This window comes from Streptomyces phaeofaciens (genome assembly GCF_014648915.1).
Lineage (GTDB): Bacteria > Actinomycetota > Actinomycetes > Streptomycetales > Streptomycetaceae > Streptomyces > Streptomyces phaeofaciens.
The window spans coordinates 1-115,343 of sequence record NZ_BMSA01000025.1; the positions used below are offsets into that span (position 1 = coordinate 1).

Annotated in this window: 82 protein-coding genes, 5 pseudogenes and 1 riboswitch (1 of these 88 running past the window's edge); of the genes and pseudogenes, 45 read left to right on the forward strand and 42 right to left on the reverse strand. The window is 70.6% G+C overall.

The genetic code is table 11. From position 1 onward, the window contains the following. Positions 1–320, reverse strand: a 320-nt coding sequence (locus tag IE275_RS33485; protein ID WP_189716187.1) for a transposase, incomplete at its 3' end; no start/stop codon positions are given. Between the two features lie 834 nt (positions 321–1,154). On the opposite strand from IE275_RS33485, the gene IE275_RS33490 reads away from it, so the two are divergent. Then, positions 1,155–4,439, forward strand: a complete 3,285-nt coding sequence (locus IE275_RS33490) for a LamG-like jellyroll fold domain-containing protein (protein WP_189716189.1) — start codon at positions 1,155–1,157, stop codon at positions 4,437–4,439. 73 nt (positions 4,440–4,512) lie between these two features. Here IE275_RS33490 and IE275_RS33495 read toward each other — a convergent pair whose 3' ends face one another. From IE275_RS33495 to IE275_RS33525, 7 genes are all read right to left on the reverse strand, one after another. Continuing rightward, positions 4,513–6,870 (reverse strand): AbfB domain-containing protein, encoded by a 2,358-nt coding sequence (locus IE275_RS33495; protein WP_189716191.1) that lies wholly within the window; start codon positions 6,868–6,870, stop codon positions 4,513–4,515. A gap of 126 nt (positions 6,871–6,996) precedes the next feature. Continuing rightward, entirely contained in the window at positions 6,997–8,031 is a 1,035-nt protein-coding gene (locus IE275_RS33500) for an ABC transporter permease (protein WP_189716193.1), read from the reverse strand. Continuing rightward, complete coding sequence (locus IE275_RS33505; RefSeq protein WP_189716195.1) at positions 8,028–8,990, reverse strand: ABC transporter permease; 963 nt, start codon at positions 8,988–8,990, stop codon at positions 8,028–8,030. The genes IE275_RS33500 and IE275_RS33505 overlap by 4 nt, the downstream gene beginning before the upstream one ends. Further along, the gene (locus tag IE275_RS33510; RefSeq protein WP_189716197.1) at positions 8,983–10,542 is read right to left on the reverse strand and encodes a sugar ABC transporter ATP-binding protein; all 1,560 of its coding nucleotides are present in this window, start codon (positions 10,540–10,542) and stop codon (positions 8,983–8,985) included. The genes IE275_RS33505 and IE275_RS33510 overlap by 8 nt, the downstream gene beginning before the upstream one ends. A gap of 76 nt (positions 10,543–10,618) precedes the next feature. Further along, positions 10,619–11,710: an ABC transporter substrate-binding protein gene (locus tag IE275_RS33515; RefSeq protein WP_189716199.1), complete on the reverse strand. Its 1,092-nt coding sequence runs from the start codon at positions 11,708–11,710 to the stop codon at positions 10,619–10,621. A 540-nt stretch (positions 11,711–12,250) separates the two neighbouring features. Next, positions 12,251–13,282, reverse strand: coding sequence for a LacI family DNA-binding transcriptional regulator (locus IE275_RS33520; protein WP_189716201.1), 1,032 nt, complete (start codon positions 13,280–13,282; stop codon positions 12,251–12,253). Between the two features lie 742 nt (positions 13,283–14,024). After that, positions 14,025–15,032, reverse strand: coding sequence for an NADP-dependent oxidoreductase (locus tag IE275_RS33525; RefSeq protein ID WP_189716203.1), 1,008 nt, complete (start codon positions 15,030–15,032; stop codon positions 14,025–14,027). Between the two features lie 294 nt (positions 15,033–15,326). On the opposite strand from IE275_RS33525, the gene IE275_RS33530 reads away from it, so the two are divergent. Both IE275_RS33530 and IE275_RS33535 read left to right on the forward strand, forming a co-directional pair. After that, positions 15,327–15,839, forward strand: coding sequence for a DUF485 domain-containing protein (locus IE275_RS33530; protein WP_189716204.1), 513 nt, complete (start codon positions 15,327–15,329; stop codon positions 15,837–15,839). Beyond that, positions 15,836–17,452, forward strand: a complete 1,617-nt coding sequence (locus IE275_RS33535; protein ID WP_189716206.1) for a sodium/solute symporter — start codon at positions 15,836–15,838, stop codon at positions 17,450–17,452. The genes IE275_RS33530 and IE275_RS33535 overlap by 4 nt, the downstream gene beginning before the upstream one ends. Positions 17,453–17,570: 118 nt before the next feature. Here the strand turns inward: IE275_RS33535 and IE275_RS33540 are convergent, their stop codons facing one another. The 3 genes from IE275_RS33540 to IE275_RS33550 form a co-directional block, all read right to left on the reverse strand. Further along, complete coding sequence (locus IE275_RS33540) at positions 17,571–18,263, reverse strand: TetR/AcrR family transcriptional regulator (protein ID WP_189716208.1); 693 nt, start codon at positions 18,261–18,263, stop codon at positions 17,571–17,573. 101 nt (positions 18,264–18,364) lie between these two features. After that, on the reverse strand, positions 18,365–19,012 hold the full coding sequence (locus IE275_RS33545; protein ID WP_189716210.1) for an HAD family hydrolase: 648 nt from the start codon (positions 19,010–19,012) through the stop codon (positions 18,365–18,367). 73 nt (positions 19,013–19,085) lie between these two features. After that, positions 19,086–20,285, reverse strand: a complete 1,200-nt coding sequence (locus IE275_RS33550) for an acetyl-CoA C-acyltransferase (protein WP_189716212.1) — start codon at positions 20,283–20,285, stop codon at positions 19,086–19,088. Between the two features lie 345 nt (positions 20,286–20,630). Here IE275_RS33550 and IE275_RS33555 point away from each other — a divergent pair, with 345 nt between their 5' ends. The 3 genes from IE275_RS33555 (at position 20,631) to IE275_RS46225 (ending at position 23,663) form a co-directional block, all read left to right on the forward strand. Continuing rightward, positions 20,631–21,452 carry an SCO6745 family protein gene (locus tag IE275_RS33555; RefSeq protein ID WP_189716214.1) on the forward strand — a complete coding sequence of 274 codons (822 nt, stop codon included), beginning with the start codon at positions 20,631–20,633 and terminating at the stop codon, positions 21,450–21,452. Positions 21,453–21,790: 338 nt separating this feature from the next. Beyond that, positions 21,791–22,813, forward strand: a complete 1,023-nt coding sequence (gene denD, locus IE275_RS33560) for a D-erythronate dehydrogenase (protein WP_189716216.1) — start codon at positions 21,791–21,793, stop codon at positions 22,811–22,813. Positions 22,814–23,279: 466 nt separating this feature from the next. Further along, complete coding sequence (locus tag IE275_RS46225) at positions 23,280–23,663, forward strand: hypothetical protein (RefSeq protein ID WP_229870815.1); 384 nt, start codon at positions 23,280–23,282, stop codon at positions 23,661–23,663. Here IE275_RS46225 and IE275_RS33570 read toward each other — a convergent pair. Further along, positions 23,612–24,909: pseudogene (locus tag IE275_RS33570) on the reverse strand (CE1 family esterase). The gene IE275_RS46225 and the pseudogene IE275_RS33570 overlap by 52 nt on opposite strands. A gap of 40 nt (positions 24,910–24,949) precedes the next feature. Next, a pseudogene (locus tag IE275_RS33575) lies at positions 24,950–25,081 on the reverse strand (ricin-type beta-trefoil lectin domain protein); the annotation flags it as partial. Between the two features lie 491 nt (positions 25,082–25,572). Here IE275_RS33575 and IE275_RS46890 point away from each other — a divergent pair. The 3 genes from IE275_RS46890 to IE275_RS33585 all read left to right on the forward strand — a co-directional run bounded on the left by IE275_RS46890 (position 25,573) and on the right by IE275_RS33585 (position 28,834). Further along, on the forward strand, positions 25,573–25,701 hold the full coding sequence (locus IE275_RS46890) for a hypothetical protein (RefSeq protein WP_268255313.1): 129 nt from the start codon (positions 25,573–25,575) through the stop codon (positions 25,699–25,701). A 53-nt stretch (positions 25,702–25,754) separates the two neighbouring features. Then, positions 25,755–27,776 carry a glycoside hydrolase gene (locus IE275_RS33580; RefSeq protein ID WP_189716218.1) on the forward strand — a complete coding sequence of 674 codons (2,022 nt, stop codon included), beginning with the start codon at positions 25,755–25,757 and terminating at the stop codon, positions 27,774–27,776. Positions 27,777–27,871: 95 nt separating this feature from the next. Next, the gene (locus IE275_RS33585) at positions 27,872–28,834 is read left to right on the forward strand and encodes a glycoside hydrolase family 6 protein (RefSeq protein WP_189716220.1); all 963 of its coding nucleotides are present in this window, start codon (positions 27,872–27,874) and stop codon (positions 28,832–28,834) included. Between the two features lie 211 nt (positions 28,835–29,045). On the opposite strand, the gene IE275_RS33590 is transcribed toward IE275_RS33585, so the two are convergent. Beyond that, a complete protein-coding gene (locus tag IE275_RS33590; RefSeq protein ID WP_189716222.1) occupies positions 29,046–29,768 on the reverse strand; it encodes a FadR/GntR family transcriptional regulator in 723 nt (240 codons plus the stop codon). Positions 29,769–30,424: 656 nt separating this feature from the next. Between IE275_RS33590 and IE275_RS33595 the strand changes: the two genes are divergently transcribed. Beyond that, complete coding sequence (locus IE275_RS33595; protein ID WP_189716225.1) at positions 30,425–32,656, forward strand: alpha-L-fucosidase; 2,232 nt, start codon at positions 30,425–30,427, stop codon at positions 32,654–32,656. 1,345 nt (positions 32,657–34,001) lie between these two features. Next, on the forward strand, positions 34,002–34,280 hold the full coding sequence (locus IE275_RS33600) for a peptidoglycan-binding domain-containing protein (RefSeq protein WP_189716227.1): 279 nt from the start codon (positions 34,002–34,004) through the stop codon (positions 34,278–34,280). Here the strand turns inward: IE275_RS33600 and IE275_RS33605 are convergent. Beyond that, positions 34,235–34,405: a hypothetical protein gene (locus tag IE275_RS33605; protein WP_189716422.1), complete on the reverse strand. Its 171-nt coding sequence runs from the start codon at positions 34,403–34,405 to the stop codon at positions 34,235–34,237. The genes IE275_RS33600 and IE275_RS33605 overlap by 46 nt on opposite strands. Positions 34,406–34,702: 297 nt before the next feature. Between IE275_RS33605 and IE275_RS33610 the strand changes: the two genes are divergently transcribed. Further along, positions 34,703–35,035 (forward strand): putative quinol monooxygenase, encoded by a 333-nt coding sequence (locus tag IE275_RS33610; protein ID WP_189716229.1) that lies wholly within the window; start codon positions 34,703–34,705, stop codon positions 35,033–35,035. 368 nt (positions 35,036–35,403) lie between these two features. After that, positions 35,404–37,566, forward strand: a complete 2,163-nt coding sequence (locus IE275_RS33615; protein ID WP_189716231.1) for an ATP-binding SpoIIE family protein phosphatase — start codon at positions 35,404–35,406, stop codon at positions 37,564–37,566. A gap of 142 nt (positions 37,567–37,708) precedes the next feature. On the opposite strand, the gene IE275_RS33620 is transcribed toward IE275_RS33615, so the two are convergent. After that, positions 37,709–38,893: a beta-ketoacyl-[acyl-carrier-protein] synthase family protein gene (locus tag IE275_RS33620; protein WP_189716233.1), complete on the reverse strand. Its 1,185-nt coding sequence runs from the start codon at positions 38,891–38,893 to the stop codon at positions 37,709–37,711. Between the two features lie 1,013 nt (positions 38,894–39,906). Here IE275_RS33620 and IE275_RS33625 point away from each other — a divergent pair. Further along, positions 39,907–40,785 carry an ABC transporter substrate-binding protein gene (locus tag IE275_RS33625; protein ID WP_229870818.1) on the forward strand — a complete coding sequence of 293 codons (879 nt, stop codon included), beginning with the start codon at positions 39,907–39,909 and terminating at the stop codon, positions 40,783–40,785. Positions 40,786–40,841: 56 nt separating this feature from the next. Here IE275_RS33625 and IE275_RS33630 read toward each other — a convergent pair whose 3' ends face one another. The 3 genes from IE275_RS33630 to IE275_RS33640 are packed head-to-tail and all read right to left on the reverse strand — an operon-like array spanning position 40,842 to position 45,213. Further along, entirely contained in the window at positions 40,842–43,628 is a 2,787-nt protein-coding gene (locus IE275_RS33630) for a SpoIIE family protein phosphatase (protein ID WP_229870821.1), read from the reverse strand. Between the two features lie 45 nt (positions 43,629–43,673). After that, the gene (locus tag IE275_RS47285) at positions 43,674–43,952 is read right to left on the reverse strand and encodes a transposase (RefSeq protein WP_189716237.1); all 279 of its coding nucleotides are present in this window, start codon (positions 43,950–43,952) and stop codon (positions 43,674–43,676) included. 58 nt (positions 43,953–44,010) lie between these two features. Then, positions 44,011–45,213, reverse strand: a complete 1,203-nt coding sequence (locus tag IE275_RS33640; RefSeq protein WP_189716239.1) for a L,D-transpeptidase family protein — start codon at positions 45,211–45,213, stop codon at positions 44,011–44,013. 214 nt (positions 45,214–45,427) lie between these two features. Here IE275_RS33640 and IE275_RS33645 point away from each other — a divergent pair, with 214 nt between their 5' ends. From IE275_RS33645 to IE275_RS33670, 6 genes are all read left to right on the forward strand, one after another. Beyond that, positions 45,428–46,624 carry a lipid II:glycine glycyltransferase FemX gene (locus IE275_RS33645; protein WP_189716241.1) on the forward strand — a complete coding sequence of 399 codons (1,197 nt, stop codon included), beginning with the start codon at positions 45,428–45,430 and terminating at the stop codon, positions 46,622–46,624. 170 nt (positions 46,625–46,794) lie between these two features. Beyond that, complete coding sequence (gene murJ, locus IE275_RS33650) at positions 46,795–48,348, forward strand: murein biosynthesis integral membrane protein MurJ (protein ID WP_189716396.1); 1,554 nt, start codon at positions 46,795–46,797, stop codon at positions 48,346–48,348. Between the two features lie 24 nt (positions 48,349–48,372). After that, positions 48,373–49,056 carry a response regulator gene (locus IE275_RS33655; protein WP_189716243.1) on the forward strand — a complete coding sequence of 228 codons (684 nt, stop codon included), beginning with the start codon at positions 48,373–48,375 and terminating at the stop codon, positions 49,054–49,056. Further along, positions 49,053–50,648 (forward strand): ATP-binding protein, encoded by a 1,596-nt coding sequence (locus IE275_RS33660; protein ID WP_373299339.1) that lies wholly within the window; start codon positions 49,053–49,055, stop codon positions 50,646–50,648. The genes IE275_RS33655 and IE275_RS33660 overlap by 4 nt, the downstream gene beginning before the upstream one ends. Next, positions 50,645–51,262 carry a hypothetical protein gene (locus tag IE275_RS33665; RefSeq protein WP_189716245.1) on the forward strand — a complete coding sequence of 206 codons (618 nt, stop codon included), beginning with the start codon at positions 50,645–50,647 and terminating at the stop codon, positions 51,260–51,262. The genes IE275_RS33660 and IE275_RS33665 overlap by 4 nt, the downstream gene beginning before the upstream one ends. Before the next feature lie 266 nt (positions 51,263–51,528). Next, positions 51,529–52,155 (forward strand): sortase domain-containing protein, encoded by a 627-nt coding sequence (locus IE275_RS33670; protein ID WP_189716247.1) that lies wholly within the window; start codon positions 51,529–51,531, stop codon positions 52,153–52,155. 23 nt (positions 52,156–52,178) lie between these two features. Here the strand turns inward: IE275_RS33670 and IE275_RS33675 are convergent, their stop codons facing one another. Continuing rightward, positions 52,179–52,874, reverse strand: a complete 696-nt coding sequence (locus tag IE275_RS33675) for a DUF4232 domain-containing protein (RefSeq protein ID WP_189716249.1) — start codon at positions 52,872–52,874, stop codon at positions 52,179–52,181. A 128-nt stretch (positions 52,875–53,002) separates the two neighbouring features. Between IE275_RS33675 and IE275_RS33680 the strand changes: the two genes are divergently transcribed. Both IE275_RS33680 and IE275_RS33685 read left to right on the forward strand, forming a co-directional pair. After that, positions 53,003–54,829 carry an alkaline phosphatase D family protein gene (locus IE275_RS33680; RefSeq protein WP_229870827.1) on the forward strand — a complete coding sequence of 609 codons (1,827 nt, stop codon included), beginning with the start codon at positions 53,003–53,005 and terminating at the stop codon, positions 54,827–54,829. 16 nt (positions 54,830–54,845) lie between these two features. Beyond that, complete coding sequence (locus IE275_RS33685; RefSeq protein WP_189716251.1) at positions 54,846–56,501, forward strand: FG-GAP-like repeat-containing protein; 1,656 nt, start codon at positions 54,846–54,848, stop codon at positions 56,499–56,501. Between the two features lie 28 nt (positions 56,502–56,529). On the opposite strand, the gene IE275_RS33690 is transcribed toward IE275_RS33685, so the two are convergent. From IE275_RS33690 to IE275_RS33720, 7 genes are all read right to left on the reverse strand, one after another. Next, on the reverse strand, positions 56,530–57,024 hold the full coding sequence (locus IE275_RS33690) for a hypothetical protein (protein ID WP_189716253.1): 495 nt from the start codon (positions 57,022–57,024) through the stop codon (positions 56,530–56,532). After that, positions 57,015–63,503, reverse strand: a complete 6,489-nt coding sequence (locus IE275_RS33695; RefSeq protein WP_229870828.1) for an RHS repeat domain-containing protein — start codon at positions 63,501–63,503, stop codon at positions 57,015–57,017. Before IE275_RS33695 ends, IE275_RS33690 begins: the two co-directional genes overlap by 10 nt. A 130-nt stretch (positions 63,504–63,633) precedes the next feature. After that, positions 63,634–67,266, reverse strand: a complete 3,633-nt coding sequence (locus IE275_RS33700; RefSeq protein WP_308435725.1) for a laminin G domain-containing protein — start codon at positions 67,264–67,266, stop codon at positions 63,634–63,636. A gap of 402 nt (positions 67,267–67,668) precedes the next feature. After that, complete coding sequence (locus IE275_RS33705) at positions 67,669–69,537, reverse strand: ABC transporter ATP-binding protein (RefSeq protein WP_189716257.1); 1,869 nt, start codon at positions 69,535–69,537, stop codon at positions 67,669–67,671. Positions 69,538–69,906: 369 nt separating this feature from the next. Then, entirely contained in the window at positions 69,907–71,451 is a 1,545-nt protein-coding gene (locus IE275_RS33710) for a peptidoglycan-binding protein (RefSeq protein WP_229870830.1), read from the reverse strand. Between the two features lie 373 nt (positions 71,452–71,824). Beyond that, complete coding sequence (locus IE275_RS33715; protein WP_229870834.1) at positions 71,825–72,331, reverse strand: allene oxide cyclase barrel-like domain-containing protein; 507 nt, start codon at positions 72,329–72,331, stop codon at positions 71,825–71,827. Between the two features lie 256 nt (positions 72,332–72,587). Then, positions 72,588–73,499 (reverse strand): AraC family transcriptional regulator, encoded by a 912-nt coding sequence (locus IE275_RS33720; protein WP_189716263.1) that lies wholly within the window; start codon positions 73,497–73,499, stop codon positions 72,588–72,590. Between the two features lie 77 nt (positions 73,500–73,576). Between IE275_RS33720 and IE275_RS33725 the strand changes: the two genes are divergently transcribed. The 5 genes and pseudogenes from IE275_RS33725 (at position 73,577) to IE275_RS33740 (ending at position 77,554) form a co-directional block, all read left to right on the forward strand. Then, a complete protein-coding gene (locus tag IE275_RS33725; RefSeq protein WP_189716265.1) occupies positions 73,577–74,434 on the forward strand; it encodes an alpha/beta fold hydrolase in 858 nt (285 codons plus the stop codon). Continuing rightward, positions 74,435–74,585 (forward strand): annotated as a pseudogene (locus tag IE275_RS46240) (FAD-dependent oxidoreductase); the annotation flags it as partial. A 96-nt stretch (positions 74,586–74,681) separates the two neighbouring features. Beyond that, positions 74,682–75,170 carry a hypothetical protein gene (locus IE275_RS47525; RefSeq protein WP_506417347.1) on the forward strand — a complete coding sequence of 163 codons (489 nt, stop codon included), beginning with the start codon at positions 74,682–74,684 and terminating at the stop codon, positions 75,168–75,170. Between the two features lie 239 nt (positions 75,171–75,409). Continuing rightward, complete coding sequence (locus IE275_RS33735) at positions 75,410–76,345, forward strand: hypothetical protein (protein WP_189716268.1); 936 nt, start codon at positions 75,410–75,412, stop codon at positions 76,343–76,345. Positions 76,346–76,573: 228 nt separating this feature from the next. Continuing rightward, positions 76,574–77,554 carry a hypothetical protein gene (locus IE275_RS33740; RefSeq protein ID WP_189716270.1) on the forward strand — a complete coding sequence of 327 codons (981 nt, stop codon included), beginning with the start codon at positions 76,574–76,576 and terminating at the stop codon, positions 77,552–77,554. A 235-nt stretch (positions 77,555–77,789) separates the two neighbouring features. On the opposite strand, the gene IE275_RS33745 is transcribed toward IE275_RS33740, so the two are convergent. Further along, the gene (locus tag IE275_RS33745) at positions 77,790–78,686 is read right to left on the reverse strand and encodes a LysR family transcriptional regulator (RefSeq protein WP_189716272.1); all 897 of its coding nucleotides are present in this window, start codon (positions 78,684–78,686) and stop codon (positions 77,790–77,792) included. A gap of 132 nt (positions 78,687–78,818) precedes the next feature. On the opposite strand from IE275_RS33745, the gene IE275_RS33750 reads away from it, so the two are divergent. Both IE275_RS33750 and IE275_RS33755 read left to right on the forward strand, forming a co-directional pair. Further along, entirely contained in the window at positions 78,819–79,310 is a 492-nt protein-coding gene (locus IE275_RS33750) for a nuclear transport factor 2 family protein (RefSeq protein ID WP_189716274.1), read from the forward strand. 52 nt (positions 79,311–79,362) lie between these two features. Continuing rightward, positions 79,363–80,202, forward strand: a complete 840-nt coding sequence (locus IE275_RS33755) for an NAD(P)H-binding protein (protein ID WP_189716276.1) — start codon at positions 79,363–79,365, stop codon at positions 80,200–80,202. A gap of 236 nt (positions 80,203–80,438) precedes the next feature. Here IE275_RS33755 and IE275_RS33760 read toward each other — a convergent pair whose 3' ends face one another. Both IE275_RS33760 and IE275_RS33765 read right to left on the reverse strand, forming a co-directional pair. Beyond that, positions 80,439–82,142: a methyltransferase gene (locus IE275_RS33760; RefSeq protein ID WP_189716278.1), complete on the reverse strand. Its 1,704-nt coding sequence runs from the start codon at positions 82,140–82,142 to the stop codon at positions 80,439–80,441. An 83-nt stretch (positions 82,143–82,225) separates the two neighbouring features. After that, complete coding sequence (locus IE275_RS33765; RefSeq protein WP_189716405.1) at positions 82,226–83,389, reverse strand: 4-hydroxybenzoate 3-monooxygenase; 1,164 nt, start codon at positions 83,387–83,389, stop codon at positions 82,226–82,228. A gap of 276 nt (positions 83,390–83,665) precedes the next feature. Between IE275_RS33765 and IE275_RS33770 the strand changes: the two genes are divergently transcribed. Next, the gene (locus tag IE275_RS33770) at positions 83,666–84,028 is read left to right on the forward strand and encodes a DUF1330 domain-containing protein (RefSeq protein ID WP_189716280.1); all 363 of its coding nucleotides are present in this window, start codon (positions 83,666–83,668) and stop codon (positions 84,026–84,028) included. 21 nt (positions 84,029–84,049) lie between these two features. Here the strand turns inward: IE275_RS33770 and IE275_RS33775 are convergent, their stop codons facing one another. Then, complete coding sequence (locus IE275_RS33775) at positions 84,050–84,205, reverse strand: hypothetical protein (protein ID WP_189716424.1); 156 nt, start codon at positions 84,203–84,205, stop codon at positions 84,050–84,052. A 13-nt stretch (positions 84,206–84,218) separates the two neighbouring features. On the opposite strand from IE275_RS33775, the gene IE275_RS33780 reads away from it, so the two are divergent. Beyond that, the gene (locus tag IE275_RS33780; RefSeq protein ID WP_308435727.1) at positions 84,219–85,070 is read left to right on the forward strand and encodes a class I SAM-dependent methyltransferase; all 852 of its coding nucleotides are present in this window, start codon (positions 84,219–84,221) and stop codon (positions 85,068–85,070) included. 214 nt (positions 85,071–85,284) lie between these two features. Further along, entirely contained in the window at positions 85,285–85,848 is a 564-nt protein-coding gene (locus tag IE275_RS33785) for a dihydrofolate reductase family protein (RefSeq protein ID WP_189716282.1), read from the forward strand. A gap of 120 nt (positions 85,849–85,968) precedes the next feature. On the opposite strand, the gene IE275_RS33790 is transcribed toward IE275_RS33785, so the two are convergent. From IE275_RS33790 to IE275_RS33810, 5 genes are all read right to left on the reverse strand, one after another. After that, positions 85,969–87,009 (reverse strand): cytochrome d ubiquinol oxidase subunit II, encoded by a 1,041-nt coding sequence (locus IE275_RS33790; protein WP_189716284.1) that lies wholly within the window; start codon positions 87,007–87,009, stop codon positions 85,969–85,971. After that, positions 87,009–88,517: a cytochrome ubiquinol oxidase subunit I gene (locus IE275_RS33795; RefSeq protein WP_189716286.1), complete on the reverse strand. Its 1,509-nt coding sequence runs from the start codon at positions 88,515–88,517 to the stop codon at positions 87,009–87,011. Before IE275_RS33795 ends, IE275_RS33790 begins: the two co-directional genes overlap by 1 nt. A gap of 81 nt (positions 88,518–88,598) precedes the next feature. Then, positions 88,599–89,933, reverse strand: a complete 1,335-nt coding sequence (locus IE275_RS33800) for an NAD(P)/FAD-dependent oxidoreductase (RefSeq protein ID WP_189716288.1) — start codon at positions 89,931–89,933, stop codon at positions 88,599–88,601. A 5-nt stretch (positions 89,934–89,938) separates the two neighbouring features. Further along, positions 89,939–90,778 (reverse strand): SDR family oxidoreductase, encoded by an 840-nt coding sequence (locus IE275_RS33805; RefSeq protein ID WP_229870837.1) that lies wholly within the window; start codon positions 90,776–90,778, stop codon positions 89,939–89,941. Between the two features lie 325 nt (positions 90,779–91,103). After that, the gene (locus IE275_RS33810; RefSeq protein WP_189716290.1) at positions 91,104–91,373 is read right to left on the reverse strand and encodes a hypothetical protein; all 270 of its coding nucleotides are present in this window, start codon (positions 91,371–91,373) and stop codon (positions 91,104–91,106) included. A 268-nt stretch (positions 91,374–91,641) separates the two neighbouring features. Between IE275_RS33810 and IE275_RS33815 the strand changes: the two genes are divergently transcribed. Next, entirely contained in the window at positions 91,642–92,442 is an 801-nt protein-coding gene (locus tag IE275_RS33815) for a helix-turn-helix domain-containing protein (protein ID WP_189716292.1), read from the forward strand. Between the two features lie 123 nt (positions 92,443–92,565). Here the strand turns inward: IE275_RS33815 and IE275_RS33820 are convergent, their stop codons facing one another. Continuing rightward, positions 92,566–93,027, reverse strand: a complete 462-nt coding sequence (locus IE275_RS33820) for a cadmium resistance transporter (RefSeq protein ID WP_189716293.1) — start codon at positions 93,025–93,027, stop codon at positions 92,566–92,568. 140 nt (positions 93,028–93,167) lie between these two features. On the opposite strand from IE275_RS33820, the gene IE275_RS33825 reads away from it, so the two are divergent. Further along, positions 93,168–93,929, forward strand: a complete 762-nt coding sequence (locus IE275_RS33825) for a nuclear transport factor 2 family protein (RefSeq protein WP_189716295.1) — start codon at positions 93,168–93,170, stop codon at positions 93,927–93,929. A gap of 427 nt (positions 93,930–94,356) precedes the next feature. Here IE275_RS33825 and IE275_RS33830 read toward each other — a convergent pair whose 3' ends face one another. From IE275_RS33830 to IE275_RS33840, 4 genes and pseudogenes are all read right to left on the reverse strand, one after another. Next, entirely contained in the window at positions 94,357–96,054 is a 1,698-nt protein-coding gene (locus IE275_RS33830) for a SpoIIE family protein phosphatase (RefSeq protein ID WP_229870847.1), read from the reverse strand. 18 nt (positions 96,055–96,072) lie between these two features. Further along, positions 96,073–96,405, reverse strand: a pseudogene (locus IE275_RS47290) (PAS domain-containing protein); the annotation flags it as partial. A gap of 230 nt (positions 96,406–96,635) precedes the next feature. Then, positions 96,636–98,099, reverse strand: coding sequence for an MFS transporter (locus tag IE275_RS33835; RefSeq protein WP_189716299.1), 1,464 nt, complete (start codon positions 98,097–98,099; stop codon positions 96,636–96,638). A 143-nt stretch (positions 98,100–98,242) separates the two neighbouring features. Continuing rightward, positions 98,243–99,136: a sulfurtransferase gene (locus tag IE275_RS33840; protein ID WP_189716302.1), complete on the reverse strand. Its 894-nt coding sequence runs from the start codon at positions 99,134–99,136 to the stop codon at positions 98,243–98,245. 428 nt (positions 99,137–99,564) lie between these two features. On the opposite strand from IE275_RS33840, the gene IE275_RS33845 reads away from it, so the two are divergent. The 8 genes from IE275_RS33845 (at position 99,565) to IE275_RS33880 (ending at position 107,559) form a co-directional block, all read left to right on the forward strand. Beyond that, positions 99,565–100,275, forward strand: coding sequence for a GntR family transcriptional regulator (locus IE275_RS33845; RefSeq protein WP_189716304.1), 711 nt, complete (start codon positions 99,565–99,567; stop codon positions 100,273–100,275). A gap of 243 nt (positions 100,276–100,518) precedes the next feature. Further along, positions 100,519–100,716, forward strand: a complete 198-nt coding sequence (locus IE275_RS33850; RefSeq protein ID WP_189716305.1) for a hypothetical protein — start codon at positions 100,519–100,521, stop codon at positions 100,714–100,716. A gap of 379 nt (positions 100,717–101,095) precedes the next feature. Then, positions 101,096–102,421 (forward strand): LLM class flavin-dependent oxidoreductase, encoded by a 1,326-nt coding sequence (locus IE275_RS33855; protein WP_268255315.1) that lies wholly within the window; start codon positions 101,096–101,098, stop codon positions 102,419–102,421. A gap of 58 nt (positions 102,422–102,479) precedes the next feature. Further along, complete coding sequence (locus tag IE275_RS33860; protein ID WP_189716309.1) at positions 102,480–103,439, forward strand: ABC transporter substrate-binding protein; 960 nt, start codon at positions 102,480–102,482, stop codon at positions 103,437–103,439. Between the two features lie 181 nt (positions 103,440–103,620). After that, positions 103,621–104,691 (forward strand): ABC transporter substrate-binding protein, encoded by a 1,071-nt coding sequence (locus IE275_RS33865; RefSeq protein WP_229870849.1) that lies wholly within the window; start codon positions 103,621–103,623, stop codon positions 104,689–104,691. Next, on the forward strand, positions 104,688–105,629 hold the full coding sequence (locus IE275_RS33870) for an ABC transporter permease (RefSeq protein WP_229870851.1): 942 nt from the start codon (positions 104,688–104,690) through the stop codon (positions 105,627–105,629). The genes IE275_RS33865 and IE275_RS33870 overlap by 4 nt, the downstream gene beginning before the upstream one ends. Next, positions 105,626–106,426, forward strand: coding sequence for an ABC transporter ATP-binding protein (locus tag IE275_RS33875; protein ID WP_189716313.1), 801 nt, complete (start codon positions 105,626–105,628; stop codon positions 106,424–106,426). Before IE275_RS33870 ends, IE275_RS33875 begins: the two co-directional genes overlap by 4 nt. Beyond that, complete coding sequence (locus tag IE275_RS33880; RefSeq protein WP_189716315.1) at positions 106,423–107,559, forward strand: phosphotransferase enzyme family protein; 1,137 nt, start codon at positions 106,423–106,425, stop codon at positions 107,557–107,559. Before IE275_RS33875 ends, IE275_RS33880 begins: the two co-directional genes overlap by 4 nt. A gap of 67 nt (positions 107,560–107,626) precedes the next feature. Here IE275_RS33880 and IE275_RS33885 read toward each other — a convergent pair whose 3' ends face one another. Continuing rightward, the gene (locus tag IE275_RS33885) at positions 107,627–108,493 is read right to left on the reverse strand and encodes a bifunctional 5,10-methylenetetrahydrofolate dehydrogenase/5,10-methenyltetrahydrofolate cyclohydrolase (RefSeq protein WP_189716317.1); all 867 of its coding nucleotides are present in this window, start codon (positions 108,491–108,493) and stop codon (positions 107,627–107,629) included. Between the two features lie 21 nt (positions 108,494–108,514). Then, positions 108,515–108,601: riboswitch (ZMP/ZTP riboswitch) on the reverse strand. 1,034 nt (positions 108,602–109,635) lie between these two features. Between IE275_RS33885 and IE275_RS33890 the strand changes: the two genes are divergently transcribed. The 3 genes and pseudogenes from IE275_RS33890 to IE275_RS33900 form a co-directional block, all read left to right on the forward strand. Continuing rightward, complete coding sequence (locus IE275_RS33890) at positions 109,636–113,649, forward strand: amino acid adenylation domain-containing protein (RefSeq protein ID WP_229870855.1); 4,014 nt, start codon at positions 109,636–109,638, stop codon at positions 113,647–113,649. 61 nt (positions 113,650–113,710) lie between these two features. Beyond that, the gene (gene epsC / locus IE275_RS33895; protein ID WP_189716321.1) at positions 113,711–114,319 is read left to right on the forward strand and encodes a serine O-acetyltransferase EpsC; all 609 of its coding nucleotides are present in this window, start codon (positions 113,711–113,713) and stop codon (positions 114,317–114,319) included. Positions 114,320–114,418: 99 nt separating this feature from the next. Continuing rightward, a pseudogene (locus IE275_RS33900) lies at positions 114,419–115,343 on the forward strand (ATP-grasp domain-containing protein) (its annotated part continues 29 nt past the right edge of the window); the annotation flags it as partial.

Sequence of the window (115,343 nt, forward strand, 5' to 3'; positions counted from 1 at the left end):
ACCGCCCGAGACCAGTCCAGTTGGTTCTTCGACCTGAGCCTGTTCAGTAGCAGCTGGTGGAGCTGGTCCCAGACGCCGGCCTCGTTCCAGGCGGCCAGCCGGCGCCAGCAGGTCATGCCCGAGCCGAAGCCGAGCTCCTGGGGCAGGTACTCCCACTGGATCCCGGTACGGAGGACGAACAGGATCCCGCACAGGGCCTGCCGGTCGGGCACCCGCGGCCGGCCCTCGACCCGCTTCGGCGGCGGTTCGGGCAGCAACGGCTCGATGAGCGACCACAGTTCGTCCGACACGATCCACGGCCGCGACTGACGCTTCCCCATGCCCTCATCAACGAGCGATCAAGCCGACAGTCGCATGATCAACCGCTTTTGTTAGAGCCAGTAACGACCCTGTGCCCGGCAACGACCGCGAGTCGATCCCCGTGGAGGCCGCGGCCGCGCCGCTCTGGCGGTGGCAGAATCCGCTCTGGCACTGGCACCACTGGGTGCTGGGGGCGGGGGTAGTGGCCCTTTCGGCGTGGGCGGGCGGATGGTTCGTCAGGAGGCGGGGCGCGGCGGCAGAAGGACAGGGACTTTGACGTGCCCTGCCCCGAGTCCAGGGCTCCGGCCGCCCGGGGCGTCCGACCCGTTGTGGTCACGCGGTCGCGCACCATCCCGCACCGTCCCGCACGCACTGAAACGTCCACCGGCGGACAGGTGAAGGCTTGAGACCGTCCCCCTGTCCACAGGCCGAGCAGGCCTGAGTGGACGGGACGGATCGGTCCACCTCGGCGAAGGTGCGGCCGAGCCCGCACTCCTCCCGTTGGCGTCGTAGCTGCTCAGGAAGCCCGTCCGCTCCGAACGTACGGCCCGAGCCAGCACTTTGACGGCACGTCAGTCCACTTGCAGCCCCCTCGCCCGCATTCGGCAAGTTCACAGCCTTCCGTACACCCGCTCTCCATGACGCCGGGCAACAGAGTGCTGCGAGAGGTCTGGACAGCCTCCTGAGGGCGTGTTGTCATACCGCTGGCAGAGGGTTTCCAACGTTGAAAAGGCCGCTTCGCCGAACGTGCCTCAGCCGGTGTGCAGCTTCTCCTTGGGGGTTTCCTCGTGGGAGTCCGTCACCCTGCCCCGGCGGTCGGACGCGGTCACGGCCTCTGTACGAGGAAAGGTTCGATGACACCACACGACACCCGCCCCAAAGCCGGAAACAGAGCCCGAGTGCTGGCGCTGCTCGCCACGGCGGCCCTGGTGCTGCCCCCGAGCGGCATGCTGCCCGCCGCGGCAGCCGCGGAGTCCACGGGCAGTGCGTCGGCACTCGCCGCCGAACAGGCCGCCGTCGTGACGCACGGCCTGAAGGGCGAGTACTTCAGCATGTCGGCCCCCGGTGCCCGGGACTTCGCAGAACTCGGTGGTACGACACTCGACCCGCAGATCAACTTCTCCGGCCTGACCGACACCTTCAAGGAGCTGACCGGGAAGACGGAGCACACCACCGCCCGCTGGACGGGCCAGATCGAGGCGCCGGCCACGGGTGACTACACCTTCTACGCCATCGGCGACAACGGTTTCCGGCTCTTCATCGACGACCGGCCCGTCATCGACCACTGGGTGGGCGACTGGGACCGGGAACAGACGAGCCAGGCCGTCAGGCTGACCGCGGGCGAGAAGCACACGTTCCGGCTGGAGCTGTTCCAGGACACCGGCGGCGCCAACATGTATCTGCGCTGGTCGACGCCGACGCTCGCCAAACAGGTCGTGCCGATGGCCGCGTTCACCCCGCCGGCCGACTTCGAGGTCTTCCCGGTGGAGTACACCGTCGCCGAGAACGGGCGGCGGCTGCGCGCCCGGTTCGAGGGGAAGGTGGGCGGCTTCCAGGCGGTCAAGGACCATCTGAAGGCCGAGGCCGACACGACCGCCATGCCGATCAAGTCGGTCACGTCCGTCCCCGGCGACGCCTCCTCCCTCTACGTCGACCTCTCGGAGCCGATCCAGAAGAACCAGCTGGTCCGGGTCGTCTACGACGGCGCGGGCGGCCTCACGGCGGGCGGCAAGGCGGTGCCGAAGGTCATCCGCTACGCGGAGAACGCCTCCACCCACCGCCTCACCACCGAGTGGGGGGACAAGGTCGACAAGAAGCACCCGCTGCCCGAGTACCCGCGCCCGCAGCAGAAGCGGTCCCGGTGGAAGAACCTCAACGGGCCGTGGCAGTTCAGCGGCGCCGAGGCGGGTGAGCAGCCGGTCTTCGGCAAGGACCTCGACGAGAAGATCATCGTGCCGTTCCCGGTCGAGTCGCAGCTGTCCGGGCTCGAGCGGCACGAGGACCACATGTTCTACCGCCGCCTCATCGACGTGCCCAAGAGCTGGAAGGTGGGCAAGGACAACCGCTCGAACCGGCTCAAGCTCAACTTCGGCGCCGTCGACTACCAGGCCCGCGTCTTCGTCAACGGTACGAAGGTCGCCGAGCACACCGGTGGTTACAACGCCTTCAGCGCCGACATCACCGACGCGCTGAAGGGGAGCGGCAAGCAGGAGATCGTGGTCGCCGTCACCGACACCGGTGGCGCGGACCAGCCCATGGGCAAGCAGTCCACGAACCCGGGCGGCATCTTCTACACGCAGTCCTCCGGGATCTGGCAGACCGTGTGGATGGAGCCCGTTGCTCCCGCCTCGATCGAGAACATCGTCACCACACCCGACATCGACACCGGCACCCTCGCGGTGACGGTCGACGCCGATGGTGCCTCGTCCTCCGCCCGTGTCGAGGCCGTCGCCCGCGACGCCCGCGGCAACGTTGTCGGGAAGGTCAGCGGGGCAACGGGCACGAAGCTCACCCTGCCCGTGGCGAAGCAGCACCTGTGGAGTCCCGACGACCCGTATCTGTACGACCTCGACGTCACCCTGACCGACGGCAGGTCGCGCGACACGGTCCGCGGCTACTTCGGTATGCGGAAGATCGGCATCGAGAAGGTGGGCGGCTTCAACAAGCTGGTCCTCAACGGCAAACCGGTCTTCTCACTCGCCACCCTGGACCAGGGCTTCTGGCCCGACGGTCTCTACACCGCGCCCAGTGACGACGCCCTCGCGTTCGACCTTAAGGCGCACAAGAAGCTCGGCTTCAACGCGGTGCGCAAGCACATCAAGGTGGAGCCGGCGCGGTGGTTCTACCACGCCGACAAGCTCGGCCTGCTCGTCTGGCAGGACTTCGTCTCCGGGAACATCACCAATGAGACGGGGCAGAAGGCCTTCGTCGACCAGGGCCGGGAGATGATGCGCCAGCACCACGACTCGCCCTCCGTGATCGGCTGGATCGTCTTCAACGAGGGCTGGGGCGAGTGGAACCGCGAGGAGACAGGCCGTATCACCGAGGCCGTCCAGGCAGCCGACCCCTCCCGTGTCGTCAATGCCCACACCGGTGTCAACTGCTGCAACTCCAAGGGTGACTCGGGCAAGGGCGACATCATCGACCACCACGACTACAACAACGACGACCCGCCCTTCCCCGACGACGAGCGGGCCGCCATGGACGGCGAGCACGGCGGCTTCACCCTGCGCTCCCCCGGCCACATGTGGCCGGGAGCTCCCACGGTGATCTACAGCGGGGTCACCACCAAGGCGGAGCTGACGCGCAGGTACGTCGAGAACACGGAGAAGTTCTACGTCGAGCAGGCCAGCGCCGAACTGTCCGGCTCGGTGTACACACAGATCACCGACCTGGAGAACGAGCTCAACGGCCTCTACACGTACGACCGGCGCGACATCAAGATGGATGCCGCCGAGGTGCGGAAGGTCAACCTCAGGGTGATCGCCGCCGGCGCCGCGGCGGGCTCGAAGGAGCTGAAGGGCGGCGGGCACTGGACCCTCGACGAGGGCACCGGGACCACCGCCGGGGACACCGGTCCGAACAAGGAGCCGCTCACGCTGCGCGAGGGCGCTTCCTGGACCGACGGTGTCAGCGGCGGCGCCCTGAAGTTCGACGGCCAGAAACAGTACGCGGAGACCTCGGGACCGGTGCTGGACACCAGCGGCAGCTACTCGGTGTCCGCCTGGGTCCGGCTCGACGGGATGCCCGGCAACTACGCCACCGCGGTCAGCCAGGACACCCGTGCCACGGCGAACTCGTTCTATCTCCAGTACGGGCACGGCAACTTCGCCTTCAGTACCCCCGGTGAACGCCGCGCCCAGGTGGCCGTCGCCGCGGAGGCGGGCCGCTGGTACCACCTCGTCGGTGTCCGGGACGCCGGCACCGACCAGATCCGGCTGTACCTCGACGGCAGGCTCGCCGCGACGACCACCGGCGGCGCCGCCTTCCCGAGCACCGGCCCGCTGACCGTCGGCCGCGCCCACTGGGACGGTGCGAAGGTCGACTTCTGGAACGGCGCGGTGGACGAGGTCCACGCCGTCGACCGGGCGCTGACCGCCGAGGAGGTGAGCACCCTCTACAGCGCGGAGAAGCCCTGACCGGCAGCGCGAAACAAGGAGGTCCCGGTGGCGGGGAGGAAGCCCTTCCGCCACCGGGACCTCCGCTGTCGGTCTACGGCGCCCAGGCCGCCTCCACGGACCACGTGGTGTCCTCGGTGAACAGGGCGGGGTTGTCCCAGGCGTGCGTACCGCCCGGGGTGGCCAGCCACAACTCGGCGTTGTAGTGGCGCAGGTACTGCTCGGGGTAGTTGTACGCCGACAGCCGCACAGCGCCGTTCGCGCCGCGGACGGGGCAGAAGGTGGCGTCGGCGCGGAACAGGTCGGTGCTCCCCGCTTCCTTGTGGACGCGGAAGTCCCGGTGGCGCAGGTACTCGCCGGGGTAGTTGCGCGACTCGAAGCTGTAGCAGGAGGTGTCGGCGAGCCCGGGGACGATCCTCCAGGTGGCGTCGTTCTTCAGCAGCGCGTCACTGCCGGCGTTCACGACCTCGGTGTAGAGCGCGCCGTCCCTGTGGCGCGCGTACCGGTCGGTGTAGCCGGTTGTCGTCACCCGCAGGGACCTGTAGCCGGTCGGCAGGGTGACCGGTGTGGTGGAGCCCTGGGAGGCCTCGATCAGGGCGCGGTTGGCGGCTCTCACCCGTGCCTCGTCGACCTTGACCACCTGGCGGTCGTAGGTGAGCAGTCCGTTGGCCTCGTTCTCGACGTCGGTGATCTCGGTGTAGACCGACGCGGACAGTCCCCGGGGCATGCGCACCTCGCGGATCGCGTCCAGCAGGCCGACGAACCGGTTGTCGAGGTGCGCGATGTCCGGCTGGTCCTCGTAGCTGAAGCCGCCGCCGGGATACCACTCGTGGCCGGCGACCTTGAAGCCGAGTCCTCCGAACTCGCCGAGCACGGCGGCCCGGGTGGCGCTGGGCACGGTGGTGCCGGGGCCGACGTACACATGGTGGTCGAGGAGGTCGCCGTTTCCGCCGTCGACGGCGCCGCAGCAGTTGATGCCGCTCATGTTGTCGACGAGCCGGGAGGGGTCGTACGCCTTGACCTCGTCGGCGATGCGGGCCTGGTCGTACTGGCCCCAGCCCTCGTTCTGGTCGACCCATACGACCAGGGAGGGTGAGCTGCGGTGCTGGTCGATGATCCGGTCGTACTCGGCCTCCCATTGGGTGCGGGCCGCGGCGTCGGGTGTGCGTTCCATGGAGGGCATGTCCTGCCAGACCAGCAGTCCGAGCCGGTCGGCCCAGTAGAACCAGCGCTGCGGCTCGACCTTGATGTGTTTGCGGACCATGTTGAAGCCCAGGTCCTTGTGCTTTTGCAGGTCGAAGCGCAGGGCGGCGTCGGAGGGCGCGGTGTAGATGCCGTCCGGCCAGTAGCCCTGGTCGAGGGTGCCGGTCTGGAACACGAACCTGCCGTTCAGCACCGGGCGCCGCACTCCGCCCACACTGGCCAGGCCGATGGTGCGCATGCCGGTGTAGCTGCCGATGGAGTCGACGGTGGTGGTGCCGGAGAGCAGGTCGGCCTTGATGTCGTAGAGGAAGGGGTCGTCCGCGGTCCACAGGTGCGGGTTCGGGACGGGCACGGTGAACTCGGTGCCCACCGGGCCGGTGGCCGTGCCCACGGTGGTGCCGCCGCTGGAGACCGTGACGCGGGCCTGATGGCCGCTGGTCCCACTCCCCCGGACGGTCACCTTGAGGCGGCTGTTCGCCGGATCCGGGACCAGGTCGAGGCGGCTGATGTACGCGGGCGCGGTCGGCTCCAGCCACACCGTCTGCCAGATGCCGGACGCGGCGGTGTAGAGGATGCCGCCGCCCGAGTGCGGGGCGACGTCACGGATGCGCTGCTTGCCGATGGCCTGGGTGCCGGTCTCGGTGGGGTCCCAGACGGAGACGACGACCGTGTTGGTGCCGCCGTTCAGCAGGCCGGTGATGTCGTACGAGAAGGCGTCGTAGCCGCCACTGTGGACGGCTCCGGCCTGCTGCCCGTTGACCCATACGGTCGTACGCCAGTCGCTGGCGCCGAAGTTGAGCTGGACGCGGCGGCCGTTCCAGCCGGACGGGACGGTGAAGGTGCGCTTGTACCAGAGCCTGTCGTTCTGGGTGATCTTGCGCTGGATGCCGGAGAGCGCGGACTCGGCGACGAACGGGACCCGGATCTGTTCGGTGAACGAGGCGGGCTGGCCGGCGTTGGCCGAGGTGACCGCGAAGTCCCAGATGCCGTTGAGATTGGCCCAGTCGGGGCGGGTCAGCTGGGGGCGGGGGTACTCCGGCAGGGGGGTGTCGGTGGGGACCTGGTTCGTCCACGGGGTGGTCATCGGTGACGGTTTGGGCGTCCACGCCTGGGGTGCGGCGGCCGCGGACCCGGTGGCCGTCAGTGCCGTGGAGCCCACCAGGGTGAGCACGGCGAGCGCGGTGCCGGCCCACCGAGCTCGTCGTCTCAGCCGGGCGAACAGCCCTCCTCCTGCGGGTACTTGACGCATCGTGCCTCCTTGAATCGTGGGGTGGGGAGACGTGCGCGTGCAAAAAGGCGGCCGGGGAGGTCCGGCCGCCTGTTTCCGGATCCGGCGGCCGGGCCATGGGAACTCGGCCGCCGGGTCCGGGACTTGTCACATCAGTTGTCGGCGCCGGCCGAGCCAGGTCTGGGCGATGACGACCACGGCCAGGAAGGCGCCGCTGACGACCTGCTGGTAGGAGGAGTCGAGCGAGCCGATCTGGTTGATGACGTTCTGGATCACCTTCAGCAGCAGCACCCCGACGAGCGAGCCGCTCACGTAGCCGAGCCCGCCGGTCAGCAGGGTGCCTCCGATGACGACGGCGGAGATGGCGTCCAGCTCCATGCCGCTGCCGAGGATGGTGACGCCGGACGCGAGCCAGGCGGCGTTCAGGGCGCCGGCCAGTCCGGCGAGCAGCCCCGACAGGGCGTAGACGAGGATCTTGGTGCGGGCCACCGGGGCGCCCATCAGGGCGGCGGCGTCCTCGTTGCCGCCGACCGCGTAGACGTGCTGTCCGAAGCGGGTCCGGCGCAGGACGACGGCTCCGGCGACGAACAGGGCCAGTGTGATCCACACCGGGTTCCCGAGGCCGAGGGTGGTGCCCTGGCCCAGTTCGGCGAGGAAGGAACCCTTGCCGATCAGATAGGTGTCGGCGCCCTCGTCGGTGAGCGCCAGCATCAGTCCGCGCGCGCCCAGCATGGCGGCGAGCGTGACGATGAACGGCGCGAGGCGGGAGCGGGCGATCAGCAGGCCGTTGACGACGCCGATCAGTCCGCACACGGCGAGCGGCAGCAGCAGGGCCACCAGGGTGCCGTGGCGCGATCCCCAGGCGGCCAGGACCCCGCCGAGGGCGAACAGGGAGCCGACGGACAGGTCGACCCCGCCGGTGATGATCACGAAGGTCATGCCGAGGGCGACGATCGCCAGGAAGGCGGAACTGGTCGCCATGTTGCTGATGTTGTCGCCGGTGGCGAAGGAGTCGAAGGAGAGCGACGCCACCAGGGAGACGATCAGCAGGACGGCCAGGGCTCCGTGCTGCTGGACGAGGGCGCTCAGCCGTTCGTGGCGGGCGGGGCCCACCGGGTGGGTGTCCTGCGGCGGTTCGATGCTCGCGGTGGTCACGGGCCCGTCCGTTGTGGTGGTGGTCAACGCTTCCCCCGTCCCCGTGCCGCGTAGACGGCGGCGACGATCACGATGGCCTGGGCGATCTGGGTCCAGGAGGGCGGCAGATCGTGCTTGATGAGGGTGGCGGTGAGGAGCTGGATGAGGACGGCTCCCGCCACGGTGCCGGCGATGTTGACCCGGCCGCCGGTCAGCGGGGTGCCGCCGACCACGACCGCGGTGATCGCGGACAGTTCCATCAGGTTGCCCAGCGAGGTGGGGTCGCTGGCCTGGAGGCGTGCGGTGGCGAGCACGCCCGCGACCGCGGCGAGGAGCGCGCTGACGACGTAGACGGTGATCAGCACCCGGCGGACGGGCAGGCCGGCCAGCTGCGCGGCGGGGCGGCTGTCGCCGATCGCCAGGAGCTGGCGTCCGAAGGTGGTGCGGCGCATCACGAAGCCCAGCAGCAGGGCCAGGGCTGCGGCGATGAGGATCAGGTAGGGGAAGCCGAGGAGGTCGCCGGAGCCCAGGGAGGCGAGCGCGGGGTTCCGAAGGTCCTTGAGCTGTGGGAGGAGCACCAGGGCGAGTCCGCGGCCGCCGACCATGAGGGCCAGGGTGGCGACGATCGGCTGTACTCCGACGAACGCGACCAGGGCCCCGCCCGCCAGTCCCACGCCGGCGGCGAACAGGGCGACCGCCAGCAGTGCGGGCAGGAGGCCGTAGCCGAGGTAGAGGGCGGTCACGGAGGCCGCCAGCGCCATCACCGCACCGACCGACAGGTCGACGCCCTCGGTGCCGATGACCAGGGCCATGCCGAGGGCGACGATGATGACGGGGGCGACCTGGACGGCCTGGGTACGGAAGTTCTCGACGGTCAGGAAGTACGGGGTGATGACGGTGTTGACGACGAGCAGTGCCGCGACGCCCGCGTAGACGCCGTATCTCTGCAGCCAGTGGAGGACGCGGGCCTTGTCCAGCGGGAGGGTGCGGAGGGTGGCTTCAGCCATCGACGACCGCCTCCTTGACCGTGTCCCGCGCGGGGCCGTCGCCGGCGATGGTGCGCATGAGCTTCTCTTCCGTGACGTCGTCGCCGGCCAGCTCGCCGACGACGGAGCCGTCCTTGAGCACGACCACGCGGTCGGACCCTTCGATGAGTTCCTCCAGGTCGGAGGAGATGAGCAGGACGCCCAGACCGTCGGCGGCCAGTTCGTCGACGAGTTTCTGCACCTCGGCCTTGGCGCCGACATCGATGCCCCGGGTGGGCTCGTCGAGCAGCAGCACCTTGGGGTTCATGGCGAGCCACCGGGCGAGCAGCACCTTCTGCTGGTTTCCGCCGGAGAGTTCGCCGACCTTCTGATGCGGCGAGGACGCCTTGATGCGCAGCCGTTCGATGAAGGTGTCCACGATGCTGTCGACGCGGGACTCGGAGACCAGGCCGAAGCGGGAGAGGCGGGGCAGCACGGCCAGGGCGATGTTCTCGCGTACCGACAGGCCGGGCACGATGCCTTCGCTCTTGCGGTCCTCGGGCAGCAGGCTGACGCCCGCGCGCAGGGCGGCCGGGGTCGAACCGGTGCGCAGCGGCACCCCGGCCACCGTGACGGTGCCCGAACGCAGGGGCAGGGCTCCGGCGACGGCCTTCGCGGTCTCGGTCCGTCCGGAGCCGAGCAGCCCGCCCAGACCGACGACCTCGCCGGGGCGGACGGTCAGGGAGACTCCGTGCAATTTGTGAGGCACGGTCAGTTCAGTGGCGGCAAGGACGGGTTCGGCGTCGGCCGCGCCGTGGTCGCCGGTGAACTTGGTGAGGCCCTCCGCGCGGACCTCTCCCAGCTCCCGGCCGAGCATGGTCGACACCAGGGAGAGCCGGTCCAGGTCGGCGAGGCGGCCGTGGTGGACGCGCCGGCCGTCGCGCAGCACGGTGACCGTGCTGCACACGGCGTACAGCTCGTCCAGGCGGTGGCTGACGTAGACGACGGCGATCCCGGCGTCCCGCAGCCGCCGGATCACCGCGAACAGGGTCTCGACCTCGCGGGGTTCGAGGGAGGAGGTCGGTTCGTCCATGATGACGATCCGCGCGTCGGTGGCGACGGCTCGGGCCAGGGCGACCATCTGCTGGGCGCCGACCCCGAGGGTGCGCAGCGGCCGGCGGACGTCCACGCGCACGCCGTAGGTGCCGAGGGTCTCCTCGGCCTCCCGGTTCATGCGGGCCATGTCCAGTACGCCGAACCGGTTGCGCGGCTCGCGGCCCAGGAAGAGGTTGCGGGCCACGCTGAGCAGGGGGATGAGGTTGACCTCTTGGTAGATGGTCGAGATCCCGGCCTTCTGGGCCTCCAGCGGGGTGCCGAAGGAGACCGTACGGCCCTGGAACACGACCTCGCCGGCGTCGGGCCGGTAGACGCCGGTGAGGAGTTTGATGAGGGTCGACTTTCCGGCGCCGTTCTCGCCGATCAGGGCGTGGACCTCACCGGCGTGCAGGGTCAGGTCCACGTCGTCCAGGGCCCGGACGCCGGGAAAGGTCTTGCTCAGTCCGCGGACGGCGAGCACTTCGGCAGGGGGTGCCACCTGTTCCTCCAGGGTGCGATGCGAGGAGTGAGGGAGGACGGGGAGGGGGCCCGTGGGAACGGGCCCCCGAGGAGGGTCAGTAGGCCTTGCCGATGTCGTTCTTCGCGTTGTCCGGGTCGTAGGCGCCGTCCTCGATAACGATGTCCTGCGTCACTTCCTCGCCCTTGGTGAAGCCGTCCAGCGTCTGGAAGGCCAGCGGACCGAAGCGCGGGTTGGACTCGACGACGCCGCTGATCCAGCCGTCCACGATGCCCTGGACGGCGTTGCGGGTGCCGTCCACCGTGATGATCTCGACGTCGCCCGGCTTCTTGCCGGCGCCCTTCAGCGCGGCGACCGCGCCCAGGCCCATCTCGTCGTTCTCGGCGTAGATCCCCTTGATGCCGGGCTTCGACTGGATGAGCTGTTCGGTGACCTGCTGGCCCTTCTCGCGGGCGAAGTCACCGGTCTGCTCGAAGACCACCTTCAGACCGGGCGCCTCCTTGGCGATCTGGTCCTTGAAGCCCTTGGTGCGCTCGGTGGTGACGTTGTTTCCGGCCGAGCCGAGCAGGATCGCGACCTCGCCCTTGCCGCCGGTCGCCTCGATCATCTGGTCGGCGGCGCGTCTGCCCTGTTCGACGAAGTCGGAGGCGATGAAGGACACGTAGTCCTTGCAGGGCGTGGCGTTGATCTTGCGGTCGATGGTGACGATGGGGACCTTCTTGGCCGCGGCGGCCTTGAACACCGGTTCCCAGCCGTCGGAGTTGAGCGGGGCGATCACCAGGAGGTCCGCGCCCTTGGCCAGCAGGTCCTGGACGTCGCTGATCTGCTTGGAGAACTGCGACTGGGCGTTGGCCGTCAGCAGCTTGACGCCCCGCTTCTCGGCCTCGTCCTTGATGGACTGCGTCTCGGCGATACGGAAGGGGTTGGCTTCCTTCTCGGACTGGGAGAAGCCGACGGTGGCGTTCTTGAGGTCCACCTTCTTCCCACCGAACGTGTCGATGGTGCAGGTCTTGCTGCCCGGCTTGGGCTCGGCGACCTTCTGCTCGGCGTCGGCGGAGGCCGAGGACGAGGTGTCGGTCGCGGCGTCGTCCTCCGACTTCGCGCAGGAGGTGGCGGTCAACGCCACGGCCGCGGCCAGGGAGACGACCACGGGACGGGCGGAGAGGCGACGGTGTGTAGTGCGCTGCATGGTGACCCCGATCCAGGTGACGCTGAGAGGGCGCTGGGGAGATGGTGAGCAGGCAGAGGTCGAGCATGGTCGAGCGAAGTAGTGCTTCTCCCCTGGCGGGAACAGTCGTTCGGCCCGCCGCACAGAGTTTTTTACATCGTTGGAAGGGCGCTGTAAACCCCCTGTGCACACACTGTGCACAGCCTGCCGCGAACCACCTTGTTCCCCACCGCAACCGACGAGACGGCACAAGTCGCGGGCCGGGCGAAGAAACACCGGCGCGCGCGAACGCGATCGGGGCACCGACGCCCGTCCGGATGGGCCCCATCCGGCGCGCAGGTCGAGTCTTCGGGCACCGCCGATCGCAACGCACTGCAAAAGACGCGCTACCGACGAGACATCAGGCGGTTCGGCGCCCCGGGAGCACACGCCTCACCGACAGACAGGGGCGAGCCGTGCGGGGCCGGACAGCACGCGCAGGCATGCCCGGGCACCCCGCGTCTCAGGCCGCCCCAGGAAGGCCCGGGAGGCCATGGATTTGCAATCGCACAGCCCGCGGGATCACCCGCGGCCGTCGGCGGCCGCCGCCCGCCCCAGGGTGCTCTCGCGTTCCACCAGGCGATAGTCCGCCCAGACGCGGTGCGGCTCGGACACCTCGTTGCCGCCGAGCCGTTCCAGCACCGACTCGACCGCGAGCCGGCCGATGGCCTCCTTGTCCGGCGACACGGAGGTGAGGGTCACCGCGCCGAAATGCCCCTCGACCACGTCGTCGAAGCCGACGACCGCGATGTCCTCGGGCACGCGGAGCCCCCATTCGAAGAGCACGCGCATCGCACCGATGGCCATGGGGTCGTTGTAGGCGAACACGGCGTCGGGACGCCGTCCGGACTCCAGGATGCGGCGCATGGCGTCGGCTCCGTCCGCATGGCCCCATCCGTCGGTGGCCGCGACCAGCCCGTCGTCGGCCGGGAGGCCGGCGGCGGTCAGCTCCTCGCGCCAGCCGCGGACCCGCAGCTGAGCGGGCTCGCTGCGGCCGCGCCGAGCGCCGATGAACGCCACCTCCCTGCGCCCGAGTTCGACCAGATGCCGGACGGCGGCACGGGCGGCGGCGACGTTGTCGATGGCGATGTGGTCGTAGGGCAGGTCGTAGTCGCGCTCGCCGAGCAGCACCAGCGGTACGTTCTCCGCCCGGTCGCGCAGGTCCTCGGCCTCCAGCTCGATGGGGCTGAGGATGAGACCGTCGATGACCCTCGCCCGAAAACCCTGGCTGACCAGGACCTCCTGCTCGCGATACCCTCCGGTGTGGTCCAGCAGCACGATGTACTCGTGCGCGGCGGCGGCGTCGATGACAGCGGCCGCGAGTTCGGCGAAATACGGGTTCCCGAGTTCGGGCAGCGCGAGCGCGATGATGCCCGTACGGCCCTTGCGCAGATGACGGGCGGCCAGGTTGGGCCGGTAGCCCAGCACGTCGATGGACCGCTGGACCCGCTCGCGCATGGCGGGCGTGACGTGCTGGTAGTTGTTCACCACATTGGAGACGGTCTTGATGGAGACCCCCGCGTGCGCGGCAACGTCCTTGAGGCTGACCCGCACGGCATTCCCCTTTTCGGCGTCCCGACCGGTCCGGTCGGTGCGGGGTACAGGGTCGCCGGCGTCATCGTCGCGGACCGTGCTCCGACCTCCCGTAGGTCTTTACAACGTTATACAGGCGCTTTCGTCGCACTGACAAGGCGCCGCGCGACAGCAGTCCCGAAGGGGTTCGCGGGCGGCTGTTCGGCTTGCCGTCCGGGCATCCGACGCGGATCCGGATCGGCGGGCGAGCGTACTTCCTCATGGCCGGCGCGGGTCCTTCGGGCCGACGACGGCGGAAAGCCGACGAGCCGCGTCATGGTCGGTCACGGGCTCGTCCGACCGGAGGGTCACGGAAACGCGGCGGCCGCGTCCGGCATGACACCCGGTGCGGCGCGCCGTTCCTGCCAGGACGGCTCGGTTCGGCCGCCAGGCATCCGTGTCCGTGTTCGCCGATCCCGTCGAGGGCGACGTGCCGCCCTTCGGAGAAGCCGCGTTGTCGGCCGGACGGCTCAGGCGGTCAGGCTGCCCCGGACGGCTCAGGCGGTCAGGCGGTCAGGCTGCCCCGGACGGCTCAAGCGGTCAGGCTGCGCCGGGCGGCTCACCACGGGTGGCGAGCCGCCCGGCACTTGGCAGGTACGGCCGGATGCGCACGTTTCGGGATCCGCGCGGCTCCGGTCACGGTCGGCCTGGAGGGAACCCGCGCCGGCATCGCCGGTGACGACAGCCTCCTGGCCCGGGAGCGCGGCCCCGCTCCCGGTGTCCGTCACACCAGTTCGAGGACGAGCTTGCCGACGTTCTCGCCGCGGAAGAGCATCTGCAAGGTCTCGGGGAAGTCGTCCACGCTCCCCTGCACGATGTGTTCCTTGACCTTGATGCGGCCGTCGGCGATCCAGGCGGCTATGTCCCGGGCGGCCTGTGCGTAGCGGTCGGCGTAGTCGAAGACGACGAATCCCTCCATGCGGGCGCGGCGCACCAGCAGGGACAGGTAGTTCGAGGGGCCCTTGACCGGGGTGTCGTTGTTGTACTGGCTGATGGCACCGCAGACCACGACGCGCGCGTGCATCGCCAGCCGGGTCAGGGCGGCGTCGAGGATGTCGCCTCCCACGTTGTCGAAGTAGACGTCGATGCCGTCGGGGGCATGCCGGCGCAGCGCCTTTCTGACATCGTCGGCGCGGTAGTCGATGGCCGCGTCGAAGCCCAGTTCGTCGGTGAGCATGGCGCACTTCTCCGGCCCTCCGGCGATGCCCACCACCCGGCAGCCCTTGGCCTTCGCGATCTGGCCCGCGATGGTGCCGACCGCACCGGCCGCGCCCGACACCACGACGGTCTCGCCGTCCTTCAGCGCGCCGACGTCCAGGAGACCGAAGTAGGCGGTCATCCCGGGCATGCCCAGCGCGCCGAGATACGTCGAGGGCGGGGCGAGCGAAGTGTCGATCTTCATGGCGCCCCTGCCGTCGGAGACCACGTACTCCTGGACGCCGAAGGTGCCCACCACATGATCACCGGGCTGGAAGTCGGGATGGTCGGAGGCGGTGACCTCGATGACCGATCCGGCGCGCATCACCTCGCCGATGCCCACCGGCGGCAGGTACGAGGGACGGTCGTCCAGCCAGCCCCGCATCGCCGGGTCCAGGGAGATGGCGCGCGTGCGGCCCGCGAACCGGCCCGGGCCCGGTTCGTCGACGGGCCCCGCACAGTGCTCCCAGTCTTCGGGGTCGACCTCGCCCACGGGGCGGGCTGCCAGACGGATCTGGCGGTTGGTCGCGGACATCGCGCCTCCTGTCGTTTGCGGCTCCCCCTTACCGTACCGACCAGTAGGTACGACGGCTGCCGTGATATGTGCCACAGGCCGTTCCAGCCGTCGGCCGCCTATGGTGCGCAGGTCGTCGAGGCGTCGACCGACGTCCTCCACCGCGTCCACCGCGTCCACCGATGGCCACGTCGAGCCCAAAACGTGACGCGCCACAGACTTATCCATCATTCCGACCAGTCGGTATCGTGCGCCACCGCACCGCCGTCCACCCCCCGCCCTCCAAGGATCCGAGCCGCACCGGAAGGCCACGCGATGACATATCCCGATGACAGGCGGTACCCGCAGCCGGATTGGCCGCAGCCGTCGACCGAGCCGTACGGCCGCACCCCCGGGTACGGGTCGTACGGACGGGGCCCGGGGCAGGAGCCCTCCCGGTCCGGATACGACGACTCCCCCCACGACCGGTACGGGCAGGCCGCCCGGCACGAGCCGTACGCCCACCAGCCGTATGCCCACGAGACGCATCGGCACGGCGCCGACCTCGCCGCTCTCCGCTCGGCCTACCGTGTGCTCCGCCGGGTCTCCACGCTCACCGCGCTCGGCTCCTTCGTGGTGTACGTGGTGCTGTCCTGCTACGCGACGGAGCTGATGGGGGCCCGGATCACCGGGGAGCTGAGCCTGGGAATGGCCCTGGGGATCCTTCAGCTCGTCGTCACCTTCGCGGCGGTCTTCTCGTACGGGCGCAGCGCGCGACGCTCGGTGGACCCGTTGGCCCGCGTCGTCAGGGAGCGGGCGGCCGGCCGGACCGCGGGGGTGGCGAGATGACCGACGTCGACTCCGGGTCGCAGGCCATCGTCCTCGTCCTCTTCACCGCCCTGGTCACCGTCACGCTGATGATGTGTGTGATGGCGGGACCGGACCGCGACGACCTGACGAACTTCTACACCGGCTACCGCTCGCTCACCCCGCTCAAGAACGGCCTGGCCATCGCGGGCGACTACATCTCCGCGGCCACCGTGCTGAGCACCACGGGCATCATCGCGCTCGCCGGATACGACGGCTATGTCCTCGCGGTCAGCACCGCCCTCTCCCTGGTGCTGCTGATGTTCCTGATGGCCGAACCCCTGCGCAACGCGGGCGAGTTCACCATGGGCGACGTCCTGGCCCGCAACATGCCCGGCCGTGCCGTGCGCATCGCCGCCTGCGTGGTGACGCTCGCGGCGACCCTGCCCTTCCTGGTCGTCCAGCTCTCCGGGGCCGGGTCCCTGCTCACCTTCATCCTGGACATGCCGCACGGGGCGGGTGCCAGGACGGCGTGCATCGTGATCGTCGGCTGCCTGATGATCATTTACGCGGCGCTCGGCGGTATGCGGGGAACCGCGCTCCTCCAGATGATCAAGATCGTCATCCTGCTCGGCACCAGCGTCGTCGTCGCCGCCCTGGTCCTGAACCGCTTCGACTGGAGCCCCGGAGAACTGGTCAGGGCCGCCCAGCAGGGCAGCGGCACGGGCCCCGCTTTCCTTCAGCAGGGCCTTCAGCTGGGCACCTCGGTCGGCGACCGGCTGGACTTCATAGGGCTCCAGATCACCGTGGTCCTCGGCGTGGCCTGCCTGCCCCACATCACCATGCGTCTGTACTCGGCGCAGGACGTGCCGGCCGTACGTCGCTCCATGTCGTGGGCCGTCGGCACGGTCACCACCTTCTGCCTGCTCGTGATCGTCGTGGGCACGGGCGCGGCTGCCCTGGTGGGATCGCGGTCCATCCTCGCGGCCGACCCGCACGGCAGGACGTCGGTGCTCATGCTGTCGCAGGCGCTCGGCGGGGCCCACGCCTCGGCGGGCGCGACGATTCTCTACTCGGCGGTGGCGGGAATGGTGTTCATCACCCTGCTGTCCTCGGTGGCGGGGATGACCCTGGCCGCGGCCTCGTCGCTCGCCCACGACCTGTTCGCCCACGCGGCGCGGCGGGGACGGGCGGAGCCGCGTACGGAGATGACGGTGGCGGCGTGGACGTGCGTGGCCGTGGGAACCGTCGCCATCACGCTCGCCACCCTGGTCCAGAACTGGGACGTCGGGGTGCTGACCACGCTGGCCATCTGCATCGGGGCCTCCGCCGTGGCTCCCGCGCTGACCTACTCCCTGTTCTGGAGGGGATTCACGCGCACCGGCCTGCTCGCCACCCTCTACGGCGGCGCGTCCTGCGCGCTGGTGCTGATGGTCTTCTCAGAGGCCGTCTCGGGCACGCCGTCGGCCGTCTTCCCGAACGCCGACTTCCACTGGTTCCCCATGCAGTCGACCGGACTGGTCTCCATCCCGTTCGGCTACCTGGCGGGCTGGCTGGGCAGCCGTCTGGACCACCGGCGCCACGCCGCCGACAGCCGGGCGAGCAGGCGGCTGTACGACGAGAGCGAGGCACGTCTGCTCGCCGCGGCCGAATGACCGGCCCGCCCGGCAGCCGTGTGCCGGCACCTCGGGCCCGGTGAGAGTCGACGGCACCGGGACCAGGCGGCGCCCGCCCTGTCGCGATGCGACGAGGCGGGCGGCCCCGGCCACCGGGTCAGCGGTGGCCGGGGAAACGTAGGGCGTTCGCCCAGAGCCGGGTGACCGTGGACACGAGTTCCTCGAAGTCCACCGGTGCACCGTCCTCTTGCCGTTCGCCGGCCACGAAGGCGTTGTAGGCCATGACACTGACCATCCCCGACAGAGCACGGGAGGCCATCATCGGATCGACCGCGCGGTCCGCGACACCTCGCACCTGGAGGTCGGCGATGCCGCGGGCATTGCGGCGGATGAACGCGTCGGCGCGCCGGCTCCGGAACCCACGGAACTCCGGCTCCACTTGGGCGACCTGCTCCAGCAGGGCCATCAGCTTCGCGTTGCGCCGGTACGCCTCGAGATACGCGCGGTTGCTCGCCTCGAGTACCGCGTAGGGATCGTCGGCACCCTGCACCCGGCCCATGCCGGGGTGCAGCATGTCCTCCTGCGCCTCCAGGAGGACGGCGGCAAGCACCTCCTCCTTGTTGGCGAAGTAGGTGTAGAAGGATCCCGCCGCGCATCGGGCTTCTCCGGTGATGTCGGTCAGGCGAGTGTCGAGGTAGCCGTCCCGTTCGAACACCTTCCGCGCGGCCTTCACCAGAGCGGCCCGTGTCCGCGCTCCGCGCTTCGTCGCAGGCGGCTCGCGAAGGTTCGACAGGGGCGCCATGGGCGGTACGTTCTCGCCGTCGGTCCCCTCGGGCGCGGTGGTGTCCATCCGGGAAACGCTACTTGAAGCCGACGCCATGGTCACAAGCGACGGACCGGCCCCGCCTCCCGGGAGGTGAGCGGGCGGCAGCGCGGATCCCTCCTGCGCGGTCAGACGTCGATCCCGAAGCGTTCGGCGAGTTGACGGCGGGTGTCCGCTGCGCCGGTGTGCAGCACTCCCGCGATTCCGATGCGTGCCGCTCCGTCGAGGTTCTGCCGCAGGTCGTCGATCATGACCGCCTCCTCGGGGTCGACTCCCAGGCGTTCACAGGCGATGACGTAGATCCGCCGGGAGGGTTTGCGGATCCCGACCTCGGCGGAGATGACGACCACATCGGCGACGGAGGCGAGGTCGACGCCGTCGTAGGTTCCGGTACCGAACGAATTGGACACGAGCGCCACGGGACGGCCGGCCGCTCGAAGATCACGGAGCAGCGCGAGCATCTCCTGGTCGATCGACATTCCCGCCTGCATCCGGGCCATGAGCCCTTCGGCCGGTACGTCCGCGCCGTGGGCGCGGAGGCGTTCGGCGAATCCTCGCTCGAAGTCCTCGGCGTCGATACGACCGCACTCGTGGTCGGCCAGGAGCGCGCGTGATCGCTCGTCCCGGCTCAGGAGCTCCAGCGGCAGGCGCGGGTCGCCGCCGAGCGAGGCACCGAAGTCGGTGAAGGCCCGCAGCACACTGGAGGTGATGACCCCTCCGAAGTCCACCAGGACCGAGGTTCGAGGCTCTGCCGCCTTCTTCGACACGGTATCCACGTCTCTCTCTCACAGTCGGGCCGGCTGCCGCATACCCGCGACGGCAGCCATGTTCTCCAGCGGGGACGGGGCCTCAGACGACCTCGAACAGTCCGGCTGCGCCCATTCCGCCGCCGACACACATCGAGATCACCACGTACCGGACACCCCGGCGTTTCCCCTCGACGAGGGCATGCCCCACCAGCCGGGCGCCGGTCATTCCGTACGGATGACCGACCGCGATGGCGCCGCCGTCGACGTTGAACCGCTCCGGATCGATGTGCAGTTCGTCCCGGCAGTACAACGCCTGGGAGGCGAAAGCCTCGTTGAGTTCCCACAGGCCGATGTCGTCGACGGTGAGGTGGTGCTGCTTGAGCAGTTTCGGAATGGCGAACACCGGACCGATGCCCATCTCGTCGGGCCCGCATCCGGCAACGGTCATGCCCCGGTAGACACCGAGCGGTTCCAGTCCGCGGCGCTCGGCCTCCCTCGACTCCATCAGCACCGACGCCGACGCCCCGTCCGACAGCTGCGAGGAGTTGCCCGCCGTCACGCTGGAACGCGCGCTCGCCTGACCGTCGGGCAGCACCGGCGCCAACCCGGCCAGGCCGTCGAGCGTCGTCGACGCGCGGTTGCCCTCGTCCCGCGTCAGGGCGACCTCCTCGTCCCGCACCTGCCCGGACTGCTTGTCGAGGACCTTCTTGGTGCCGGTGAGCGCGACGATCTCCCGGTCGAACCGGCCGGCCTCCTGCGCCGCCGCCGTGCGCTGCTGCGACAGCAGCGCGAACTCGTCCTGCCGTTCCCGGCTCACGCCGTAGCGTTCGGCGACGATCTCCGCCGTCCGCAGCATCGGCAGGTAGATGCCGGGCTTGTGCTCGACCAGCCAGGGATCCGTCATGCGGTGGGTGTTCATGTGGTCGTTCTGGACCAGGGAGATCGACTCGACACCGCCGCCGACTGCCACCTGCATCCCGTCCGTGACGATCTGCTTGGCGGCCGTCGCGATGGCCATCAGGCCCGACGAGCACTGCCGGTCGATCGTCATCCCCGACACGGCGTCCGGAAGTCCGGCACGCAGAGCGGCCTGACGCGCGACGTTGAAGCCCGAGGAGCCCTGCTGGACGGCACAGCCGAGGACCACATCCTCGACCTCGCCGCCTTCCAGCCCGGCGCGACGCACCGCGTGCGAAAGGGCATGGGCGGCGAGCTCCTGTGCCTGGGTGTCGTTGAACGCGCCCCGGTAGGCCTTGCCGATCGGCGTCCGTGCCGTCGAAACGATGACTGCTTCCCTCATGTCGCCTCACTGTCTCTTGTGGGTCCGGTTCGTCCGAAAGCCGTGAGTCATGGGTGCGGCGGTGACGGGGAGTCGGCTTTCCGATCGTTATAGTTGAATCCGGCGTCATGTTCAAACAGTGCGCGGCTCTTGACAGCCGACTCCGCCACCTGAAGGCTACCGACCAGTCGGTACGAAGGGGTGGACCGTGACGCAGCTGACCCTCTCCAAGCGTGCGGGCGGGTTCGGCGCGATCGCGGCGGATCCACCCGAAGGCCGCCCGCCACCGCGGCACCCGCGAGAGCACGGCACGTGCTGACCCCGCAGCGAACACCCCGTTCGTCGACTCTCCGAAGAGGGGACCCCGTGAAGTCAGCCCGCGCGGCCTGGCGCCGCCTCGAGCCCGTACACGGCATGATCTATTTCGTGCCCGAGGGAAGGCGCCGGTACGCAGACCTCGGACTGAGCACTCGCGCCGGATACTTCACCTCCCGGAGCGCCGCCTTCGGCCGAGCCTCCGCCGAGCTGGTCATCTCGACCTTCTACAACTTCAACCCCGATGTCGTACGGCGGGCGATCGACGGGGCCTGGGAGGCGACGACGCCGCAGCAGGTGCTGGACGCGCGGTACGCCGCCGCGGGCGAGGCTCTGCGGCGTGCGCGAATCCACGAGTTGCCCGCCCTGGACGAGGTCCTGGCACTGACCCGCCGGGCCGCCGAGGCGGCCTGCGAACACGCGCAGGGCCGCCCGCTGTTCGCCGCCCATGCGGCACTGCCCTGGCCGGAGGAGCCGGTACTGCGGCTGTGGCACGCCCAGACGCTGCTCCGGGAGTTCCGGGGAGACGGCCATGTCGCCTGCCTGCTGAGCGAAGGCGTCGGAGCCCTGGAGGCTCTGGTCCTGCACGCGGCGACGGGGGACGTTCCCGTCGACTTCCTCAAGGCGAGCCGCGCCTGGCCGGAGGAGAAGTGGGCCGAGACCCAGGAGCGCCTGCGCGGGCGGGGACTCCTCGACGGCGACTCCCTCAGCGCGGACGGCGTACTCCTGCGGCAGCACATCGAGGACCGTACCGACCGGCTGGCCCTTCCCGCCTACGCGGCCTTGGGCGATGCCGACTGCGAGCGTCTCGCCGAACTCGCGAGCCCCTTCGGCCATGCCGTCGTCGAAGCCGGCCTTCTCAGGCTCGGCTGACAGAGCCTGCCACTCCCCTGCGCCCGTGCCGGGCCGCCCGCGCTCGGCCGTCCGAGCGGGCGGCCGAGCCCCGCGAGAAGCCGTGCCCTGACGCGGCCGGACCCGGGCCTCGTCGATGGGTCCGGCCGCGTCGCCGTACGGAAGGCGCAGCCGTGCGGGCCGTGTCGGGCGGGCCGGGCGTTTGGCGGGGGTGGCGGCGTGGGTAGTTCGCCGTCGCTGTCGGCCGCGTCCGGGGAACCGGAGGGATGACGTTGCGGCTGGGCGGAGGCCGGCACACACCACGGTGACGCCGGGCTGGACGGCGTCACGCCTCCGGCACGCGTGCGAGGAGCGAGTACGTGAGGGTCGTCATCACGGGCGCGTTCGGCTTCCTGGGAAGCAGGCTGGCCGACACACTGCTGCGGACACGGACGTTTCGCGGTGCACCGATCACACGACTGGTGCTCGCCGACCGCGTGGTGCGGCCCGACTCCCCGGTGGCGACGGACCCCCTCGTGGACGTCGTGCACGGCGACCTGATCGAGCGCCTCGACGAGGTGTTCGCCGAGCCGGTCGACGTGCTGTTCCATCTCGCCGCCGCGGTCTCCGCCGAGTGCGAGGCCGACTTCGACCTCGGCATGCGTGCCAACGTGGACACCACCCGTACCCTGCTCGATGCAGCCCGGGCGCAGTCGGCCGTAGGCGGTCCAACGCCGCGGGTGGTCTTCGCCAGCAGCCTCGCCGTCTACGGTTCCAGCCCTGAACTGCCGCTGCCCGCGGTGGTCAGCGAATCCTCCCTGACCATGCCCCGGTCGAGCTACGGAACACAGAAGCTCCTCTGCGAGCATCTGATCGCGGACTACACGCGACGCGGCTTCCTCGACGGACGCGTCGCCCGCCTGATGACCGTCGCGGTGCGGCCGGGCCGGCCGAACGCGGCCGCCTCCGGCTTCCTGTCCGGCATCGTCCGCGAACCGCTCTCGGGAGCCCCGGCGACCTGCCCGGTACGACCCGACCTGCACGTGGCCCTGGCCTCACCGCGCCGCACCGTCCAGGGGATCCTCCGCATCGCGGAGGCCGAGCGGGGCGTCGGACCGGGGCGGCTCGAGGGCCCGTTGCCCGTCAACCTTCCCGCCCTGACGGTCTCGGTCGCCGAGATGCTCGCCACGCTGCGGCAGGTGGCCGGCGAGGCCGTCGCCGGCCTGGTGACCGTCGCGCCCGACCCTGCCGTCGAAGCCATCGTGGGCTCGTGGCCGGCGGTCTTCGACAGCGGACGCGCCGCCGCGCTCGGCCTGGAGCCCGACTCGAGCTTCCTGTCGATCGTGCGGGACTACCTCGCCGATCACCCCGACGCCGTCATCAGGCGGACGGACTCGAGCTGAGCGGTCGACCGGCACTGGGCCCGGCCGGCCTCCAGCTGTACCGACGGGCCGGGGAACGCTGATGGAGATGCCAGGGGGCGATCCGGTCAGCGGGGCGGGGTGAAATACGGGGCCCACCGTGCGAGTCACCTGGGTAAGGTCCGCGGGGGCGGAGACCTGCCAGACGTGTACCAGCAGCCGAAGAAGCCTGCTGGTGTGCTACTGGCCGAAAAACCTGGGCTTGTGGATCTCGTGTTCCGAGATACGGGTGCCGGTGTCGATGCCGCTTGTCCGGTTCGGCGGCCCGTGATCATGTCCTGCCGGCGGACCGCGCGGGCCTGGCGTTGCGCGGTATGGCGACCCGGCCCGGGTAGCGGTACCCCTCACCGACGACGATGCCCGCTTCAGCCGCGACACCGCGGTCCAGCTGACGCGGCTGGAGCAACGCGGGCCGGCTCCGCCGCGGTAGGGGAGGGGGGCGACCGGCGTGGACGAACGTCACCGCATCGCCGACGCAGGATCCGGCCGGCTGTGGGTACGCCGCCGGCGCCGGCCTGACCCCCGCCTTCCTCGACGCGCTCAAGACAACACGCGCGTCAGGCTCACCTTCCATTTCCGGAGCGGCGCCACAGTGACGTACCACGTGACCCGAGTCGGGAAGCACGGTGACCGGCACGACATCCTGACCACGGCTCCGGCCGTATCGGGCGCGGGCCGGGCACGGGGCGGCTGCCCCACTGCCGCGACCACTGGCCCGCCGCCCGACCTGGTGCTCAGCCGCACGGGAGAGCGCCAGGTCGGGCGCCGACGAACCGTCGGTCACCTCGGCGCGGTCACTGTCATGGCGCAGGCCGTGCCGTTGAGGGTGTAGGAGCTCGGCGGAGCGGTGTTGCCGGTGTGGGTCGCCTGGAAGCCGATGTCGACCGACGTGCCTGGAGCGATGACGGCGTTGTGGGCGACGTTCCTGGCCGTCACCTGGCCGGAGGCGGGCGAGTAGTCCGCGTTCCAGCCGGAGGTGACGGTCTGGCCGTCGGGCAGGGTGAAGGCGAGGGACCAGCCGTCGATCGCGGTGGTGCCGGTGTTGGCGATGGTGATGTTCGCCGTCAGGCCGGTGTTCCAGGCGCTGGCGGTGCCGGTGACCCGGCAGGCCGCAGTCCCCGGCGGCGGGCCGGAGGTCTGGAACTGCGTGAAGAACTTCCAGACTTCCTGCGGCACCCAGGTCCTGGATCCGCTGTCACCCGCGGCCCCGTCCTGAGGAGCGGCGATGTGCCCTTCGTCGAACGCGGCCCAGACGACCGGGTGCCCGGCCGAGCAACCCGAATACGCGGTGACCCGGTGCGTCAGGCTGCCTTGCACCGGCTCGAGCGGGTTCTGAGCGGTGCAGCCGTTGTTCCTGACGAACCTGTCCCGCAACGCCCGTCCGCCGGAGATGCCGAGGACGTTGTCCCTGAGGCCGTGCACCCCGAGGTAGGCGATGGGCTGGGCGCCACCGCTGCATCCGCTCAGCTGCCCGCCGCTCTGGACCGCGACCGCACGGAAGACCGTCGCGCGGGAACAGGCCAGGGCATACGACATGGCGGCTCCGTAGCTGAATCCCAGGGCGAAGCGCTGTGTCGTGTCGACGCACAGATCCGTCTCGATGCGCCTGATCATGTCGTCGACGAAGGTGACGTCCTCCCCGCCGGCGTTGGCCCATCCGTTGTCGAGGCCTTGGGGTGCGACGAAGACGGTGCTGTTGTTCGCCAGTCGCTGGAGCCCGTAATAGGCCCAGGTGCCCGTTCCACGGTGCGGCCTGTGGCGACGTCGGTGGAGGTGCCGCCCAGCCAGTGGAACCCGAAGACCAGCCGGTAGGCGCGGTTGCGGTCGTAGCCGTCGGGGATGCGCAGAATGAAGTTCCGGTTCTTGCCGCCGCTTTGGATCGTGTGCGGGCCGCTCGTCAGGGCGGGAGCCTTGCCGCACCCCGCGCTCGGGGCAGCGGCGCCGGCGGACGCGGCCGCTGTGGCGGAGACCGTGCGCGGGGTGCTCTCGCCCTGGCCGCGGCCCAGTGCCGGGCCTCCCATGCTCAGGACGACCACCGCGACCACGGTGGACCACAAGAGGGATCTTGTCCTCGTCATCGTGAACCTCGCCTTCTGAAGCCGCGCTTGCTCATGCGCGGGTCCACTTCTGGTGGGCCTGGCCGTTGCAGGGCCAGGTGATGACACGGGTGCCGTCGGTGGTGCCCTGGTCGTAGGCGTCCAGGCACGTGTCGCCGAAGACGCGGATCTCGCCGCCGGCCCAGCTGTTCCAGCCCAACGGCGGAGTGAGCGCCGGGCTGCCGGGCGCGGCCGAAGCAGTGGGGTGAGCGGAAGCCGTCACACGAGGATTGATGTCACTTCCATGACACTCGGCAAAGAGAGAGGCCGGGTTCGAAATTTCGTGAGCCATTCGGAAACCAGGACCCCACGGATACTAAGAAGGTCGTCGAGCATGTCAAGACTCATCACCGCACTGCCTCCACGATCCGGCCATACAGATTCAGAGAAAGTGATCTATCGGTGCAATGCGGGCAAATGGCACCCAATAACATGGGATGGAAAATCCTCGAATGTTTCGAAGCCCCAAACGATTCATGCGAGAGGTATTGACGGGGTTCACCGGCCCCCTATCATCCAGAATGCTCGACAAGCCGATCCGCGTTCGACATCTCGTATACGGAGCAGTCACTCCGCGCGAACCGGCAGGCACCTCCGGACAACTCCCACCGCCAACGGCTGGGCCACAGAAGGAGAACGCCACCTGTGCAGATGTCATGGACTCATCACGCCCTCTCCTCCGCCTGGATCGGCGTCGAGCGCGGCCGTGTCCGGCAGCGCGTCTGGCTGCGCGTCTGGCTGCGCATCGCGCGGTTCGAGCTGACCACGCCCTGAGGAGGTCCACCGATCGCGCCACGCAACCCCCCACCCACTCCACGAGGAGAACCATGAACCCGCTCAAACGGCTCGGATGTCGCCGAGCCTCGGTCCTGGGCCTGTTGGCCGCGACCGTCCTGGTGACACCCGGGACCGCGACCGGTGCGCCCGACGCGACCGACGCGCCCGACACCGTTCGGGCCTCCACCCTGGGCGCCCAGGCGGCCCAGTCCGGAAGGTACTTCGGAACCGCCGTGGCCGCCGGCCGGCTCGGCGACCGTACATACACCGGCATCCTGGACCGTGAGTTCAACTCGGTCACACCCGAGAACGAGATGAAGTGGGACACGACCGAGCCGTCCCGCGGCTCGTTCAACTTCGGCCCTGGCGACCAGATCGTCAACCGCGCGACGTCCCATGGTCAGCGCATGCGTGGCCACACCCTGGTGTGGCACTCCCAACTGCCCGGCTGGGTCAGCTCCATCAGGGACGCGAACACCCTGCGCGGCGTGATGAACAACCACATCACCACCGTGATGAACCATTACAAGGGCCGGATCCACTCCTGGGACGTGGTCAACGAGGCCTTCGCCGACGGCCCCAGCGGCCAGCTCCGCAGCTCGGTCTTCCGGGACGTGCTGGGCAACGGCTTCCTGGAGCAGGCGTTCCGCACCGCTCGGACGGCCGACCCGGCAGCCAAGCTCTGCTACAACGACTACAACATCGAGGACTGGAACGCCGCCAAGACCCAGGGCGTCTACCGCATGGTGCGCGACTTCAAGGCACGCGGCGTACCCATCGACTGCGTCGGCCTCCAGGCCCACTTCGGCGCCGGCGGTCCCCCCGGCAGCTTCCAGACGACGCTGTCGAGCTTCGTCGCCCTCGGCGTGGACGTCCAGATCACCGAACTGGACATCGCTCAGGCGTCACCGACCGCCTACGCGAACACGGTCAAGGCCTGCATGAACGTCGCGCGCTGCACCGGCATCACGGTCTGGGGCATCCGCGACAGCGACTCCTGGCGCAGCAACGAGAGCCCGCTGCTGTTCGACCGCAACGGCAGCAAGAAGCCGGCGTACAACGCGGCGCTGACGACACTGGGCGGCACACCCGCAACCACCCGCAGCCCCCACGCCGCCGCCCTGCCCAGCAGGTACTCGTGGAGCTCGAGCGGCCCGCTGATCGCGCCGAAGCCGGACTCGACCCACAACATCGCCGGCATCAAGGACCCGACGGTCGTCCAGTACAACGGCAAGTACCACGTGTTCGCCAGTACCGCGAGCCCCTCCGGCTACAACCTGGTCTACCTGAGCTTCAGCGACTGGGCCCAGGCCGGCTCGGCCACACACCACTACCTGGACCGCACCGCCATCGGATCCGGATACCGGGCCGCGCCGCAGGTCTTCTACAACGCGCCGCAACGCCTGTGGTACCTCGTCTACCAGACCGGCAACGCCTCGTACTCCACCAACCCCGACATCAGCAACCCCAACGGGTGGAGCGCCCCGCGCAACTTCTACTCGTCGATGCCGGACATCATCCGGCAGAACATCGGCAACGGCTACTGGGTCGACATGTGGGTGATCTGCGACAGCGCCAACTGCTACCTGTTCTCCTCCGACGACAACGGACACCTGTACCGGTCCCAGACGACCGCCGGCCAGTTCCCCAACGGGTTCACGAACACGGTCATCGCACTGCAGGACTCCAAGTACGCGTTGTTCGAAGCGAGCAACGTGTACAAGGTGCAAGGCACCAACCAGTACGTGCTCCTCGTGGAGGCCATCGGCTCCGACGGGCGGCGCTACTTCCGTTCCTGGACCGCCACCAGCCTCGCCGGCACCTGGACGCAGCTCGCCGCATCCGAGAGCAACCCCTTCGCGCGGGCGAACAACGTCAGCTTCCCCGCGGGCGCCTGGACCCGGGACATCAGTCACGGCGAGATGATCCGCGCAGGCTACGACCAGACACTCACCATCCCTTCCTGCCGGCTCCAGTACCTCTACCAGGGCATGAACCCCGACTCGGGCGGCGACTACAACCTCCTCCCGTGGCGGCTCGGCCTCCTGACCCAGACCAACTCGACCTGCTGACCGACCGTGCCGTGGGGAGCGCTTCCGATGGGAGCGCTCCCCACGCTCACCGCCGGCCATCGAACGCATCCCTGCGAGAAAGCCGAGGTACCGTCATGCGCCGCAGACTGCTCGCCCTGGCGGCAGCGCTCTCCTCGCTGCCGCTGGCGCTCGCCGCACCGTCCGCCCACGCGGCCGACCCGACGACCATGACCAACGGGTTCTACGTGGACCCCGACTCGAGCGCGAAGCGGTGGGTCGCCGCCAATCCCGGCGACGGCCGGGCGGCCGCGATCAATGCGTCTGTCGCCAACACCCCGGCGGCCCGCTGGTTCGGCTCCTGGAGCGGCACCATCGGCACCGCCACCGGCGCGTATGCGGGTGCCGCGGACGCCCGGGACAAGCTGCCGATCCTTGTCGCCTACAACATCTACAACCGCGACTATTGCGGCGGGCACTCCGCGGGCGGCGCCTCCTCGCCGTCCGCCTACACGAACTGGATCGCCCAGTTCGCGGGCGGGATCGCGGGCCGCCCGGCCGTCGTCGTCCTCGAACCCGACTCCCTCGGAGACTACGGCTGCATGACCCAGGCCCAGATCGACGAACGCGAAGGCATGCTCACCGGCGCGCTCTCCGAGTTCAACCGCCAGGCTCCCCACACCTGGGTCTATCTCGACGCCGGCAACCCGGCCTGGGCGAGCGCGACGACCATGGCCCGACGCCTCCACGAAGCCGGCCTCCGACAGGCCCACGGCTTCTCGCTCAACGTCTCCAACTACCTCACCACGGCCGAGAACACCGCGTACGGCAACGCCGTCAACAGTGAACTCAACGCCCGGTACGGCTACACCAGGCCGTTCGTCGTGGACACCAGCCGTAACGGCAACGGCTCCAACGGCCAGTGGTGCAACCCCTCAAGCCGCCGGATCGGCACCCTCAGCCGCCTCGGCGGAGGCGCCGAGATGCTCCTGTGGATCAAGGTCCCGGGCGAGTCCGACGGCAACTGCGGCGTCGGCACGGGCTCCTCGGCCGGACAGTTCCTCCCTGAGGTCGCCTACAAGATGATCTACGGGTACTGATCCGGGGACCGCTCCGCCGCAGTCCGGCACCGGGTCGGGGGCGAGAACCTTCCTACGGCAGGTGGTTGGCGCCGCCCGCATCGCCCGGTGCCGGACGGCGGCCGAAAGCCGCCGCGCAGTCGGTGTCGGAGAGGGCGAGCGGGGAACGGGCCTGGTGGTAGCCGCTCCCAAGTCTTCAGGTCGGGAGGCGTTGCGGGGCAGCGCCCGCCCGTCACTTCCGCGATGTCCTTCCGAAGGGGAGAGGTTCGCCGGAGCGCAGGTGTTCCCTCAGCCACTGCTCGGTGTTGCTCACGTGCAGCAGTGCGGCGGCCTGGCTGAGGGCGGAGTCACGGGTGGACAGGGCGTTGAAGATCGCCTCGTGCTCGGCGAGTGTGCGGCCCGCGGCCTTGTCGTCGACCAGACCGCGCCAGATGCGGGCGCGCAGGGTGCGGCCGGAGATCCCTTCCAGGAGGGTGAGGAGGGTCTCGTTGCCCGTGGCCGAGACGACGGCGCGATGGAAGGCGGCGTCGTGGGCGTTGAGCTGTCCGACGTCGTCGCGGGCCTCGCGCATGGCGTCCAGGTGCCGCTTCACCTCGGCCAGTTGCGCGTCGGAGATCCGGGTGGCAGCAAGGGCCGTGGCGATCGGTTCGAGGAGCCGCCGTACCTCCATGAGGTCCTGCAGGGCGACCGAGTCGCCCTGCAGCAGTTCCACCGCGCCGCTGAGACCCTCCAGAAGCAGGCTCGGCTGAAGACTGGTCACATAGGTGCCGTCGCCCCGCCGGACCTCCAGGACCCGCGCCACGGCCAGCGCCTTCACCGCTTCGCGGGCGAGGTTGCGGGACAGTCCCAGCTGCGCGGCCAGGTCCGGCTCAGGTGGGAGCTTCGAGCCCGGAGGCAGGGCACCGGTCCGGATCAGCTCACGGATCTCCTCGATGGCCTTGTCCGTCAGAGACACCGCCCGTCCCTCCCCCACCGTGCCCCGTGAGCACGTCCGACCTGATCAGCCCAAGAGTGCGGAGATCGTCCCAGAGGCCGTCCGGGACTTGCCGATCACGGAGTTTCGCGTTGCGTCCGACCTGTTCCGGAGTCCGCATGCCGAGGGTGACGTCGATGATACTGGGACGCCGGTGCGGGAAGGCGATCGCGGCCGCGGGCCGGGTGGTGCCGTGCGCTGCTCGGATCTCGGCGATCGCTCGAGCGCGGGGGCCAGAGCCGGCGGGGCGTCCTGGCAGCGGTATGCCCATGCCTTCGACGGGCCGGTCGCGGGAGAGCAGTCCCGAGTTGAACACACCTGCCGTCACCACGCTATTGCCGGATTCGTACGCGGGCAGGACCCGTCCGGCGCCGACCGGTCCAAGAGGGTGTGGCGGGCGTCCGACATCACCACCCGTCGCACAGGTCCGCCAGCTGGGAACCGTCCATGAACCGCCTGTCAGACATGGCATGTCTGGGTACGCGCAATACGCATGAAAATGTGGCAGACAGGGAAAACGTCTCGGCCATACGGTGCTATTCATCCCTGCACGCTGGTTGACATCCCCTGGCGACATGGCCGACCTTCAAGCGTGGCCCTGCATTCCCCCTGCCCCCCTCCGCATCAGGGATGTGTCCATGTCGAGCTCGATCAACCGGCGCCAGTTCCTGGCCTCCGCAACCTGCGTGGCCACGGCGGCCGTTTCCGGAGGCGTGTTAGGCGTCGGCGTCGCGCAGGCGGCGCCCAGCACGTACACACCGGACTGGAACTCGGTCGACCGGCACCCGCCGACTCCGGAGTGGTTCCAGGACGCGAAGTTCGGGATCTACTTCCACTGGGGCGTCTTCAGCGTCCCCGCCTACGACAACGAGTGGTACCCGCGCGGCATGTACCAGGCGGGCAGCAAGGCCAACCATCACCACGTCGCGACCTACGGCCAGCCGTCGGCATGGCCCTACCACAACTTCATCAACGGGGCTCGGGACCCGGCGGGCAACATCGCGAAGTTCGCGCCGAAGCTGAAGTCGGCCGGCGGGAAGTTCGACCCCGACGAGTGGGTTCAGCTGTTCGTCGACGCCGGCGCCAGGTTCGCCGGCCCGGTCGCCGAGCACCATGACGGCTTCTCCATGTGGGACAGCCAGGTCAACGAGTGGAACTCGGTGAAGAGGGGCCCAGGGCTGGATCTCCTTCGGCTCTTTTCCACGGCCATCCGCGCCAGGGGCCTCAAGCTGCTGGTGGCCATGCACCACGCGTACCACTACAACGGCTTCTACGAGTTCGTCCCCGCCCAGACGGACCCCAGCCTCAAGAAGCTCTACGGGCAGCTGGGCCCGGCTGCCGAGAACCAGCTCTGGTACGACAAGCTCAAGGAGGTCATCGACCGCGCCCGGCCCGACATCCTGTGGCAGGACTTCAAGCTGGACGCCGTCGACGAGGCCCAGCGCCTGAACTTCCTGGCGTACTACTACAACCAGGCCGACAGCTGGGGCCGCGAGGTCGTCGCCACGTACAAGGACGGCATGAACGGCAAGGGCGAGGTCTTCGACTACGAGCGCGGCGGCCCGGCCGACATCACCACTCCGTACTGGCTGACCGACGACAGCATCTCCAGCAGCAGCTGGTGCTACACCCAGGGCATCGGTTACTACACCATCGAGCAGATGGTGCACTCGTTCATCGACCGGGTCAGCAAGAACGGCAACGTGCTGCTGAACATCGCGCCCATGGCCGACGGCACCATTCCCCAGGCGCAGAAGGACATCCTGCTCGGTATCGGTGACCACCTGAAGCGCTTCGGCGAGTCGGTGTACTCGACCCGCGCCTGGACGGAGTACGGCGAGGGCCCGACGAAGATGGGCGGCGGCTCGTTCACCACTCCGCATGCCGGCACGCCGCAGGACATCCGCTTCACCCGCGACAAGGCCGGCAACGTCCTGTACGCCACCGTCCTGGGCTGGCCCGGCAGCTCATTGACGATCAAGACCCTCAGCTCGGACCGGATCAACCTCGCCACGCTGACCTCGGTGAAGCTCCTCGGCTCCACTGCCGGCACCTACAACGACCTGCCCACGCCGACCCAGAACTTCTCGGGCCTCACGGTCACCCTGCCCTCCTCTGCGCCGTACCGTGCAAGCGCCTACGTACTGAAGCTCTGCTTCTCCGGCACGATCCCGGGACTGCGGCCGCTTGCCGGCGCCGTCGTCTTCACGGACGTCAACTACACCGGCAACGCAGGCGTGTTCACCGTCGGCGACTACACCGCGGCCGACCTGAGCGCGTCCGGACCGGGCGCGGGCACGCTCTCCTCCCTCCGGCCCGCCCCCGGCTACCAGGTGATCGGCTACTCCGCAGACAACCTCAGCGGCACCTCCTGGACGTTCACCGCCGAGAACCCCGACCTGCGGGTCACCGGCAACAACGATCGGATCACCTCGCTGAGGGTCCAGTTCAATCCGGCGACGTACTTCCGGATCACCAACGCCGCCAACGGCCTCACCCTGGACAGCGGCGGCAGCGTGACCTCCGGGTCGAACCTCAAGCAGTGGACCTGGGACGGCAGTTCCAACCTGCAATGGCAGGCGGAGGCGGTGGGAGGCGGCTACTACAGGCTGGTCAACCGCACGAACGGCATGGTCGCCGACGGCTGGGGCGCCACCGACAACGGTTCTCCAGCCCGACAGGCCCCCTGGAACGGCGGCACCAACCAGCAGTGGGTGATCACCCACCGGGGCGGCGACCGTTATTCGCTCGCCAACCGCACCACCGGCCTGGTCCTCGACGGCGGTGGCAACGTCGCCTCCGGCTCCGTCACCAAGCAGTGGACGTACGGCAGCAGCACCAATCTGCTGTGGACCTTCACGGCCCTCTGATCCTTGTTCTCCGGACCCCGCCGCCGCCAGGATTCCGTTCCGAGCCGGCCGGGCGGCGGTGGGTCACCACTTCACTCCCCCAGGACCACGCAGCGCCGACCGCACCGAGCGGTCCCCGTGACCGGCAGCTCCATCGACCGCGGTCGGTTCCTCACACACGGCCGTCGTAGGCGGTGGCCGGCATCGGGGCGGCCAACTGCCTGCAACGCGGGCGCCCGCAGCGCGGCTACGCGATTCTGGAGACGCGTGGCGCGCCGGGCGGCACCCGGGACCTGTTTCCACCGTGCGGGCCGCCCGGGCTTCGAATGAGGCGTGGGTTACATACCGGCCGCGGGATGAAGACAAATCGGCGCGGCCTACGTATTGCCTCCGGAGAAGGAGCAGGAAAACCGGCCACCGGGCGACCTGCGCAGCAGCCCTCGCAGTGATGGGAACCCGACACGAAAGAAGTGGCCCGTCAGAAACAGGACAAGCCGAGGAGGACCCGGTGGATCGCAACGACGCCAGCCCTGAGCGGACTCCCGACTCAAGCCCTGACATCACGCGTGAGATCAGGGACTCCTTCCAAGCCGTGCTCGACGCTTTGGACGCCGCACGCGCCGACCTCCTGCGCGAGGAGCAGCAGGAACACGCCGAGGGCTCGTCCCGGCCCCAGGGTCGGAAGAGTCCCTCGACCGGAGATGCCCGCGGTCCCCGGCCGACCCCGTCCCCCTCCACGACCTCGGCTTCCTCCGCGTCCCGCCGGGCACTGCCGGTCAGACGTGTGCTGTCAGGCACGCAACCAGAGCGTTCCGGGCCTCACCGGCCGACTGCCGCTGAACCGCCGCCGACCGGCGGCCCGCATCAGGCCGCCACCCCGCAGGCTGTCGTGGTGGAGACGCCAGGGTTGCCCAATGGGCTGGAGGCCGTCCCACCACCGTCGGCGGGACGGCCCCCGACGGCCGGTGGACCGGCCCCGGAGCCCGTCGCGCCGACCCTGGCTTTCCCCACTCCGGCTCCCGGGCGGGATGGCGGTCGGAGCTGGAGCCCCGGGCCGGGCACCGCTTGGTCGGACGTCGTCCCCTGTCCGGGTGTCCCGCTCGCCACCGAGCCCTCCAAGGAATCCGAGCCGTCTGTCCGCGCACGAGGAAGGAAGACCAGTGGCGGGCGCCGGCGAACGGCCGGCCTCAGGAACCTGCAAGTCACCGGAATCCTGGGGCTGGGCGCGGCTACCGGACTGGTCCTCGCCTCTTGGCTGCTGATCGACCACGGCGCCGATACCTCCTCTTCGTCTCCCGGGCACCTCGAATCCCCACTGCCGGTGACTCCCGCGCCGAAGGACCCCTCTCCCCGGACTCCAGGGCAGATGAACGGCTCGCGGCCCGGCACGCCGGACCCACCGCTCCCCGAAATCCCGGGTACGGGCGTCCTACGCCAAGGCGACAGCGGCCACGGGGTCTACGAGTTGCAGGTACGCCTCCAGCAGATACCGGACATCTACGACCGTGGCCCGATCGACGGCCTCTACGACACGGGGGTCCGAGCGGCAGTGACCCGATTCCAGAATCGGTACGGGGTCCGCGGCGACGAGAGCGGGGTCTACGGCGACAACACACGTCTTGCCCTCATGCGGCGGACCACATAGGGGGCCATCACATCGTCGAGTTCGCGGGCCGTCTGTCGCACGTCCAGCGTCGATCCGAGGCGGGCGCCGGTCTGGTCGGCCCGCGTGCCGGAACGGCCCGTGACGTCAGGCTCGGCGACCGCCAAGATCCTTCCGTACGCGAACGGTCAGTTGGTACTCCGGTCGTTACGACCGTCGGCCATGCCCACGGCGCGTTGGTGGCCGCGGGCCGTGCGGCGGAACGCCGAGACGGCTCCGTGTCGGGGGTCCATGGGCCGGCGACGGGAGGCCGAGCTCGTACGATCGTGTCGCCACGGGCCCTGATGGCGCGGCCGGAAAGTCGGCGAAGCCCCGCATGCCCGTGGTTCGCCTCGTCGTCCCTGCCCGCACCCGACGCAACGCCCGCTCGATGCAGGACGCACAGACATCAGCGAAGGAGTCCCATGATCTTCATCACCGCCAAGTTCCGAGTCCGTCCCGAGCACGCCGACCGCTGGCCCGAGATCACCGCCGACTTCACCCGGGCCACGCGCGCCGAGCCCGGCTGCCTGTGGTTCTCCTGGTCACGCAGCGTGGAGGAGCCGCTGGAGTACGTCCTGGTCGAGGCCTTCCGCGACGAAGCGGCCGGCGTCACGCACGTGCAGTCCGCGCACTTCAAAGCTGCCCAGCAGACGCTGCCGCCCCATCTGCTCGAGACGCCGCGCATCGTGAACGCGACCCTTCCGCAGGACGACTGGTCGCTCCTCGGAGAGATGGCCGTTCCCGGAAAGAAGTAGCTCTCCCTCTGGACGCACCCCCACCAGGTTCAGCGAGCGGTGCGCTCACGGTAGGACCGCCGCGACTCTCCTCCCTCAGTGGCGGCGGAAGGGTATGAGCGTCGGGCGCGGCTCGCTGGGCTGGAGGCTCTTTCGCAGGCGGGGGGGGGCCGCGCCTCACCCCTTCGAGCACTCCGCCGACCTCTGCGGCCACCCCAGCCCGGCCGCGGCATTCCCTCACTGTCAGTGGTCACCGCCTGATCCGCTGGTGTATGCGAAGCGACCCCCGGTGTTATTCAATGAGGTGTGCGGTCAGGGATCTCGGGGCCCGGTCGCACGGGTCCGAGTAACGACCCCGGCGCCGTGCCGGGGACTGCCGAGAGAGCCGCATGGACTCCACGTCGTCGTCCTCGCCCTCATCGCCGTTCGACCTGGTCAGCAGTGCCCTGGGGCGCTACGTCCGGCGCGGTGGATCGGCGGCCGCCACCGGTCCCGCCACCACGCAGGGCGACAGCACCGCCCGCCCGCGCGTACCCGACGACCCGGCGGACAGCCGTCACGATCGGATCCTCGGCGTGGTCAACCTGGACAGGGATCTGAGGATCACCCGCTGCAATCTGGACGCCGCCGTGTTCACGGGGCTGGACGCCGTGGCCGGGAGTCCGTTCGCCGATCTCCTGCCCCCCGGGGACGTACCGACGGTCACCCGGCGATTGCGGCAGGTCCTGGAGATCGGTGAGGCGCACGTCGCCCGCATCCAGCGCCTGCGGCGCGGCGACGGGTCGGAGCTGGTGGTCTCACTGAGCATCCTGCCCGCCGCGGCGCCTCAGGAAGGCCTGACCGTCTCCGTGATCGCCATGGCCAGGAGGCTGCACCTGTACGCCGCCGAGACCGCGATCGGCACGTCGCTGGACATCGGCGAGACCGCGCAGTCGCTGGCGGAGTCCCTGCTGGCCTGGGGAGACGTGGCCGCCGTCGACCTCGACTTCGCCGTGTGGACGGGCGAGGGAGTCAGCGAGCAGGCGCAGGGGCGTCTCCGGCTACGGCGGGCGGCACTCGTGCCGGACCGTGTGTGGCCCGAGGGGTATGTGACTCCTGGGAACGATCTTCCCGGCGACGCGAGTCGCCTGCTGGCGCAGGCGGTACGGCGGGACGATGCCCCACAGGCCATCGTCATCCCCGACCGGGAGGCGATCGAGCGGCTGCTCGGCAGTCCGCGAGTGATCCGCGCCCTGGTGCCCGGTGACCGATCGGCGAGTGTGGCGTGCGTACCGCTGGTCCTGGACAGCGTGCCGCCCATCGTGCTGGGCGTGGCGGAGGTCTGGCGGCGGGCGGACTCCCCGTTCCGCGACAGCGAGTTGTTCGACCTGCAAGAACTGGTGGCCAGGACCGCCCATCACGTCGACCTGGCTCGTCAGCACCAGCGCGAGCACACACAGGTGCTGGCGTTGCAGCGCCGGCTGCTGCCCCGGACGGGCGGCCACACGGTGGAGATCGCCAGCGTCTACCAGCCCGCGACCCCCGACAGCGCGGGCGTCGGTGGCGACTGGGTGAACAGTTTTCCGCTGCCGGACGGCCGTACCGCACTGGTGGTCGGTGATGTCGTCGGGCACGGCCTGGGAGCCGCGGCGACCATGGGCCAGCTGAGCATGGAGGCCCGCGCCCTGCTGTCCGCGGGGCTGGCTCCCGACGAGGTGCTGGAGCACTTGGACGAGACCGTGACGCTGCTGGACGACGCGGAGTCCGGACTGGCGGCCGGCTACAGCGCCCTCGGCTCTTCCTGTTGCATCGCCCTCTACGACCCGCTCAGCCACCGGGTGGCACTCTCCAGCGCCGGCCACCTCCCTCCGGTCCTGGTGCTTCCGAACGGCCGCGCGAACCCGCTGGACGTCAGCCCCCACCCCGGCCTGGGCGCCGAGTTCGCGCTGCGGGAGCCGTTCGAGGTGCACTCGTTCGACACGCCCCCGGGCTCCCTGTTCGCCCTCTACACCGACGGACTGGTGGAGGATCCGGCCCTGTCGATCGACGAGGGGATCAGGAGGCTGGCGGACGCCTTGTCCACGGTGCACCCCTGGGACCCGCTGCCGCAGGCCGCGCGGCACGTCGTCGCCACTCTGGCGCCCGTCCGCCAGCGCGACGACGTGACCCTGCTGCTCGTCCGCATGCTCGGCTACCGCAAGGGGGACACCGCGACGTGGCGGCTGGCCGCCCGCAGTGACGCGCCCGCCCGCGCCCGCGCGTACGTCTCCGCGCTGCTGCGGCAGTGGCACACCAGGGGCGACACCCAGGACGACGTACCGCTGCTGGTCAGCGAGCTGGTCACGAACGCGGTGCGCTTCGCCACCGGCCCCATCACGGTACGGCTGATCAGGGCCGGTCACGGCCTGCTGTGCGAGGTGGGCGACACCGGCAACGGCAGGCCGCGGCTGAACCGGGGCGGCCTCCTCGACGACGGCGGGCGCGGCCTGCGCGTCGTGCACACGCTGACCACCCGGTGGGGGGTGCGGTGGACGGACACCGGCAAGGTGGTCTGGGCGGAAGTCGCACGGTGACGCGGCCGGCCGGCGGGCTCAGCCGACAGGGCTCGGGCGGCGTACACCTCGGCCGACGGCATGGACGGCGCCCTCGGCGGTACCGGTGGCGTGACCGGTGATGCGGGGGCCCGTCCACCCGTAGCGGCGGCGCGGGAGCGCGCTACAGCCACTCCCCTTCCAGGGCGGTGGCGGTGAGGCCCGGTGCCGCCGCGTACAGCACGGCTCGACTGCCCTGCTTCTGCCCGGCGTCGTGCGCCCGCCTCAGGATGTCGAGGACGGCGGCGCCTCCGCGGTTGCCGCTGGTGTAGCTGTCCCGGCTGTACTCCAGCAGCCCCGACGGCCATGCGTCGGGCATCGTCTGCTCCATGTACTCCAGCACCCGGGTCCCGCCGGGGTGCGCGAGCAGCACGTCGGGGTGCCAGGAGTCGGGGTCGCCCTGGTAACGGACGCGCAGCCACTCCCACATCGCGGTGACGGTCTCCTGCACGGCGCGCGGCCCTCGCCGGTCCATCACGAAGTGGGTGCCGTCCGCCCGCGTCTCCAGGCGGTGCAGGTCCTGGGTGCCGGGCAGGGTGTGGTGCCAGGCGGAGTCCAGCCGCAGCACCGACTCGTGCCTCGGGCGGCCCGTGACCACCGCGGCGACCGCGGTGTCCGCGAACAGCAACCGCACGATCAGGGACTCCAGGGTGTCGTCCGCGGGCTGGTAGGTCGTGCTCAGCGCCTCCGCTATCACCACGAGGACCACCCGGTCGGGGTCCGCGGCCACGAGATCCGCCGCGAGGGCCAGGGAGCGGGTCCCCGCGACACAGGCCCACTGAGTGGCCGGCATCAGCATCACGTCCTGGCGGAGCGGAAGCCTGTTGGCGAGGGCGATGTCCAGACCCGGCAGCGCCGGGGTGGTGGAGTGACTGGTGATCAGGCAGTCGACGTCCGCGGCATCCAGGCCCGCGGCCTGGAGGGCCCCGCGCGCCGCCCGCTCCCCGTAGGACTGCACGGCCTCCCAGGCCGGCGCGGTGCGCTCCTGGACGGTCTGCGGCGCGGGTATCGCCTCGAGGGCGGCGATCACGCGGTCCACGTCCTGCTGGGTGAACCCGCCGCGTGCCAGCGCCTCTTGGGCGGGCCCGGTGCCGAGAGCCCCCAGGCCGCCGCCGTTGCCGGGCGCGACGGCGGTCTCCAGCGGCAGCATCCACCCGCGGGTCTCGATGCCCGTACTGGCCGCGATTCCCTCGATCCGCGGCGCCCACGCCGCATGCGGATGCCGGTCGCGCACCTCCGCCACGATCTGGCTGGTCTCCACGGCGTGCTCACCGTGTATCACGGCAGGAGGACAGACGTAAGCGGCCATGATGGGCACCTTTCCAGGGGAGCAAGCAGGAACGTCACGAGGGCTGTGCCATGGGCGCTTTGGAGCTTCGCGCCCATGCCGATGGGCTCCGCTTCGGGAGTCGCCATCCGTGTCGAGCATGGACGCTAAAGGGACATTTGCGCTGTGACCAAGACAACTTGGGCGTCTATTGGGTGGCGTGATACGGCACACACCAGCGAAAAAGGGTCCACACCCACCCACGTGATTTCCGTACGTCGTCGAGCGGCGGGACGCACCGCACCGGGGCCGGGGCCGATCGGCCACGTCGAGGCGTGCCGCGACGGGTACGGCCGGCAGGCGGAGTTGGGCCTCACGTTCGGCGGAGTCCCAGCGGAGCGGGTGTGCCATCGGGACGGCGACGCGAGCGGCTGGATCACGGGCGAGTGGACCCCGGCGACGCCACCTCGCCAACTACGGGTGACAGGAAGGGAAGTACCGAGGCGGCCGGGCCGACGCATGCAGGTCTCGGCGGCTTCCGCGGTGGAGGTCCGGAAGGAGTAGCAGGTCCTGACGGTCAATCAGAGAACAGCGCGATCGGGCGACGGACTCGGCCGCCCGCCACGCGCGAATCGGTCAGGGCAGCCCCGAGGTGCGGTTCCCGATCGCACTGTCGGACCGTCAGGCCGAGCAGGCCGAGCAGGCCGAGCAGGCCGAGCAGGCCGCTGTCACAGGAGCCGTCCGGGCCGTCCGCCGTCTTGTCATGCCCTCACTCACCCGGCAAGGTCGTCCGGTCGCTCCGCCCTCCGATGTCGTGGTGCGAGCGGCCGGGCAGCCGCTGCCACCCTGCGCGAGCCCATCGAGGACGGCGCCGAGCGCGATCGGTGTGCGCGGCGTCGCCGCGGCGCACGGTGTGCGCTTCGCCCCTCGGGGCACCGCCGGAGGACGGGCGACACGACCCGCGCCCCGGAGTCCTCCGAGGCCGCTCCAGCGGTCGTATGGTTCGCGGTGATTTATGGTGACTCAAGGAGCATGCCCCTACCGGAGGTGCAATGATGCGCACCGCGGCAGCGATCGTCTCTCTGGCCGTCAGTGGGGCGCTCATCGTCGCGATACCGGCTTGCGACCAGGGCGGGTCGGAGTCGTCGAACGCCCACTACGGCGACTGCCAGGTCTCGGGACACTACGGCGAGTTCCAGCTGTCGCCCGAGACGGCGGGCGCCCTCACGGTCAAGACGACCCTGCCCGCACCCGGCTGGTGGAACGGTGACTCGCCGGACTCCGTCAGGAGCGGCTACGAGTACTGCATGGCGGCGAACATCGCCTACCGGTCCGGGCTCGACCGGGTGAAGGTGAAGAACGCACCCTTCCCGGAGGTCGTGTCCGGCCGGACCAAGGACTTCGACCTGGCCCTGGCGCAGATCACGATCACCCCGGAACGGCGCAAGGTCGCCGACTTCTCGCCGCCCTACCTCTCCTCCACCCTGGGAGTGCTGATCAGGGACGACGAGAAGATCGACGAGGACAACATCCGTGACGTCCGCATCGGCGTGGCCGAGGGCACCACGGGCGAGGAGTTCGTCAAGAACCGTCTCAAGCCGACCAAGCCCGTCACGGCGTTCTCCAACGACCCGGAGATGGTCAGGGCGCTGGAGGAGGGCCGGATCGACGCGGTCGTCCACGACACGACCATCCTGCTGGCGTATCCCCAGAAGCGGGAGGGCAGGGTGCGCATCGTGGGCCAGTACAGGACGGACCAGGGTTACGGCGCCCTGTACCCGAAGGGGTCGCCGAACCAGGGCGAGCTGGACCGGATCATCCGGCAGCTGATCGACGACGGGACGCTCGCCAAACTGTCGGCCGTCTATCTCGGGGGTGCTTTCGACCAGGACCCGGCCAAGATCCCGTACTTCACGGTCGACGACGGCTCGTGAACGCTCCGGGCGTGCGCACACTCCGGGGTGTGCGGCTTTCCGGTGCCCGTACCGCTTCACAGGTCCGCCATCAGGAGACTGCCCAGGTCCCCGGCGCTTCCGGCATCGAGCGACTGCTCGGCCCAGATGATCTTGCCCCGGTCGGTGTACCGGGTCCCCCAGCGGCGGGACATCCGCGCGACGAGAAACAGTCCACGGCCCCCCTCGTCGGTGAAGGCCGCGCGGCGCAGGTGCGGGGAGGTGCTGGTGCCGTCGCCGACCTCGCAGATCAGGCTGTCGCGGTCGCGGAGCAGTCGCAGACGGATGGGGGTCGCTCCGTACCGGATGGCGTTGGTGACCAGCTCGCTGAGGATCAGCTCGGTCGTGAAGGCCGCCTGGTCGAGCCCCCAGGCCTCCAGCCTGCGGGTGGCCTCGGCGCGGATCCGGGCGACGGCCGCGGGGTCGTCGGGCACCTCCCACTCCTCGACCTGATCCGGGTCGAGGAGCCGGGTGCGGGCGACGAGCAGAGCGACGTCGTCGCTCTGCCTGGTGCCCAGCATCGCGTCGAGCACCGCCCGGCAGGTGTCGTCCGGGGTGGCGCCGTCCGCATGCACGAGCGCCTCCCTCAGCATGCCGAGCCCGATGTCGATGTCACGGCCACGGGCCTCGACGAGGCCGTCGGTGTAGAGGACCAGGCGGCTGTCGGCGGCCAGCCGGAGTTCGGCCGTCTCGACCGGCAGACCTCCTCCCACGCCGAGTGGCGGGGCGACCGGGATGTCGGGGAAGGTCACCGAGCCGTCGGGCGAGACCAGTGCCGGACCCGGATGACCGGCCCGGCCGAGGACACACCGCCCGGAGACCGGATCATAGACCGCATACAGGCAGGTGGCACCGGTGACGGCCTCGGCCTCGCCCTCGGCCTCCGCGTCCTGGTCGATCCGGGCGACCAGATCGTCCAGGTGCCCGAGCAGCTCGTCCGGCGGCAGATCGAGGGCGGCGAAGTTGTGCACCGCGGTCCTCAGGCGACCCATCGTCGCGGCGGCGTGCAGGCCGTGTCCGACGACGTCGCCGACGACCAGGGCCACCCGGGCGCCCGGCAGCGGGATGACGTCGTACCAGTCGCCGCCCACCCCCGCCTGGGCGGGCAGGTACCGGTGGCCGACCTCCAGGGCGGACAGCTCGGGGAACACGGCCGGCAGCAGGCTGCGCTGGAGGGTGACGGCCGTGGTGTGCTCGCGGGTGTAGCGGCGTGCGTTGTCGATGCACACGGCCGCCCGGGCGGCGAGTTCCTCGGCGGGGGACAGATCGTCGACCTCGAAGGCGTCCTGCTCCGAGCGCCAGAACTCCACGACCCCCAGCAACTGGCCTCGCGCCTTGAGCGGCACCGAGATCATGGAGTGGATACCGTAGTCGATGACCTTCTGGGCCCGCTCCGGGTTCTGGACCCGCCATCCGTCGGCCAGGGCGAGGCGCGCCACCAGGACCGGCCGGCCGGTGGCCATGCCGATGGCCACGGGGTTGGTGGGCGCGTAGTGCATACGCCTCCCGACGGGGTAGAGGGGCACGTCGTCCCGGATGCCCTCGGCCGCGATCCGGTACATGTCCGTACTCGTCCCCGTCGGCTCACCACCGCGCAGCACCGGCTCCACCAGCTCGATGGTGGCGAAGTCGGCGAAGCGCGGGACCGCCACCTCGGTCAGCTCCTCGGCGGTGCGCTTCACGTCGAGGGTGGTACCGATCCGCGTGCTGGCCTCGTAGAGCAGTTGCAGGCGCCCGCCCGCCACGTCCGCCCGGCCCGCGAGGGCGCGCAGCTCCGTGGTGTCCCGCAGGGTGGCCACGCTGCCGCCCTTCGCGCCCACCGGCCGCACGTTGACCGCGAGCAGGACGTCCCCGGCCAGGAAGACCTTGTCCGTGGCCGCCCGGCCCGATCCCAGCAGCCCGGCCAGGGCCGGGCTCAGCCCGAGTCCGGTGACGGCACTGCCCTCGGCCTCCGGCGGCAGCGCGAGCAGCCGGCGCGCCTCGTCGTTGACCAGCAGCAGCCGTCCGTCACCGTCCAGAATGATCACGCCTTCCCGGACCGCGTGCAGGACGGCGTCGTTGTGCTCGTACATGCGGGTCATCTCCACCGGCCCCAGGCCCCGGGTCTGGCGCCGCAGACGCCCGCTGACCAGTGCGGACCCACCCGCGGCCAGCAGCAGCGCGACACCGCCGGCGGCGAAGATCACCGGCAGCTGGTCCTCCACCACACCGGTCACCTTGTCCACCGTGACCCCCACGGTGACGAGGCCGACCGCGTCCCCCTTGTCGTCGAAGACGGCCACCGTCGAGTCGACCGCCTTGCCCAGACTGCTGTCGAAGGTGGTCTGGTGCGGCTCGCCCTCGAGGGCCTGGCCGTAGGACGTTGAGACGTGCTTCCCGATCTGGTCCGGGTCCGGGTGGGTCCACCGGAAGCCGTAGGGGCTCAGCGCGACGACGTAGTCGACGCCGGTCTTCTTGCGCACCGCCTCGGCATGCGGCTGGAGCTCCGCCGTCGGGTCATCGCTCTTCATCGCCTCCGCGGTGCCCGGGGCGTTCGCGAAGGACTCGGCCGCCACCAGTGACCGGTCGCCGGCCTCCTGGAGCGCGCGGCTGCTGTCCTGGAGCACGAGCACCACCACGGCCGTGGCGATGAGCAACAGGACGACCACCAGTTGCAGCAGGAAGACCTGACCGGCCACGCTGCGTGGCTTCAGCAGCGACCGCACGCGCCGGCCGAACGAACGCTCACGGGCTTCCGGGCCGGATTCCTGCGGCCCGGCCTTCGGCGGCCAGGCCTTCGGCGGCACGCGGTCACCCCGACGGACCACCGGGCCGTATCGCCCCATTTTGCCCATTTTCTCAGTATCAGTGACCGGCCCGTCGGGCGCGGCTCAGGACGGGCCGCCCGAGCTGTTCCCGTCGGACCCGGTGGCCCGGCCCGGCGCCCCGGCAGAAGGGGTGCCGTCCCGCGTGGACCCCTCGCGACACGGCGGCTCCGCGGGTGTCTCCGCCCGGCAGCCCCCGGGCCGGCCTGCCCGGGCCGCCTGTACCCAGTTCCGCAACATCTCCGGGTGGACTCCCAGATCAGCCGCGACCGACCTGACCGTCGCTCCCGGGCGGGACCGGTACAGCGCGACCGCGTCCGCCTTGAACTCCGTCGAGTAGTGCATCAGCCACGTGCCGGAGCAGTAGGCCGAGTCACGCCCCCACGGGCACGCGCCGCCGTCCTCACCGCAGGGCGCTCTTCTGCTGCCAGGCGGTCCACGACAGGTTCCACGCGCCGAAGCCGTTCCCCGGGTCGACCACGCCCTTGGTGTCCTTGCCCGTGATCTCGAACGGGTCGCCCGGCCGTACCTGCCCGTAGAGCCAGTCCGCGTTCGCGTCGCTCATGCCTATGCAGCCCGAGCTGTGGTTGGCGTTGCCGAAGTAGGGGGCGTTCCACGGGGCGGCGTGCGCGTACATGCCCGACCAGGTCAGCCGCATCGAGTAGTCGACCATCTTGTCGTAGGCGTCGCCGAGGCCGACCGTCTCGGAGTTCATGTTGATGGTGCCCTCCTTGGCCATGAGCACGGCCGTTCCGCGCCAGGAGCGCTTGTCTCCGCCGGGTGTGCCGCCGGAGACCGGGATGCTCCGGACGGTCCTGCCGTCGCGTACCAGCGTGAGCCGGTGGGCGTCGAGGTCGACCTCGACGATCTGCCGGGCGCCGACGGTGAAGGTCGTCGTGTAGTCGCGTACGAACCAGCCGCCGTCGGGGCCCGAGTCGGTGCCGTTCAGTTCGGCGTCGAGGGTCACCTTCGTCCCGGGCTTCCAGTACGACTTCGGACGCCAGTCGACGCGGTCGCGGCCCGACCAGTCGCGTATCCAGCCCCATGAGCCCTCGGTGCCGTCCGAGGTGGTGACCTTGAGCTGCTTCTCGACGTCGGCGCGGTTCTCGACCGGGTGGTCGAAGACCAGGGAGATCGGCTGGGCCACGCCGACGGTGTTGCCGGTGCCCGGACGCCAGTCGACCTTGTTGACCCGGTCCGCCTCGACCGTGGCGAAGGAGGCCTTCGTGGTGGCGGCCTTGCCGCCCTCGGTCCGGGTCACGGCGGCGACCGTGTAGGCGGTGCCGGGCGCGGCCTTGCGGTCCGAGACCCATTTTCCGCCGTCGGCCGCGACCTTGCCGGGCAGCCGGTGGCCGTCGGCGTCGGTGACGGTCACCGAGGTGAGACGGCCGTGGGAGGCGGTGACCGTCACGGGCCGGCCCGGCGCGGCCTGCCGCCCCTCGGGCGTGACGGTGACCGTGACGGGCCGGTCGTCGGACCTCCCGGTCCGCGACCCGTCCGAGGCGGTCGGTGACGAACTCGACGAGCAGGCGGCGAGCGGCGCCAGGAGGGCCGCCACGACGGCGGCCCGTATCGGGGCATGGGTGAACACACGTGTGCGATGCATGGGGACCTCCGGAACGGACGACTCCGCGATGACGAGCGGACCATCGTGACTCTAGAGCCGGAAAAGGCCAGGTCAGCCGCTACGGAGCAATGTGACGGCGGTTGGTGAGGAACGGTCATGGTCCGGTCATATTCGCCGCGCGGAGCGGTCACGGTCCGCTGTGAGCATTCTCGGCGTCCCCGTGGCCAGCCGGGGAGAAGGTGAGGCTCAGACCGTGTCAGCTCTGCTCGTACCGCCCGGCCGCGTCCCCCGGTCGGGGAAGGAACCCGTGTTCCTCGGGCCCGTCACACCCGAGGCCTACCACGCCTTCCTGGCGTCACCCGCCGGCCGGGCCCTCGGCCCCGGCTTCCTGCAGTGCCCCTCCTGGGCCGACGTCAAGGACGGGTGGCGGGCCCAGCTGCTCGGCTGGGGAACGGATCCGGGATCGAAGGCGTTGAGCGGCGTGGCGCTGGTGCTGCTGCGTCAGTTCCCCGGCACCCGGAAGTACTTCGCCTACCTCCCCGAGGGACCCGTCGCCGACTGGGCGGATCCCGACGTCGACGCCTGGCTCACGCCGCTGCTCGACCATCTGCGCGGCGCGGGCGCGTTCGCCGTACGCATGGGCCCCTCGCCCGCGTACCGGCGCTGGGACGCCTCCGCGCTGAAGCAGGTCACCGGACCGGGCCGCCGGCTGGGCGACGTGCTCGCGAGCGAGGTCGATCCGCTGGGCACCGCCGTCGCCGAGCGGCTGCGCGCGCGGGGGTGGCGCCGTTGCGGTGGTGACGGGTCCACGGACGACGGGGACGCCCAGCCCCGCCACGTCTTCCGGATACCGCTGTCCGGACGCACCACCGAGGACCTGTGGTCCGGACTCAACCAGGAGTGGCGGCGCAACATCCGGCGCGCCCGGAAGGAGGGAGTCGAGGTGGTCGTGGGCAGCGCCGCCGAACTCCCCGAGTTCTACCGGCTGCTGGGCATCACCGAGCGGCGCGACGGTTTCCGGCTCGGCCGCTCCCTCGCCTACTACGAGCGTCAGTACGCGGCGCTCAACGCCGAGGAGCCGGGCCGGATGAAGCTGTATCTCGCCCGGCACCGCGGTGAGATCCTCGCGGCCCACACGATGATCACGGTGGGTGGCCGGGTCTGGTACCAGACCGGCGCCTCGGCCGACCACCGCCGCGAGGTGCGGCCCTCCAACGCCCTTCAGTGGCGCATGCTGTCGGACGCGCACGCGATCGGCGCTGACGTCTATGACATGCGCGGGGTACCCTCCACTGTCGACCCGGCCGAACGTGCGTACGGACTGCTGCGGTGGAAGCTCGGCACCGGTGGACAGGTCGTCGAGACGTTGGGGGAATGGGAGAGACCGTTGGGCGGCACCGCCAACCAGACGCTTTACCGCGCCTTCCAGGCGTACCTGAACCGCCGGTGAGCGCCACGACTCCGCCCGGTGCGGACACCACCGCCTCCCGGCCGGACGACGAAGGGCCCGTCGACGGCGGCACCGGTGCGAAGAGCCGACAGTCCGGCGACGGCGACGCCGGCACGAAGAACGAACGGTCCGGTACGAAGGCGACGTCCACGGCGCGCAGCAGTGCCGTCATGGCCGCCGGCTCGATCGTCTCCCGGGGCACCGGATTCGTCCGCTCCGCCGTGGTCGCGGCGGCGATCGGCACCATCGGGCCGGTCGCCGACGGCTACGCGGTCGGCAACTCGCTGCCCACCATCGTCTACATGCTCCTCCTCGGCGGCGCGCTCAACGCCGTCTTCGTCCCCGAGCTCGTCAAGGCGGCCAAGGAGCACGAGGACGGCGGCGTCGCGTACACCGACCGGCTCGTCACGGTCTGCGTGGTCGCCCTGCTGGCGATCACCGCGACCGCGGTGTGGGCGGCTCCCGCGATCGTCGACGCGTACACCGACTACAGCGGCGGACAGGCCGCCATGACGACCGCGTTCGCCCGCTACTGCCTGCCGCAGATCTTCTTCCTCGGGCTGTTCACCCTGCTCGGGCAGGTCCTCAACGCGCGGGGCCGGTTCGGCGCGATGATGTGGACGCCGGTTCTCAACAACCTCGTCGTCATCACGGTGTTCGGCCTGTATCTGGCCTTCGCCACGGGCGGCGGGGACACGCTCTCCACGACCGAGACGGCCCTGCTCGGCTGGGGCACGACCGCCGGGATCGCCGTGCAGAGTCTCGCCCTCCTCCCCGCGCTGCGCGCCGCCCGGTTCCGCTGGCGGCCCCGCTTCGACTGGCGCGGCAGCGGACTGACCCGCCCGTTGCGGTCGGCCTTCTGGCTGGTGCTTCTGGTGCTGGCCAACCAGGCCGCCTACTGGGTCACCACGCGGCTGGCCACGACCGCGGGCCTCGAAGGCGGCCCGGGATACAGCGCGTACAACAACGCCTATGTCCTGTGGGTCGTACCGCACGGCATCATCACGGTGTCCCTGGTGACCGCGCTGATGCCCCGGATGAGCGCGGCCGCGGCGGACGAGGACACCGCCGCCCTGCGGCGCGACGTCTCCCAGGCCCTGCGTACCTCCGCGTCCGCCGTCGTACCCGCCGCGTGCATGCTGTTCGCCCTCGCCCAGCCGGTGATGGCCCTCGTCTTCGGGTACGGCAGGACCGGCGCCGGCGACACCGCGGCCATGGCCGGGATCCTGATGGCCTTCGCGCCGGGACTCGTCGCCATGTCGGGCCAGTACGTGCTGTCGCGCACCTTCTACTCGCTCTCCGACACCCGCACGCCGTTCCTGCTCAACCTGGTGATCGTCGTCCTCAACGCGGGACTGTCGGTGGTGGCCGCCCAACTGCTGCCCGCTCGCTGGGCCGTGACCGGTATGGCGGCGGCGTACTCAGTGGCGTTGTGCGTGGGCTGGGCGGTGACGGCCCGGGTGCTGAGCCGCCGGCTCGCCGTCGCGCGTCCGCTGCGCTCGACCGCCGCGGCCGCTCACGCGCGGCTCCTCGTCGCCGCCGTTCCCGCGACCGTGCTGGGCCACCTGGCCGCGCTGGGCGCCGCACGGGCGGGAGCCCTCGCCGCCGCAACCGCCGGGGCCGTCCTCGTCGTGCTCACCTTTGCCGCACTCGCCCGTCCGCTGCGGCTCACCGAGCTCGACGCCCTGTTCTCCGGCCTGCGCCGGAGACTGACCCGGTCCTGACCCACCACCGAGGGAGAACTGCTCATGCCCCGCGTGCTCCTCGTCGAGGACGACCCTTCCGTACGCGAAGGTGTCGAACTCGGTCTGCGCCGCCGTGGACACGAGGTACGGGTGGCCGCGACCGGCGAGGCCGGTCTCGCCGCGCTGACCGAGTTCCGGCCCGATCTGATGCTGCTGGACCTGATGCTCCCCGGCATGAACGGCGTGCAGGTCTGCCGGCGGGTCCGCGAACAGAGCCAGCTGCCGATCATCATGCTCACCGCCCGGGGCGACGACTTCGACGTGGTCATCGGTCTGGAGGCCGGTGCCGACGACTACATCGTCAAACCCGCCCGCACCGAGGTGATCGAGGCCCGGATCTCCGCCGTACTGCGCCGCATCGTCAACACCGCCCAGGGCCGGACGGCCATCGAGGTCTACGGTGACCTGGCCATCGACCGGGCCGGACTGACGGTCACCAAGTCCGGCCGGCACCTCGCGCTCGCCCCCTCCGAGCTCAAGCTGCTGCTGCACCTGTCCGCCGCCCCCGAGCAGGTGTTCAGCAGACAGCAACTGCTGGAGCACGTGTGGGAACACAGCTTCCACGCCGACGCGCGACTGGTCGACGCCTGCGTCGCACGACTGCGCGGCAAGATCGAGAACGAGGCGGGCAGCCCCCGCTACATCCAGACCCTGCGGGGCTTCGGCTACCGCTTCGGACCGCTGTGACCTCCGGCACCGGCCGCGCGCGGCGGACGCTCGGCACACGCGTGGGCCGGCGCCGCGCGGTCGACGACGGCACGGCACCGAAGGACGCTCCCGCGGGGCGGGCACCGCGGCGCACGGCCGACGACGTTCCCTCGGGGCGGGCGCGGGCCAGGGCGTTCGGGCTGCGCACCCGGCTGGTGTTCGCCTTCCTGCTGGTCGCCGCCGTCAGCGCGGGCACCACCTCCGCGCTGACCTACCGCGAGGCCCGCAACGCGCTCCTGAAGACCGCCCAGGACACCGCGGTCTCCTCCTTCCGCGACCAGGTCCAGCAGACCGGCTGGGCCCTGCCCGTGCGGGAGGAGGGCCTGGAAGAGGTCTTGCGCGACATGGCCCGCAAGGGCAAGCCGCACCCCTGGGTGGTGTTCGCGGAGTACGGCTCGGTCCGTGCCTCCTCCGGCGAGAACCCCGTCTCCACCGTCATCACCCCCGAACTGCGCCGCGCCGCCCGCGCCCATCCCAACGGCAGCTTCGAGCGGGTCGTCAAGGACGGCGTGCCGTACCTGACCATCGCCATGCCCACCGTCTTCAAGGCCGGCCCCGAGAGCGTGCTGCCCAGCGGGCTCGTCGTCTACGCCGTCATGCGGATGACCGACGAACAGATCAACGTCGAAGCGCTCCTCGCGGCCGCCCGCGACGGTGCCCTGCCCGGTCTCGTCATCGCGCTGATCCCCGGCCTGATCGCCGCCCGCAGCGTGCTGCGCCCCGTGCGGGAACTGCGCAAGGCCGCCCAGAGCATGGGCAGCGGCAGACTCGACACCCGGATCACGGCACGCGGCAGCGACGAACTGGCCGACCTGGCCCGCACCTTCAACGAGTCCGCGGCCAAACTGGAGACCTCCGTACGCGAGTTGCGCGAGGCCGAGGCCCGGGCCCGCCGCTTCGCCTCCGACGTCTCCCACGAACTGCGCACCCCCCTCGCCGGAATGCTCGCCGTCACCGAGGTTCTCGACGAGGACGCCGAGCGGCTGGACCCCGACACCGCCCGGGCGGTCCGCCTGGTCAGCGCCGAGACCGGAAAGCTGGCCGTGCTCGTCGAGGACCTGATGGAGATCTCCCGGTTCGACGCCCGCGCGGCCGAACTCAACACCGACGAGGTCGACGTGGCGCAGACCATCGGCAAGACCCTCCAGAACCGGCACTGGACCGACGACCGCGTCCGCACCGACCTGCCCCCCGGTATCCGCGCCCGCCTCGACCCGCGCCGCTTCGACGTCGTCGTCGCCAACCTCGTAGGCAACGCCCTGCGCCACGGCGGCGCCCCCGTCACCGTGCGCCTGCGCGGCGAGGCGCGTTCCTCCGGCCCGTCCGTGCTGGTCACCGAGGTCGCCGACAGTGGGCCCGGTATCCGGCCCGAGGTGCTTCCGCACATCTTCGACCGCTTCTACAAGGCCGACGCGGCGCGCACCCGGTCGGCGGGCAGCGGCCTGGGGCTCGCGATCACCCTGGAGAACGTACGGCTGCACGGCGGAACCGTCCGCGCCGGGAACCACCCCGCAGGCGGCGCCGTCTTCACCGTGGAAATACCGCTCCACCTGGAGGAGGCCGACGGATGAGCCGTCCGCGGACGGGCCGGCGTACCGGCGCGGTCGCCGTCGCGTCGGGAATGCTGCTGCTCGGCGGCTGCGGCATCCAGGGAACCGACGTGATCGAGGCCGGCGGTCCCGCCACCGTCCAGGCGTTCGTCGACCACGACACCGAGATGCTGCTCTTCTTCCACTCCCGCGACGGCGGGATCAGTCCGGTGATCCGGTACCCCAAGTCCACGGTCGAGTACGGTCCCGACGGCGGCATGGTCTCCGAACAGAACTCCGCGGGCCAGGGCTCCACCGACCAGGACGGCGTACCCGTGCCGACGGAGAAGGTGATCCTCGCGCTGCTCTCCGGTCCCGACGACGACGACCGCAAGGCAGGGCTCAGCACGTCCCTTCCCTCCGCCCCGTCGGCCGGAACACTCCGGGTGAAGGTCTCCCCCGGCGGCGAGACGGTCACGACCGAACTGCCCATCGCCCTGGACGGACTGGACCGGACCGGACTGCGCCAGCTGTTCTGCACGATCGCCTACAGCCACGACGAGAACGGCCGGGCCACCGTGCGACTGAGCGGGACGGACGGCGCGTCGACGTCGGGAACCTGCGACCTCGACCCGACACCGAGTCGGCAACCGTGACAACGGCAACGGGACTTGACCCCCGGCTTGTCCGGCAGCCTCGTCGTTCTGGGCGCCATGGTGCTGAGCACAGCGGCCGGAGACATGCCGCGACCATGCCCTGAGGGGGACCGCCTGGGGTGCCGCCACATCTGGCGGATCGGCATCCCCGACCTCCTCGCCGCTCGAGATGCGCCCGGATGACCCCGGGAGCACCCTGAGAGAGGGACGTCTCATCGACTCGGCTTCGCGTCAGGTGCAAGAAACCCAGACCTACGGACATCACCATGCCCCTGCGCCCGTTCCTCACGCCCCGTACCGTGCCGGCCGCGCTCGCCGGCGCCGCACTCGCCGTCCTGCTGACGGCACCCGCCGCGCCCGCGGCCCCGGCCGAACCGGCCGCCCACGTCCGGGCCGCCACGCTGTCGATCCCCGCCATAGGGGTGTCCGGGCTGCCCGTGGTCCCGTACCCGGGCAGCCCCGACGACGCGCCGGGCACCCGGATCCAGGATCAGGGTGTGGCCGCCAGCCCGTACGGCCCCGGCGGCGGGGTCGGCCCCGGCGACGTGGGCAACTACATCGTCACCGGGCACCGCGTAGCGGCGGGCGGCCCCCTGCGGGCGCTGCCCTCGCTACCGCCGGGCGCATCCGTGTTCGTCACCGCCGGCGGTGTGACGTACGAGTACACGATCACCGGGACCCGGACGACCTCCTTCCGGTCGCAGGCCTCCATGGACGCGCAGCGCGCCGCCGTCCCGGGCTCCCCCGGCGCCGCCCCCACGCGCGCGATGATCACCGTGACCACCTGCCTGACACCCGAGGACGACGCGGCGGGCAACTTCTGGCGCGACGCGCAGAACAACCCCGAACACCGCATCGACAAGATCGGCGTCCTGACCGCCACCGAACCCTGACCCTGAATCACCAGGGAACCGCATCACCGCGCGGGTGAGAACGCCTTCACCCTCACACCGGTGTCGCAGATGCGCACCGCCGTCTTCGTCCCGCTCGTGGTCGTGAAAGCGGGGGTGAGGGGCCGGGATTCGCCGGGCGGGACGACATCGAGGCCGGTGACCGATTCGCACTCGTCGAGGTCGGTGAAGGTGAGCGCGGCGGAAGCGGAATCGCCAGGGGCGAGGGTGAACTTCTCGGCCTCGGTGGCCGATCCGGCCCAGTCCACCGGCAGCTCGGTCCGGCCGGTCCCGCTCGTGAAGAGGAGGGAGGGGAAGCCGCGCACCGTGCACGAGCCGGTGCCGGTGTTGGTGATCACGATCGAGGCCCGGCCCTGACCGGTACCGCGTGCCACGGCCGTCAGGTTCTTCGTACGGCAGTGATCGGCGGCCGGACTGGGGAGGGAGTCGGCTCCGAAGAGCACCCCGGCGGGTGGGGAGGACGCCCCGCCACCGCCCCCGCTCGCGTCGGCACTCGACGAGCTCAAGTCCGCACCCGAGCCCGAGTCCGCACCCGAGCCGGAGGCGGAAGCCGAGGCGGAGTCCGCACCCGAACCCGCACCCGCACCCGCACCCGCACCCGAGCCGATTCCCGCCGCCTCCTCCTCGGCTCCGGACGACGAGCACCCTGCCGCGCCGGCGAGCAGCAGGACCGTGACAACGGAGATCAATGGTCGACGCATGGCTCCTGCTGATGGTTCGAACGGATTCACGGACCCGGTGCCGTAGGCGTGAGCGTATTGCATAGAATCACCGGCGATCATGTTCACCGGCGCTGTGCAGGGCACCGCCTCAGGGGGAAGGCACGCCTGTGCACCCGAGTGACAGCAACACGGGCACCGACGGGATACGTCGCAGGCGGTTCCTGGGCGCGGGAGCCGTCACGCTGGGCGCCGCGGGTGCGGCCGCCGCCGGGCAGTTGCTGACGGGCAACGCCTCGGCGTCCGTCGGCGGGGCGACCGCCCCGGCCGGTGCCGGTACCGCGGTGAGCGGCACGGTCTTCAAGCTGGGCGTCGCCTCCGGCGATCCGCTGCCCACCGCGATCGTGCTGTGGACCAGGGTGGTGCCGGCACAGCAGGGCAGCTCCGGCATCCTGGCCCCCACCGTCGCGGTGAGCTGGGAGCTCGCCTCGGACAGCGGCTTCACCACGATCGTCAAGAGCGGGACGGCGACGGCGACCAGCAGCCTCGGCTACAGCGTCCACGTGGACGTCAAGGGCCTGACCCCGGCCACGGACTACTGGTACCGGTTCACGGCGCTGGGCCGCACCTCGATCACCGGCCGGACCCGTACCGCGCCCGCTGCCGGGGACACCCCCGAGAACCTGCGGATCGCGCTCGCCTCCTGCCAGAACTGGCAGCACGGCTACTTCACCGCCTACCGGGACATGCTCGAACAGCGGCCGGATCTCGTGCTGTTCGTCGGCGACTACATCTACGAGAGCTCGGCCTACTCCTATCGCGTACGCCGCCACGAAGGCGCGGGCCAGCCCGTCACGCTCGCCCAGTACCGTGCCCGGCACGAGCAGTACAACACCGACCCGGACCTTCAGGCGATGCGCGCCGCGGCACCCTTCGTCGTGGTCTTCGACGACCACGAGGTGGAGCAGGACTGGGCCGGTGACGTGGCGAACGACCCCGTCGCCTGGCCCGCGGCGAAGTTCCGGGCGCGCCGTGCGGCCGCCTTCCAGGCCTTCTACGAGCACATGCCGATCCGTGCCGCGCAGAAGCCCAGCGGCCCGGACGTCCTGATGTACCGCTCGCTCGACTTCGGCCCGCTGGCCCGGCTGCATGTCCTGGACACCCGGCAGTACCGCGACGACCAGGCGACCACCTCCGCCGGGGCCTTGAAGACCGGCCGGGTCATCATGGGCGACACCCAGCGCGACTGGCTGGTGAACAGCATGCGCACCTCCGGCGCGCGGTGGAACCTGGTCGCCTCCCAGGTGATGATGGCGGAGACGGACTTCCTCGCGGGTGTGGGCAAGGAGTGGTCGTACGACGCCTGGGACGGATACCAGAAGGAACGCGCCACCCTGCTCGCCGAGTTCCAGGACATCCGCAACCCCGTGGTGCTGTCCGGCGACAGGCACCGCACCATCGTCAGCGACCTCAAGCTGGACTTCGCCGACGCGGCGTCGACGGTGGTCGGCGCGGAGTTCGTCGGGACCTCCATATCCAGCAACGGCGACGAGGATCTGACGGCCTTCGCGGCCGAGTGGGCGCCCAAACTGGCGGACAACCCGCACTGGAAGATCATGGACGCCCGGCGCGGCTATCTGCTCTTCGACATCACCGAGGACCGTATCGACGCCCGGCTGCGGGCGATCTCCACCGTACTGACCAAGGACGGCACGACCACCACGGCCGCGACCTTCCGGGTGGAGAACGGTGTGCCGGGCGTCCACCAGCTCGGTGTCCCGACCGAGTCCTCGGCGAGCGGCACCGCGAGCGCGAGCGCGGAGGAGTCCGCGGGACCGACGGACACGGCCGCCCCGGCGGAGACGGACGCGACGGCGGATCCCGCGCAGTCGGCCGAGCCGACGGAGTCGGCCACGGACCCGGCCACCGCGCCCGTGTCGCCCTCCACCACGCAGTCCCCGAGCGACGCCGCCTCCGACGTCTCCGCCACCCCCTGACCTTCCGGGAGAGAACGTGTTCACCACCCGCCCCCGGCGGCGCGACCGCAGCCCCGGACATCGGCGCTCCCCCGTCATGAAGGCATCGGTGCTGGCAGCCACGGTGGCGGTGCTCGCGACGGGCGTCTTCGTGTTGCTGCCCACCGACGCGGACGCCACCGCCCCGGCGCGCGGCGACTTCGACGCGGACGGCACGTCCGACCTGATCTACCGCAATGTCGCGGGCCAGCTGTATCTCAACACGGGCTCGTCCGAGACCATGGCCCTCGACTCGGACGTCGCCAAGGCCAAGGACGTCCTGACCCCGGGCGACCTCGACTCGGACGGCGTCCAGGATGTGCTGACCCTCAGCGCGAGCGGCGTGCTGTACTTCCATTCCGGCGTCTACGCCCGCACCCCCGGTGGCCTCGGCTCGTACCGTACGGTCGCGTCCGGCTGGCAGATCTACAACAAGGTCGCCGCCCCCGGCGACCTCAGCGGCGACGGCAAGGCCGACCTGCTGGCCCGTACTCCTGGCGGCTCGCTCTACTTCTACCCCGGCAAGGGCACGGGCGCCTTCGGCAGCCGTGTGCTGGTCGGCTCCGGCTGGCAGCAGTACGACGAACTGATCGGCGCCGGTGACCTGACCGGCGACGGCATCGGCGACGTCCTGGCCCGCACCCCGGCCGGCGTCCTCTATCGCTACCCCGGCAAGAAGGGCGGCACCTTCGGCACCCGGGTCAAGGACTCGAAGACCGAGTGGGCGTCGTACAACCAGATCATCGGTGGCGGCGACTGGGACGGCAACGGCAAGACCGACCTGCTGGCCAGGGACTTCTCCGGCGCCCTGTGGTTCTACCCGGGCACCGGCAAGGGCACCTTCGGCACCCGGTCCGCCCGCAGCAAGGGCTGGGGCAAGGTCACGCAGTTCGCGGGCGCCGGCAACAATCCGCACTTCGGCAAGTTCGGGACCATGGCCCGTACGACGGCCGGAAGCGTCTACAGCTACGAGGTGACCGGCACCGGCACGCTGACCGGCAAGCTTCTGGTCGGCGACGCCTGGCCGTCCGCCACCACCCGCCTCGCGTACGCCTCCTCGCTCCGCCAGAACGGCCTCGCCGACCTGGTCGTGCAGTCCGTCAGCAGCGGCCAGTTGACCAACCCGGCGTTCTACGCCCTCTCGGACCCCAAACTCGCCACCGGCTCCACCTCCTACAACCGGGTCGTCGGCCCCGGCGATCTGACCGGGGACGGCAAGGGCGACCTGCTGGCCGTGACCACCTCCGGCACGCTCTACCTCTACGCGGGCGACGGCTCCGGCACCTCCGTCGGCTCCCGCGTCACGGTCGGCACCGGCTGGCAGCGCTACAACGCCGTGGTCGGCGCGGGCGACTTCACCGGCGACGGCCGCCCCGACCTGCTGGCCCGGGACACCGCCGGCGTCCTGTGGCGCTACGCGGGCACCGGCAGCGCGTCCGCCCCGTTCTCGGCCCGGGTGAAGGTGGGCTCCGGGTGGCAGCAGTTCAAGAAGGTGTTCTCACCGGGCGACGCCAACGGCGACGGCAAGGCCGACCTCATGGCCACGAACTCCTCCGGTGCGCTGTACTTCTACGCGGGCACCGGCACCGGCGGCTTCAAGTCCCGTGTCACCAAGGCCACCAGCGGCTGGAGCACCTGGGCCGACCTGCTGTGAGGTGCCGGCCCCGTGACCGGCACCTCGCTCAGGAGCAGCTCAGCTGGGCGTTGACGTCCGCCCGGGTCATCACCTTCCCCGTGTAGGTCATGAACTCGCCCTTCCCCAGCCGGGCGCCCTTGAGTCGGGAGAGGTCGATCCAGCCGTCCCTCCCGTCCTCCTCCGTGCCGCCGGTCTTCTCGACGACGGCGACGTAGAAGCCGTCGGGCAGCTCGCCGCGCAGGGGCTGTTCCTCCTCGGCGAAGCCGGCATCGCCGCCCACTTCGAAGAGGCCCTGCTCCGTCTCGGCCGAGCGCGCGCCGTGCGCCTTCCACAGGGTCGTGAAGTCGTCGTCGTCCGCGTAGATCTCCGCTCCCGAGACGGTGTACCCCGGGCAGATCGGATACGCGACCACGAGGCCGCCCTCCGGGCCGCGGGCGTATCCGAAGTCCGGGGGGTCCGGTGCCTGCGTGTGGCAGCCGGCGGTGACGGCGATCACGGCGATCGCCGTCACCAGGGCGAGTGCGGGCTTGCTCAGGGACACGGGAGGTAGCCGCCGTCGCCGAGATCCGCGTCGATCTCGAAGCTGTTCGTACACGCGTCGGTGCCTTCCTGGAAGTAGTCCCACGCCATCCTGAGGCCCAGGTCGTCCCACTGTTTCATGTGCACGCGTTCGTGCTTGAGGCGTTCCTTGGTCGAGAACTCCGGATCGTAGCCCGTCACGTAGGTGCTGCCGATGGTCGTGCCGCCCCTGCCGAAGAGCCAGGACGAGCTGGTCTTGCACATGGTCAGGCCCTGGTGCTTGGAGCAGTCGAGGTCGCTGCCCAGGACGGAGGCGACCACGAAGTATCCGCCGCCGGCCACGTCGGCCTGCGTCTTCTGCCCGAGCAGCTTCTCGCTCAGCTTCTCGAACATGCCGCATCCGTGCCCGCCCTCGCAGGTGAAGGGGCCGCCGTCGAAGTCCTTTCCGCCACCGCCCCTGTTCAGGTACTTCGCCTGGAGCGTGAAGAGTTTCTCCTGGCAGTCCTTGTCGCAGTCGTCGGGCAGGGACCACTCGGGGATGGCCAGCATCGCCGCGGAGTTCGGCAACTGGTATCCCTGGACGAGCGACTGAAGGGCCGCCATCTCCGCGATGTGCTTGGCGTTGACCCATTGCTGGTAGTAGATCTTCGCCACGCAGGCCGAGTCGCAGTAGTTGCCGCTCGCGTCCTTGTGGGTCTTGCCCGGCTGGCCGAGGGTGATGCCGTTGCCGTCGTGGGTGGCGGGTTCCGGCATGGGGTCGCCGTCGTCGGGGCAGTCCGCCTCGCCCGGCACCCCGCACAGGAGCGCCAGGCCCGACGGGTCGGAGCCGGTCACCGGGTTCTGGGCGGCGTAGCTGTAGCCGTTCATCGTCTGCGGGACGTCGACCTGGAGCGCGGGGTCGACGCTGAGGAACTGGCCCGTCGACGGGTCGTACTCCCGTGCCCCGATGTGGGTCAGGCCGGTGCCGGTGTCGGTGGGCTTGCCGAGGAAGCCCTTGTCGTCGGGCCAGACGCCGGTCGTCGCCCCCCGGCCCGCGCCGAAGGGGGTGGTGTAGCGCTTGGTCAGGGTCTGGCCGGCGTCGGCGCCGATGGCGACGGTGCCGGTGGCGTGGTGGTCGGCGGCCAGGAAGCTGAGCTTCTCCGCGCCGGACTGGTTGGTGCGGACGGCGATGGTGGCTCCGGCGACCGTGTAGGTCCGGTTGGCCCACTTCTGGCCCGCCTTGAGGTGGACCTCGGTGGCGCCGAGGTGGAGGACGGTCTCGCCGCCGCTCGCGTTGTCGCGGCGGATGAGGAGTTGACCGTCGGCGTCGTAGAGGTACCCGGTGGCTGTGGTGCCCTCGGTCAGCCTGGCCAGCTTGCCCTCGCTGTTCCACTCCAGGCTCTGCCCGGTGGTGGAACCGGCCTTCTCGACGCGCTTCTCGGTGTTGCCGGTGTCGTCGTAGGTGTACTGCGCGGCCACCCCGGTGCAGGTGGTGCCGGTCGTGGTGGCGGTGAGCGCGTGCGGGCGGGTGGTGTCGTTGTAGCAGGAGGTGGTGGTGACCGGGGTGGCCGTGTTCTGCTTCTCGGTCCTGCGCTGCCCGCCGGCCGTGTACGTGTACGACGTCCAGTACGGTGCCGGGCCGCCCAGGTTGGCGACGGTCCGTCCGGAGGCGGCGCAGTCGGCGGTCTTCGGCGTCCAGGCCTCGGCCAGCCGGCGCTGGGCGTCGTGGGCGAAGCACTGGTTGTCGGTGCCGGTGCCGATGTCGGCGCCGTCGAGGACGGAGGTGACGTTGCCGGCCTGGTCGTAGGTGTAGGTGAGGTCCTGGACGGGGCCGCGGGTCTGGTCGTCGACGGCAGCGTTGAGCAGCCGGCCGGTGCCCTTCTCGTAGGTGTTGGTGAGGAAGACGCGCTTGGTGCCGGTCGCGGTGCCGAGTTGCAGCTGGCCGACCTGGCCGAGTGCGGTGTAGTCGGCGGCGAGGAGGTAGCCGGTCGCGCCGGAGAGTTCGTTCGCGAGGCCGGCGGCGTTGTAGCGGGTCTCCACGGTCTCGGCGGCCAGGCCGCCGGCGGCGGGCTCCTTGGTGCTGCCGACCGTGCCGTCGAGCCGGTACGACGTCTCGAAGGTGCTGGTCGCCGCGATGGCACCGGAGGTCACCAGCGGATCGTCGGACGGCAGCGTCAGCGTGCCGGCGGTGACCCGTCCGAGGGTGTCGTAGGTGGTGGTCTGCCGGGTGTACGCCTTGCCGCCCTGGTACCGGGTGGCCGCGGTGGGCAGGCCCTTGCGGACGCTGTCGAAGGTCCAGGAGGCGAGTCTGTTCGCGTCGGTGCGGTCGGTCTGCCACATGCCCGTGGTGCGGCCGAGCTCGTCGTAGGCGTAGAGCAGGATCCGGTCCTCGTCGTCCTGGCTGGTGTCGATCTGGTCGAGGTCGGTGTAGGTGGTGAGGGTGGTGCCCTTGTCCGGGTCGACGGCCTTCACCTGGCGCCCGAAGAGGTCGTACGTGGTGGACCACGCGCTGTCGTCCGGGCCGGTGACGGTCTCCTGCTTGCCGTCGGCCGTGTAGGTCTGGCGGACCCGGGTGTAGGAGGTGCCGGTGGCCGAGCCGTACTGGGTGTCGTTCGGCTGGGTGCCGGCGTAGGTGCGGGTCTCCGTGGTGCGGCCGAAGACGTCGGTGACGGTGCGGGTGGCGTTGCCGCCGGCCACCGCGCTGGTGGCCGTGGAGTCACCGGTGTAGGTCGTGGTCGTGCTCCCCTTCCCGACCCCGTCGACGAGGAGGGTCGACTTCACGGCCCGGCCGGCGCCGTCGAACTCCGTCACCGTCTGGCTGCCTCCGCCGTACGGCGTCTGGGCGTAGGTGCCGGTGGGGGCGGTGGTCTGGTCGTAGACGTCCGCGTACGTCTCGTAGGCCAGGCCGCGGCTGTCGTAGCGGGTGTCGGTCAGGACGCGGCCGCCCTGCGGTGACGGGCGCTGGATCTGGACGGGTCTCAGCTGTGAGTCGTGCAGCGAGTAGGTCGTGCTGTAGGTGGTGCCGTCGGCCTTGAGCGTGGCCACGGACGTCCAGGGGGCCTTGTCGCGTTCCAGGCCGTAGCCGTACTTCACGTTCGGTGTGTCGTTGCCCGACTTGGAGCGGTTGGGCAGCCAGGTCGCGGTGACGCGGCCGAGGGAGTCGTAGGTGTGCTCGGTGCGCGCCGTGTTCTGGTCGAGGACGTAGCTCTCGGCGCCGCGCGCCGGGTCGTAGACCGTGGTGGTCTGGTGGGCCTGGCCGTTGGAGGCGAGCTTCGGCCTGGTGACCACCTTGGTGCCCAGCGGGCCGGCGGCGGCCGGGAAGTAGGCGGTGGTCGTGGTGCGGCCCTTGGCGTCCGTCACGCCGAGCGGCCGGCCGAGTTTCGCGGCAGCCGTGTCGTACGTGGTCGTGGTGACGGTCTGCCAGCCGGTGGTGGGCAGGGGGTGGCGCTCGGCGGTGCCGGAGGCGGCCGGGTAGGCCTTCGCCCGGCCCGACCAGGTGGCCAGGCCCAGCGTCGGGACCTGGTCGGGGGACCAGCCGGTGGCCGCCGGGTTGTCGTACACCGTCGCGGTGTCGGAGAGGACGTCGCCGCGGGTGGCCGGGCCGGCCGGCAGGGAGAGCGAGGCGTCCGTGGTCGCGCAGGTTCTCGCGACCGTGCGGGTGCGCGAGACGAGCGCGGTCAGGCCCTTGGCGTCGTTGCGGGCGTACCAGGTGCGGGTGCAGGTCTCGTCTCCGGTGGCCGTCCAGTCGCCGTGGTTCTCGACCGTGGTCACCATGCCGTACGTCGTGTCGTAGGTGAAGGAGGTCGCGGCCTGGCGCCAGGTGCGGGCGGCCGTGAGGTAGGTGTGGCTGTAGGAGCGGGCCGTTCTGACGAAGTACGCCTTGACGTCGGCGTACGACTTCTGCTGGCTCGCGGTCCGCTCGGCCCACAGGTTGTTGACGGTGGTCGAGATCGCGGTGGCGCCGTCGTAGACGATCTCCTGGCGCAGTTGACCGGAGAACTGGTCGTGGTCGGTGACGTCGGCGATGTCGAGGTTGTCGGTCGTGACGGCACTGGTGTTGTCGAGGTCGATGCCGGGGACTGTGGCCGACCTGGTCGTGCCGTCCTTGCGTCGGTCGCCGTTCATGCCCCGCATGAACAGCTTGACGGTCTTGGACCGGGTGGCGCCAGCCTCACCGGTGTAGGCGGTGACCTTCTGGTAGCCGCGCCAGACCGACCAGGTGCGCTCCTTCTCCTTGGTGAAGGGGCTGTCGTTGTAGTGCCAGCCGGGGTTCGCGTAGTCGTACGTCGTCTGGGTGCCGGGGTTGCCGGCGCCCGGGTCGTTGGTGGTGATCGCGGTGACGCGGTACTTGTGGAACCAGTCCAGTTGCGGGTCGCCGCCGTTGACGTTCCAGTACACCGGGTAGCAGGGGAGGTCGTTGTCGTCCTCGGCCGCGGGCATCCGGCCGCCGCGCACGCACTCGGGGTCGGAGAAGGTGACCGCGGTGATCGCGCCGGTCTCGGACACGACGGACGCGATGCGCGGACGGGTCAGTGCCAGGATGTCGTCGCTGGTGGAGTCGACCCGGTTGGGGCGCTGCTGGTAGGTGAACTCGACGGGCGGCAGGGCGATGTCGGAGCCGTTCTTGCCGGTGCGCCTGAGCGACTTCAGGACGAGGACCTGGTCGGAGCTGTTGCCGATGTCCTGGCCGTCGTAGAACTCCTGCTCCAGCGTGTACGAGTCGACGGGCAGGAAGGCGTCGGGTTCGGCGGCGCGGGACCAGAAGTGGGTGCCGATGCCCGTGAGCCGCTTGCGGGTGAAGAAGCCGGGGCCGGTCGCCTTGCAGTCGTCCTCGTCCGCCGAGCAGATCCCGTCGAACGGGACGTCCGGCCAGTCGTCGGCGGTGTCCTCGGTCAGCGAGGAGCAGTCGGAGGCGGTGCACCGCTCCTTGTAGGTGTAGGTCACCTTGTCGGAGGCGGGCGCGGTGAACAGGGTGTCGCGGCGCTGGCCGTAGCGGATCTCGTCGAGGTACCCGCCGCGCGTGTAGGAGGCCAGGGCCGTCTTGTCGCCGTTCTTGGCGTAGTGGTTCGTCTCGGCGGTGTACCAGTAGGTGGCGGCGTTGCCGTGGACGTCCTCGATCAGGTCGAGGTTCCAGCGCCAGGCCTGCGTCCGGGCGCGGTTCTTGAATTCGCTGCCCGCGTCGTAGCCGGGTTCGCCGCTGTCGTCGCCGAAGACCGGGACCGTCCATACGGAGTGGGTGCGTTCGCTGCCCGCGCCGGGCAGTTTGTTCAGGCCGAAGGTGTAGGCCGTGCCGTCGCCGGTCACCAGCGTCCAGTACTCGCCGTCCGCGTCGCCGTTGTCGGCGTCGGTGTGGCGGACGACCTTGGAGGCGTCGTCGCCCTTGAGGTGCCACTGGCCGGTGGTGTCGTCCTTGACCAGCTCGTTCGCCTTGCCGTTGAGCACCAGGGACGCGTTGTCGTACTTCCAGCACAGGTCGTGCTTGTCGGTCTGGCCGTCGTCGTCGCAGGAGCCGTAGGTGCGGGTGACGTACGACGAGGTCAGGTCGAAGCCCTCGCCCGCCAGGGAGGACTGGTTGTTGGTGTTGGCGGACCGCCCGTCGACGCTGCCGGAGTCGTACGACAGCGTGACGACGGGTACCGGGCCGGCGGCCGCCGGGGGCACGGTGATCGGGTACGACCAGGAGAAGGAGCCCGAGGAGGCGCCGGCCTCCCAGCTGGAGGAGGCCGACAGCGGCGTGGCCGCGAAGTCGCCGCTGCCCGCGGTGGAAGCGGTCGCGGAGGTGGCCGTCACCGCCATGACGGTGGGGGCCGCGCCCGCCAGCGTCGTCCGCGCGGTGAGCCGCTCGCCGGTGACGTCGTTGGTGGACGCCACCGGGGTGGCGGTGCGGCAGGCCGGCTTCCGCGGGGTGGTCAGCGCGCAGGCGGGGAGGGTGACCAGGCCGAGGCGGGAGGCCCAGTCGCCGCCGACGGCGGAGGCGAACGAGCCGTAGTCGACGGTGAGCCGCGCGGCGCCGGGCTTCGCCGTGCCGACGGTGAACACGACCCCGGTGACGCCGGCCGCGCGGGCCGCGTCCTGTCCGAGGACGCGCACGGTGGCCTCGCCGGAGGCCTTCGCGCCCTTGGCCGCCGATGCCGTACCGACGGAGACGAACCGGCCGTCCGCGGTGGGGTGTTCCGTGACGGGGCTCTTGCGCGTCGAGGGCGCGGGCCAGGAGGTCCGGCGTTCGGCGCGGGCCGCGTCGACGCGCTTCTGGTCGGCCTTCTTCTGTTGACTCACCTTGCCGCGCGCGGCCTTGGCCTGGGGTGTGGTGATCGTCCGCACTTCGGCCGGCTTCACGCCGGGTACGGCGGGGCGGCCCGGTGCCTCGGCCGCGGCGGCGACCGGGACCAGGACGGCGGGGACCGACAGCACGGTGGCCAGCGCGACGGTGAGGGCCGCGCGTCCGAGGCGGCGCGGCCGGGGCGAGGGGGGAGACGCGGAAGGGGACGGCCGGGACAGGGAGGGAAACGGGCGCAACAACACGGATCGCTCTCCAGGGAGGGGGTGGCCGACGCGGCGGCCTGGTGTCTGGGGGATCGGAGATGACGACGACCGCGCCGGGCGGGGCCTGACGGGGCCCCGCCCGGGCACTGGTCGTCCAGGTGCCGGCCGGTCAGTAGCCGATGAGGGTCTCGACCTGGGTCGCGTCGGTCACCGCGCCCGCCCACAGGCGGATGTCGGTGATCCGTCCGGGCAGCTGGCCGCCCCACGCGCCGGCGAGGTAGCCCTTGCCCACGGCGAACTCCCCGCTGCCGGCCGAGGCCGTGTAGGCGAGGGCGTCGCCCTGTCGTGCGCTGCCGACGAACAGGGTGATCTCCCGGGCGTGCGCGTCGTACGCGCCGACCAGACCGACCTCGCTGTCCAGCACGGCCGCCTCGTCGCTGACGACGGAGGTGCCGCTGCCGTCGGCGGTGAGCCGGCCGAAGTGCCAGCGGGCGGTCACCACCGGGATGGTCACGGGCAGCCCGTTCTCGTCGAGCACCGGGTTGCCGTCGTCGTCCAGCACCGGCTCGTCGGTCGTGCCGGTCTTCTCCACCCACAGGCTCCACGAGGAGCCGGTCGCGGTGCGCTGGCCGAGGACCTGGGCGCGGTAGCCGTCCGGTTTGCCGACGAGCGCCTTGGTGTCGACGTCCGCGGTGGTGGCGACGGTGAACGAGCCGGTGTCGGACACCAGCGGCCGGGCCGCCGTCGCCGCGCCCGCGGTGCCGTCCAGCACGAGCGCCTCGCCGTCCAGGGACGCGCCCGAGGACGACAGCGTCAGGTTGTTGCCGTAGCCGGACTGGTCGGTGAGCGTGGTGCCGGTGGCGCCCTGCGGCGTGTACCGCGCGACGAGTTCGGCGTAGGCCTTGCCGTCGGCGTCCACCGGGGCGGCGTCCCTGGCGATCGCCACGGGCAGCTTCACGTCCTGCCACACCGTGACCTCGTCCACCTCGCCGGGGAACGGGTCGACATAGGAGCCCCGGTACTTCACCCGGCCGATCTGCAGCGGGCCCGCCGCCGACCAGGCCCCCGTGGTCAGGGTGTCGGTGCCCTGGGGCACTCCGTCGACGTAGAGGGCGAGCGTCCTGGCGGTGGTGTCGACCACGGCGGCCAGGTGCGTCCACACCTTCGTCTGCGGGGCGTCCAGCGAGTCGACCCGCTGGTTGTCGAGCGAGGTGGTCGCCGCGTCGGCGTCCGCGAGGCGCAGGCACCAGCGGTTCACGCCGGAGCAGTAGCCCAGGAAGAACGGGCTGTAGTACGTGCCGTCCTGGCCCAGCGCCGTCGCGTGGGCGGCGGTGGAGTCCAGTCGCACCCATGCCGCCACGGTGTACGACGCCTGCGTCTCGAGCACCTTCGCGGCGGTCGCGGCGTAGGAGGTGCCGCCGACCCGCAGCGCCTTGTCCTCGCTCTCCGTCCCGTTCTCGGTGACCACGCCGCGGCGGCCGGTCGTCACGCGGGTCGCGCCGCTGACGCCGGCGTCGTCGCGCAGGGCGGCGTTCGTGCCGGCGGAGACGTCCACGGCGGCGCCGGACGCCTCGTTGAACGTCCACTTGCCGACCGGGCCGTCGCCCTCGTCGACCAGGAACCGGACCTTGTTCTGTCCCGTCCTCCCGGCCGAGTCCTTGGTCATGACCTCCAGGGTGATGGTGCCCGAGTCGACCGGGGTGACGGTCTCGGTGACCGTCGCGCCCGGCTTCCACGGCCGCCAGGCGGTGTCCGTGGACAGTTTGTAGGCGTAGGCGGTGTTCGTGTCCCCGGCGGCCGGGCCGAACGTGACCGTGCCGGACCTGCCCGGGGCTCCGGAGGGGGTGCACGCGCCCGGCACACACTCCTTGTAGGTGCTCGTGAAGGTGATCGTCGGCGGCTTCGGCGCACTGCTGTCGACGGTGAAGTAGCAGAAGGGGGTCGCCGTACCGCCCAGGATGCTGTCGCCGCTGTTGTAGTACGAGCGGGTCCAGGCACGGTAGCGGTACTGCTTGCCGTCGGCGAGGGCGGCGTCCCATGTCTTGTTCAGGTCGTGGTTGTCACCCACGTAGCCACTGGTCGGGCTCTCCGAGCCGGTCGCGGGCTCTTTCGCGTCGGACCAGGTGCCGTCCGTGTTCTTCACGTCCAGGTCGAAGTAGACGCGCAGGGAGGCGGAGGACTCGCCGCCGGCGACGGTCTGCGGGGTGGCCGCGAGGTTCGGGGTGGGGTCGGACCACATGGTGGGCGCCGAGGCGCTCTTGGAGCAGATCTGGTTGGTGCCGGTCTCCAGCCCGTACTCCGTGGGCACGGCCGGCTTGCCGACGTACACCACGTCGATGACCGCGTCGTCGTCGAACCGCTTCCAGGCGATGGCGTCGGACTCGTCCTTCGCCTTCAGCATCAGTGTCAGGGTGCTGAACTTGCCGTCCGCGAACGCCTTCACGGTCGACGTCAGGTTCTCGTCGGTCTCCTCCGGGTTGTCGTTGAACTCGATGGCCGCGCGCGGCTGCGACGGACTGCACGCGCTGCCGCGGCCCGCCGAGACGTACCGGTCGCCCATCTGGTCCCAGGAGTTGTCCGACTTCGGGCCGCCCGGCCCGGGCCATTTCGACGACGACGAGATGCCGTCGGTGCGCTCCAGGTCCACCCAGCGCGCGTCGCAGGAGAAGGACCAGGTCTCCGTCACCGCGAACGTCGCGTCGAGGACCTGTTTGCCCTTGAGCTTGCCGGGCGTGAACTCGAAGTACATGCGGTTGGTGTAGGCGCTGCCCGCGGTGCAGTAGTAGCGGACCCCGCCGATCACGGCGGAGCCGCAGCGGCCGACGCTCATGCCGTTGTCGCCGCCGGAGAAGTTGTAGAAGGAATCGCCGTCCGAGGAGAGAACCGTCCGCTCGGACTCGTTCATCTCCACCGACGGATCGATGTAGAGCGGGAGTTCGGCGCTGGTCGTGTCCGCGATGAGAGCGGGGTCGGGGACGACCGTGACCTGGGTCTGCGTCACGTCCACGTCCATCACGGCGGCCTCGTCCCCGACGCCGGGTCCGGCGAGCGGGTCGCCCTCCTCGACGGGGCCGGCAGGGCGGTCCTCGGCCTCGGGGGCCGCGGACGGCGCCGACGGCGTCTCCGTCGCGGACGTCCCGGCGAGCGGCCGGACCGCGAGGCTCTGCGCGCTGACGCCCTCCCCGTCGTCGGCCGGACCGGCGGAGTTCCACATGCGGGCCGACGGCGAGCGGAAGACGATCCGGCCGTTGCCGTCGACGGCCTCCATGCTCCCGGCCGCGCCCTCGCGCACCCGGAGCCCCTCGGCCTTCATCGCGTACTCCAGCGACGCGAGTCCGGGGTCCTTCGCCGCTTCCAGCGACTCGACCTCCAGCACCTGCCGGAAGCCCTCCACGGTCGCCGTCAGGATCAGGTTCACATCGGGGCGTACGTCCTCGTAGACGGCCCGTGTGCCGTCCAGGCGCGGCTCCGGCAGCTTCCCGGGCCAGCCCAGGCTGACCGACCGGCCGTCCTCGGCGATCGTCACCAATTCCTTGCCGTCACCGCCGCCGGAGAACGACAGGTCCACCGCGGCCGCTTTCGGGCCGATCGATCCGTCCGCCCGTTTCTCCAGCGTCGCGTCCGGTGCCGTCCAGCCGCCGCCGGGCTTTTCCACGCGCACGGGAACGATGGACTTTCGGAGGGTGTACGTCTTTCCGTCCGGATTGGCGAACACCGTTTCGCGCTCGGTGCGCTCCCCCACGATCTCGACCCGTTCACCGGAGTCGGCCGCCTGCTGTTGCGCGCGTTCCGACTCCGACACTCCGGCGTTCTCCGCGGCAGCCGCTGTCTGCGATGTCCCCAAAGGATCGAGCGACGGAACCGTCGCCATCACGACAAGCGCCGTCAGCCAGGCTAAGCCGCTCCGGCGCCTTCCGACGCCTCTTCGGGCATGCCTTTCACGGTCCCCCATTACCCCGCCCCTCGCTCATGTGATCGACACAGGCGGGGCACATCCCACACGGGAAGGTGAACTTCGGTCAAGCCAAAAGCAAAGCCCGGGACGGCAGGGGGTTGAGGGTTCCCAGTGGATTCACGAAATAAACCATGCCTAGGTAAGGAATCGGCCAATACCCTTCACTCCGATTCACCGCCTTTCGCCCCGTTCGCGCGAACTCCCGCCTCACCGCGGTCGCCCATCGTCGGGACCGGATCCCGCATCCCCTCACAGACGCACGGAGACATCTTCACCGGGCACGCCGGGACCGGCTGCGGAGTCCGGTTCCCCGAGGGCCGATTCGGTGCTCTCGCCCAGGAAGCCACCCGACTGGTGCTGCCACAGCTTGGCGTAGGCACCGTGCACCGCGAGCAGTTCCTCGTGGGTGCCCTGCTCGACGACGGTGCCCCGGTCCAGGACGACGAGACGGTCCATGCCGGCGACGGTGCTCAGACGGTGGGCGACCACCAGGGCCGTACGTCCGTCCATCAACCGCCACAGGGCGTCCTGGACGAGGAGTTCACTCTCCGAGTCCAGCGCGCTGGTCGCCTCGTCGAGCAGCAGGATCGGGGCGTCGCGCAGGATGGCCCTGGCGAGGGCGACGCGCTGGCGCTGGCCTCCCGAGAGTTTGACTCCCCGCTCCCCCACCAGGGTGGCGAAGCCGTCGGGAAGCTGGTCGGCGAACTCCGTGACGTGCGCGGCCGCGGCCGCGGCATGGATCTCCTCGTCCGTGGCGCCGGGCCGGGCGAAGGCGATGTTGTCCCGCAGGCTGCGGTGGAACATGGCAGGTTCCTGTGGGACGTAGGCGATCAGTGAGCGCAGGTCCGTCTGGCACAACCGGCTGATGTCCTGTCCACCGATGAGGATGCGTCCGTCGTCGATGTCCGACATCCGCAGCAGGAGCCGGGTGAGGGTGGTCTTGCCGCCGCCGGACCTGCCGACCAGACCGATCCGCGCGCCTGCGGGAACGTCCAGGTCGAGTCCCTGGAAAATCGACTTCGCACCCGCGTGGGCGAAGGTCACCGCGTCGAAGCGAATGCCGGTGTCCCGCGGCCCGAGCGGTTCGGGTTCCGCCGGGTCGAGCACGGTGGGCGGATCCAGCAGCAGCTCGGTGAACTGCGCGGCCTCGGTCATCGAGCTTTCCAGACGCCGGTAGATCTGGTTGAACTCGAACATGATCTGGGTCGCGTTGGAGTAGTAGGTGAAGGCCACGATGACCTCCTCCACTCCCTGACCCGGGCCACCGAAGACGATGGCGACCAGCAGACCCAGCACGTTGGTCAGCACGGACATGGGGGCGATCAGCACGTCGACGCGCAGATTGCCGTAGTCCCACGACCGAAGCGTCAGGCGCCGGGAATCCGCGACACGGCTGCGGTGCTCGTCGGCCTCCCGCTCCTCGGCCGCGAACGCCCGGATGGTCTCCATGTTCGTGAGGCTGTCGGCGACATGGCCGGAGACCCGGGCGATCGCCGCCTCACGGTCGTTGACGAGCCTCTGCCGGCGCCGGATCAGAGGCGTCGCGGCCACCACGGTCAGCGCGATCATCACCAGAAGGCCGACGACGAGCATCGGTTCGTAGCTCCACAGCACCACGGCGCCGAACACCAGAGGGACGAGACTGCCCACGATCCGGTACGTCACCGTGTCGACGAAGTCCTCGAAGCGCTTGCCGAAGCTCAACACCCGTTTGGTCAGGGACCCGGCGAAGTTGTCGTGGAAGAATGCCGCGTCCTGGGCGAGGAGATCATCCATGCCGCTCACGTACAGGTGTTCCATGCCGAGGGCGTCCACGCGGTTCAGGCAGTGCTGCCCGACCCGCCACACGGCCTCGGCGACCAGCAACGTCACGCCGAAGCCCAGCACGTCCGGCATCGCCGAGCCGAGGGTGAGACCGTTGTCGTCGGCGGCCTGTCCTGCCAACTTGGCGATCAGCAGCGGGGCGACGTAGCGGGTGCCGATGTTGCCCATGGCCGGCAGCAGCAGCGCGGGCAGGGCCAGCCGTCGTAGTCGCACCAGTTCCCGGCAGTAGCGGCGCAGCGCCAGAACGACCGCGCTCCTGCCCGGCATCGGCCCTCGCGTATCTGTTGTCCCCATCACACTCCCGGTGGTTCGGAAGTCGGAAGTGTCCCGTCAGGGAGACCCCCAGTCCAGGCATTTACCGTGGAACGGCGATAACCGGACATCGCTGCCGGCGTGTGCCGCGGACGCATCCAGTGGTGGGATTGCGGTAGCCGGTGTGACCATCGTTGTGGTTCAGGGCCCGGCGCACCGCCGGCTCGGGGCCGGGGCCGGGATCGGAGGCACCAGCCGTCCCGTAACCAGCGAAAGAGGAGTCCAGCACTGGTCTCGCTGTTTCACTCGGGTCCGGTGGCCGGCGAGGCGGAAACGCGAAGTAGGCCGAAGTGTGCGGGCGGCCGTGCCGCAACCACCCCTGCCGGCGGCCTCCGGTGCCGTCACCCGCTGTCAGCGGACGCGGATGAACAGGACGTCGTATCCACTGTTCGTGCCGCGGTTCTTGATGTAGACGCCCGACCCCGAACCGGTGTTGGGGTTGGAGGTGTTGCCCTCGACCGTGGTGAAGCTCGCGCCGCCGCTCACCGACCGCACGATGCCGATGTGCGAATTCCCGGCCTTGTAGTCGTCGCCGCCGTTCCAGTCGAAGGCCACGATGTCGCCCGGCTGCGGGTCCGTCGTCACCGACAGGTGGTAGTTGCCGTTGCGCGCCTGCGTCACCCAGTTCACGACGTAGGTGTTGCGGTAGGACGTGGCGCCCGTCTGCTTGGCCACCCAGCTCACGAAGGTCGCGCACCAGGCGTATTCGTCGGTGGGCAGGGAGACGCCCACCGCCGAGTTGTAGGTGTTGGCCCGGGCGCTTCCCGCTACCGTGCCGACCTCGGCCGCGGCCACGTCGAGCATCTTGGCGTACCCGCCGCCGGGCGGGGGCGACGACGGCGGGGTGACCACGCCGTACAGAGCGGCCTTGGTGTTCGGCCCCACCCTGCCGTCGACCCCGAGGCCCTTCTCGGCCTGGAAGTCCCGCACCGCGCTGTCGGTCATCGCCCCGAACTCGCCGTCCACGGCGAGATCGGCACCGTGGTGGTTGAGCAGGCTCTGCAACTCGGTGACACAACCGCTGCGCTGGCCCTTGACGATCTCGTTCGGGCACGAAGCGGACGTCAGGACGATCGGCGCCGGTGCGCCGTTGCCGCCGCCCCCACCGATGTTCGCGTACAGCGCGGCCTTGGTGGCCGGTCCGACCCGGCCGTCGGACACCAGGCCGCTCGCGGACTGGAAGGACTTCACGGCCGCCAGGGTCAGGGGACCGAACCCGCCGTCGACGTCGACGTGTTGCCCCTTGCCGTTGAGCAGGGCCTGGAGGGTCGCGACGCAGCCGCCGCTCTCCCCCTCCACTATCTCCGCCGGGCAGGCCGCCGACCGCAGGTCCACACCTGTCGGCGGCAACTCGTCGGTGCTGTAGAGCTCCCGCTTGGTGTTCGCCCCGACCGACCCGTCTGCCGTCAGGCCGTGCGCGGACTGGAAGCTCCGGACCGCACTGGCCGTGCCCGGACCGAAATCGCCGTCCGCCTCGACCGCGTAGCCGTGGTGGCGGAGCAACCGCTGCAATTCGGTGACGCAGCCGCTCTTCTGGCCCTGGACGATGTCCGCCGGGCACGAGGCGGAGTTCAGGTTGATCGGCGCGGGCGCGGAGCCTGCCGTCGTGTACAGCTTGCTCTTGGTCTGGGGGCCCACCCGGCCGTCCACGGCGATCGCGGTGGCGGCCTGGTACTCACGCACCGCGTACAGCGTCTTCAGCCCGAACTCGCCATCCGCGGTCAGACCGGCGCCGTGGGCGTTGAGCAGGTTCTGCAGCTCCGTGACGCAACCGCTCACCTGGCCCTGAAGGATCTCGTTGGGGCAGGACGAAGAGGTCAGCTTGATCGGTGCGGGCGCGGCGACCGCCGGACCGGCGCCGAACAGAGTGGCCGCCGAAAGGACCGCCGCGGTCACTAGGAAAATACCGATCCTGCCGCGATTCCGGACATCAGATGTATAGGAAGGCGAAATCACTGTGTCTCTCATGGATGCGAAATATCCCCTTCGATCAACCTGCGGATTGTGAGCCGACGGCTGGCGTAATCGATCACAGAGTCGAGGCCGTCTCATATCATGATCGAATTTCCATTTCGCGCACGACGGTGACAGCTCGCTTTCATGTACACAATGCCGCGCGACGCGATTGGCTGGATTTCGCTGCTGTCGACATCCCGCAGAAAATGAGATGAGGCCCGCCGCCTTACGGCGACGGGCCTCACGGAGAAGTCGGACCCCTCGGACCCCGGACCCCGGCCACGGGCCACGGGCCACGGGCCACGGAGAGCGGTCAGCAGTCGAGGTCGATCGTGAAGCGCCTCGTGCCCGGAGCGATCGTGTCGGCGTGGACCGAGCCTCGAGCGCGGGCGAATTCACCGGTGCCGCCGGTGATGCCGTTGTCGAACGAAGGCGGAGGGCCCGGGTTGAGAATGCCGAAGAGCATCCCCTGCACGGAGAGTTGGCCGCCCGGGAGGTTGTAGGTCACGACGCACTCCTCCGCTCCGCCGTTCTCGACCCGGGTGGTGACGCAGGTCCCGCCGGTTTCGCCGACCTCCTTGTCGTCCTGGTCGAAGAGGACCGAGCGGAAGACGGTCCGATCGCCCTGGGCGGGGGCGCCGCCGGGGTTGATGGGGAAGCGCGTCTGCTGCGCGAGCCGGCCGATGAGTGTGATGACCCGGTGCTGGCCCTCGGCGGGGGCGGAACCGGTGTCCGTCGCGGCGGACGCGACAGGGGCGCAGGCGAGGAGGCTGACCAGTGCGGTGGCCGTGCCGAGACAGGCTGCCCTGATGGGGCGCATCGTGTGGCTCCTGGGGTTGATGCTCATGGATGATCCGATGAAGCATTCATAACCTCGGCTCTGCCGCTGCCCGGAACCTCCCGGCACGACCCACCGCAAGATCCGACCGGTCGGACCAACCCGGGACGAGAGACGGCCCGCGCGGCGGATCGCGTCGCGAGGCGGGGGGTCGCTGGTGCAGCACATTGGCCCCTGACCCGGACGAGGGCCGGGTGAGCCGGAGCCAGGCGTGGGCCGCGATCCCGGACGAACCGGATCACGTCAGCGGGTGGCCGCCGAGGGGACTGCGCCGGCGGCCGAGCCGGAGGTCCCCGGCGACGTGAGGCACGGCGGTCGCTCCACGGCTGGGCCATGCGATGTCGTCAACGGCGAGAAACGGCTCGCCGGCAACGGTCGCGGGGGTCGACCCGGTGAACGCCATGACGTCCCGATGCAGGTGGGACTGGTCGGCGTAGCCGCTGTCGGCCGCAACCCGGGCCGCGCCCTCACCCGCGACCAGGCGGTGGGCGGCATGGTCGAAGCGGACGAGTCTCGCCGCGCGCTTGGGCGGCAGGCCGAGCTGCGACCGGAACCGGGACCACAACCGTTTACGGCTCCACCCGACTTCGGCAGCGAGCCCGTCGATCCGGGTCAGGCCACGGCTGACGACGATGCGCTGCCAGGCCCAGGCCACCTCCGGGTCCACCGTCGGCCCCGCCTCATGCCGGCGGGCGAGCAGCGCGTCCGTCAACGCGAAGCGATCCTGCCACGACGAGACGTCGCCGAGTTGCTCGCAGATCCGTGACGACTCCCGGCCCCACAGGTCACCCAGGGACACGACGGCGCCGTCGAGGTCGGCGGGGGAAGCGCCCAGAACCGCGCGTGCGATCACCGGAGACAGGCGCACCTGCACGCACTCGACGTTCTCTCCCCGCGCCCGCACCGCGCCTCCGGACCCGAACCCGGGCCCGGCGACCATGCTTCCCCGCTGCTGCCGCCCGGGTGCACAGTCGAGGACGGGCGAGTCGGCGCCGAACTCCAGGAGCAGGGTCACGGCCGGGTGCGGGACCATCCGGAGCGTGTCCAGATCACGGACACGGAACCCGGCCATGGTGACACCGGCCACCGGGCTGGGCCGCCGCGGGCATGCGACGTCCCACAAAGCCTGACCGTGCGTGAACGTGTGCACCGTCTCATGCTACGTGAGCCGACCGAGAGGAACATTTGTCCAATCCGCCGGCGGGCACGGGCGGCGACAGTGGGCTCATGACTGTTTCTGACGGCGGACCACATGTGAACGGCGGCGCCGAGGCCACCGAGAGTTCGACCCTGTCGCTGGACGAAGGTGACATCCATGTGTGCCAGGACGGCCCCCGCGACGCCCCCGCACTCCTGCTCATCCACGGGTCCGCATCCTCGACCCGTTCGTGGAATCCGATGGTTCCGCTGCTGACCGGATCTCACCGTGTCATCCGGATCGACCTGCTCGGGCACGGCCGGTCGGCCAAGCCGGACGACCGCAGCTACGCGATCCCGGACCAGGCGCGTCGGGCCGGCGTGGCACTGGACCGGCTCGGCGTCGAGCACGCTGTGCTCGTCGGTCATTCCAGCGGCGGTGTGGTCGCCACCGCCGTCGCCGAACTGCGGCCCGACCTGGTGACCGCGCTCGCGCTGGTCAACACCGGGCCCAGCCTGGATGCCTTCATCGCACCGGAGTCCGCCGCGATCGGCCCCTCGCAATGGCCGCCGACCGACGAGGAGCTCCGGCGGTTCGCGAGCGCGGGTTTCAGCCGCGCGGGCTTCCAGATCCCGGAAGAACTCCTGGACGATTTGCGCGGCATGACACACCACACGTTCACCGCGACGATGCGGGCCACTCTCTCCTATATGGAGCAGGGGACACTGCCGGATCGGCTGACGGTCGTGGGCAAGCCGCTCCTGGTGATCTTCGGCGAGGACGACCGCAGATGGCGCTCCTCGTCCGCCGCCGACTACCGCGTCGTTCCGGGCTCGAGGGTCGAGTTGCTGCCCGGTCTCGGGCACTCGCCCCTGCTCGAGGATCCGCCGCGGACCGCGACCCCTCTGCTGGCCTTCACCGCGATCCACGCCGTACAGGGGGACTGAATGGGTGTCCTGCGGATTCTCGTCTCCGGCGCCGGCTGTCGCGGGTCCGGTCCTGGCCTACTGGCTCACCAGGCACGGCTTCTCCGTCACCGTCGTCGAGCGCGCACCGGCGCCGCGTAGGACCGGCGGCCATGCGGTCGACCTGTTCCGGCGCGGCGCCTGGGCGACCCTCCAGGCGCTCGGCGCGGACGGTTACCGCGAACTGGGCCGTGCCACCCTGTCCGCGACCCGCCGCCTCGTCGAGGGCATTGCCGCCATCGACGGCCTGACCGTCCTCGGCAGCCCGGACGCCAGCCTCGTCGCGATCGGCTCCGACACCCTCGACCTGTTCGCCCTCGCGGACGAGGCCCGGCAGCACGGCTTCTACCTCCAGCCCCAACTCAGCCTCGGCGCCGACCTCCCCGCCAACCTCCACCTCACCCTGACCGGCGTCAGCGAGCAGGGCGTCGACGCACTCCTGGCCGTCATCGCCGCGGCGGCAGACGCGGTCCGTCCGCTCGGCCCGCCGGTACCGTCGCCGGAGCTCGTGGCTCTCGTCGCCGAGCTCGACCTCACGACCTTGGACGACGCCTCTTTCGCCGCTCTGCTCCCGGCCGTGGGCTTCGACCCCTCGGGCGCCGGGGCCGGCAGGATGGCGGCGGTGAACCGCCTTCTGGACGCGCTCCCTCCGACGATCCGCGAGGACATCGTGACCCGCTTCCTCTCCGCGCTGTACAGCCCGCACCTGGGCGGCTGAGAGGAACACGCCGGGCGTGGCGGGGGAATCGCGCAGGCCCTTGCGGCATGTCGGCAGGTTGCTGGGTGGAGCCTGCCGGACGGCTGTGACAGTGGCGCGGCAGCAAGCAGGGACAGTTGGTCCGTCCACGGCGCGGGCACGACCCCGCGCGGCGACTCCGTGGACGAGGAGCACTGGACCGGGTGTCCCCATGGGGCCTGTGAAGATGAGCACCACAGCTGCAGTCAGGGGGACGACGCGTGGACACATGGACCTGTGAGGCGTGCGGCAGGCCGGTGGCCCAGTCGGACGGGGAGACCACGGCGGCGGCCGTGCGCAAGCACGCACGCGAGGCCCGCCATCGGGCGGCGAGCGTGCGGAGGCAGAAGCCGGGCGGAATCACGCAGCGGTGGCGCGTCCCGGAGGACCGCGAGAGGGAACAGCCGCCCCAGCGGCCCCGCCGCGCCGGCCGATCCGATCGCGGGGAATCCGGTACCTCTTCGGACGGCAGCGCGGCGCACAGTGAGGGCGGCCCCGTCCGCACGCTGCTGTCCGTCGTGCGGCGCAGCCGGGGTGCCCAGCTCCTGGCCGCAACGGTCCTCGCGGTCTCCCTGGTGAGCCTGGCCGTGGCGTCCGGCGAGACCTCTCAGGACCGGCCGGGCTCGGGGGCCACGTCGCAGACCGCGTCCCCTCGCGAAGGGCAGTCCCCGGCGAGCGAGTTCTCGCTGTCCGACATCGAGGGCGGGACGTGGGGTGATGCCTGGAGCGCGATGGACGACAGTCTGCGCGGCGGCGAGGTCCAGGTCCTGGAGAGCGCCACCGGCCGGCAGTTGACGTTCGCCTACAGCGGCGACCCGAAGCGCGACGAGTGGACGGTGTGCGCTGCCCGGCTGACCAGCGGCTCCTTCGACGGCGACGGCTGGCTGGTGACCGTCGAGCTGGCCGACCCCCACGACGGCTGCGACCCGGACGCGCCGACGGAACCCGGCCCCGCCGACGGACACGGCACAGAGCCCGACGTGACCATGCCGGCGACCGACGACGCGCCCGACCACAGCGACGACGATCGCGGAGGAGGTGTGCGTCCGGGTGCTTGGTGCGGCGATCCCGGTGCTTACGGCTACACCGAGGCCGGAACCCGTATGCGGTGCGAGTACGGCAAGGGCGACGACCACCGCTGGCGGCGCGCCGGCTGAAGCGGCCGCCTGCTCACCGTGTGCGCCTGCACCGCCTGCTCGATGCCGCTCCATGTCACTCGATGCCGCTCGTGCAAGGTACAACCATGGGACGGTTTCATGAGTCTTCGTCAGTGATCACGTCGTGATCGCACTGACGAGGAGACCATCATCACCGCCATACGCAAGACCCTGACCGCCAGCGCAGTTGTCGCCGCCGTCCTGGCCGGTGCGGCCGCCTGCGGCACCGTGGAGCAGCTCTCTGCGGGGAAGAAGCTGGACGAGGCCTTCGACAAGCTCGCCCAGGAGAAGTCGATCTCCTTCGAGCTCGATCTCGACACCGACGTCCGAAGCCTGAAGGCGCTGGACGCGATGTCGGACCCGGAGCCCGGTGAGGAGATGCCCGACGAGATCGCCGACCTGTTCAGTGGCGTGAAGATCGATGTCACCGTGCAGTCGAAGAAGCCGATCGAGGAGTCCGGGGAGAAGGACTACGTCGGCATGGCGGTGAAGATCAGCAACAAGGACGGCGACCTCACCGAGTACCGAGTCGTCGGCGACTACACCTACATCCGATCCGACGTGAACGCCCTCGGCAAGGCGATGGGCTTCCCCGTGCCGTCGGTGTCGGATCTGCCCCCGGAGGCGGGCGGGCTCAAGAAGATGCTCGACGGCGGATGGGTGAAGATCAACACCAAGGAGATGGAGAAGACCACCGCCGAGATGGGAGCGGAGCCCGGTACGGAGCCCGCGCCGGAGCCCACCCTCGACGCGAAGGCGCAGAAGCAGCTTCTGGACGCGCTGCGTCAGACCATCGCCCGCGAGGTGGAGTTCAAGACCGCCGACGACAAGGACGGGGCCGAGCACATCACCGCCACCGCTCCGTTCCGTACGCTGATCACGAAGTTCCTCGGCGAGATCCGTCCGCTCGCGAAGAGCTTGCCGCCGGGTTTTGAACTGCCCACGGACAACGACCTCAAGGACGCCCCGAACGGCAAGGTCACGGCCGACTTCACGCTGAAGAACGGCGAGCTGACCGAGGTCTCCGTCGACCTCGCCAAGCTGGCCGAGAACGCGAAGGTGAAGAAGCTGGGCCTGGTGGTGCGGATGAGCGAGGGCCGGACTCCCACGGCCCCGGCCGGTGCCACCGAGCTGGACGTCGACGAGATCCTGGGCGGGTTCGGCGCCGCGATGATGGACGAGGAGGCCTTCTTCGAGGAGGCGGCATAGTCGTGCCTCGGGTCGTGCGGGGACGGGGCGTCGCGAACGCAGCGCGCCGCACCGGGCCCTCTGCCTCGACGAGGCTGGGCTCCGCCGACCGGTGGCCGCCGCGCGTCGGGGTACTCACCCAGGCCGCCTCGCGCCGACCCGGCGAGGCGGCCGCGCGTGCGGAGCCGCCGCTCGTGGCCTCGGAGCCCCGGCCGCTGGGCGGGGCCGGTTCCGGCACCGCCTCTCGCCGACGCAGTCACATCGTGATGGGGCCGAGCTCCGCGGCGATGCGGGCCAGTGTACGGATGGTGGGGTTGTCGGCGGCGGTCCTCCAGGTGAGTGCCCATGGGAGGGTGGGCGCGTCGTGGAGTGGCAGGAAGACGATGCCGGGCGGGGTGTAGTAGCGGGCGGCGACCTCGCCCAGCGGATGGACGCACTCCCCCGAGGCGACCAGCGACAGGAACTCGTGGAAGGTCCGCGCGACGGGCCCGCGCGGGATGCGGCGGCCGAGTGGCGTGCGGGTGGGGACCATGGAAGCCACCCAGTACTCGGGGGCCTCGGGGCCGAGGTCGACGACACGGTTGTCGCCGAGGTCCTCCAGCGTGGCGGTCCCACGGGCAGCCAGCGGATGGTCTGCCGACACGGCCAGCACACGTGCCCCGGTCAGCACCGTGGGTCCCACGGTGAGATCCGGTTCGGCGACGGGCAGCCACAGTACGTGCACGTCGTGCTCGCCGGTGCGTAACGCGGTGAACGGATCGCTGCCGTTGATCTCGGCGAACTGGATGTCGCCTCCGGGGCAGCCGGCGCGGAACGCCTCCACGAGGGGGCGCAGTTCGTGCCCGGCGTGTCCGAACACGCCCACCCGTAGCGTTCGGCCCCCGCCCGCTCCCGAGCCGGCGGCCTGGGCCCGGTCGAGCCCCTCCTGGAGGAGGTCGACGGCCTGCTGGAGGTCTTCGCGCAGTCGTCGGCCGACGGGCGTCAGGCTCACCCGTCGGCTGGTGCGGTCGAACAGGGCGACTCCGAAGCGACGTTCCTGCCTGCTGATGACCTGACTGACGCGCGCCTGGGACACGCGCAGCCGCTCGGCGGTGCGGCCGAAGTGCAGCTCCTCGGCCAGCGTCAGGAAGATCTCTATCTCGCGCAGCTCCACGTATAACCCCCACGTTATGTATTGCCCCACGAACCTCGCCTTGTTGGGCCCTCCGCCTGCGTCGAAGCTGGAGCACAGCCTCACCGGACAGACGGAGCGATCCGGCTCACCGATCGACAAGGCAGGGTACCGATGAGTGACACGCAGGCCGTCGCCGACCGCTTCGAGATCACGGCGCTCTGCGCCGAAGCCACTGACGCGGTGATGATGCGCGACTACGACCGACTCGCGTCACTGTTCACTCCCGACGCCGCCGTGCGATGGCCGCACATCGACAGGGATTTCGTCGGTCGGCAGGAGATCCGCGCGGGCATCGAACGGGGGCAAGGGCTCTGGGAGTTCTTCGTGCAGCAGGTCCACCCGGGTGCCGTCCGGCTGGACGGCGACACCGCGGCCGGCCGGGCGTACGTCCATGAGTTCGGACGCATGCACGACGGCAGCGCGCACGCGAACTACGCGCTGTACCACGACCGATACGAGCGGACTTCCCACGGCTGGAGGTTCAGTGAACGCGTCTACGAGGTCAGGTACGTGGATGTGTCCCCCCTCAGGGGCTCGACGCCTCCCGAAGCACCGGTCGCCCCGTCCGGCCTCGTCGACCGCCTCGGACCCGTCGCGTGGTGACCGAACCTCCTCCTCCCGCCGGATTCACCCATCGAGCGAAGGGAAAAGTGTCATGATCCTGATCACTGGAGCAACCGGCGTCGTCGGACGTCAGGTGATGGAGCTGCTCCTGCGAGAGCGCGCGACCGTCGCCGCGGTCACCCGTGGATCCGGGCAGGGGCTTCCCGACGGTGTACGAGCCGTACGCGGCGACCTGTTCCAGCCCCGCTGGATCGAGGCGGACCTCGCCGGCGTGGAAGCGATGCAGATCAGCCCGCGCGCGACCGGCCCCGGCCTGGACGAGCTGCTGAAGCTCGCCGTCGCGCAGGGCGTGCGGCGCGTGGTGCTGCTGTCGGCCACCACCGTGGAGCACCCGGCGGGGGAAGCCCGCTTCGCCGACGGATTCCGGCACGCGGAGGACCTCGTCACGGGCTGCGGTCTGGACTGGACGGTGCTGCGGCTGGCCGATTTCGCCGCGAACGCGTTGGCCTGGGCGCCGCAGATCAGGGCCGGGGACGTGGTGCGCGGCGCGTACGGCCGGGCCGTCACCTCGCCCGTCCACGAGAGGGACATCGCGGAGGTCGCCGTGACCGCCCTGAGCGCCGACGCACACACCGGAACGATCCACACCCTGACCGGGCCGCAGCCGCTGGACCAGATCGAGAAGGTGCGGCTCATCGGCGCGGCGGTCGACCGGCCCCTGTCCTTCCACGAGCTCCCACCCGAGCACGTACGCCGGGCGATGCTCGCGCAAGGACTGCCGGAGGAGGTCCCCGCCCGCCTGCTCGGCTCACTCGCCGACTACGCCGAACGGCCGGGGCCCACGACCACCACCGTGTCGGAGCTGCTGGGCCGGCCCGCGCTCACCTTCGCGGACTGGGCCGGCGACAACGCATCCGCCTTCCGCAGCTGACCGGGGCCGCGTCGGGGAGTGGTGCGGCGCCACGGGCGGTCGGCCGTCCGCACCGCGCCACTCTGCATCCCTGAGAGCGAGATCGAAGCCGACCTCACCAGGACGGCAAGCTCCGGACCGGCATCGTCGTCGCCGGATCCGGAGCTTGCCCGAAGGCCTCGCGTGTCCGCCGGAGTTCAGGTGCTCGGGCGGCTCGGCGCCGCCCGACTCGCGATGGCGGGGGTGCCCGTCCGGGACTACGGCACCCTGGTTCCGGTGTCCGCCGGCCCGGTCCTGCGGACGTGCAGGACGCTTCCGTCCAGGGGCAGCGGTACCCGGCCGACCAGGGTGAGGCCCGCGTCGGCGAACAGCCGGGCATAGTGGTCGGCGCGCCGTTCGCGGCCGCCGACGTTGCACATCATGTGCAGGTCCCAGGCCGTGGCCAGCGAGGCCGAACCGTCGGCGGGCAGAACGCGTTCGACGACCAGCAGATCGGCGGTGTCGGGCATCGCACGGGCGCAATGACGCAGGATCTCGCGGCAGCGGTCGTCGTCCCAGTCGTGCAGGACGCGGGACAGGACGTAGACGTCGCCGCCCGCGGGCACGTCCGCGAAGTCGCCGGCCCGGAAGGTGCACCGTGCCGCGTGACCGGCCGCACCGAGGAGCCGGCGCGCGGTCTCGACGGTGTGCGGGCGCTCCAGCAGGAGGCCGTGCAGGCGAGGGTGTGCGGAAAGGATTCGGCTCAGCAGTTCCCCGTTGCCCCCCGCGATGTCGACCACCACGGCTCCGTCGTTCGCCTCGGTGAGCACCGGGTGTGCGGGCAGCGGGTCGAACATCCGTGAACCGGCGGCCATCGACAGGTCGAAGAGTTCGGCGAGTTCGGGATCGCGGGCGAAGTGATCGAAGTGGTTCTCGCCGAAGCGGTGTTCGAAGGCGACCTGTCCCGTGCGTACGGTGTGCTCGAGCGCGGCGAAGGACTCGTAGAACGGGCCCCCGTACATCAGTGCCAGCGGCCGCATCGACCCTTCGACGTCCGCGCGCAGCAGCCGGCCGGTGTCCGTGAGGCGGAAGCCGTCGCGGCCCTCGCTCACCACACCCAGCATGGTGAGGTAGCGCAGCAGAGTGGCCAGGTTCGGCGCGAGGACACCGACGTCTCGTGCCAGTTCCGCCACGTCGACGCCTCGCCACTCGTCCATCGCGTCGGCCACCTCAAGCCGGGCGAACGCGGCGAGGGCCTGCGTCGTCCACGCCCCGGTCAGCAGACGCAGCAGGGCCTCCGCGGGCTGCCGCACACGGTGCTCGTCGAGGTGGGCGGCGAGGACGTCGCTGTGGTCACCGGGGACGTACAGCTCCATGCGCCGGTATCCGGCCTTCGCCTCGGCGGGCGCGGTGAAGTAGAACACCGTGCCGTTCTCGTGCGGGTTGTAGCCGCCGCCGTCGGGGGTGGCGCCGTACCGCCCGAAGGTCGCGCACAGGCCGCGCAGCACCAGCGAGTCCGGTGCCTCGACCTCGAAGGCGACATGCGCCTCGTGCTGCCGTTCCCGCTCGTGTGCGGCGACCGTGTCGAGGTCCGACCCCGGCGGCACGGTCAGCGCGAACACTTCGACCGAGCGCAGCGCCCCGTCCAGGCACTCCACCGCCGGGCGCAGAACACCGACGTCGAGATCCGCCGCACTCCGTCCGTGCCGTTCGGCCAGACGCCGGCGCACGACGACGCTCGGCCGCGGGTTCGCGTCCACCACGAGCCCGCAGTCGGCGAGCGTGGCGTCCAACGCCGCCTCGTCGGGCGGGAAGACGAGCAGCGCCGCGTGCGAGAAGGCGCAGCGCTCCACCAGCGTCCGCAGCTCCGGGCCGTCGAGCCCGGGGAGCAGGAGCGGAAGCAGGGTGGCGGTGTCCTGTTCCTTGACGAAGTCGACCGTCGCACGCAGGCGGGACGTTTCGCCCGACAATGCCGTGATCATCGCGGGGGATTCCTCATTCCGGGGGTGGGGTGTGCGCGTACGGATGTACGCGGGGTGCCGAGCGCTGAGAGGGGAGGGAGGGGCTATACGCCGACGTACTGCTCGGCGAACCAGTCCTGGTGGCTGCGCGAGGTGCGCAGCGAGGTGAGGCGGGAGCGGCGCAGGGAGTTGTGGAACAGCGAGTCGCCGTCCGTGCCGGTCGGGCCGTGCAGCAGCCCGATCATCCAGTGCGAGAACTGCTGCGCACGCCAGATGTGCGTCAGGCACCGTGCCGAGTAGGCGTCGAGACCCTCGGGGTCTTGGGCGGTGAGGTCGTCGATCAGGGCGCGGGCCAGGACCGCCGCTTCGAGGACCGCGAGGTTGGCGCCCTTCGCGGCGGACGGACTGATCAGACCGGCGGCGTCGCCCACGAGGAACAGCGCGCCGTGGCGCAGCGGTTCGAGCACGTCGGACTCCAGGTCGACGACACAGCGCTGCACGACGCGGCCGCGGCGCAGCGGGCCGTACTCCCGCGCCCGCATCCGCAGTTCCAGCTCGTCCCAGATCCGCTCCTCGGACCAGGCGTCGGCCGGGGTGCCGCGCTCGCACTGCAGGTAGTAGCGGGTGACCTCGCTGGTGCGGGCCATGTGCCCGGCGAACCCGCGCTCGTGCACCGCGTAGCCGACTGCGTCCAGACTGGGCGGCGCCTCGGCGAGCAGACCGAGCCAGGTCACGCCGTGATCGCGGTGGTGGCGGACCGTGCCGGCCGGCAGCGAACGGCGGGCCGCACCGTGCCGCCCGTCGCAGCCCGCCACGTACCGCGCGCGCCACAGGCCGGGCCGCCCGTCGGCCTCGCGCACGGCCACCTCGGGCCGCTCAGTGTCGGCGTCGCGCACGGCGACGGCCTCACTGCCGAAACGAATCTCTCCACCACGATCCAGAAACCGCGTCACCAGGTCGGCCACCAGATGCTGTTGGGGGTAGACGGTGTGCCGCTCGCCCTGCGCGAGTCCGCTGTAGTCCAGCCGGAACCGGCCGTCCTCGGTGCGGAACTCGCAGGTGCTGTGGAGCTGCCCGCGCTTGTGCAGCCCCTCGGCGAGGCCGTGCCGTTCCAGGATCCGTACGGTCTCGGCGGCCAGGAACCCGGCCCGTGCCCGCGCCTGCACCTGCGTGCGCTCGGCCCGCTCCAGGACGACGCAGGCGATCCCCCGGTCCAGCAGGATGTTGCCGAGCACGAGCCCGGCCGGCCCGGCCCCGAGGACGACCACATCGGCCGCGTGGTCACCCGGTCGTTGACTTTTCGTGTCTCTCACGGAGGCAGATACTAAATAGCCAAAAGTCTTTGATCGCACCAAAATCACCCGAATGCCCGCCCCGAACGGCAAAAAGATCACCACTGCGGAGAGGGCGCGGGTCTCGTCGTCGTGCGGCAGCCGAGAGCTTGGCGACACCCGGCAATTACTCCCGAGGTAATCGCACCGCCCGACCAGCCTCAGCTACGTTCGGGTCATCGCCCACACCCCCGGAACGCAAGGAGCCCCGTCGTGCCCGCTTACGGCTTCGCTCATCTCCGCAGCCGCCGGAATCACTCCGACATCATCGAATACCTGGAGCGCATCCAGGCAACCCTCGACCCCTTCGCCGGCCGCTTCGTCATCCACGGTCCGCCGGTCGAAGTCGTAGAAGGTACGTGGCCCGGCAGCATGGTGTTGATCGAGTTCCCCGGCCTGGCCGAAGCCCGCGCCTGGTACGACTCTCCCGCTTACCGGGCCATCCTGAGTCTGCGTACCGACCACGTGGAGGGCGACCTGGTGCTGATCGAGGGCGTCGGTCCGCACTACGACCCGGCTGAGCGAGCTCGCACGTTGCGGACAGAAGCCGACCGAGCGGGCCGGTCGACCAGGTGATGACCACCACAACCAGAGCTGTCACGCGGGCCGTTGAGCCGGAAGCATCTTGGTGAACCGGGTGACGGGACGCTCCAGGCGTTCGCCGTCCACGACGAGGTCGACGGGCTCGTCGTAGAAGGCGAGGGGCCCTTCGACCGCGCCCACGCCCTCGCCGGGCCCCTTGGCATCGTTCATCTAGGCTGGCGCGGTGACTGATGAGCAGGAGCGGGTGCAGCCGTCGGGAGTGTGGGCCACGGCGGTGGGGGTGGCCCGAGTGCGGGCGCTGGAGACCGAGCGGGAGAACGCGCTGTTCCGCGACCCACTGGCACAGGCCTTCGCCACCGCCGGCGGCCTGTGGCCCTCCTCCCCGCAGCCGCCCGACGACGAGGCCGCGCGACGCCGTCGGCTGGCCGTGTCGTTCTCCATCGTCATCAGGACGAAATTCCTCGACGACTTGCTGCGGCAGGCCTCCGCGTCCGGGGTCCGGCAGGTCGTGCTGCTCGGCGCCGGCATGGACAGCCGGGCCTTCCGGATGGACTGGCCCGAGGGCACCCGGCTGTTCGAGGTCGACACCGCCGCGCCACTGGCCTTCAAGGCTTCGGTGCTGCGCCAGGAACGTGCCGTTGCACGCTGCGAGCGGATCACCGTCGCGGTGGACCTGCGTGAGGACTGGCCGGGCGCGCTGGCCGCCGCAGGGCACGATCCGGCCGTGCCGACCGCGTGGATCGCCGAGGGTCTACTGATCTATCTCCCCGAGGACGCGGTGGAGCTCCTGCTGGCCCGGATCAGCACGCTGTCGGCCGCAGGCAGTCGGATGGGGCTGACATTGGGCTCGCGCGGCGTGATCGAGCGCTTCGGCTCGGACGCCGCGCCGGGATCGGCGGCATCCATGTGGGTCTCGGAGATGCCCGACGACCCGCTGGGCTGGCTGGCCGGGCACGGCTGGGAGGCCGACAGTCACACCCTGCACGAGCGCGCCGCCGCCTACGGCCGCCCGATCGGCACCCCGCCGCAGCACGAGGAGCGGCCCGGCGGACTGATCTCGGCAGTCCGCCGGTAGAGCGCCTCCCGGTTCCGGTCCGCCTGCGGAACACCGCCAACGCCTCACCGAACTCCGGGGCGCGGTCTCCGCGGTGGCCTTCTCCTCCGACGGCACCGGCTCGGTGCGACTGTGCGGGCATGGTGGTCAACCTGCCCTCGGTGTGGCTGACCGATGATTTTTGCGCGCCGTGTTGGTCTGTACGCCGAATACCGACTCACGGGAGGCTGACGCCATGCGGAAACTGACCTTCGCCATGAACATGAGCCTGGACGGCTACATCGCCGCGCCCGGCGACGACCTCGGCTGGAGCGTGCCGAGCGACGAGCTGTTCCAGTGGTGGTCCGACCGGGTGGCCACGACGGGCCTGGCGCTGTACGGGCGCAAGTTGTGGGAGGCGATGAGCTCCCACTGGCCGACCGCCGACAAGCAGCCGGGTGCCACACCCGCGGCGATCGAGTTCGCCGGCCGCTGGCGGGACATGCCGAAGGTGGTGTTCTCCTCCACGACCAGCACGGTCGACTGGAACACCCGTCTGGTCACCGGCGATGCGGTCACCGAGATCACCAGGCTCAAGGCCGACGACGGCGGCCCCATGGACATCGGCGGTGCCACACTCGCCGCGGCCGCCATGCGGGCCGGGCTGATCGACGACTACGCGATCGTCACCCATCCGGTCCTGGTGGGCGGCGGCACGCCGTTCTTCACCGCCCTGGACCACTGGGTGAACCTGAGCCTGGTGGAGACCCGGACGTTTCCCGGCGGCATCGTACTGACCAGGTACGAGACCAGGCGCTGAGTGCCCGACGACGCATCGTGCGGCCCCGGCCTGGCCGCCATCGCCAACGCCAACGCCCTGCGCGTCGGCGACCACCCGATCGAACGGCTGGGCTGAGCACAACGAGCCGGCCCGCCTTGCTCACACGTTGTCCCCGGGAAGGCCCGCCGCCCGGGTTTCGGAGTCGGTCAGCGGCTCCAACTCCCCCTGCGTGTCGAGCCGGTAGACCAGCACCAGGGCGGGGCCCACCAGAACGACCGCGACGATCGTCACGATGCCCAGCCAGCGCAGCGTGTGCGCGGCGCCGGCCCCCTCGGCCACCGTCAGTGTGGTCGGCAGCAGATAGGGCCGCTGCGCGAACCCCCAGGCCACGATGGCCAGGGCAACCGTGGCCACCGCGGTGTGCCGTGACCAGCGGTGCGCGCGGATCAGCAGCAGCACGACCGTCAGTACGCCGAAGCACGCTGCCAGGATCACCATCAGCAGGCCCAGGCCCCGGGTCATCCCGTGCCAGACGTAGGGGGCGTCGTCGTGGGTGACCGGCAGGGCGATCGCCGCCAGCACCACCACCGCGCCGAAGGCGATCAGGGCCCGCAGCCGGAAGTGGTCGACGAGGTCGTCCGCACCGAACCGGCGCGCGTCCGCGACCAGGAAGACCGCCCCGAGGAACGCGGTGGCCGCGATGGCGAGCAGACCCGCGAGGATCGACGTCGGGTTGGCCCACACATGCGCGGTGGCGGGCGTGCCCACCGCCACCCGGCCCGAGGCGATGCCGCCGAGGACGGAGCCGAGGAAGTACGGCGTGATGAGCGAGGCGACGGCGAACACCGCCCCGTACACGCGCCGTCGGGCCAGCCGCCTGCTCGGCTTGCGCAGCGCGAACCCGGCACCGCGCAGCACCATCCCGACGGCCGCGAGGACCAATGGCAGCCACAGGGCGGTGAACACGGCCTGGAACGTCGTCGGGAAGCCGGTCCACATCAGGACGAGCACGAAGATCAGCCAGACGTTGTTGACCTCCCACACGGGCGCCATGGCGTGGTCGATCAGCCGGCGCACCCGCTTGCCCCGGTCCGCGCCGCCCGCCAGCAGGTCCCAGAAACCCGCTCCGTAGTCGGTGCCACCGCCGCAGGCGTAGGCGGCGATCACCACGACGAGGACCCAGGCCATGACGTCCGCCATCAGTGGTCATCTCCCGGGCGGCCTTCGGACGGCCCGGTGCCCGGTCCGCTGCCGGACGGTACACCGGCGGTCGCCGCGCCGGCCCCGGGCCGGGGCCGGGGTCCGTACGGGGTGTCGGTCTCGGGATCGAGGGCGGCCGCCGCTCCGGCCGCGGCCTCGTCGGCCACCCTCCACCGGGTGCGCATCTTCAGCAGGACCGCCAGGAACGAGCCGAAGACCGCGACGTACACGACCACGACGACGCCGAGCATGGTCCAGATCCCCCCGGCCCGCGTCTGGGTGACGGCCTCGGACACGCGCATGTGGTGGTAGACGATCCAGGGCTGGCGGCCGACCTCCGTGGCGATCCAGCCGCACTCGACGGTCACCAGGCAGGCCACGCCGGCGAACGAGGCGCAGCGCAGGAACCAACGGTTGTCGGGCATGTCCCGGTGGCGCCACCAGAGCCACGCGTACCAGAGGGCCAGCAGGATCAGCACGCTGCCGATCATCGCCATGACGTCGAAGCAGAAGTGCACGAGCGTCGCCTCGGCCGCGGTCGGACGGTTCTCGGCCGGTACCGAGGTCAGTCCGGTCACCTTGGTGTCGGGGCTGAACCCGGCCAGGATCGAGTCCAGTTGCGGAATCCTGATGCCGCCTGAGACGGACCCGTCGGAGTGCAGCCGGCCGAAGACGTACTCGGGCACGTGGGTGTCGGTCTTCCAGACGATCTCCATGGCCGCGAACTTCACCGGCTGCTTCTGGAACACCGAACGGGCGGCGGAGTCACCGAGGAAGCCCTGGATCGGCGTCAGGATCGCGGCGACGGTGAACGGCACCGTGAAGCCCAGCTTGTGGTAGCGGTCACGGCGGCCCCGCAGCCAGCCGACCGCGTACACACCGGCGACCACGTACCCGGCCGTCAGGAACATCGCCACGACGAAGTGCCAGTACTCGGTGCCGAGGATCGGTGTGAAGACGGCCCTGCGCACGTCGACGTCGGTCGGATTGCCCTGGGCGTCGAGGCTGAAACCTTGCGGGGTGTTCATCCACGAGTTGGCGGCGATGATCCCGAACGACCCCATCATGGCGGCCAGCGGCAGCGGCACGGCCAGCCAGAAATGGGTCCACGGCTTGAGGCGGCGCCAGCCGTAGAGATAGATGGCGATCATGACGGCTTCGAGGAAGAACGCCCATGCCTCCACGCCGAAGCCCAGGCCGAACACGTCCCCCCAGCGCCCCATCATGCCCGGCCACAACAGCCCGAACTCGAAGGACAGCACGGTGCCCGTGACGACACCGATGGCGAACTGCACCGCCATCACCGCCGACCAGCGCCGGGCGAGCTTCATCGCCACCGGATCGTCGCGGCGCAGGCCCCGGTAGTGCATGACCAGCGTGATGAAGGGCAGTGCCACGCCGAAGGGGACGAGCAGGATGTGCGAGGCCAGGGTGAAGGCCATCAACTGGCGGGACGGCAGGAGCTGGGCCGGTGTGTCGGTGGCCAGGTGCACTGCTGTGCTGAGCATAGGTGCCTCGGTGATCTTCACCCGCCTCGGCGGGGAACGCAGGGACAGGACGACGGCGGCGGAGGCGGCCCCCGGCCCGGATCAGGGCTCGCGCAGCGCCGCGGTGACTCCGTCCTGCTGAGCGGGCCCGGTGCCGGGCAAGACGAAGGCCCGCTCCCGCCGCGCGCCGGAGGCGAAGACGACGGCCCAGCTCAGTACCGCGCCCAGCCTGCTGCGGAACCCCGTCAGGAAGGCGATGTGGATGAACAGCCATGCCAGCCAGCCGACGACGCCCGACAGGTGCACGGGTCCGGCCTTGACGACGGCCCGTCCGCGCGAGATGTAGGCGGCACTGCCCAGGTCCACGTACGTGAAGGGCTTCGGCTTCTTCGTCCGGGCCTCCACCGCGTGACGCACGGCTCGCCCCGCGTACGCACCCGACTGCATGGCGACCTCGGCCAGTCCGGGCAGGTGGTCGAGGGCCATCACGTCGCCGACCACGCGGATCTCCGGGTGGCCGGGAAGGGTCAGATCGGGTTCGACGGCGATGCGGCCGGCGCCGTCCTGTCCTGCGCCGGTGGCCCGCGCCAGGGCACCGGCGATGGGCGGAGCCTCGACCCCGGCCGTCCACAGCACGGTGCGCGCGGGGTGCCGGGTGGTCGTGCCGTCCCGCTCCTTCACCGTCAGGCCCCGCTCGTCGAGGTCGGTGACCCGCGTGCCCAGGTGGAGCTCCACACCGAGATCGCGCAGGGCGCGGGCGGCCCGCCCGGCCAGACGGTCTCCGAAAGGCGCCAGCACCTTGTCGGCCCCCTCGAAGAGCAGCACCCGGGCCTTCAGGGGATCGATGGTCCGGAACTCCCGGTCGAGGGTGTGGCCGGCGATCTCCCGGATCTGCCCGGCCAGTTCCACCCCGGTCGGCCCGCCGCCGACGAGGGCGAAGGTGAGCCAGTGCCGCCGGTCCCGGGCGTCCGTGGCCGACTCGGCCATCTCGAAGGCGCGGTAGATCCTGCGACGGATCTCCAGGGCGTCTTCCAGCGTCTTCATGCCCGGCGCGTGCGCCGCGAACTCGTCGTGCCCGAAGTAGGACTGGCGCATACCGGCCGCGACGATCAGGTCGTCGTACGGTACGACGACGCTGCCGCCCTCCGGCCGCCGCGCGTGGACGGCGCGTCCCTTCACGTCCACGTCGGTGGCGTCGGCGAGCAGGCAGCGCACGTTCGTATGACGGCGCAGCACCGCACGCAACGGTCGCGCGATCTGGCCCTCCGACAGAATCCCGGCCGCGCACTGGTACAACAGCGGCTGGAAGAGGTGATGCGCCCTGCGGTCGATCAGCGTCACCGCGACCGGCGACCGGCGCAACGCGCGCGCGGCGAACAGCCCGGCGAAGCCGCCCCCGATGATCACCACCCGGCGGGGCGTCACATGGTCTTCCACGGGCTTCAGCCGCCGGTGGCGAAGCCGGGGAAAAGGGTCATCCCGCCGTCGACGTACAAGGTCGTGCCGACCACGTAGTCGAGCAGGTCGGACGTGATCGCGACGACGGCGTTGGCGATGTCCTCGGGGTCGCCGACCCGGCGGTACGGGATGAGCTTGAGGAGCTCGGCCTCGGCGTCGGGGGTGTCCCAGGCAGCCGTGTTGATCGGGGTGCGGATGGCGCCCGGTCCTACCGCGTTCACGCGGATGTGGTGCGGGGCGAGCTCCTGGGCCAGGGTCTGCATCATCATGCCGACGCCCCCCTTGGAGGAGGCGTAGTTCACATGGCCCGCCCACGGGACGATCTGGTGGACCGAACTCATGCAGACGATCTTGCCCGCCGAGCGGGACACCTCCGGGACGACACCGCGCCGCATGAACTCCTTGGCGGCCTCTCGCGCACACAGGAACTGGCCCGTCAGGTTGACGTCGATGACCTTCTGCCACTGGGCCAGCGTCATGTCCACGAGCGCGGAGTCACGCTGGAGGCCGGCGTTGGCCACCATGATGTCGATGGTCCCGAACTCCCGCACGATCCGCGCGACCATGTCGACGACCTGGTCCTCGTCGGACACATCGGCCTCGTGGGCGTAGGCGTTGACCCCGAAGCCCCTGATCTGCTCCACGACCTTCTCGGCCTCGTCCGCTCCGACGACGTAGTTGACCACGACGTCCGCCCCGGCCCGGCCCAGGGCGATGGCGGTCGCCTTGCCGATACCCGAGTTCGCACCGGTCACCAGGGCCTTCTGCCCTCGCAGAAGCCGTGCGATCAGCGGCGTACCGCTTTCCTCGACACTTCCTGCCACCACGATCCTCCTCGCCCGTTTCTCTCCCGCAGCCGCTCCCCCGTCGGCGGGAATACCTCGCGGAAGACGCCAGAATTCGGTGGCCAGCAAAATGCACCGGCAACGCGGGCGGCAGCCCGACGCGCAAGGCCGAACCGCTTCGGCCGCCGATGTCACTCCGCTGGCTCACGCGGATCGAGAAGACGTGAGCGAAGCCCCGGAGCGTCCCCGGGACCATCGGTGTGCTTCCGCTGTATGGCGGTGGGCGTCCGCCGGGCGGCCGAAGTCCGACACGGCGCGCGGCCGTCGGCGCCCCCGGAAGAAGGGCGCCGACGGCCACCGGCCTTCAGCGGTTGGTCCACAGGTTCCAGAAGAAGGTGCCATCGGCGCACTGGTAACGGTCCCAGTGGCCGCGCTCGATGCCCTGCTGGCCGGCCGTCTGGCAGCCGCCCAGGGTGACGTACTTGCCGCGGTGGACGTCGAGGCCGTCGGCCGCACGGACAGCGGCCACGTGCGAGGAGGCCGTGGCAGGCGCGGCAACGGCGGGCGCCGCGCTCAGCCCGAGGCCGGTGACGGCGATCGCTGCGAGGGCGGAGAGCAGGGTACGTACATGCATGGTGAGAGTCCTTTCGATGAGGGGTTCTTGAGTCGGCGCATGCCGCCTGTACTGGCATGGGCACGACCTCCGGCGCTCACCCTCAGGGGTGATCTGTGCAGCCGGTACGCCGAGTTTGCGGGGCTGGATCCGCCTGCACAACCAGATCCCGTTTGCTTCCCCGATGTCGGGATAAATACATTCCTGACCTGCTGGGACGTGGCTGTCCCGGGACGTGAAGCAGTCGACGGGACAGCGTTGCGGCGCCCCTTCAGGGAGACCTCTATCCATGAGTGGCCAACTACCGGAGCACGTAGCGGCAGCGCGAAGGCTGGGCGAGGCGCTGCGAGGACTGCAACAGGTCTCGGGCCGCACGCTTCGAGACCTGGAGACCCAGGTCCGCATCAGTGACTCGTCCCTCTCCCGCTACTTCCGCGGCACAACGGTGCCCCCGTGGGCTGTCGTCCGGGACGTGTGCCGGGCTTTGGGAGCAGACCCCGGCGAGTACCGGGCACTGTGGGAGGCGGCCGACCGCTGTCGTCCCCATGAGCCGGCCGGTGCCGCGCCGCCGCCCTCACCGCAGGAGCCGGCCCCCACCTGGTGGTGCCGTCTACGCGGGCGGTTGTCGGGCCGGTGGGCTTTCGCCGCGGCCGGCACCGCCGTCGGTCTCGCGGCCGGGCTGCTGCTGATGCTGCTCAACCTGGAGAGTTCACCCGCCGCTCTCCCCGCACAGGGCGCTGCCGGAGTGAAGGGCACCGGGACCGGCTACGGCAATGCCGGTCTGCTCGTCCACAACGTCGAGGAGGAGTGCCAGAAGCCCCGTACCCCGACGTGCGCACTGCACCTGGCCTGGGACCCCTACCGCCCCTACGTGACCGCCAACTCGGCCGAGCGCGTCTGGCATCACGACCTGCTCCATGCCCGGTGCCGGATCGCCGACGGCGTCACCGTCACCGATGAGAACGAAAAGCACAGCAGCATCTGGATCCAGGTCACACGCAAAGGGCAGCACCTCTGGCTCCCCGGTATCCGCGTCGATCCCAACAGCCTCAACCAGCTCAGCGCCGTCCTGCCCCGATGCCCCGTGTAGGGAGCGGGCCCCGTACAGGGAGCGGACTCCGTAGAGGGAGGCGCGGCTCCGCCGCCCGCCGACGGGGTGCAGAACCGGCCTGGGGGCAATGCGAACCGGTCCGGTCCGGTGGGTGCAGTCGGGTCACAGGCCGAAGGCGCCGCCCTCGATGAGGATGAGCAGGCCGAGGGAGATGAGGACGAGGGGCAGCAGGATGTGGCCCCAGCGGGCGAGGGCCTTGGCGATCACCGGACGGGTGGCGAAGAAGCGGCCGGCGAAGCACCACACCGCCACGAGCGCGAGGAACACGACGGCGTACACGCTCATGCCGCCGATGCCGGCGGTGGCGAAGACCGGGACGTAGACACCGATGTTGTCTCCGCCGTTGGCGAAGGTGACGGCGGCGACCTCCAGTGAGGTCGGGCCGCCTTCCCTCGTCCGGACCTCCTCGTCGTCCCCGTCGCCGCCGCGGTCCTGCCATGCCTGCCATGCCTGCCAGGCCACCTTGAGGCCGAGGGCGAGCGGGAGCAGGCCGAGGTAGGGAACGGCGGACTCGGGCAGGAAGGTGGCGCCGAACGCGGCGGCCACCGCGACGGCGAGGACCACTCAACTCCAGCGAGTCGCTTTTTGACCATCTCGAGTCGCTATTTGCCCCGGTCAATCCGATGTCTTCGGCATAGTTTGAACACATCACCCCTCGACCTCCGGTCCCTCTCGGACAGATACCCAAGCAAGGGAAGAAAGCCATGAGCAACGCAAAGAACACGGTCCTTCAGGCCGCCGCCGAGCTGTTCGGCCACAAGGATCCCTCCGCCGTGGACCGCTGGGTGGCCGCGACCTACAAGCAGCACAGCGCGCTCGCCGCCGACGGACCGGAGGCCCTCCGCGGGCTCGTCGCCGGCCTGGGCGAGGACTTCCGCTACGAAGGGGCCCGGGTCATCGCCGACGGCGATCTGGTCGCCCTGCACGGCATCTACCACGGATTCGGTCCGGACCCGCTCGTCGGATTCGACATCTTCCGGGTCGACGCCGACGGCAGGCTGGCCGAGCACTGGGACGCCCTGACCCCGCTGGTCAAGGACACCGTCTCCGGCCGCTCCCAGACCGACGGCCCCTCCGCGGTCACCGAGACCGCCAAGACCGACGCCAACCGTGCCCTGGTCGCCGGGTTCGCCGAGAAGGTCCTCGTCGGCGCCGACTACTCGGCGCTGACCGACTACATCTCCACCGAGACCTACCACCAGCACAACACCGAGGCCGCCGACGGCCTCGACGGCTTCGGGGCGGCCGCGGCCCAGTGGGCCGAGCAGGGCAAGAATCTCGTCTACAAGAAGGTCCACAAGGTCATCGCCGAGGGCGAGTTCGTCCTGACGCAGTCCGAGGGCGAGTTCGGCGTACCCGTCGCCTACTACGACCTCTTCCGTGTCGCGGACGGCAGGATCGTCGAGCACTGGGACGTCATCGCGCCCAACCCGGACGAACTGCCGCACACCAACGGCCTGTTCTGACCGGCCCGCACACCACCCGAACCACCGAACGCGTCGACCTACGGAGCGCAAGCGGATGAGCAACCTCACCTACGCGGGAAGTCGTACAGGTTCAGCGACAACGGCGTCGTCTTCCCCCGAGGGCCGGACCGGCGAGCTGCACGTCGGCACACTCCAAGCAATGTGACCCACGTGCCGACGGCCCGGCCGACGCGCGCCGTCGTGGCGATGCCGGGCCATCGGCGCACCTCGTTCACCCACCCCACCCGGAGCCCTCGGTGACTGCGATCGACGCCGAGCCCGACGCCTTCGCCCGGACTCGTCGAAAGCCCCTGGCTCCCCGACGGGATCCCACCCCGACCGTCCCGGCGGCACGGGCTCGGCGACCCGTGCTCTGGCCGCAGCCCGGTTCCAGGGGACATGTTCACAGCGCACGAGGAACCCGGCGTCAGTCGGCCACAGGCATGGGTGGGACGCGGGTGAGTCTGGTCACGAACAGCGTGGCGTCGTCTGCCGAGTTGGCCGGGCGTACGGCCATGAGGGCGTCGCACACCTCGTCCAGAGGTGTCTCGGTGTGGTGAACCGCCCGGCGGAGCATGGTGATCCCTTGGTCGAGGTCCAGGATCGTGCTGCGGTCTTCGATCATGCCGTCGGTGTAGAGGACGAGCAGGCTTCCGGGCGGGACGGCGAAGTGGGTGTTCTCGTATGTGTGGTCGAGGCCCATGCCCACGGGCGGCCCGGGGTCGGCCGCCAGGGTGTCCGCCGATCCGTCCGGACGGACCAGCAGCGGCGGTGGATGGCCGGCGAGCGCCAGCCGGAGGTCTCCGGTGACCCCGTCGTACACGACGCAGACGCAGGTGGCGGGGAGGTCGGTGTCGGCCCCGTCGTCCAGTCCGTCCAGCCGGGTGAGGAGCTGGCCGGGTTCCAGGCCGACGGCCAGTAGAGCGCGGGCTGAGGAACGGTATCGGCCCATGGCCGCGGCCGCACCCAGGCCGTGGCCCATGACGTCACCGACGGTCAGTCCGATTCGTCCTCCGGGGAGGCGCACGGTGTCGTACCAGTCGCCGCCGGCCAGGGTCCCGTTCTGGGCGGGCAGGTAGCGGTGCGCCGACTCGGCCCAAGGAACGTCCGGCAGGCGTGCGGGCAGGAGATGGCGTTGGAGGGCCAGCGTGGCCAGCCTTTCCCGCCGGTAGAGCAGGGCGTTGTCGAGGGCCATGGCGGTGCGAGCGGCGATGTCGCGCATGGTGAGCACGTCGTCGGCATCGAAGTGTCCGGGGGCGGAGAAGGTGATCGCCCCCAGAACCTGTCCGGCGGCGAGCAGCGGTGCGGAGATCGCGTACTGCGTCTGCTCCTGGGCTTCCTCTACGTGGAAGGAGACGACGTCGGCCGAGCGGATGCACTCGCCGACAGGGGTTGATGCCGCACGGGACGGCGGCAGATCCCGGTCCGGATGAGCAGGGCCATGGTCTGCGGACGCGCTCAGAGGGTGGACCTGCGGCGGGGCGGACGTGTCCGGGCAGGCAGTGGTGCGCTGCTGGGCGGTAGCGCCCATGGGCGAGTCGGGGGTCCGGTGCACTGCGCCGGCGAGGAGGTCGACGGTGACGGTGCGGGCGAACGCCGGGGTGCAGGTCGCCGACAGCTTCGACGCGACGCTCGCCACGTCCAGCCCCTGGCTGAGGCTGGCACTGATCCGGCTGAGCAGTTCCAGGCGGCGTTGGCTTCGCGCGGTGTCCAGCAGCTCCGCTCTCGTGCCACCCAGGTCGTGCACGACGCCGGCCTGACCGAGGATGCGGCCATTGGCGTTTCGGAGCGGGAAGAGTGTTCCCACCGCCGCGTAGGGAGTGCCGTCGGGTCGGATCGCGGCCACATGGAGATTGTTGATCGTCTCGCCGCCGTCGGTCACCCGTCGCAGCATGTCCTCGTACGCCTGTGGGTCGGGAAGATCGAGGACGTCCAGGATGCTGCGGCCCAGATGTGCGGCGACGGGCAGGCCGTTGAGGCGGGCGAGGGTGTCGTTGATGAAGCGGTAGCGCAGGTCGGTGTCGAGAACGGCCAGACCGACCGGTGCCGAATGCAGGAGGAGGTCCGCCGCCTCGGGGTCGCACCAGTGGATCTCCTGGGCGTTGCGGCCGGCTACGGCGACCAAGCCTGTGCCGGTGGCGAGTGGGACGGGCACGGCATGCCACCGAACATTGCGGCAGGTCCCGTCGAAACAACGCAACCAGTCCGCACGGACTCCACCGCCGGCCCGGAGCAGCTCCGCGACGAGTGCACGGCCCTGACCGACAGGACGGTCGGAGAGTACGGAGAGGTCGCAGCCGATGATGTCGGAGGGCGGGTGGCCGGTCAGTGCCTCGGCCTCGGAGTTCCACTGACTGATACGGCCCTCGGGATCGATGAGTGCGATGGCCGGGCCGTCGTCGCGTGCCGTCGGGTCCTGCCCGTGCGGCTGCGCACCAGACGCCCGTCGCGGTTCATCCGGAATGGGTACCTGCATCACCTGGCGTCCCGGCACAACTTGTCTCCTCGTGCGCCGACGGCACGTCCCTGGCCCTGTCCGGCACCACCGCAGGCTATGCGCCTCGCCTCCGGTTCTCCCGGGAAAGGCGGGAAGTGCCACTCGGTGGAGTGATGGACAGCGGTCACGGACGTCGCATCGGTCCGGCGATCCGGTCGTCACACTCCTCACGCCCCCTCACGCCCCCCTCTCGCCCCCTCTCGCCCCTTTTACGCCTCCTCGCGAGCGGGGGCGGCGCGCGGGTGCTCCGGCACGCGGGCCGGCGGACGATACCGCCGGGCTGTGAGGCGGGGGCGGAGCAGCGACAGGACGGTGGCCGCCATGAGCAGGCCGGCGCACAGGAGTGTCGCGTGCGCGAAGGCCGTGCGGGGGTCGCCCGACGGCCCTGATGTGCCGTGCAGATAGCTTCCGGACACGGCGCTCAACGCGACGGCGGCGGCGATTCGCTGAGCCATCTGGAGGAGGCCGCCGGCCACCCCGGCGGCCTCGGCCGGAGCGTGTTGGAGGACCAGGGCCTGGTTCGGGGAGATGGTGAGCCCGGCGGCGGCACCGGACAGGAGTTGAACGGCCGCGAGGGCCGGCAGCAGTCGGGGGCGTGGTGCGGTGAGCGCGACGGCCGCTCCGCCCAGCAGTGTCAGGGCCCCCAGGGCGAGACCGAGCGTGACGGTGTGCGGTCCGAGGCGGCGCACCACGCGCCAGGCGACGGCCGAGGTGACTCCCATGGCCGCGGCCGACGGAAGGGTGACGAGGGCTGCGGTGAGCGCGGACTGTCCGAGACCGCTCTGCAGGAACACGGTCAGCACCAGTGTCGCGGCCAGCGAGGAGCCGAAGCTCGCCATCGCGATGGCTGTGCCGAGCGTGTAGGGGCGCGAGCGCGGGAGTGAGGGGGGCACCAGCGGAACCCGCCCCGACCGTATGCGCGAGCGGTGGCCCGCAACGAGACAGCACAGCGAGCCCACGGCCGCACCGACCCACAGCGCCGTCTCCAGAGGATTGCCCGGCGTCCTGATGAACGGCAGCATCAGCGCCAAGGCCAAGACTCCCACCGACACGAGTCCCCACCAGTCGAGTTCGCTGTGCCCGGCCGTCCGTCGGGCGTCCGGGAGCCAGCGGAACGCGAGCCACAGCGTGAGCATCCCGCACGGCGTGCTGAGGAGCAGGCAGAGCCTCCACCCGTACTCCGGTCCGCAGGCCGCGACGAGGGCGCCGCCGAGCGCGGGTCCGAGTGCCGCGGCGACGCCACCGGTGACGGCGTACAGGCCCAACGCGCGCGCCCGGTCCAGGCCGTTGAAGTGATCCTGGAGAGTGCCGATGACCTGGGAGTTGACCAGACCCGCCCCGGCGCCCTGCACGAGCCGCGCCGCGATCACCACGTCCGCGCGCGCACCGGAGGCGGCGACCACGCCGAACAGGACGAAGGCGGACAGTCCGACGAGGAACAGCCCTTTGCGCCCGTGCACATCACCGAGGCTGCCGCCCGGCACCAGCATCAGCCCGAAGGCCAGCGAGTAGCCGGCGACGATCCACTGCACATCGGTGGGCCCTGCTTCCAGCGACTGACGCAGCGCCGGCACAGCGATGTTGAGGACCGACTGGTCGAGCAGGGTCGTGACCCCTGCCGCCATGGACACCATCAGCACCCGCCGGGCGGCGCGATCTTCTCCCGGGAGCATGCGCACATGGTCACACCGGTGTCCGCCCGTTGTCCGCTGTCCAGACGCTCTGTTCGCAGAACGGAAACATCGCGTTCGTAGGTGACGAGGGTGGGGCTGAGGGATGGGGTCCGGCGCGCGCCCAAAGTTCCCCTGCCGCGATCTCAGACCGCCCCTCGGGCCACCCCCGTGAGAAGGGGGAGTGCCGGATCCGCCGTCCACTCTTCCAGCGACCCGTCGTACATGACCAGCGAGTCGACGCCGGCCAGCGTCAGGGCCAGGGCGCTCAAGGATGCGGAGATTCCTCCGCCGCAGTACAGGACGACCGGGCCCGCGTTCCGGTCCGGCAGGCGGGCCGCACGGGCGCTGAGGTCAGGGTCGGCGAGGAGGCGGCCGTCGCCGTCCAGGAAGTCCTGGGCGGGCAGGCTCACGCTGCCTGGGATGCGGCCCCGCCTGCTGTAGCGGGTGGGTGTGGTGCCCTCGAAGTGGGCGGCACCCAGCGCGCACACCAGGATGCCGGACGCGCGCCCCTCGCTGACGGTACGGGCACCGTCCTTGTCGATCCACAGCGACGGCCGTGTGTCATCTCCTGCCGCCGCGCGGGGAAAGGGTTCGCCCGTCGGCGGCCTCGCCGTTCCGCCCGAAGGTGCGGCCGAGGACGCGGTCGTGAGCGAAGCCACCGGCAGACCGGCGTCGGTCCAGGCGGGCAGCCCCCCGTCCAGGACGCGGGCGCGCACGCCGGCGTCACGCAGTACCCACCACAGGCGGGCCGCCCATTGCAGCGAGCCCTGGTCGTAGAGGACGACGGTGGTGCGCTCGTCGGCGCCCAGGGAGGCCAGCTCGCGCCGGGTGGTGTCACGGGACGGGTGGGCGAAATGGTAGGGCGCCGTGGGATCCGTGAACGTGGTCAGCAGATCCACGTGCCGGGAGCCGGGAATATGCGCCCCGGCCCAGGCGTCGGCCCCCGAGGCGGCCCGGTAGTCACCGTCGTGCGCGGGCGACGAGAGAGCCACCGTGGCGTCCAGTACGAGCACCGGCACCGGGACTGCGACCGTCACCGGGTCTGGGACTGGGCCTGAGGCCTCCCCGGAGTCGGGTGCGTGCGCAGCCGCCGACCCCGCCTGCCTCGGATCCGCCGGGAGGAGACGGGCCGCCGTGAGCAGGCCGGCGAGTTCACTCGCGTCGATCAGGACACCCTCGCGGTGTGCAACGGACGTGCCCAGGTTCATGCGGCGCCTTTCGAGAAGCCCGGCGGAGGGGACCGGGGTGGGGATCACGGCGGGGATCCGGCAGGGATCACGGCGTGGGCCCGCCTGGCCGGGAAGCGTGTCCGTGCCGTGCGGGGAGGGCAGGAGCCGGGTTCGGATCCACAGCGTATACGCAAGCATACGTTTCATGTACAGTGAGCTCATCACGTATCCGCACTCTTCGGATCGGCACCTCCGCACCCCCGGGCGCGGGCGTTCCGCTCCGGCCGAGGACCGCCATGCCGAGACACACCCCGTCCGCTCCCTCCCCCGGAGCGCAGGACGCGCCCGCCGAGGCACCGCCCTCGGGCTCGGAGCTGTACTGGCGCCTGCGGAGTGACGTCATGGAAGGCCACTTCCCTCCGGGTTCGGCCCTCATGGAGACAGTCCTGAGCAGCGACTACGGCGTGTCCAGGACCCCGATGCGTGAAGCGCTCGCGCTGCTGGAGCACGACGGACTGCTGGAGCGCGCCCCGCGGGGCTTCCGGGTCCGCTCGGGCACGGCCGAGGATGTCGTGGAGATCTACGAGGCACGCATCGCGCTGGAGGCGGAGGCCGCAGCCTCCGCGGCTCTGCGGGCCACCGAACTCGACCTCGCCCGACTGCGTCGGCAGCACGAACTGATCCTTCAGGCGGACACGGAGGACGGGCAGGCGGCCGCCCGGGCGGCCAACTTCCGCTTCCATGAGCTGCTCTGGCAGGCGGGCCACAACGCCACCATCACCGAGCTGCTGGTGAAGCTCACGGCCCGGCTGCGGATCTACGACAGCGGACCTCCGTCCGCCTTCGGCGGGATCGAACCGCTGCACCAGGAGCACGAAGCGATCCTGCGCGCCCTGCACGCCCACGATGCCGACCGTGCCCGCGAGGCCGCCCGTACGCATCTGCGCCGCAGCCTGGAGCAGCGGATCAACGCGCTGGTCGGCGGCGACGAGGACAGTCAGTCGTGACCCGGCGGACCATTCCCGCGCGGTGGGGAGCAGTCACCCGAGGCCATGCGACCGGGCCCGTGAGGCGTCTTCGGGGCCTCTGTCCCGGCATGCGGAGCGCCGGCCGAGCGAACAGGCAAGGGTGTTAGGCTCACCGCCACCAGATCAGATGATCTAGCTACAAACCGTCTCAAAGCATCGTCAAGTGCCGCCCCGCGTCACCCATACGCAGAGGCCTACGCATTCTCGGGAAAGGAGCAGCGGATGTACCCGACCCCCGTACGCGGGCTCTCGCTCCTCCGCGCTCCTTCCCTCGGCCGCATCGACCGCGACCGCCACCTCACCCCGCGCCGCCACGACGGCCGTCTCCCCCTGCGCCGCCACGACCGGGACCGCCGTCTCACTCTGCGCCGCCACGTCGATCACGGGCGCTGCGCCAGCGCTTTCTGTACCGCCGGCTGACCCGCGCCCGCTTCTGACGGGCGCCCTGTCTCCCGGCGTCGCCGCACCGCACGACGCACGCGCCTGATCCGCCGCCCGCCGCTCGCGGCCGACGGACGGGCCCCGGACATCAGCCCTTCGTGCCGCGCACCGCGCTCCCTGTCACCGGCGCACCGAACCGGCTCCGGGCCACAGCACCGCCCGCCCCACACCGGCTCGCCTCCCCTCTCCACCTCCGCGCCCGCCGTCGCCGTCACTCCACGCCGCCGTCCGCGCACCTCGAGGCTGCCCCCTCGTCGATCTGGAGCATCCCGTGCCCCCCTCCCCGTCATCCGCCTCCACCGCCCCCTCCGGCACCGAGCCGCGTCGCATACGTCTCAACGGCCTTCGTCAGTCGACAGTGGGGCACACCGCGATGGGTCTGTGGCGGCACCCCGACAGCGAGGCACACCGCTACCGGGACCTGGCCCACTGGATCGAGACCGCCCGCATCCTCGAGCGCGGCCGGTTCGACGCCCTGTTCATCGCCGACGCCCTCGGCCCCCTAGACGTCTATCGGGGCTCCACGCGGGCGGCCCTGCGCGACGGCATCAACACCCCCACCGACGACCCGCTCCTCCTGGTCAGCGCGCTCGCCTCCGCGACCACGCGTCTCGGATTCGCGGTCACCGTCTCCTCCACCTATGAACGCCCCTACGCGTTCGCCCGGAAGATGACGACGCTCGACCACCTCAGCGAGGGACGGATCGGCTGGAACATCGTCACCTCCGCCCTGGACAGCGCCGCCCGCAACCTGGGCCTGGAGCGGCAGATCCCCCACGACGAACGGTACGCCGTGGCCGAGGAGTTCATGGAGGTCGTCTACAAGCTCTGGGAAGGCAGCTGGGAGAACGACGCCGTGGTGCGCGACACGGCCTCCGGCGTCTTCGTCGACCCTTCCAAGGTGCACCCGGTGGCCCACAAGGGCACCTACTTCACCGTCCCGGACATCGCCCTGTCGGAACCGTCCGTCCAGCGCACCCCCGTCCTGTACCAGGCCGGTACCTCACGTGCCGGTCGGCGCTTCGCCGGACGGCACGCCGAGGGTGTCTTCCTGTCCGCCTACAGCCCCACTCTGGCCCGCACTCTCGTCGACGCCGTGCGCGCCGAGGCCACCGAGGCCGGACGCGATGCCCGGGAGCTGCGCTTCTTCGCCATCGCCACCGTCGTCGTCGCGCCCACGGATGCGGAAGCCCACGCCAAGTACGAGGAGTACCGCTCCTACACCTCCCTTGAAGGCAGCCTCGCCCGCTACAGCGCCCTTCTCGGCATCGACCTGTCGGAGCTGGACCCCGACACCCCTCTGGAGTACGCCGACACCGAGGGCATCCGAGGTCTGCTGGAGGTGTTCACCCGCCTGGACCCCGACCGCACCTGGACGCCTCGCGAGATCGCCGAGTTCGTCGGTGTCGGCGGTGGCGGGCCGGTCCTCGTCGGCTCCCCGCGGACGGTCGCCGACGAGCTGGAGCGCTGGGCCGAGGACGCCGACCTCGACGGTTTCAACATCGCCGACCCGGTCCCGCCGGTCACCCTGCGCGACTTCGTCGACCGCGTCGTCCCCGAGCTGCAGCGCCGCGGCCGGGTGTGGACCGAGTACGAAGGCAGCACGCTGCGCGAGCACACGCACGGCCCCGGCCGCACCCGGCTGCCCGAGAACCATCCCGGCGCCCGCCACCGGCGCCCCTGACCCCCCGCACACCGCCCCGCCCCTCCCCCGGCCCACGCCCCCTTCCTCCGGAGCCCCCGTGTCCCACATCCGCGTCATGCTCGACTACTTCCACCCCTGGCCCAACTCCGCGGGCTTCTTCGTCGCCCGCGACCGCGGCTGGTACCGGGAGGCCGGGCTGGAGGTCGAACTGTCCGTGCAGGACCCTGGACGTGGCGACACCCTGGAGTATCTCGCCCGCCGCCAGTGCGACTTCGGGATCTTCCCGCCCAACCGCCTCCTGGTGCGCCGTGCCCAGGGGCAGCCGCTGATCGCCGTCTCGGCTGTCAACCACCGTGCCCTGGAGGCCGTTCAGACCATCACCGGGCGCGGCATCGAACGCCCCAGGGACCTGGCCGGGCGGCGCCTCGCGTACAACCCGACCCCGCGAGGCAGAGCCCTGGTGCGCCACCTGGTGGCCGCGGACGGCGGTGATCCCGACGCCGTGGTGACGGTCGACGCCGGCTATCGCGAACTGACCGTCGACGACCTGGAGTCCGGCGAGGCCGACGCCACCTTCGGCGTCTACTGGTCCTGGGACGCACTGCGCGGCGGCCTCCCCGAAGAGCGCCGGCTGACCTGGCCCGTCGACGAGATCGGCGCCCCCCGCTACCACAGCTACCTCCTGGGAGCGCACGAGGAGACCGTCCGGGCCGACCCCGACGCGGTGCGCCGGTTCCTCGCCGCCACCGCGCGCGGCTTCGCCGAGGCGGCCGCCGACCAGCCCGCCACCCTGGCCCTGCTGGAACGCGTCATCCCCTACTTCCCGCGCCCGCTCATAGCCCGCTCGCTGGAACTGGTGGCTCCGACCTGGACGGACCGGGACGGCCGCTGGGGCACCATCGCCGAGAACCGCATGGGTCCCTACGCCCACTGGCTCGCCACGCAGGGCGTCCTGTCCACGGCCGACGGCTGGCGTACGGCCTACCGCACCGACCTGCTGCCGGACCCCGCCCTGCCGGATGCCGCCGCGGTCCTCGCGGCCCGGTCCGGCGCATGAACCCGCCCCCGTCCGGCGCCCGCCGCCGCCATGGCGCCGGGCCGCCGTCCCTCGGCCCGGCCCGCCCCCGGGCCGCCCTGCCGTGTCCCGGCCCCACGCTCGGCACCCCACGCACCGCCGCCCCGCTCCCGCCTCCCCGTACCGGGCACCACCCGCCCGCCGCAAGAAACGAGCCCGTCCCGTGCATCCGTCCCGCCCGCTGCCCCATGCTCCGCGCCGAGCCGTCCGTCTGGCGCTGACGGCCGTCGCCGTCGGCACGCTGTCCGTCGCCACGGCCTGCTCCTCGGACTCCGGTTCCGACCGGAGCGACGCCAAGGGTCTGGCCGAGGTCACCCTCGCCCTCGACTGGACACCGAACACCAACCACACCGGCATCTATGTCGCCCAGCAGCTCGGCTGGTTCAAGGACGCCGGGATCGACCTGAAGATCGTGCCCTACGGGTCGACCTCGCCCGAGACGCTTCTCGCCCACCACAAGGCCGACTTCGGCATCTCCTATCAGGAGGGCCTCACCGCGGCCCGATCGGCGGGCCAGGACCTCACCTCGGTCTACGCCGTGACCCAGAAGACCAACGTCACCATCGCGGTCTCCGCCGACCGCAAGGACATCACCTCCCCCAAGGACCTGGACGGCAAGACCTACGCCGGGTTCGGCGCCGCCTACGAGAAGCCCCTGCTCCGGTCCGTCATCAAGAACGCCGGCGGCACCGGCGAGTTCACCTCGGTCACCCTCAACACCTCGGCCTACTCGGCCCTTTACGCGGGCAAGGCCGACTTCGCGATGCCGATGCCCACCTGGGAGGGGCTGGAGGCGAAGCTCAGCGGCAAGCCACTGAAGAACTTCGAACTCACCGACTACGGCTTCCCGGAGATCTACTCCACCCTGATCGCCTCCTCCGACGAGTACCTCGAGGCGAACGGCGCGACGGCCAGGAAGTTCCTCGCCGCGGTGGCACGCGGCTACGCCTACGCCGTCGAGAATCCCTCCAAGGCCGCCGACCTGCTGATCAAGGCGAACAAGGGCGTGCTGACCAACACCGAGCTGGTGCACGCGAGCGAGCAACTGCTCGCCGACTCCTACTACCGCGCGGCCGACGGCTCACTCGGCACCCAGTCCGCCGACCGGTGGAAGGCGTTCGCCGACTTCGAGTACAAGGCCGGGCTGCTCAGCGACGCCGACGGCAAGAAGCTGACCGCCGCCCCGGACACCTCGTCGTGGTTCACCGACGACTACCTTCCGGAGAAGTCGTGACCAGGACGCCCACCGGCACCGGCGGCGGCACACCCCGGACCACCGAGCCGACCGGACCCGTCACGGAAGAGCCCGCCACCGGCGGGCTCCCGGCCCGGCCTCCCGCCTCCGCCCCGCAGACCACCCGCCCCACCGCGTCAGCCACCAAGCACCCGACGCACGCCGGGTCCGCTCCCCTCTCCCTGATCCTGCCTCCGCTCCTGGTCGTCACGGCGGTCCTGGCCGTCTGGCAGTACTGCACCCGCGCGGCCGCCGTGGACCCCACCGTCCTGCCCAGCCCCTGGCGCGTCCTCTCCCAGGGCTGGGAGAACCGGCAGGACCTGTGGGACGCGACACTGCCCACCCTCCAGGAGACCGTCGCCGGCTTCGGGATGTCGTTCGCCGCCGCCTGGCTGGTGGCCGTCCTGCTGGACTTCTCCACCTGGGCACGCCGCGGCCTGTATCCGCTGCTGGTCGCCTCCCAGACCATCCCCGTCGTGGCCGTCGCCCCCCTCCTCATCATCTGGTTCGGCTTCGGCCTGTTCCCCAAGATGCTGGTGGTCACGCTCGCCACGTTCTTCCCCCTCACCGCCAACCTCGCCGCCGGATTCGCCTCCGCCGACCCGGAGGCCATGCGGCTGCTGCGCTCCCTGGGCGCCGGCCGGACACGCACGTTCCTCATGGTCCGCGTCCCCAGCGCGATGCCGTACTTCTTCGCGGGGCTCCGCGTCAGCGTCACCTACGCCGTGGTCGGCGCGGTGTTCGCCGAGTACGCCGGCGCGGAGAACGGACTCGGCATCTACATGCAGGCGCAGAAGAGCGCCTTCCGCACCGACCTCGTCTTCGCGGCCGTGGCGGTGACCGCCGCCCTGAGCATCGCCCTGTTCGCCGCGACCTACCTCGTCGAGCGCCTCGCCCTGCCCTGGAACCGGACCGCCCGGCGGAAGGAACACCCATGAGCACCCCCGACGGCAGCCTCCCTCCCACCCCGGACCCAAGGCTCCTGCTGCGCCGGGTCGACAAGAGTTACGACGGTCTGGACGTCCTGCGCAGCCTCGAACTGTCGGTCGCACCTGGCGAGTTCGCCGCCGTCATCGGCCCCAGCGGCAGCGGCAAGAGCACCCTGCTCAACCTCGTCTCGGGGCTGGACCATCCCACGGCCGGAGACATCCTGGTCGACGGCGAACCCCCGCGCACCCGCTCCGGCCGCGTCGCCTACATGCCGCAGAAGGACCTCCTCTTTCCCTGGCGCACCGTCCTCGCCAACACCGCCCTCGGACTGGAGGCCCAAGGAGTACGCCGGACCGAGGCCCGCCGCCGCGCCGCGGCGCTGTTCGACGCGTTCGGCCTCGACGGCTTCCAGAACAGCTATCCCTCTCAGCTCAGCGGCGGCATGCGCCAGCGCGCGGCACTGCTGCGCACCGTCGTCCTGGAACGCCCGCTTCTGCTGCTCGACGAGCCCTTCGGTGCCCTGGACTCCCTCACCCGCCACGACCTCCAGCGCTGGCTCGCCCACATGTGGCACACCTACCGCTGGACCGTCGTGCTGGTCACCCACGACATCCGCGAGGCGGTCCTGCTCGCCGACACCATCCATGTGCTGTCGCCACGCCCCGCCTCGGTGACCGCACGCATCGAAGTCCCGCGCCCTTCGCGCGGCGGGGGCGGGCCCCGCTCCCTGGACCCCGTCACCGCCGCCGAGGTCGAGGAACGTGTCCTGGCCGCGCTCGCCGCCCCCGTAGGAGCCCCACGATGACCACACCTCGTGACCTGACGGAACCTGCCCCGCCGGCGACCCACGGCCTCGGCCATGAACGCGTCGAACCCGACTGGGCGCCCCTCACCGCCGCAGAGGCGGCGCACGTGCTCGGCGGCCCCGCACGGCTGCGCTGGCACAGCCCCCGCCCGCTGTCGGCGGCCGCCGTGGTGGAGCACGACGGGAGGCGTGTCTTCCTCAAACGGCACCACACCAGCGTCCGCACCCTCGCCGGGCTGGAGGAGGAGCACGCCTTCCTGCGCCATCTGCGCTCCCGCGGAGCCCCGGTGGTCGATGTCCTCGGCAGTACGGCCCGTGGCGAATGGACCTACGAGGTGCACTCGCTGGGCATCGGCACGGATCTCTACCAGGACGCCCTGTCCTGGACCCCTTTCGCCTCCGCCCACCACGCCCGTGCAGCGGGCTCCGCTCTCGCCCGGCTCCACCTGGCCGCCGTCGGCCACGACGCGCCGGCCCGCCGGGTCCAGCCGCTGGTGTCGTCCTTCCGCGTCTTCTGCGCGCCCGACCCCCAGGGCGCCCTCGACGCGTACGCCGCCGAGCGCCCGGCCCTGGCCGAAGCCCTGCGTGCCGACCCGCTCGATGCCGATCTGGCGCGCTGGCACCTGCCCCTGCACGCCGAGCTGATCCCGCTCCTGCACGAACTCGAACCCCTGTGGACGCACAACGACTGGCACGCCTCCAACCTGCTGTGGGACACGGCCGGCAGCGGGGACACCGTGTCCACCGTGCTCGACTTCAACCTCAGCGACCGGACCACGTCGGTGCACGACCTCGCGGTGGCGCTGGAACGCAACATCTTCGGCTGGCTGGACCTGCCGAGCGGCCATGTTCCGGTGCAGTACGCCCACCTGACAGCCCTGCTGGAGGGCTACGCCGCCGTCCGCCCCCTCACCGAGGCCGAAGCCGAGGCGCTGCCCGCGCTCCTGCCCCTGGTCAACGCCGAGTACGCGCTGTCGGAGATGCACTACTTCCACGAAGTGACCCGCTCCGCGGAGAACACCGCGCTGGCGCGTGCCTACTTCACCGACCACACGCGCTGGTTCACCACGGAACCCGGCCTGCTGGCCTTGCGCCACCTCAGGGACATCGCCCGAAACCTGACCAGGCACTGACGGCGTCCGCCCCCGAACAGGTGCTGGAGGTCGTCGGCCCCAGCACAGGCGTCGAGGCATCCTCGACTCACGGACCGGCCAACCCCAGCTGGACGGATGCCGCGTCGACGGTCTGCTCCAGCAGGACCGCGATGGTCATGGGCCCCACCCCGCCGGGGACCGGGGTGATCAGCCGGGCACGGGTGCGGGCGGTGTCGAAGTCGACGTCGCCGACGTTGCCCTGGTTGTATCCGGCGTCGATCACGACGGCCCCGGGCTTGACGTCCTCGCCGCGAACCAGCCGAGGCCGCCCCACGGCCGCCACGAGGACGTCCGCTTCCCGCACGGCCGCGGCCAGGTCCGTCGTGCGGGAATGGCAGTACGTGACAGTGGCGTCACGGGCGAGCAGGAGCATGCCGACGGGCTTGCCGAGGATCGCGCTGCGGCCCACCACCACCGCACGTCGGCCGACGAGATCGACGTCGTACGCGTCGAGCAGTCGCATGATCCCGCCCGGGGTGCACGACGCGAACCCGGGCCGTCCGAAGCTCATCGATCCGAAGGAACTCATCGTGACGCCGTCGACGTCCTTCTCCGGCGCGATGGCCTCGAACGCCTCCCGCTCGTCGATGTGCGAGCCCACGGGATGCTGCAACAGGATGCCGTGCACCGCGGCGTCCTGGGACAGGGACCGCAGGGTAGCCACCAGCTCAGCGGTTGTGATGGTGGCCGGCAGGCGGACGAGCCGCGAGTCGATGCCGGCCTTCGCGCAACGGGCGCGCTTCATCCGGACGTACGTCACCGACGCCGGGTCCTCGCCCACCAGCACCGTCGCGAGGCAGGGCGTCACCCCGGCACGCCGAGCGATCTCCGCCGCCCTGCCCGATGTCTCCTCGAGGATACGTCGGGCCAGTGCGGCCCCGTCCATGAGCCGGGCTGTCTGTGTCTGGGACATGGTCGCCTCCAGGCGTCGCTGACCACTCGCCCAGGCGCACGGCATCGACCCATTCGGCAGGCCGCTCCCCGGTGGTGCTCCACCTCAGCGCCAGTCACGGCCCACGCACCACCGTAGTGGACAGCTTCTGCGCGGATCATGAACGGAAGATCAAAAGACTTCGCCGCGTTGATCTCCCACCGCCGCCGCGCAGCGCGGACCTGCCGATGGGGTGACGCTCGGGTTGGCCGGAGTCGAGCGGTTCCGGCGCCGGACGGCCGTCGACCACGGCAGCGGTCTTCCAGCCACGGGCCGAGGCGTATGACTGGCTGGTTCGCAGGCTTCAGCCGCTGCGTTGTCGAGGAGATTTCGGCCGTGAAGCGGTATCAACTGCTCCGGTGGCGAGCTCCGTTGCAACCCCGTGAACGCTTCTTTAAGGCCCCGACTTCACCGGCCGGCCGCGACGCGGAACTGACTGCATGAGGCATTCACTGGAGCAGACGGCCACGCATGTTCGTTCGCCCCAGGGATGCCGGCCGACTCGCGTGGGCTGTCCCGGACCAGGCCGCTGCGACAGCGTACGGATGAAGGCCCTCCGCATCGCGTCGACGGCAAATAACCGGAATAACGCCCCTCTATTTGCACCTCGCAACACTTCGGCCAACCCTGCTCGGCCGAGAGAGCGGGGGCGATATTCACCACAAAAGGGATAGGCAGGCCTCTTTCCCCATCTCGCACCGGTCAGTCTCCCTCGTGTACGTTCCGATGGGTCACGGCGACGACTGACTTGTTTTGGCCTGCGCAGAGCCCTCCGGGAAACGGCGCACCATCGCCACAGGCATATACGGATTGGTTGGGGGAGGCGTAAAAGGCATGTCTGCACGACCCCTTGAGCGAGCCCAGAACCCCGGTGGCCGATGTACGGAGACGCCATGAGCGCCGGCCCGGCACCACATGGTCCCGGCAGGATTTTCCAGCGACCGGTCATGTGAACGTCGCTGATTTCCGGCTGCTTCCCTCTCGAATGAAGACCATCACCGATCGCGCTTCTCTCATGCCTGATTTCGCGGGCGTGTTACGCGCGTCGACTCACCATTGACGAATTCTAGGTTCGAAGGATGATGGCGAAACTCACGGGGTCCGAGGAATTGTCCCTGTCAGACATGCTGCGCGCTGCCACGGTGGCCCAGCCCGACCGGACTGCCGTCTCCTGCGGCACGGAACGGCTGACCTTTCGGCAGCTCAGTGAGCGCAGCAAGAACATGGCTCGCCACCTGCGGCAGCTCGGTGCGGTGGCGAACGAACCCGTCGGCGTCTTCATGGAACCGTCCGTCGACCTCATGGCGAGTGTCTGGGGCGTCCTGCACTCAGGCGCCGCCTATCTGCCTCTGTCGCCGGAGTACCCGGATGAACGTGTCCGCTACATGGTCGCGGACTCACAGGCGAAGGTCATCCTGACGGACGATTCCTTGGCATCCCGGCTCGCCGCGATGACACCACCGGGTACGAAGATCGTCACCGTCGCCCAGACCCGGGGCCACCTGGAGGCCGAACCGGACGCCGGTTCCACCACTGATCCCGCGCCCGCGCAGGGCCACAGCCTCGCTTACGTCATCTACACCTCGGGGAGCACGGGCAACCCCAAGGGCATCGGCATCGAACACCACAGCATCGCCGGCCAGATGCGTTGGCTCGCCGACGAACAGGGTCTGGACGAACACAGGACGGTGCTCCAGAAGACGCCCCTGAGTTTCGACGCGGCCCAGTGGGAGATCCTCGCGCCGGCCTGCGGCAGCAGCGTGGTGATGAGCGAACCGGGCGTCTACGCCGACCCCGGCGGGCTCATCGACCTGATCGCGGCGCACAGGGTCACCACCCTTCAGGGCGTGCCGACGCTGCTACAGGCGCTCGTCGACACCGGACGGCTGTCCGACTGCATCTCGCTCACCCACGTCTTCAGCGGGGGTGAGGCGCTCACCAGAAACCTGGCGACCGAGCTGCTCGACGCGTTGCCGGACGTGGCACTGGTCAACCTGTACGGCCCGAGCGAGTGCACGATCAACGCGTCGGCCCACACCGTGGACCGCGGCACCGTCCAGCACGGTCCCGACCACGTCTCCATCGGCAGGCCGGTCCGGGGCATGAGCTTCCACATCCTCGACCCCGCCCGTCGGCCCGTAGCACCCGGTGCATCGGGTGAACTCCACATCGCGGGACGCCAACTCGCCCGCGGGTACCTGAACAACCCCGAGCTGACCGCCGAACGGTTCATCACCAACCCGTTCTCCACCGATCCCGAATCCGCCCGCCTGTACCGCACCGGTGACCTGGCCAGGTGGAACGACGACGGAACGGTGCAGTTCCTCGGCCGTACCGACAGTCAGGTCAAGCTGCGCGGTTTTCGGGTCGAGCTGGACGAGATCAAGGTGTCCATCGAACAGCACGACTGGGTGAAGCGCGCCGCCGTCCTGGTCCGGGACGACACCAGGATCGGCGCCAATCTCATCGCCTTCATCGAACTCGACCCCCAGCGGGCCGCACTGATGGACCAGGGCAACCACGGCGCCCATCACCAGTCGAAGCGGAGCAGGCTTCAGCTCAAGGCGCAGCTGGCGAATCCGGGTGTTCGTCAGGACGACGGAACGGCGGTCGTCGAGCTGCCCGGACGCTCGGCGACGGCCCACCAGCGGCGCACCGTGTTCGCGCGCAAGACGTACCGGTTCTACGAAGGGGGCGAGGTCGGACGGGCCGACATCCTGGACCTGCTCGCCCGCCCCACCGGACGACCGGCCGCGCCCCGGGAGCCGGACACCCTGACGCTGTCCGAACTCGGCTCCCTGCTGCGCCACTTCGGGCAGTTCCCCAGCGGGGAGCGGCTGCTGCCCAAATACGGGTACGCCTCCCCCGGCTCGTTGTACGCCACGCAGTTGTACCTGGAGCTGTCCGGCATCGCGGGCCTCGCACCGGGTTTCTACTACCACCACCCGATCAGCCACCGGCTCACCCTGATCGGCCCGGCTCCGGTCGGGACGCCGAGGCTGCGCGTCCACTTCATCGGGCGCCGGTCGGCCATCGAACCCGTCTACCGCAACAACATCCAGGAAGTCCTCCAGTTCGAAGCCGGCCACATGGTCGGCCTCTTCGACCGGGTCCTCCCCGAGTACGGGCTGCGGATCAACGCCCGTCCGCCGGCGCCGGAGGTGAAGGACGCCCTGCGCTGCCCGGACGAGGACTACCACCTGGCCACGTACGAGGTGGAGACGGCCGCCGCCCCGGCCGTCCGCTCCCCGGTCGACCTGTATGTGCAGGCCCATCCCGGCCGCATCGCCGATCTGGACGGCGGCCAGTACCGGTACGACGGCGGCGCACTGCTGCGCGTGTCCGACGACCTGGTCCGCAAGCAGGACGTCATCGCCATCAACCAGGAGGTCTACGACCGCGCGAGTTTCGGGATCAGCATGATCGGCCGCGCGTCCGCGCCCTGGCAGCGCTACGTCGACCTCGGCCGGGAACTGCAACACCTGCAGATGAACGGCCTCGACCTGGGACTGATGTCCTCCGGCTACAGCTCGGAGACCGGCAACCCCCTGCCGTCCGCCCGGCGCATCGCGGACATCGTCGGCCTCGGCCCGGACACCGCCTCCTACTTCGCCGTCGGCGGCCGCATCAGTGCCGAGCAACGACTCAGCGAAGGCATGAAGGAGGACTCCGTCCACATGCGGGGGCCGGCCGAGATCGTCAAGGACAACCTCGCCGAATCCCTGCCTCCGTACATGGTGCCCAACCGGGTCGCCGTGCTGGACTCCTTCCCGCTCACCCCGAACGGCAAGATCGACCATCAGGCCCTGCGCGAGCTGGACAGGGCCGCCGTGGACGACACCGAGGCACCGGTCGTCCCCCCGCGCACGCCCACCGAGGAAGCCATCGCCGCGCTCTGGCGCAAGGTGCTCCGGCAGGAGCGGGTCTCGATCCGGGACAACTTCTTCGCGGCCGGGGGCCACTCGCTGACCGCGGTCGACCTGGTCGGCCGGATCAACCGGGACCTCGGCAGTTCCCTGCCGCTCCAGGTGCTGTTCGACGCGCCTACCATCGCCGAGCTGGCCAGACGCGTCGACCGTGAGCCCGCGACCGCGCTGCCCAGGCTCGTGCGGCTACGAGCGGGAGACGGCGGGCGGCCGGTCTTCTGCTGGCCCGGGCTGGGCGGCTACCCGATGAGCCTGCGGCTGCTGGCCGGCCGGCTGGAGCTCGACCGGCCGTTCCTCGGCGTCCAGGCCCACGGCATCAACGCGGGCGAGATCGCCTACCCGACGTTCGACGAGATGGTCGCCGAGGACATCGCGCTCATCCGACGGGTCCAGCCCGTCGGCCCCTACACCCTGTGGGGTTACTCGTTCGGGGCGCGGGTCGCCTTCGAGGCGGCCCATCGACTGGAACGCGCCGGAGAGCGGGTCGACGAGGTGATCCTGATCGCCCCGGGCAAGCCGCCCGTGGAGAGCCGCGGCGGGACGCCCACCGAGGCGGCGGTCAGCTTCACCGACAGCACTTTCGTCGCGATTCTCTATTCGGTGTTCGCCGGAAACCTCGACCGGTCGGCGGTCGACGCGTGTCTTGCGGCGACCCACGACGAAGAATCCTTCATCGCGTTCGTCTGCGGCCGGTTCGAGCACCTGGAGCGTGAACTGGTGCGCAGGATCGTCGGCGTGGTGCGGCAGACCTTCCTCTTCGAGTACGCGCCTCACGAACTGGCCGCGCGCAGCATCGCGGCGCCGATCACGGTGTTCCGGGCCGACCGCGACCAGAAGTCCTTCATCGACTCCGGACACCCGCTGTCACGCACGTCCCCCAGGATCAGCCAACTCACGGCCGATCACTACGAACTGCTGCGCGCCGACGGAATAGCCGAACTCGTCACCGCCCTTCAGGCCGCACGACTCCCCAGAAAGGCCATCGGAGTGCCTCACGTCAGCATCAAGCATTTCCCGAACAACCTCCAGGACGACCAGATCTCGGCACTCGTCGACGCGATCACCAGCGCGGTTCGGACCGCATTCGCGGTCGACGAAGGCGCCGTGTCGATCGCCCTCGAACCGGTGGCCCAGGACGTCTGGACCGAGCGGGTGTACATACCGGAGATCGTCGAAGGCACCGGAAACCTGGTCAAAGCCCCGAACTACTGAAACCGGCCATCGAATTCGACGGTGCCGACGGAAACCAGGACATGACGTTACGGAGGATCGCATGCGCAGGCTGATCATCAGGGCGAGGGAAGACCTCTCCGTGATCGTCGCGCGGGACCCGTCGATCCGCACCCGCGCGGAGGCGCTGCTGCATCCCGCGCTGCCCGCGCTGTGGAGCCATCGGCTGGCACATGTCCTGTACACCCGTGGGCACCGTCAACTCGCACGGATCCTGGCCTACCTGGCCCGCGCGACGACCGGCGGCATCGAGATCCATCCGGGCGCCACGCTGGGTCGGCGCGTGTTCATCGATCACGGCGCCGCGGTGGTGATCGGGGAGACGGCCGTGGTCGGCGACGATGTCACGATCTTCCATCAGGTCACGCTGGGCGCGGTCGGCTGGTGGCGGGACGGGCGCCGCGAGCCCGGTGCCCGCCGGCATCCGGTGGTCGGCGACCGGGTGGTGCTCGGCACCAACGCGATCGTGCTCGGTCCGGTCACCATCGGCGACGACGCGTTGATCGGCGCCGGTTCGCTCGTCCTGGGCGATGTGCCGCCAGGTGCCCGGGTGACGGCCCCCGCGGCCGAGGTCGTACAGCGGCTGTCGGCGGCGGACCGCGCGGAGGCCGACCAGTTGCTGCGCGCGCTGGCCACCTCCGGCTGCTGGTGACGGCCCGCCCGGTTCCGACCCCCGTTCATCGTCCGTCGTTCCCCGTTCGTCGTTCGTCGTTCCACCCGACCATGTGTCGGCACGCCATCGGAGGCATAGATGATTCACGTCGGTGTCGTGGAGAGCAACCTCTCCGGGTCCGGCTTCGAAGGCCTGCAGATCATCAAGGAACTCGACTGCCGCGTCACCTTCTTCACCCGCGACCTGGACCGGTATCTGCAAGTCCCGGGCGGGCCGGCCTACTTCGACGACTACGTCGACGAGATCGTCCACTGCGAGACGAACATCCTCGACGAGCTCCTGCCGCACGTGCACGCGGCCGGGGCCGAGCACCCCTTCGACGCGTTCCTGACCCTGGCGGAGTACGACGTGGTCGTGGCCGCCGAGGTGGCGGTCCGCCTCGGACTGCCCACGGTCAGCGTCGACGGCGTCGCGACGGCACGCAACAAGGCGTTGATGCGCCGGCGCTGCGCCGAACTCGGCGTCGCGATACCGGCGTTCCGCACCGTGCGGAATCCCGCCGAGGCCGCGGCGGCCGCGGCGGAGATCGGCCTGCCCTGTGTGGTGAAACCGGCCGACGAGACCAGCAGTGCCGACGTCCGGCTGGTGGACACCGCCGCGCAGGCCGCTGAACATGTCGCGCTGATCCAGTCCCGGGTGGAGAACACCCGCGGCCAAACCCGCTACCACGAGCTGATGGTCGAGGAGTACCTGAGCGGTCCCGAGGTCAGTGTGGAGGTGCTGGCCGACGGCGACCGGTACGAGGTGTTCGGCGTGACCGACAAGTCGGTCGTGGGCCAGGGCTACTTCGTCGAGCTGGCCCACACCTTCCCCTCCAGCCTGCCCGCGCCGGTGGTGCGCGCCTGCGGCGACCTGGCCGTGGAGGCGCTCCGCGCGGTCGGGTTCGACCTGGGCATGGCCCATGTCGAGATCAAGGTGACCGCGTCCGGGCCCAAGCTCATCGAGATCAATCCGAGGCCCGCCGGCGGCAAGATCACCTACCTCGTCGACCGCGCCCTCGGCA

Excerpts from the sequence above, each read along its gene's own strand:
- IE275_RS33495 (WP_189716191.1), bottom strand. The coding sequence starts at position 6,870 with ATGCGTCAAGTACCCGCAGGAGGAGGGCTGTTCGCCCGGCTGAGACGA.
- IE275_RS33875 (WP_189716313.1), top strand. The coding sequence starts at position 105,626 with ATGAGCACCCCCGACGGCAGCCTCCCTCCCACCCCGGACCCAAGGCTC.
- IE275_RS33625 (WP_229870818.1), top strand. The coding sequence starts at position 39,907 with ATGCGCACCGCGGCAGCGATCGTCTCTCTGGCCGTCAGTGGGGCGCTC.
- IE275_RS33815 (WP_189716292.1), top strand. The coding sequence starts at position 91,642 with ATGAGTGGCCAACTACCGGAGCACGTAGCGGCAGCGCGAAGGCTGGGC.
- IE275_RS33490 (WP_189716189.1), top strand. The coding sequence starts at position 1,155 with ATGACACCACACGACACCCGCCCCAAAGCCGGAAACAGAGCCCGAGTG.
- IE275_RS33600 (WP_189716227.1), top strand. The coding sequence starts at position 34,002 with ATGAACGGCTCGCGGCCCGGCACGCCGGACCCACCGCTCCCCGAAATC.
- murJ (WP_189716396.1), top strand. The coding sequence starts at position 46,795 with ATGGCCGCCGGCTCGATCGTCTCCCGGGGCACCGGATTCGTCCGCTCC.
- IE275_RS33540 (WP_189716208.1), bottom strand. The coding sequence starts at position 18,263 with ATGGACACCACCGCGCCCGAGGGGACCGACGGCGAGAACGTACCGCCC.
- IE275_RS33755 (WP_189716276.1), top strand. The coding sequence starts at position 79,363 with ATGATCCTGATCACTGGAGCAACCGGCGTCGTCGGACGTCAGGTGATG.
- IE275_RS33640 (WP_189716239.1), bottom strand. The coding sequence starts at position 45,213 with ATGCATCGCACACGTGTGTTCACCCATGCCCCGATACGGGCCGCCGTC.
- IE275_RS33850 (WP_189716305.1), top strand. The coding sequence starts at position 100,519 with ATGTACCCGACCCCCGTACGCGGGCTCTCGCTCCTCCGCGCTCCTTCC.
- IE275_RS33705 (WP_189716257.1), bottom strand. The coding sequence starts at position 69,537 with ATGGGGACAACAGATACGCGAGGGCCGATGCCGGGCAGGAGCGCGGTC.
- IE275_RS33505 (WP_189716195.1), bottom strand. The coding sequence starts at position 8,990 with ATGGCTGAAGCCACCCTCCGCACCCTCCCGCTGGACAAGGCCCGCGTC.
- IE275_RS33580 (WP_189716218.1), top strand. The coding sequence starts at position 25,755 with ATGAACCCGCTCAAACGGCTCGGATGTCGCCGAGCCTCGGTCCTGGGC.
- IE275_RS47285 (WP_189716237.1), bottom strand. The coding sequence starts at position 43,952 with ATGCACTACTCGACGGAGTTCAAGGCGGACGCGGTCGCGCTGTACCGG.
- IE275_RS33655 (WP_189716243.1), top strand. The coding sequence starts at position 48,373 with ATGCCCCGCGTGCTCCTCGTCGAGGACGACCCTTCCGTACGCGAAGGT.
- IE275_RS33760 (WP_189716278.1), bottom strand. The coding sequence starts at position 82,142 with ATGATCACGGCATTGTCGGGCGAAACGTCCCGCCTGCGTGCGACGGTC.
- IE275_RS33885 (WP_189716317.1), bottom strand. The coding sequence starts at position 108,493 with ATGTCCCAGACACAGACAGCCCGGCTCATGGACGGGGCCGCACTGGCC.
- IE275_RS33610 (WP_189716229.1), top strand. The coding sequence starts at position 34,703 with ATGATCTTCATCACCGCCAAGTTCCGAGTCCGTCCCGAGCACGCCGAC.
- IE275_RS33665 (WP_189716245.1), top strand. The coding sequence starts at position 50,645 with ATGAGCCGTCCGCGGACGGGCCGGCGTACCGGCGCGGTCGCCGTCGCG.
- IE275_RS33595 (WP_189716225.1), top strand. The coding sequence starts at position 30,425 with ATGTCGAGCTCGATCAACCGGCGCCAGTTCCTGGCCTCCGCAACCTGC.
- IE275_RS33715 (WP_229870834.1), bottom strand. The coding sequence starts at position 72,331 with ATGCGCCCCATCAGGGCAGCCTGTCTCGGCACGGCCACCGCACTGGTC.
- IE275_RS33775 (WP_189716424.1), bottom strand. The coding sequence starts at position 84,205 with ATGAACGATGCCAAGGGGCCCGGCGAGGGCGTGGGCGCGGTCGAAGGG.
- IE275_RS33880 (WP_189716315.1), top strand. The coding sequence starts at position 106,423 with ATGACCACACCTCGTGACCTGACGGAACCTGCCCCGCCGGCGACCCAC.
- IE275_RS33670 (WP_189716247.1), top strand. The coding sequence starts at position 51,529 with ATGCCCCTGCGCCCGTTCCTCACGCCCCGTACCGTGCCGGCCGCGCTC.
- IE275_RS33535 (WP_189716206.1), top strand. The coding sequence starts at position 15,836 with ATGACCGACGTCGACTCCGGGTCGCAGGCCATCGTCCTCGTCCTCTTC.
- IE275_RS33515 (WP_189716199.1), bottom strand. The coding sequence starts at position 11,710 with ATGCAGCGCACTACACACCGTCGCCTCTCCGCCCGTCCCGTGGTCGTC.
- epsC (WP_189716321.1), top strand. The coding sequence starts at position 113,711 with ATGCGCAGGCTGATCATCAGGGCGAGGGAAGACCTCTCCGTGATCGTC.
- IE275_RS33810 (WP_189716290.1), bottom strand. The coding sequence starts at position 91,373 with ATGCATGTACGTACCCTGCTCTCCGCCCTCGCAGCGATCGCCGTCACC.
- IE275_RS33525 (WP_189716203.1), bottom strand. The coding sequence starts at position 15,032 with ATGTCCGCGACCAACCGCCAGATCCGTCTGGCAGCCCGCCCCGTGGGC.
- IE275_RS33630 (WP_229870821.1), bottom strand. The coding sequence starts at position 43,628 with ATGGGGCGATACGGCCCGGTGGTCCGTCGGGGTGACCGCGTGCCGCCG.
- IE275_RS33785 (WP_189716282.1), top strand. The coding sequence starts at position 85,285 with ATGCGGAAACTGACCTTCGCCATGAACATGAGCCTGGACGGCTACATC.
- IE275_RS33825 (WP_189716295.1), top strand. The coding sequence starts at position 93,168 with ATGAGCAACGCAAAGAACACGGTCCTTCAGGCCGCCGCCGAGCTGTTC.
- IE275_RS33620 (WP_189716233.1), bottom strand. The coding sequence starts at position 38,893 with ATGGCCGCTTACGTCTGTCCTCCTGCCGTGATACACGGTGAGCACGCC.
- IE275_RS33750 (WP_189716274.1), top strand. The coding sequence starts at position 78,819 with ATGAGTGACACGCAGGCCGTCGCCGACCGCTTCGAGATCACGGCGCTC.
- IE275_RS33835 (WP_189716299.1), bottom strand. The coding sequence starts at position 98,099 with ATGCTCCCGGGAGAAGATCGCGCCGCCCGGCGGGTGCTGATGGTGTCC.
- IE275_RS33550 (WP_189716212.1), bottom strand. The coding sequence starts at position 20,285 with ATGAGGGAAGCAGTCATCGTTTCGACGGCACGGACGCCGATCGGCAAG.
- IE275_RS33530 (WP_189716204.1), top strand. The coding sequence starts at position 15,327 with ATGACATATCCCGATGACAGGCGGTACCCGCAGCCGGATTGGCCGCAG.
- IE275_RS33890 (WP_229870855.1), top strand. The coding sequence starts at position 109,636 with ATGCTGCGCGCTGCCACGGTGGCCCAGCCCGACCGGACTGCCGTCTCC.
- IE275_RS33725 (WP_189716265.1), top strand. The coding sequence starts at position 73,577 with ATGACTGTTTCTGACGGCGGACCACATGTGAACGGCGGCGCCGAGGCC.
- IE275_RS33675 (WP_189716249.1), bottom strand. The coding sequence starts at position 52,874 with ATGCGTCGACCATTGATCTCCGTTGTCACGGTCCTGCTGCTCGCCGGC.
- IE275_RS33845 (WP_189716304.1), top strand. The coding sequence starts at position 99,565 with ATGCCGAGACACACCCCGTCCGCTCCCTCCCCCGGAGCGCAGGACGCG.
- IE275_RS33615 (WP_189716231.1), top strand. The coding sequence starts at position 35,404 with ATGGACTCCACGTCGTCGTCCTCGCCCTCATCGCCGTTCGACCTGGTC.
- IE275_RS33790 (WP_189716284.1), bottom strand. The coding sequence starts at position 87,009 with ATGGCGGACGTCATGGCCTGGGTCCTCGTCGTGGTGATCGCCGCCTAC.
- IE275_RS33585 (WP_189716220.1), top strand. The coding sequence starts at position 27,872 with ATGCGCCGCAGACTGCTCGCCCTGGCGGCAGCGCTCTCCTCGCTGCCG.
- IE275_RS33795 (WP_189716286.1), bottom strand. The coding sequence starts at position 88,517 with ATGCTCAGCACAGCAGTGCACCTGGCCACCGACACACCGGCCCAGCTC.